91 protein-coding genes (1 of these 91 only partly in view) are annotated in these 110,450 nt (G+C 62.1%); 52 read left to right on the forward strand and 39 right to left on the reverse strand.

The window, feature by feature from the left end; all coding sequences use genetic code 11:
- Together ACLEJQ_RS04135 and ACLEJQ_RS04140 are read left to right on the forward strand one after the other, a co-directional pair.
- On the forward strand, nt 1–323 hold the final stretch of the coding sequence (locus tag ACLEJQ_RS04135; RefSeq protein WP_440792438.1) for a Gfo/Idh/MocA family protein. The gene continues 604 nt to the left of window position 1, outside the view; the window shows 323 of its 927 coding nt (coding positions 605–927); its start codon lies off the left edge, out of view; it ends in the stop codon at nt 321–323.
- A 16-nt stretch (nt 324–339) separates the two neighbouring features.
- On the forward strand, nt 340–1,035 hold the full coding sequence (locus ACLEJQ_RS04140) for a tRNA (adenine(22)-N(1))-methyltransferase (RefSeq protein WP_440792440.1): 696 nt from the start codon (nt 340–342) through the stop codon (nt 1,033–1,035).
- A gap of 8 nt (nt 1,036–1,043) precedes the next feature.
- Here the strand turns inward: ACLEJQ_RS04140 and ACLEJQ_RS04145 are convergent, their stop codons facing one another.
- Both ACLEJQ_RS04145 and ACLEJQ_RS04150 read right to left on the reverse strand, forming a co-directional pair.
- Nucleotides 1,044–1,409: a hypothetical protein gene (locus ACLEJQ_RS04145; protein ID WP_440792442.1), complete on the reverse strand. Its 366-nt coding sequence runs from the start codon at nt 1,407–1,409 to the stop codon at nt 1,044–1,046.
- Nucleotides 1,406–1,561 (reverse strand): hypothetical protein, encoded by a 156-nt coding sequence (locus ACLEJQ_RS04150; protein ID WP_440792444.1) that lies wholly within the window; start codon nt 1,559–1,561, stop codon nt 1,406–1,408. The genes ACLEJQ_RS04145 and ACLEJQ_RS04150 overlap by 4 nt, the downstream gene beginning before the upstream one ends.
- On the opposite strand from ACLEJQ_RS04150, the gene ACLEJQ_RS04155 reads away from it, so the two are divergent.
- Nucleotides 1,560–2,180, forward strand: a complete 621-nt coding sequence (locus tag ACLEJQ_RS04155; protein WP_440792446.1) for a hypothetical protein — start codon at nt 1,560–1,562, stop codon at nt 2,178–2,180. The two genes, ACLEJQ_RS04150 and ACLEJQ_RS04155, sit on opposite strands and share 2 nt — an antisense overlap.
- 18 nt (nt 2,181–2,198) lie before the next feature.
- Here the strand turns inward: ACLEJQ_RS04155 and ACLEJQ_RS04160 are convergent, their stop codons facing one another.
- Nucleotides 2,199–2,501: a hypothetical protein gene (locus ACLEJQ_RS04160; RefSeq protein WP_440792448.1), complete on the reverse strand. Its 303-nt coding sequence runs from the start codon at nt 2,499–2,501 to the stop codon at nt 2,199–2,201.
- Between the two features lie 324 nt (nt 2,502–2,825).
- A complete protein-coding gene (locus tag ACLEJQ_RS04165) occupies nt 2,826–3,197 on the reverse strand; it encodes a response regulator transcription factor (protein ID WP_440792449.1) in 372 nt (123 codons plus the stop codon).
- A gap of 136 nt (nt 3,198–3,333) precedes the next feature.
- On the opposite strand from ACLEJQ_RS04165, the gene ACLEJQ_RS04170 reads away from it, so the two are divergent.
- The 6 genes from ACLEJQ_RS04170 (at nt 3,334) to ACLEJQ_RS04195 (ending at nt 16,239) form a co-directional block, all read left to right on the forward strand.
- Nucleotides 3,334–8,805 carry a trifunctional serine/threonine-protein kinase/ATP-binding protein/sensor histidine kinase gene (locus tag ACLEJQ_RS04170; RefSeq protein ID WP_440792451.1) on the forward strand — a complete coding sequence of 1,824 codons (5,472 nt, stop codon included), beginning with the start codon at nt 3,334–3,336 and terminating at the stop codon, nt 8,803–8,805.
- Between the two features lie 258 nt (nt 8,806–9,063).
- Nucleotides 9,064–9,714 (forward strand): response regulator transcription factor, encoded by a 651-nt coding sequence (locus ACLEJQ_RS04175; RefSeq protein ID WP_440792452.1) that lies wholly within the window; start codon nt 9,064–9,066, stop codon nt 9,712–9,714.
- Nucleotides 9,715–10,089: 375 nt separating this feature from the next.
- Nucleotides 10,090–11,490 (forward strand): amino acid permease, encoded by a 1,401-nt coding sequence (locus ACLEJQ_RS04180; protein WP_440792454.1) that lies wholly within the window; start codon nt 10,090–10,092, stop codon nt 11,488–11,490.
- Nucleotides 11,491–11,802: 312 nt separating this feature from the next.
- Nucleotides 11,803–13,524, forward strand: coding sequence for a type I secretion system permease/ATPase (locus ACLEJQ_RS04185; protein ID WP_440792456.1), 1,722 nt, complete (start codon nt 11,803–11,805; stop codon nt 13,522–13,524).
- Nucleotides 13,517–14,887 (forward strand): HlyD family type I secretion periplasmic adaptor subunit, encoded by a 1,371-nt coding sequence (locus tag ACLEJQ_RS04190; protein ID WP_440792458.1) that lies wholly within the window; start codon nt 13,517–13,519, stop codon nt 14,885–14,887. Before ACLEJQ_RS04185 ends, ACLEJQ_RS04190 begins: the two co-directional genes overlap by 8 nt.
- A gap of 2 nt (nt 14,888–14,889) precedes the next feature.
- Nucleotides 14,890–16,239, forward strand: a complete 1,350-nt coding sequence (locus ACLEJQ_RS04195; protein WP_440792460.1) for a TolC family outer membrane protein — start codon at nt 14,890–14,892, stop codon at nt 16,237–16,239.
- A 294-nt stretch (nt 16,240–16,533) separates the two neighbouring features.
- Here ACLEJQ_RS04195 and ACLEJQ_RS04200 read toward each other — a convergent pair whose 3' ends face one another.
- Nucleotides 16,534–22,149, reverse strand: a complete 5,616-nt coding sequence (locus ACLEJQ_RS04200) for a putative Ig domain-containing protein (protein ID WP_440792462.1) — start codon at nt 22,147–22,149, stop codon at nt 16,534–16,536.
- Nucleotides 22,150–22,577: 428 nt separating this feature from the next.
- Between ACLEJQ_RS04200 and ACLEJQ_RS04205 the strand changes: the two genes are divergently transcribed.
- The 3 genes from ACLEJQ_RS04205 to hemN all read left to right on the forward strand — a co-directional run bounded on the left by ACLEJQ_RS04205 (nt 22,578) and on the right by hemN (nt 25,875).
- On the forward strand, nt 22,578–23,021 hold the full coding sequence (locus ACLEJQ_RS04205; protein ID WP_440792464.1) for a CopD family copper resistance protein: 444 nt from the start codon (nt 22,578–22,580) through the stop codon (nt 23,019–23,021).
- Nucleotides 23,022–23,116: 95 nt separating this feature from the next.
- Entirely contained in the window at nt 23,117–24,490 is a 1,374-nt protein-coding gene (locus tag ACLEJQ_RS04210; RefSeq protein ID WP_440792466.1) for a coproporphyrinogen III oxidase, read from the forward strand.
- Nucleotides 24,487–25,875, forward strand: coding sequence for an oxygen-independent coproporphyrinogen III oxidase (gene hemN, locus ACLEJQ_RS04215; RefSeq protein WP_440792468.1), 1,389 nt, complete (start codon nt 24,487–24,489; stop codon nt 25,873–25,875). Before ACLEJQ_RS04210 ends, hemN begins: the two co-directional genes overlap by 4 nt.
- Nucleotides 25,876–26,199: 324 nt before the next feature.
- On the opposite strand, the gene ACLEJQ_RS04220 is transcribed toward hemN, so the two are convergent.
- Nucleotides 26,200–28,857: an excinuclease ABC subunit A gene (locus ACLEJQ_RS04220; RefSeq protein WP_440792470.1), complete on the reverse strand. Its 2,658-nt coding sequence runs from the start codon at nt 28,855–28,857 to the stop codon at nt 26,200–26,202.
- Between the two features lie 195 nt (nt 28,858–29,052).
- Between ACLEJQ_RS04220 and ACLEJQ_RS04225 the strand changes: the two genes are divergently transcribed.
- The 9 genes from ACLEJQ_RS04225 to nahK all read left to right on the forward strand — a co-directional run bounded on the left by ACLEJQ_RS04225 (nt 29,053) and on the right by nahK (nt 42,611).
- The gene (locus ACLEJQ_RS04225; RefSeq protein WP_440792472.1) at nt 29,053–30,522 is read left to right on the forward strand and encodes a hypothetical protein; all 1,470 of its coding nucleotides are present in this window, start codon (nt 29,053–29,055) and stop codon (nt 30,520–30,522) included.
- Nucleotides 30,523–30,818: 296 nt separating this feature from the next.
- Nucleotides 30,819–32,987: a transcriptional regulator NosR gene (gene nosR / locus ACLEJQ_RS04230; RefSeq protein WP_440792474.1), complete on the forward strand. Its 2,169-nt coding sequence runs from the start codon at nt 30,819–30,821 to the stop codon at nt 32,985–32,987.
- 82 nt (nt 32,988–33,069) lie between these two features.
- On the forward strand, nt 33,070–34,959 hold the full coding sequence (gene nosZ, locus ACLEJQ_RS04235; RefSeq protein WP_440792613.1) for a TAT-dependent nitrous-oxide reductase: 1,890 nt from the start codon (nt 33,070–33,072) through the stop codon (nt 34,957–34,959).
- Nucleotides 34,960–34,994: 35 nt separating this feature from the next.
- On the forward strand, nt 34,995–36,302 hold the full coding sequence (locus ACLEJQ_RS04240; protein WP_440792476.1) for a nitrous oxide reductase family maturation protein NosD: 1,308 nt from the start codon (nt 34,995–34,997) through the stop codon (nt 36,300–36,302).
- Nucleotides 36,299–37,216: an ABC transporter ATP-binding protein gene (locus ACLEJQ_RS04245; RefSeq protein WP_440792478.1), complete on the forward strand. Its 918-nt coding sequence runs from the start codon at nt 36,299–36,301 to the stop codon at nt 37,214–37,216. The genes ACLEJQ_RS04240 and ACLEJQ_RS04245 overlap by 4 nt, the downstream gene beginning before the upstream one ends.
- On the forward strand, nt 37,213–38,043 hold the full coding sequence (locus ACLEJQ_RS04250; RefSeq protein WP_440792480.1) for an ABC transporter permease: 831 nt from the start codon (nt 37,213–37,215) through the stop codon (nt 38,041–38,043). The genes ACLEJQ_RS04245 and ACLEJQ_RS04250 overlap by 4 nt, the downstream gene beginning before the upstream one ends.
- A 30-nt stretch (nt 38,044–38,073) precedes the next feature.
- On the forward strand, nt 38,074–38,574 hold the full coding sequence (locus ACLEJQ_RS04255) for a nitrous oxide reductase accessory protein NosL (RefSeq protein WP_440792482.1): 501 nt from the start codon (nt 38,074–38,076) through the stop codon (nt 38,572–38,574).
- Between the two features lie 307 nt (nt 38,575–38,881).
- Nucleotides 38,882–40,045, forward strand: a complete 1,164-nt coding sequence (gene nosP / locus ACLEJQ_RS04260) for a nitric oxide-sensing protein NosP (RefSeq protein WP_440792484.1) — start codon at nt 38,882–38,884, stop codon at nt 40,043–40,045.
- Nucleotides 39,975–42,611, forward strand: a complete 2,637-nt coding sequence (nahK, locus tag ACLEJQ_RS04265) for a hybrid sensor histidine kinase/response regulator NahK/ErcS' (RefSeq protein WP_440792486.1) — start codon at nt 39,975–39,977, stop codon at nt 42,609–42,611. The genes nosP and nahK overlap by 71 nt, the downstream gene beginning before the upstream one ends.
- Nucleotides 42,612–42,796: 185 nt before the next feature.
- On the opposite strand, the gene ACLEJQ_RS04270 is transcribed toward nahK, so the two are convergent.
- The 6 genes from ACLEJQ_RS04270 to ACLEJQ_RS04295 all read right to left on the reverse strand — a co-directional run bounded on the left by ACLEJQ_RS04270 (nt 42,797) and on the right by ACLEJQ_RS04295 (nt 48,051).
- A complete protein-coding gene (locus ACLEJQ_RS04270) occupies nt 42,797–43,462 on the reverse strand; it encodes a response regulator (RefSeq protein ID WP_440792487.1) in 666 nt (221 codons plus the stop codon).
- 68 nt (nt 43,463–43,530) lie between these two features.
- Nucleotides 43,531–44,064, reverse strand: a complete 534-nt coding sequence (locus tag ACLEJQ_RS04275; protein WP_440792488.1) for a PQQ-dependent catabolism-associated CXXCW motif protein — start codon at nt 44,062–44,064, stop codon at nt 43,531–43,533.
- A 261-nt stretch (nt 44,065–44,325) separates the two neighbouring features.
- Nucleotides 44,326–45,117 carry an ABC transporter permease gene (locus ACLEJQ_RS04280; protein WP_440792490.1) on the reverse strand — a complete coding sequence of 264 codons (792 nt, stop codon included), beginning with the start codon at nt 45,115–45,117 and terminating at the stop codon, nt 44,326–44,328.
- Nucleotides 45,117–45,845, reverse strand: a complete 729-nt coding sequence (locus tag ACLEJQ_RS04285; RefSeq protein ID WP_440792492.1) for an ABC transporter ATP-binding protein — start codon at nt 45,843–45,845, stop codon at nt 45,117–45,119. Before ACLEJQ_RS04285 ends, ACLEJQ_RS04280 begins: the two co-directional genes overlap by 1 nt.
- The gene (locus ACLEJQ_RS04290) at nt 45,842–46,828 is read right to left on the reverse strand and encodes a YVTN family beta-propeller repeat protein (RefSeq protein ID WP_440792494.1); all 987 of its coding nucleotides are present in this window, start codon (nt 46,826–46,828) and stop codon (nt 45,842–45,844) included. Before ACLEJQ_RS04290 ends, ACLEJQ_RS04285 begins: the two co-directional genes overlap by 4 nt.
- A gap of 38 nt (nt 46,829–46,866) precedes the next feature.
- A complete protein-coding gene (locus ACLEJQ_RS04295) occupies nt 46,867–48,051 on the reverse strand; it encodes an ABC transporter substrate-binding protein (RefSeq protein ID WP_440792496.1) in 1,185 nt (394 codons plus the stop codon).
- Nucleotides 48,052–48,461: 410 nt separating this feature from the next.
- Here ACLEJQ_RS04295 and ACLEJQ_RS04300 point away from each other — a divergent pair, with 410 nt between their 5' ends.
- The gene (locus ACLEJQ_RS04300) at nt 48,462–49,718 is read left to right on the forward strand and encodes an ATP-binding protein (RefSeq protein ID WP_440792498.1); all 1,257 of its coding nucleotides are present in this window, start codon (nt 48,462–48,464) and stop codon (nt 49,716–49,718) included.
- Nucleotides 49,718–50,356: a response regulator gene (locus ACLEJQ_RS04305; protein ID WP_440792500.1), complete on the forward strand. Its 639-nt coding sequence runs from the start codon at nt 49,718–49,720 to the stop codon at nt 50,354–50,356. Before ACLEJQ_RS04300 ends, ACLEJQ_RS04305 begins: the two co-directional genes overlap by 1 nt.
- Before the next feature lie 165 nt (nt 50,357–50,521).
- Here the strand turns inward: ACLEJQ_RS04305 and ACLEJQ_RS04310 are convergent, their stop codons facing one another.
- A complete protein-coding gene (locus ACLEJQ_RS04310) occupies nt 50,522–51,166 on the reverse strand; it encodes a pentapeptide repeat-containing protein (protein ID WP_440792502.1) in 645 nt (214 codons plus the stop codon).
- A gap of 144 nt (nt 51,167–51,310) precedes the next feature.
- Entirely contained in the window at nt 51,311–53,176 is a 1,866-nt protein-coding gene (exaA, locus tag ACLEJQ_RS04315) for a quinoprotein ethanol dehydrogenase (protein WP_440792504.1), read from the reverse strand.
- Between the two features lie 243 nt (nt 53,177–53,419).
- On the opposite strand from exaA, the gene pedF reads away from it, so the two are divergent.
- The 11 genes from pedF (at nt 53,420) to mqo (ending at nt 66,717) form a co-directional block, all read left to right on the forward strand.
- Complete coding sequence (gene pedF, locus ACLEJQ_RS04320) at nt 53,420–53,881, forward strand: cytochrome c-550 PedF (RefSeq protein ID WP_440792506.1); 462 nt, start codon at nt 53,420–53,422, stop codon at nt 53,879–53,881.
- A 5-nt stretch (nt 53,882–53,886) separates the two neighbouring features.
- Nucleotides 53,887–54,762, forward strand: a complete 876-nt coding sequence (locus ACLEJQ_RS04325; RefSeq protein WP_440792508.1) for a substrate-binding periplasmic protein — start codon at nt 53,887–53,889, stop codon at nt 54,760–54,762.
- Between the two features lie 10 nt (nt 54,763–54,772).
- On the forward strand, nt 54,773–55,531 hold the full coding sequence (locus tag ACLEJQ_RS04330) for a quinoprotein dehydrogenase-associated SoxYZ-like carrier (RefSeq protein ID WP_440792510.1): 759 nt from the start codon (nt 54,773–54,775) through the stop codon (nt 55,529–55,531).
- A gap of 16 nt (nt 55,532–55,547) precedes the next feature.
- On the forward strand, nt 55,548–56,483 hold the full coding sequence (locus ACLEJQ_RS04335; protein WP_440792512.1) for a quinoprotein relay system zinc metallohydrolase 1: 936 nt from the start codon (nt 55,548–55,550) through the stop codon (nt 56,481–56,483).
- Nucleotides 56,484–56,778: 295 nt separating this feature from the next.
- Complete coding sequence (locus tag ACLEJQ_RS04340) at nt 56,779–58,554, forward strand: PQQ-dependent methanol/ethanol family dehydrogenase (RefSeq protein ID WP_440792514.1); 1,776 nt, start codon at nt 56,779–56,781, stop codon at nt 58,552–58,554.
- Between the two features lie 300 nt (nt 58,555–58,854).
- Nucleotides 58,855–60,375, forward strand: coding sequence for an acetaldehyde dehydrogenase ExaC (exaC, locus tag ACLEJQ_RS04345; protein ID WP_440792516.1), 1,521 nt, complete (start codon nt 58,855–58,857; stop codon nt 60,373–60,375).
- 232 nt (nt 60,376–60,607) lie between these two features.
- On the forward strand, nt 60,608–60,679 hold the full coding sequence (gene pqqA, locus ACLEJQ_RS04350; RefSeq protein ID WP_003243383.1) for a pyrroloquinoline quinone precursor peptide PqqA: 72 nt from the start codon (nt 60,608–60,610) through the stop codon (nt 60,677–60,679).
- A gap of 108 nt (nt 60,680–60,787) precedes the next feature.
- Nucleotides 60,788–61,939: an alcohol dehydrogenase-like regulatory protein ErcA gene (ercA, locus tag ACLEJQ_RS04355; protein WP_440792518.1), complete on the forward strand. Its 1,152-nt coding sequence runs from the start codon at nt 60,788–60,790 to the stop codon at nt 61,937–61,939.
- On the forward strand, nt 61,923–63,293 hold the full coding sequence (locus tag ACLEJQ_RS04360; RefSeq protein ID WP_440792519.1) for an ATP-binding response regulator: 1,371 nt from the start codon (nt 61,923–61,925) through the stop codon (nt 63,291–63,293). The genes ercA and ACLEJQ_RS04360 overlap by 17 nt, the downstream gene beginning before the upstream one ends.
- A 224-nt stretch (nt 63,294–63,517) precedes the next feature.
- Entirely contained in the window at nt 63,518–64,723 is a 1,206-nt protein-coding gene (locus tag ACLEJQ_RS04365; RefSeq protein ID WP_440792521.1) for a DUF1624 domain-containing protein, read from the forward strand.
- Nucleotides 64,724–65,073: 350 nt separating this feature from the next.
- Entirely contained in the window at nt 65,074–66,717 is a 1,644-nt protein-coding gene (mqo, locus tag ACLEJQ_RS04370; protein WP_440792523.1) for a malate dehydrogenase (quinone), read from the forward strand.
- 180 nt (nt 66,718–66,897) lie between these two features.
- On the opposite strand, the gene ACLEJQ_RS04375 is transcribed toward mqo, so the two are convergent.
- Nucleotides 66,898–67,347, reverse strand: coding sequence for an Rrf2 family transcriptional regulator (locus ACLEJQ_RS04375; protein ID WP_440792525.1), 450 nt, complete (start codon nt 67,345–67,347; stop codon nt 66,898–66,900).
- Nucleotides 67,348–67,480: 133 nt separating this feature from the next.
- Between ACLEJQ_RS04375 and ACLEJQ_RS04380 the strand changes: the two genes are divergently transcribed.
- Nucleotides 67,481–68,377 (forward strand): NAD(P)/FAD-dependent oxidoreductase, encoded by an 897-nt coding sequence (locus ACLEJQ_RS04380; protein WP_440792527.1) that lies wholly within the window; start codon nt 67,481–67,483, stop codon nt 68,375–68,377.
- A gap of 54 nt (nt 68,378–68,431) precedes the next feature.
- On the opposite strand, the gene ACLEJQ_RS04385 is transcribed toward ACLEJQ_RS04380, so the two are convergent.
- Complete coding sequence (locus tag ACLEJQ_RS04385; RefSeq protein WP_440792529.1) at nt 68,432–69,283, reverse strand: CAP domain-containing protein; 852 nt, start codon at nt 69,281–69,283, stop codon at nt 68,432–68,434.
- An 811-nt stretch (nt 69,284–70,094) separates the two neighbouring features.
- Nucleotides 70,095–70,412: a DUF883 family protein gene (locus ACLEJQ_RS04390; RefSeq protein WP_440792531.1), complete on the reverse strand. Its 318-nt coding sequence runs from the start codon at nt 70,410–70,412 to the stop codon at nt 70,095–70,097.
- A gap of 157 nt (nt 70,413–70,569) precedes the next feature.
- On the opposite strand from ACLEJQ_RS04390, the gene ACLEJQ_RS04395 reads away from it, so the two are divergent.
- Nucleotides 70,570–70,824, forward strand: a complete 255-nt coding sequence (locus ACLEJQ_RS04395) for a hypothetical protein (RefSeq protein WP_440792533.1) — start codon at nt 70,570–70,572, stop codon at nt 70,822–70,824.
- A gap of 4 nt (nt 70,825–70,828) precedes the next feature.
- Here the strand turns inward: ACLEJQ_RS04395 and ACLEJQ_RS04400 are convergent, their stop codons facing one another.
- Nucleotides 70,829–71,737 carry a LysR substrate-binding domain-containing protein gene (locus ACLEJQ_RS04400; RefSeq protein ID WP_440792614.1) on the reverse strand — a complete coding sequence of 303 codons (909 nt, stop codon included), beginning with the start codon at nt 71,735–71,737 and terminating at the stop codon, nt 70,829–70,831.
- Nucleotides 71,738–71,822: 85 nt separating this feature from the next.
- Between ACLEJQ_RS04400 and ACLEJQ_RS04405 the strand changes: the two genes are divergently transcribed.
- Complete coding sequence (locus ACLEJQ_RS04405; protein ID WP_440792535.1) at nt 71,823–72,746, forward strand: carbon-nitrogen hydrolase family protein; 924 nt, start codon at nt 71,823–71,825, stop codon at nt 72,744–72,746.
- On the opposite strand, the gene ACLEJQ_RS04410 is transcribed toward ACLEJQ_RS04405, so the two are convergent.
- Nucleotides 72,736–73,206, reverse strand: a complete 471-nt coding sequence (locus ACLEJQ_RS04410; protein ID WP_440792537.1) for an LEA type 2 family protein — start codon at nt 73,204–73,206, stop codon at nt 72,736–72,738. The genes ACLEJQ_RS04405 and ACLEJQ_RS04410 overlap by 11 nt on opposite strands.
- A 263-nt stretch (nt 73,207–73,469) precedes the next feature.
- Here ACLEJQ_RS04410 and ACLEJQ_RS04415 point away from each other — a divergent pair, with 263 nt between their 5' ends.
- The 4 genes from ACLEJQ_RS04415 (at nt 73,470) to ACLEJQ_RS04430 (ending at nt 76,509) form a co-directional block, all read left to right on the forward strand.
- A complete protein-coding gene (locus ACLEJQ_RS04415; RefSeq protein WP_440792539.1) occupies nt 73,470–74,186 on the forward strand; it encodes a helix-turn-helix transcriptional regulator in 717 nt (238 codons plus the stop codon).
- A 51-nt stretch (nt 74,187–74,237) separates the two neighbouring features.
- Nucleotides 74,238–74,579 carry a nuclear transport factor 2 family protein gene (locus ACLEJQ_RS04420; RefSeq protein ID WP_440792541.1) on the forward strand — a complete coding sequence of 114 codons (342 nt, stop codon included), beginning with the start codon at nt 74,238–74,240 and terminating at the stop codon, nt 74,577–74,579.
- Nucleotides 74,580–74,839: 260 nt separating this feature from the next.
- Nucleotides 74,840–75,961, forward strand: coding sequence for a cell division protein ZapE (gene zapE, locus ACLEJQ_RS04425; RefSeq protein ID WP_440792543.1), 1,122 nt, complete (start codon nt 74,840–74,842; stop codon nt 75,959–75,961).
- Nucleotides 75,962–76,014: 53 nt separating this feature from the next.
- Complete coding sequence (locus ACLEJQ_RS04430) at nt 76,015–76,509, forward strand: GNAT family N-acetyltransferase (protein WP_440792545.1); 495 nt, start codon at nt 76,015–76,017, stop codon at nt 76,507–76,509.
- A gap of 53 nt (nt 76,510–76,562) precedes the next feature.
- Here the strand turns inward: ACLEJQ_RS04430 and ACLEJQ_RS04435 are convergent, their stop codons facing one another.
- Both ACLEJQ_RS04435 and ACLEJQ_RS04440 read right to left on the reverse strand, forming a co-directional pair.
- Nucleotides 76,563–78,302 (reverse strand): phosphoethanolamine transferase CptA, encoded by a 1,740-nt coding sequence (locus tag ACLEJQ_RS04435; RefSeq protein ID WP_440792547.1) that lies wholly within the window; start codon nt 78,300–78,302, stop codon nt 76,563–76,565.
- Between the two features lie 366 nt (nt 78,303–78,668).
- Nucleotides 78,669–78,842 (reverse strand): DUF6026 family protein, encoded by a 174-nt coding sequence (locus ACLEJQ_RS04440; RefSeq protein ID WP_440792548.1) that lies wholly within the window; start codon nt 78,840–78,842, stop codon nt 78,669–78,671.
- A 249-nt stretch (nt 78,843–79,091) separates the two neighbouring features.
- Here ACLEJQ_RS04440 and gnd point away from each other — a divergent pair, with 249 nt between their 5' ends.
- From gnd to ACLEJQ_RS04455, 3 genes are read left to right on the forward strand one after another with little or no spacing between them, the layout of a single operon-like run.
- Nucleotides 79,092–80,096, forward strand: coding sequence for a phosphogluconate dehydrogenase (NAD(+)-dependent, decarboxylating) (gene gnd, locus ACLEJQ_RS04445; RefSeq protein ID WP_440792616.1), 1,005 nt, complete (start codon nt 79,092–79,094; stop codon nt 80,094–80,096).
- Nucleotides 80,093–81,613 (forward strand): glucose-6-phosphate dehydrogenase, encoded by a 1,521-nt coding sequence (zwf, locus tag ACLEJQ_RS04450; protein ID WP_440792550.1) that lies wholly within the window; start codon nt 80,093–80,095, stop codon nt 81,611–81,613. Before gnd ends, zwf begins: the two co-directional genes overlap by 4 nt.
- Nucleotides 81,610–82,431: an HAD family hydrolase gene (locus tag ACLEJQ_RS04455; RefSeq protein ID WP_440792552.1), complete on the forward strand. Its 822-nt coding sequence runs from the start codon at nt 81,610–81,612 to the stop codon at nt 82,429–82,431. The genes zwf and ACLEJQ_RS04455 overlap by 4 nt, the downstream gene beginning before the upstream one ends.
- 69 nt (nt 82,432–82,500) lie before the next feature.
- On the opposite strand, the gene nhaB is transcribed toward ACLEJQ_RS04455, so the two are convergent.
- The 3 genes from nhaB to ACLEJQ_RS04470 form a co-directional block, all read right to left on the reverse strand.
- Nucleotides 82,501–84,003: a sodium/proton antiporter NhaB gene (nhaB, locus tag ACLEJQ_RS04460; protein WP_440792554.1), complete on the reverse strand. Its 1,503-nt coding sequence runs from the start codon at nt 84,001–84,003 to the stop codon at nt 82,501–82,503.
- Between the two features lie 94 nt (nt 84,004–84,097).
- Nucleotides 84,098–85,387: a hypothetical protein gene (locus ACLEJQ_RS04465; protein ID WP_440792556.1), complete on the reverse strand. Its 1,290-nt coding sequence runs from the start codon at nt 85,385–85,387 to the stop codon at nt 84,098–84,100.
- A 356-nt stretch (nt 85,388–85,743) separates the two neighbouring features.
- A complete protein-coding gene (locus ACLEJQ_RS04470; RefSeq protein WP_440792558.1) occupies nt 85,744–86,010 on the reverse strand; it encodes a hypothetical protein in 267 nt (88 codons plus the stop codon).
- 341 nt (nt 86,011–86,351) lie between these two features.
- Between ACLEJQ_RS04470 and ACLEJQ_RS04475 the strand changes: the two genes are divergently transcribed.
- A complete protein-coding gene (locus ACLEJQ_RS04475) occupies nt 86,352–87,677 on the forward strand; it encodes a sigma 54-interacting transcriptional regulator (RefSeq protein ID WP_440792560.1) in 1,326 nt (441 codons plus the stop codon).
- A 131-nt stretch (nt 87,678–87,808) separates the two neighbouring features.
- On the opposite strand, the gene ACLEJQ_RS04480 is transcribed toward ACLEJQ_RS04475, so the two are convergent.
- The 9 genes from ACLEJQ_RS04480 to ACLEJQ_RS04520 form a co-directional block, all read right to left on the reverse strand.
- The gene (locus tag ACLEJQ_RS04480) at nt 87,809–89,092 is read right to left on the reverse strand and encodes a hypothetical protein (RefSeq protein WP_440792562.1); all 1,284 of its coding nucleotides are present in this window, start codon (nt 89,090–89,092) and stop codon (nt 87,809–87,811) included.
- Nucleotides 89,093–89,137: 45 nt separating this feature from the next.
- On the reverse strand, nt 89,138–89,884 hold the full coding sequence (locus ACLEJQ_RS04485; protein WP_440792564.1) for a hypothetical protein: 747 nt from the start codon (nt 89,882–89,884) through the stop codon (nt 89,138–89,140).
- A 57-nt stretch (nt 89,885–89,941) separates the two neighbouring features.
- Nucleotides 89,942–90,622 carry a C39 family peptidase gene (locus tag ACLEJQ_RS04490; RefSeq protein ID WP_440792566.1) on the reverse strand — a complete coding sequence of 227 codons (681 nt, stop codon included), beginning with the start codon at nt 90,620–90,622 and terminating at the stop codon, nt 89,942–89,944.
- A gap of 66 nt (nt 90,623–90,688) precedes the next feature.
- The gene (locus ACLEJQ_RS04495) at nt 90,689–91,669 is read right to left on the reverse strand and encodes a heme utilization protein (protein ID WP_440792568.1); all 981 of its coding nucleotides are present in this window, start codon (nt 91,667–91,669) and stop codon (nt 90,689–90,691) included.
- Nucleotides 91,670–91,731: 62 nt separating this feature from the next.
- Nucleotides 91,732–92,310, reverse strand: a complete 579-nt coding sequence (locus tag ACLEJQ_RS04500) for an adhesin (protein ID WP_440792569.1) — start codon at nt 92,308–92,310, stop codon at nt 91,732–91,734.
- A gap of 1 nt (nt 92,311) precedes the next feature.
- Nucleotides 92,312–92,764, reverse strand: a complete 453-nt coding sequence (locus ACLEJQ_RS04505; protein WP_440792571.1) for a hypothetical protein — start codon at nt 92,762–92,764, stop codon at nt 92,312–92,314.
- Between the two features lie 337 nt (nt 92,765–93,101).
- A complete protein-coding gene (locus ACLEJQ_RS04510) occupies nt 93,102–93,626 on the reverse strand; it encodes an AAA family ATPase (protein WP_440792618.1) in 525 nt (174 codons plus the stop codon).
- Entirely contained in the window at nt 93,623–94,186 is a 564-nt protein-coding gene (gene pnuC, locus ACLEJQ_RS04515; protein ID WP_440792573.1) for a nicotinamide riboside transporter PnuC, read from the reverse strand. The genes ACLEJQ_RS04510 and pnuC overlap by 4 nt, the downstream gene beginning before the upstream one ends.
- Before the next feature lie 255 nt (nt 94,187–94,441).
- Nucleotides 94,442–96,076, reverse strand: coding sequence for a methyl-accepting chemotaxis protein (locus tag ACLEJQ_RS04520; protein ID WP_440792575.1), 1,635 nt, complete (start codon nt 96,074–96,076; stop codon nt 94,442–94,444).
- A 272-nt stretch (nt 96,077–96,348) separates the two neighbouring features.
- On the opposite strand from ACLEJQ_RS04520, the gene ACLEJQ_RS04525 reads away from it, so the two are divergent.
- Together ACLEJQ_RS04525 and ACLEJQ_RS04530 are read left to right on the forward strand one after the other, a co-directional pair.
- Nucleotides 96,349–97,179 carry an undecaprenyl-diphosphate phosphatase gene (locus ACLEJQ_RS04525; protein WP_440792577.1) on the forward strand — a complete coding sequence of 277 codons (831 nt, stop codon included), beginning with the start codon at nt 96,349–96,351 and terminating at the stop codon, nt 97,177–97,179.
- The gene (locus tag ACLEJQ_RS04530; protein ID WP_440792578.1) at nt 97,176–97,601 is read left to right on the forward strand and encodes a DUF1294 domain-containing protein; all 426 of its coding nucleotides are present in this window, start codon (nt 97,176–97,178) and stop codon (nt 97,599–97,601) included. The genes ACLEJQ_RS04525 and ACLEJQ_RS04530 overlap by 4 nt, the downstream gene beginning before the upstream one ends.
- Here the strand turns inward: ACLEJQ_RS04530 and ACLEJQ_RS04535 are convergent.
- A complete protein-coding gene (locus ACLEJQ_RS04535) occupies nt 97,598–97,948 on the reverse strand; it encodes an MmcQ/YjbR family DNA-binding protein (RefSeq protein ID WP_440792580.1) in 351 nt (116 codons plus the stop codon). The genes ACLEJQ_RS04530 and ACLEJQ_RS04535 overlap by 4 nt on opposite strands.
- Nucleotides 97,945–98,853: a LysR substrate-binding domain-containing protein gene (locus tag ACLEJQ_RS04540; RefSeq protein ID WP_440792582.1), complete on the reverse strand. Its 909-nt coding sequence runs from the start codon at nt 98,851–98,853 to the stop codon at nt 97,945–97,947. Before ACLEJQ_RS04540 ends, ACLEJQ_RS04535 begins: the two co-directional genes overlap by 4 nt.
- 129 nt (nt 98,854–98,982) lie before the next feature.
- On the opposite strand from ACLEJQ_RS04540, the gene ACLEJQ_RS04545 reads away from it, so the two are divergent.
- Nucleotides 98,983–99,591 (forward strand): FMN-dependent NADH-azoreductase, encoded by a 609-nt coding sequence (locus ACLEJQ_RS04545; RefSeq protein ID WP_440792584.1) that lies wholly within the window; start codon nt 98,983–98,985, stop codon nt 99,589–99,591.
- A 179-nt stretch (nt 99,592–99,770) separates the two neighbouring features.
- A complete protein-coding gene (locus ACLEJQ_RS04550) occupies nt 99,771–100,808 on the forward strand; it encodes an alpha/beta hydrolase family protein (RefSeq protein WP_440792586.1) in 1,038 nt (345 codons plus the stop codon).
- Here the strand turns inward: ACLEJQ_RS04550 and ACLEJQ_RS04555 are convergent.
- Together ACLEJQ_RS04555 and ACLEJQ_RS04560 are read right to left on the reverse strand one after the other, a co-directional pair.
- Nucleotides 100,802–101,995, reverse strand: coding sequence for an MFS transporter (locus tag ACLEJQ_RS04555; protein WP_440792588.1), 1,194 nt, complete (start codon nt 101,993–101,995; stop codon nt 100,802–100,804). The two genes, ACLEJQ_RS04550 and ACLEJQ_RS04555, sit on opposite strands and share 7 nt — an antisense overlap.
- A gap of 340 nt (nt 101,996–102,335) precedes the next feature.
- Entirely contained in the window at nt 102,336–103,922 is a 1,587-nt protein-coding gene (locus ACLEJQ_RS04560; protein ID WP_440792590.1) for an ABC-F family ATPase, read from the reverse strand.
- 402 nt (nt 103,923–104,324) lie between these two features.
- Between ACLEJQ_RS04560 and lpxO the strand changes: the two genes are divergently transcribed.
- Entirely contained in the window at nt 104,325–105,224 is a 900-nt protein-coding gene (gene lpxO / locus ACLEJQ_RS04565) for a lipid A hydroxylase LpxO (protein WP_440792592.1), read from the forward strand.
- 261 nt (nt 105,225–105,485) lie between these two features.
- On the opposite strand, the gene ligD is transcribed toward lpxO, so the two are convergent.
- Nucleotides 105,486–107,456: a DNA ligase D gene (ligD, locus tag ACLEJQ_RS04570; protein WP_440792594.1), complete on the reverse strand. Its 1,971-nt coding sequence runs from the start codon at nt 107,454–107,456 to the stop codon at nt 105,486–105,488.
- A gap of 33 nt (nt 107,457–107,489) precedes the next feature.
- Nucleotides 107,490–108,380 (reverse strand): non-homologous end joining protein Ku, encoded by an 891-nt coding sequence (gene ku, locus ACLEJQ_RS04575; protein ID WP_440792596.1) that lies wholly within the window; start codon nt 108,378–108,380, stop codon nt 107,490–107,492.
- Nucleotides 108,381–108,597: 217 nt separating this feature from the next.
- Here ku and ACLEJQ_RS04580 point away from each other — a divergent pair, with 217 nt between their 5' ends.
- Together ACLEJQ_RS04580 and ACLEJQ_RS04585 are read left to right on the forward strand one after the other, a co-directional pair.
- Nucleotides 108,598–108,930, forward strand: a complete 333-nt coding sequence (locus ACLEJQ_RS04580) for a hypothetical protein (RefSeq protein WP_440792598.1) — start codon at nt 108,598–108,600, stop codon at nt 108,928–108,930.
- Between the two features lie 35 nt (nt 108,931–108,965).
- Nucleotides 108,966–110,111, forward strand: a complete 1,146-nt coding sequence (locus ACLEJQ_RS04585) for a PQQ-dependent sugar dehydrogenase (RefSeq protein ID WP_440792599.1) — start codon at nt 108,966–108,968, stop codon at nt 110,109–110,111.
- Nucleotides 110,112–110,450: the final 339 nt, after the last annotated feature.

Genomic DNA, 110,450 nt, shown 5'->3' on the forward strand with positions numbered 1-110,450 from the left:
TTGCCGCCAGCATCAAGATGTCCGACGCCCATCACCTGGATGTGCGCGCGGAGTTCGATTTCGACCACGGTCATGATGAACTGTGGAGCATCGAGATTCGCTGCACCGAAGGCACCTTGCGCCTGGACAACGGTGGCGCACTGTTGAGCATCGACGGCGAGCGCCAGGCGGTTTCCCAGGAGGGCGAATATGCCGCTGTATACCGCCACTTCCAGCAACTGATTTCCGACAAGGCCAGCGACCTGGACCTGCAACCGTTGCGGTTGGTCGCGGACAGTTTCTTTGTCGGCAGCCGGGCGCTGGTCGAGCCGTTTTACGATTGAGTCATAGGAACCGCTATTGAACGATGAGACATTGTCCATGCGCCTGGAGCGCGTGGCGGCGCACATGCCGGCGGGCGCGCGACTGGCTGATATCGGTTCGGATCACGCCTATCTGCCGGTGGCACTGCTGCGCCGTGGCGCCATCGCTTCGGCGGTGGCCGTTGAGGTGGCCTTGACGCCATTCCAGGCCGCCGAGCGTACCGTGCGCGAAAGCGGCCTGAACCAACGGATCGATGTGCGCCTGGCCAATGGCTTGGAGGCGATAGAACCGGGTGACCGGATCACCGCTATCAGCCTTTGTGGCATGGGCGGCGAGACGATCCGTGACATCCTCGACAGCGGCAAGGCGCGCCTGAGCGGCGCCGAGCGCCTGATCCTGCAACCCAACGGTGGCGAGCAGCCGTTGCGCCAATGGCTGATGGACAACGGCTACCGCATCCTCGGCGAAGAGGTGCTGCGGGAAAACCGCTTCTACTACGAGATCATCGTCGCCGAACGTACCGGGCCGGTGACGTACAGCGATCGGGAGCTGTACTTCGGCCCGTCGCAAATGCAGACACGCAGCCCGACGTTCCTGGCCAAATGGCAACGCCTGCTGAGCCAGAAGCAAAAGACCCTGGCCGGTTTCACTCGGGCGCGGCAGGGGGTTGCCGAACAGAAGGTCCAGGAAGTCGCCCGGCAGATGCGATGGATCACCGAGTTATTGGAATAGCGCCAACGTCAACGTCCCGCTATCGGGTAGTGCTCGATACGACACGGATGCTCGTGTCCATCGCCCTTGCAAATCCCATCCAGATACCGATAGTCGATCCGCACCGATTGGCCTTTTCGAGGCCATTGTCGACGCGGGAGGGTGTTCTGGTAGTCGCTGGTTTCCGGGGTGAAAGTGATCGTCGAGCCTTGCTGCGGACATTGCGTGGCAGGGGATTTCGGGGTGACTTTGAGGATTCGCCCCTGTAACTGCGGGTACGGTTGTTTCAAGACCTCGGCGATCTGTACGTCCAACCGGCAGATCTGCCAGCTCGCGGCGTATACGGGGGAGCACAGTGCGGTGAGCGTCAGGGCGAGCGCTGCATGAGTTTTCATTGCCGGGTGGTCCAGGTCCATGGAGCATGCAGCGTACCAAGACGCGAACGTCTCGTCAGCGTCCGGCTGATCTGATCCTTGGCGTTGCGGTGCATGACAGGATGATGGCACACTGCCAATACCTCATGGGTCAATACAAGGATGTTTATCATGGCCGGTATCCAGGATGTCGCAGCCGCGTTCAGTGAGTTCATGCAATCGTGGCAGCAGGAGCGTCACTACCTGCCGTCATCCATCAGTGTGCTCGGCAATGGCTTCGAGGGATGGTTGAAGTTCGAGTTTTACTTCTGGCTGATCCGCGCCCGCGGTCTGCGCGGCCCCCACGATGGTTGGATGGGCGATGTCGGCGTCGAATACAAGGTGGCGCTGGACCAGCGCTGGTCGCAGATGGACATCGTCACCAAGCAATGCGATCTTTGGATTCGCGACCAGGATGAGCAACGCTTTCACTTCATCGAACTCAAGGCACCTTTTGCCAATGGCAACCAGGGCAAGCTGTTCGAAAGCGCGGCCAGGGACTATTGGTACATGACCCGGCTCAAGGCCCAGGCGGAAAAGGTCGCGACCGGCAGCGTAATCATCCTGGGCGTGAGCTTCGAAGAGACGCGCTGGGAAGAACACCTGCAACGGGTTGAGGAATACGCCGGCTACGTCGAACAGTCATCCAAGGCGTCCGGGGTCGTGCCTGGCGTCGACGGGTTGAGGTGGGCGGTGCTGACCATGCATTACCCCCAACTCGGCGAGCAGCCTTTGGCGCAAGTCACCGCATAACCGTTACCTCGCCTCGGGTCAGGCGGTGAAGAGGGCTGTGCGACTGACGCGATAGCGGATATGGCGGTCGAAGTGGTCTTCGGGGTTCTCGTAGCTTTCCAGTACATGCAGATATCCGGCCTGCTCAAGGGCAGTCAGGTCTTCGAGGGACCAGCCGAAGGGAAAGTCCGTGGAGATGTCTTCGCCCTGGCATTCAACCCAGTGATAGACCCCGAATGGAATGTAGCCCAGCCATTCCGATTGATAGTCGATGGTGTCGCAATGGGTCGTCGCCACGGCCGCTTCGATTCTGGCTTTGATGATGCTCTGGCATTCGTTCATGGTGACTCGTTTGTATGCTGCCGGGGCCTGGAATGCCGGGTTGATGGATAGCGCTGGCAGAGTGTGCTTGAGGAAAACAGCGCAAACAACACCGCCAGATCCCAACGGGCAAGGCGCATGCAGGATTTGTTGGCACCCGCGGGACTCTGTGGGAGCGAGCCTGCTCGCGATTGCGTGGGTCAGTCGGCGACGACGCTGGTGCTCAGGCGCCATCGTGAGCAAGCAAAGAGGCCTGAGCGTTCCCACTCCCCATCATTGGAGCGCGATCCAGCGCAAGCAAGATCCCTGCGCCACGGGTTCGGTGGTTGTTCAATAACAGCGTTGTTACTGGCACAAGGCGACTTCGATGCAACCGAGCAACCGGTCGGCGTCGCAGGGCTTGGGCAGGCAGGCAACGAGTCTGGGCGTGTGGGTGCCCAGGTCGGGGTAAGCAGTGATGAAGATGGTCGGGATGCAAAGGCCCATCGCACCGAGTTGCTCGTGCAGCTCGATGCCGGTCATGCCCGGCATCTGGATATCCGAAATCAGGCAGTGGGTGACGGCAAGGGCCTCGCTCTGGAGGAATTCCAGGGCGCCACAGTAGGTGCGGACCTGATAACCGCTGGACCGGAGCAGGCTCCTGAGCGCGGCCCGGACCGATTCATCGTCATCGACAACAGCAATGGTTCTGGTCTTGCGTATCTGGGTGTCTGGCATAGGGGTCGCTCGTGGCAGCGCCTGTCGTGACTCCACCATACGCGGTCCGGTAGGGCGCAAAAGTATACGTATGTATAGCGTGCTCAGCCTAAAGGGTTGCGCTAGCGTCGCGGAATGAAATAACGGCGGAAACGACATGCAAATATTATGGGACGACGGTGAGCGTATCTTTTCCCGGCACCTGCGTCCGGGTGCCGGTGGGGATATCGCTGTTCTCATGGCCCGGCCCGCCGGCGAACAACCTCGCCCCGGCTGCCTGGGCCGCCTTGCCCACGAGTTCAGCCTGAAAGATGAGCTGGACAGCGCCTGGTCCGTGCGACCGATCGAGATGCTGCGCGATGGCGCCCAGGTGCAACTGATGCTGGAAGACCCCGGCGGCGTGCCGCTGGTGCAGTTGCTGATCGCGCCCATGGACACCGCGATATTCTTGCGCCTCGCCATCAGTATTGCCGTGGCACTGGGCAAGTTTCATCAGCGCGGCCTCGTTCATAAAGACATCAAGCCCAGCCATATCCTGGTGAACTGCCCCGATGGACAGGCACGGCTCACCGGTTTCGGCCTGGCCTCGCGCCTGCCACGGGAGCGGCAGGCGCCCGAGACTTTGGAGGGTACGCTGGCCTATATGGCTCCGGAACAGACCGGCCGGATGAACCGCTCGATCGATTCGCGCAGCGACCTCTATTCGTTCGGCGTCACGCTCTATCAGATGTTGACCGGTACGCTGCCATTCACGGCGTCCGACCCCATCGAGTGGGTCCACTGTCATATCGCCCGGACCACCCTGTCGCCCTGCGAGCGGATCGGCACCGTTCCTGTGATGCTTTCGCAGATAGTCATGAAGTTGCTCGCCAAGACCGCCGAGGAGCGCTACCAGAGCGCCGCCAGTGTCGAGCACGACCTGCGGCGCTGCCAGGAGGCGTGGCACGCGGCACATCGGATCGATCCCTTTACGCCCGGGGAATACGGAGTGTCGGACCGCCTGCTGATCCCCGAGAAACTGTATGGCCGCGAGGCGGAAGTGGCCGCCCTGATCGCGGCGTTTTCGCGCATGGTCGCCAGTAGCGCGCCGGAGCTGGTGCTGGTCACTGGATACTCGGGCATCGGCAAATCCTCGGTGGTCAACGAACTGCACAAGGCACTGGTGCCGTCACGAGGATTGTTTGCCAGCGGCAAGTTCGACCAGTACCGGCGAGACGTTCCTTATTCGACACTGGTCCAGGCTTTCCAGAGCCTGGTCCGTACGCTGCTGGGCAAGAACGACGCGGAACTGGGTCGCTGGCGGGAGGCGTTGCAGGAGGAGCTGGGCGCCAATGCACGGCTCATGACCGATCTGATCCCGGAACTCAAGCTGATCATTGGCGAGCCGCCGGTGGTCCCGACGCTCGATCCGCAGCAGGAGCAGCGTCGATTCCTGCTGGTGTTCCGACGCTTTATCGGCGTGTTCGCCCGTGAGGAACATCCGCTTGCGCTGTTTCTCGACGACTTGCAATGGCTAGACGCCGCCACCCTCGACCTGCTCGAGGACCTGTTGACGAGCGCCGACGTGCGCCACCTCATGCTGGTCGGAGCCTACCGCAGCAATGAGGTGGATGAGTCGCACCCGCTGACGGGCAAGCTCCGGGCGATCCGCAACGCCGGTGGGAAGGTCAGCGAAATTACCCTCAACCCGCTTGCCAAGGTCCATATCGAGCAGTTGATCAGCGAGGCGCTTCACGACGATCTGTCACGTATCGAACCTCTGGCGCAGCTGGTACTGGAGAAGACCGCCGGCAACCCGTTCTTCGTCATCCAGTTCCTCCAGGCTCTCGCCGAAGAGCAACTGCTGGCCTTCGAACATGAGGCGCGCCAGTGGTGGTGGGATCCGGATCGCATCCATGCCAAGGGCTACACCGACAACATCGTGGACCTCATGGTCGGCAAACTGGAGCGCCTGCCGATGGAGACGCAGCAGGCGCTACAACAGCTGGCATGCCTGGGTAACGTCGCCGGGTTCAAGGCGCTTTCTACGGTGCTGGGTATTCCCAAGTCGCAGGTTCGAGCGGTGCTGTGGGAGGCGATCCGCCAGGAACTGGTCGAGCGCCTGGACGGCGCGTATCGGTTTGTCCATGACCGGATCCATGAAGCCGCTTATTCGCTGATCCCTCTGGAGGCGCGTGCCGAGGCGCATTTGCGTATCGGACGGTTGCTTTCAGCGCAGTCGTCTGCGCGCGAGCGCGAGGAAGCGATCTTTGAAATCGTCGGCCAGCTCAATCGCGGTACAACCTTGATGACCGATCCGGTCGAGCGCGAGCAACTGGCGCAGTTGAACCTGATCGCCGGCCGGCGGGCGAAAGCCTCCACTGCTTATGCGTCGGCCCTCAGCTACCTCATCACCGGCATGCAGTTGCTGGATGACGACTACTGGACGCGGCGGCATGGGCTGATGTTTGCGTTGGCCTTGAACCGGGCCGAGTGCGAGTTGCTGACCGGACGACTGAGCACCGCTGCCGAATGCCTGACGGCGCTGTCGAGCCGCGCCGTGACCGTGGAGGAGCGAGCCAGCGTGGCGTGCCTGCTGATGGATGTCTACCTGCTGCTGGACCGCAGCGATGGCGCGGTCGCGGTTTGCCTGGATTACCTGCGGCACGTCGGGATCGAGTGGTCGGCCCATCCGAGTGACGACCAGGTGCGTGAGGAGTACGACCGCATCGGCATGCTGCTCGGGGACCGGGCGATCGAAGACCTGATCGATCTGCCCCTCATGAAGGATCCCACGGCTCTGGTGACCCTCAATGCCTTGGGCAAACTGTTCGCTCCAGCGTTGCAGAGTGACGCGAACCTGGCGGACCTGTTGATCTGCAAAGCGGTCAGCCTGAGCCTGGAGCAGGGCAACTGCGACGCGTCCTGTGTGCTCTATGCCAACTTCTTCAGGGTCGCCGGACGCAGGTTCGGTGACTACCAGATGGGGTTCCGGTTCGGCCAGCTCGGCTGTGATCTGGTCGAGCATCGCGGTCTGACCCGGTTTGAGGCCAGTACCTACCTGTGCTTCTCGTGTTTCGTGGTGCGCTGGATGAAACCCGTCGAGCAGTGCGCTGATCTGCTGCGTCGTTCGTTTGCCGCGGCCAACCGGATTGGCGATCTACCGTACGGCGCCTATGCCGGAAACAGCCTGACGTCCGATTCGCTGTTCGCCGGCGCGCCGTTGTCCCAGGTGCAGGACGAAACTGAACAGGGATGGGTGTATGCCAAGAAGGTGCGTTTCGGCCTGGTGGTGGATTTCATTGCCACGCAGATGATGCTGATCCGAATGCTACGCGGATTGACATCCTCATTTGGATATCTGAATGACGGGGCGGTCAATGAACTGGCCGTCGAACGTCACTTATCCAGCAATCCGTCATTGGCGCTGGCTGAGTGTTGGTATTGGGTTCGTAAGTTGCAAGCACGTTACCTGGCCAACGATCCTGAAGCGGCCCTGGAGGCCGCCGCGAAGGCACGGGACCTGCTCTGGGTGGCCCAGGCATTTTTCGAGGAGGCCGAGTTTCACTTCTACGGCGCATTGGCCCGGGCCGCTTGTTGCGAAAGCGTTTCGATGAACGAGCAAGCAGAGTATCTGATCGCGATGAGCGTCGATCACCAGTGGCTACAGACCTGGGCACTACAGTGCCCGGAAAATTTCGCCAGCCGCGCCGCCCTGGTCGGTGCCGAGATCGCCCGGGTCGAAGGCCGCCTCATGGAGGCCGAGACGCTGTATGAGCAAGCCATCGACGCCGCGCAGCAAAGCGGCTTCGTCCATATCGAGGCGCTCGCCAATGAACTCGCTGCACGTTTCTACGCGGCGCGCGGGTTCAAGAAAATCGCCCGCGTCTATTTGCAGGACGCACGCTACGGTTATCAACGCTGGGGCGCGGACGGCAAGGTGGCGCAACTGGAAAGCCAGCATCCGCTGTTGCGACCCGAAGAACCGACGCCCGACGCGACGACCACCATGGCCACAGCGGTCGAGCATCTCGATCTGGCGACGGTGCTCAAGGTCTCCCAAGCGGTATCCGGGGAGATCGTGCTGGATAAGCTGATCGACATGGTCATGGGCACGGCGATCGAGCAAGCCGGCGCCGAGCGTGGATTGCTGATCCTGGCCCAAGGCTCTGAACTGCGGATCGCGGCGCAGGTGACCACCGCGGGTAACGCTGCGCAACTGCGCGATGCGCCGGTGAGTTCGGCGCTGTTGCCCGAGTCGGTGCTTTATCACGTGCTGCGGACCCGTGAGAGCGTGGTGCTCGATGATGCGCTGGCCGAGACGCCGTTCGCCACCGACCCTTACATCCATCGCCAGCGCGCCCGGTCGATTTTGTGCCTGCCGCTGATGAACCAGGCCAAGTGGGTTGGTGCGCTGTACCTGGAGAACAATCTCGCGGCCCATGTGTTCAGTCCCGGTCGGATCTCGGTGTTGAAGCTGGTGGCCTCGCAAGCCGCCATTTCCCTGGAAAATGCCCGTTTATACCGGGAGGTGGCGGAGCGTGAAGCGAAGATTCGCCGTCTCGTGGATGCCAACATCATCGGGATCATGGTGTGGAATGCCGACGGGCAAATCATCGAGGCCAACGATGCGTTTTTGCGGATGCTGGGCTACGAACGCGCTGATCTCGCTCGCGGCGGCCTGCGCTGGCGGGACCTGACCGTACCGGCGTATCTGGAGCTCAGCGAGCGCTCACTGGGCCAGGCGCTGTTGACCGGTCGAGCGCGTCCATACGAGAAGGAGTATTTCAAGAAAGATGGCAGTCGCTTGCCGGTGATCGTGGGCTTGGCGACGTTCGAAGCCGGTGCCCCGGAAGGGGTGGCTTTCGTGCTGGACCTGACCGAGCGCAGGCAGGCTGAAGAAAAAATCCGCGAAAGCGAACAGCGTTACCGCGAGGTACAGGCCGAACTGGCCCATGCCAATCGGGTCGCGACCATGGGCCAGCTGGTGGCTTCGATTGCCCATGAAGTCAACCAGCCGATTGCCGCGTCCATCCTCAATGCGAATGCCGCGCTGCGCTGGTTGAATGCGCAGCCGCCCGAAATCGATGAGGTGCGGCAGGTGCTGGGGCGGCTTATCGTCGATGCCAATCGTGCGGCGGATGTGCTCGGGCGGATCCGGGGGCACATTCGCAAGGCGCCGCCGCAAAAGGGGCCGGTGGACATCAACGCCGCCATTGACGAAATGATCGAATTCACCCGTGGCCAGATCATCAAGAGCGGCGCCGCGATACAGACCCGGCTCGCCCACGGCTTGCCCCTCGTCGTCGGTGACCGGGTGGAGCTGCAACAGGTGCTGCTCAATCTGATCATGAACGCATTGGAGGCCATGACCGCCGTCAGCGAAGGTGAACGGCAATTGCTGGTCTGCGCGGCGCTCGATCCCACAGGTTGCGTGATGGTGAGTGTGAGTGATTCAGGCCCGGGCTTCGCCTCGCAAAGCACCGACCTGGTGTTTACCTCGTTCTATACCACCAAACCCACCGGCCTGGGGCTGGGCCTGTCGATCTGCCGCTCGATCATCGAGGCCCACGGCGGAATTCTGCGGGCTGCCCCCAACCAACCGCGTGGCGCGACGGTGCAGTTCACCTTGCCTGTTGTTGGGGATTGAACTGTGGCGCGTGCCATTCCATAGGCCCACCGCCGGACCTGTGGGGGCGAGCCTGCTCGCGCTAGAGCCGGGCCAGCCGCCAGCGTTACTGCCTGAGCTACAGCTTCCGGGTTTTGCCTGCATTGCCTATGGCAACGGCTGGAGCCTTGGCTGATTGCGCAGTTGTCGTATGCAGACACGGGTAGCGCTGTCGGCTGGCAAAACGAAGCGCTGTGTTACACTTTTTTCCTTCCATGATTTGCCGAATAAGGACCGTGCATGAACAGCAATTCCTCCTCCCATGAGCCGGGCAGCAAGGGGCCTGTGGTGTTTGTGGTGGATGACGATGCGTCCATGCGCGATGCGTTGAGTAATCTGCTGCGCTCGGTCGGGATCCGCGTCGAGACGTTCGGGTCCACCACGGAGTTTCTCCGGCAACCGAAGAGCGATTGCGCCAGTTGTCTGGTCCTCGATGTAAGGCTTCAAGGCGTCAGCGGCCTGGACTTTCAGAGCCAGCTGGCGGAGTCCGATTCCAACATTCCGATCATTTTCATCACCGGGCATGGCGACATCGAGATGTCGGTCAAGGCGATGAAAGCCGGGGCCGTGGATTTCCTGGCCAAGCCATTCCGCGAACAGGACCTGCTCGACGCCGTGACGGCGGCGCTCCAGGCCGATGTCAGGCGCCGGGAGGTCGCGCAGCGATCTTCCGACCTGCACGCCCGTTACCAGGCCCTGACGGTCCGGGAAAAAGAGGTGATGGCCTTGGCCGCGGCAGGCCTGATGAACAAACAGATTGCCGGGCAGATGAACCTGAGCGAAATCACTGTGAAGATCCATCGTGCCCATGCCATGAAGAAAATGCAGGCCAGATCCTTCGCCGACCTGGTGCGAATGGCGCAGGCGCTAGGAGCGGTGCAGGGGCTTTAAGCCAGCCACCCATCCCTCTCACACCCACCCCAGATCCCTGTGGGAGCGAGCTTGCTCGCGATCACGGTGGGTCAGTCACCTTCGACGCTAGCTGGCCTGACGCCATCGCGAGCAGGCTCGCTTCCTCAGCCGATCGTTGTTGTTCCATCAAACCCATCCCATAGCCCAATCGGCGAGATCAGGCATCGAGGTGGCGTTTTCAGGTAACTGCTTTTGCCGCGAAGGCAGGTAACGTGACGCAACTTTTTCCGCCGTACGCGTGTTCCCGAGGGAATCGAACCACCGCCAAAGACCGCTTTCAGGAGAAGCGGGGCATTGATACAGCAGCCACTGTCCCTCGGCGTGCCTTACTGTCACCACAAGAGAATAAGAACAATGACAAGCCCGACCTTCAAGGATTCGAACGGCCATCTGGCACAGGGCTTCAAGCCTCGTCATGTGACCATGCTGTCCATCGCCGGGATCATCGGCGCCGGTCTGTTCGTCGGCTCCGGACATGCCATTGCGGCCGCCGGCCCCGCGGTCTTGCTGGCCTACCTGTTCTCAGGCCTGCTGGTGGTCCTGGTCATGCGGATGCTCGGGGAAATGGCCGTCGCCAACCCGGACACCGGCTCATTTTCCACTTACGCCGACCAGGCCATCGGACGCTGGGCAGGCTTCACCATCGGCTGGCTCTACTGGTGGTTCTGGGTGCTGGTCATCCCCATCGAGGCCCTGGCCGCCGGCCATGTATTGAACCAGTGGTTTCCCTCGGTCGATGCCTGGATATTTGCCTCGGCTTCCATCGTCCTGCTGGCCGTGACCAACCTGTTCAGCGTCTCCAAATACGGTGAGTTCGAGTTCTGGTTCGCGATGGCCAAGGTCGTGGCGATCATCGGTTTCATCGGCCTGGGCTTCGCCGTATTGATGGGCTGGATTCCCGAACGCGAAGCCAGCGGTCTGAGCCGGCTGATGGAGCAATACGGCGGGTTCGCGCCCAATGGCCTGTCGGCAGTCGTCGGTGCCTTCATCACTATCATGTTCAGTTTCATTGGCACCGAGGCGGTGACGATCGCGGCGGCCGAGTCGGATAATCCTGCGCAGAACATCGCCAAGGCGACGCGCTCGGTGATCTGGCGAATCGGCGTGTTCTACCTGCTGTCGATCTTTGTCGTCATCTCGGTGGTGCCCTGGAACGATCCGCTCCTGGCTTCGGTGGGCTCCTATCAGCGCGCGCTGGAGTTGATGAACATTCCCCACGCCAAGTTCATGGTGGATGTGGTGGTGCTGATCGCCGTCGCCAGTTGCATGAACTCTTCGATCTACATCGCTTCGCGCATGCTCTATTCGTTAGGCCGCCGTGGTGATGCGCCGAAAGCATTGAAAGCGACTTCGGCGGTGGGCGTTCCAAGGGCCGCAGTCGTCGCCAGCACCGTGCTGGGTGCCGGCATCACCTTGTTCAGCTACTTCATGCCGGCGGGGTTGTTCCAGTTCCTGCTTGCCAGCTCCGGCGCCATCGCGCTGTTGGTGTACCTGGTGATTGCGATCTCCCAACTGCGCATGCGCCGGATGCTGAAGCGCCAGAACATCGAACTGACCTTTCGCATGTGGTTGTTCCCCTGGCTCACCTGGCTGGTGATCGTGTTCATATCCGCGGCGCTGGCGGTGATGATGGTCACGCCAGAACACCGTAGCGAAGTCAGTTCGACCCTTGGCCTGGCCCTGGCGATTTCGTTCATCGGCCTGGTGACGTCGCGTCATCCGCCGCAGGCCAAGAGTGCGGTTTCCCTCGGATAACCATCCCCATTCTCAACGGGTTGGCGTCATCTTGCTGGCGCCAACAACTCAACGGACAGGCCCATTCCAGGTGGAAAAAACGCCGCGCCTCAAGCGCGGCGCTTCCATTTGTCACCCATCCGCAAACCCAACCCGTCGAACCGGCACTATCGCGCAGTCACGTGGTCTTAATGGGCGCCTGTAGCGACGAGGATCGTCTCTGATAGCGGCACGTCAGGCTACGTTCAAAGTTACCTCCGATGCCTCAAGGCAAAAAGCTCGCGATGGATTGCGTCTTGGACCGACTATTCCTATTTTTGCGGGCGACATTTCATGGGTTTGCTACTTGATCCGCGTCACGATATCGATGCCGCTTTATTGAGTTATCGCCGGGTGTTCTGGTCGCTGGCGCTGTTCAGCGGTGTGATCAATTTGCTGGTACTGGTGCCGTCGTTGTACATGATGCAGGTGTACGACCGCGTGCTGACCAGTCGCAACGAAACCACCTTGTTCATGCTCACGTTGATCGCCCTGGGACTGTTCATGTTCAGCGCACTGATCGAGTGGGTGCGTGGCGAGGTGATGATCCGCATGAGCGCCGGGTTGGACGAGGCCCTGGGCGAGCGGATTTTCGACGCAGCATTTGCCCGCAGCCTGCGCGAGCACAACGCCAACCCGGCACAGGTTCTTACCGACCTGGCGACGCTGCGACAGTTGATCACCGGCCAGGGTCTGATTGCCTTGCTCGACGCACCGTGGCTGCCGATCTTCCTGTTGGTGGCGTTCATCTTTCACCCGTGGTTCGGCGTGCTGACGCTGGTCCTGGCCCTGGTGCTGGTCGGCCTGGCGCTGTGGGGCGAGCTGGCGACGCGCACGCGCCTGGGGGAAGCCAATCGGCTGGGCGTGCAGTCGGCAACCTATGTCAACAGCACCTTGCAAAACGCTGAAGTGATCCAGGCCCTGGGCATGCTGGGACCGTTGCGCCAGCGCTGGAGCCTGTTGCAGCAGCGCATCATCGCCGCCCAGGCGCACGCCAGCGATCGCGGTGCGCGAATCTCGTCGGCCACCCGGTTCGTGCGCATCTCCGGGCAATCGTTGTCCCTGGGCCTGGGGGCGTTGCTGGTGCTGGAGGGGCAGTTGTCGGCGGGCATGATGATCGCGATGTCGCTGCTGCTGGGACGGGCCCTGGCGCCGGTGGAAATTGCTATCGGCTCATGGAAGCAATTCAATTCCGGCCGCCAGAGCTATCAACGCTTGAGCCAGTTGCTTGCCCAGCACCCACGTGACCGGCTGCGCATGCCGTTGCCGCCGCCTACCGGCGCGGTGCGTCTGGAACAGCTGTACGTCGGCCCGCCCGGCGCCACACAACCGATTCTGCGCGCAATCAACTTCAGCCTCGCCAAAGGCGATGTACTGGCGGTGGTCGGCCCCAGCGCCAGCGGCAAGTCGACATTGGCCCGTGCGCTGGTCGGTATATGGCCGGCCATGGGCGGGTCGGTGCGTCTGGATGACGCCGAGATCAGCCAATGGTCCCACGATGCCTTGGGGCCGCACCTGGGCTACCTGCCGCAGGACATCGAACTGTTCGACGGTAGCGTCGCCGACAATATCGCCCGATTCGGGGAACAGGACGCCGACAAGATCATCGCCGCCGGGCGCCAGGCCGGCATCCACGAAATGATCCTGCGTTTTCCCAAAGGCTACGACACGCCGCTGGGCCCTGGCGGGCTGGGGCTGTCCGGCGGACAGAAGCAGCGCCTCGGCCTGGCCCGCGCACTTTACGGATGCCCGTCGCTGGTCGTGCTCGATGAGCCCAACTCCAACCTCGATGAAGCGGGCGAGCTGGCGCTGGTCCAGGCGATCAACGCGCTCAAGGCCGCTGGCAGCACCGTAGTGCTGATCACCCATCGGCCCAGTGTGCTGGCGGTGGTCGATCACATCCTGGTGCTCAAGGACGGAACGCAGCAAGCCTTCGGTCCTCGCGACCGAGTGCTCAAGGCCTTGATGCCGGGGCCGAGACCGACGGCGGTCAGGGAGGCCAGCAAAGATGCGTGATCTGACGCCCGGAACCCAGGCCTACACCGAGCAAGGGTTGAGTGTACGCAATACCACGATGCTGCCCGGCGCCAGTACCGACGCCAGTGGGGCGGCCCGTTATGGCGTGGGTTTTCTGGTGCTCGCCTTGGGCGGTTTCCTGCTTTGGGCCTGCCTTGCGCCGCTCGACCAGGGCGTCGTCGGCAGCGGCACGGTGGTGGTGGCGGGTGAGCGCAAGGCGGTGCAATCGCTGGTCGGCGGGGTGGTGGAAAAACTGTTGGTCAGCGATGGCGACCGGGTCACCCAGGGCCAGTTGCTGGTGCAGCTCAATACCGTGCAGGCGCAGTCACAACTGGATGTGACCCTGGGCAAGCTGCTCAATGATCGCGCCATTGAAGCGCGGTTGATCGCCGAGCGCCTGGGCAGTGACGAAATTCAATGGCCCGCTGAATTGCTGGAGCGTGCCGACGAGCCGCGGGTGAAGGCGGCCATGGCCTTGCAAAGCCAGTTGTTTCTATCGCGCCGGGCGGAATTGGGCAGTCGTTTGCAGATCATCGAGCATGAGGTCGCAGCGTTGCAGCAGCAGTTGCAAGGCTATGAAGGCGTCAAGCGCAACTACGATGCGCAGATGCGTTTCCAGCAGCAGGAGCTCGAGGGCCTGCGGGACCTGGCTCGCGAAGGTTATGTTCCGCGCAACAAACTGTTCGAGGCCGAACGCAACGCGGCGCAACTGGCGGGGCAGATCGCTTCGGGTGTCGGCGATGTCGGCCGGACCCGCCAAGCCATCAACGAAAGTCGGCTCAAGGCGTTGCAGGCGCAGCAGGAGTTTCGCCGCGATGCCGAGACCCAACTCAGCGAAGTCTCCGCCGAGGCGGCAGGCTACGCCGATCAGATTCGCGCCTTGCAGTTCGAGGTGGACAATGGCGCCATCCGCGCTCCAGCGTCCGGGCAGGTCATGGATGTAAGCATTCACACCGTCGGCGGCGTGGTACAGGCCGGCCAGACCCTGATGCAAGTGGTGCCGCTGGATGCACCGATGGCGATCACCGCGCGTTTCGAGCCGTTGATGGCAAACAAATTGCGGCCGGGACTGCCGGTCCACGTGCATTTCACCGCCCTGCAACGGGTGGATACGCCGACGGTCACCGGCACCGTGACCACGGTCTCGGCGGACCAACTGATCAACGAGCAGACCCACCAGCCGTACTTCTCGGCCAAGGTCGAGATTCCTGTCGAGACCGTTGCTTCGTTGCAGAGCGCCGGGCTGTGGGTACGCCCAGGCATGCTCGCGGACGTGACAGTGGTGACGGGTGAGCGGACCTTGATGAATTACCTGATGAAACCCTTGCGCGAACGCTTGCTGGCGGCCTTCAAGGAGGAGTGAGCATGACTGACCGTAATCGTTACCGTGGGCGAATGCTGCTGGGCTTGTACACCGGTTGGGTGGCGATCAGCCCAGTGTGGGCCGGGGACGGCGGTTTGAGCCTGACCGAGGCGTACGACGCCTCGCGTCTCAACGACCCGACCGTGCAAACCGCTGCCCATGCGTTTGATGCGTCGAAGCAGGAAGAGGCCATAGGCCGGGGTGGACTTTATCCTCAGGTGTCACTGACGTCCCGTTACGGTTATGGCGGGCGTACCGATGGCGGCGACGACCAGAGCTACGTCAACAGCAATGACTACCAAGCCAACAGCGTCACGTTGGCGGCGCAGCAACCGCTGTATGACAAGGGGCGCTGGGCGGCGTATCAGGAGGGCAAGGCACGGGGGCAACTGGGCATCCAGGTGTTCGATGTGGCGGGGCAGACGTTGTACGATCGGGTCGCCAAAGGCTACTTCGAGGTGGCCCGCGCCGAAAACGAGATCAAGCTGATTGCCCAGCAAAAAGCCGCGATCAATGGGCTGGTCATCCAGAGTCAGAAACTCTATCAGGGCGGCCAGGGCGCCATCACCGATATCGATGAGGCCCAGGCGCGCCTCGATCTGGTGGAGGCCCAGGAAGCCGAGGCCCAGGCTCGTCGCGTGGCGGCGCTGCGAGCGTTGTCAGGACGGGCCAGCGTACCGATCGACGACATCCTGCCGATGCGTGAGGAACTGGCCGCCGGCAGCCCGATCCCGCCGGAGCAGGACTTGCCGTACTGGACGGCGATTGCCCGTGACGCCAGCCCCGAACTGGCGGCGCGGTTGGCAGCGGTGAAAGTCGCCGAGGCCCAGGCCGACAGCCAGCGCGCCGGGCATTATCCGACCCTGTCGCTGACCACCCAGCTGACCCGCCGGGAAACCCGTCAGTACCAGGAGCTCGATCCGCGTCAGGACACCTATTACGTCGGCGTGCAGTTGGACATCCCGCTGTATCGCGGCGGTGCGGTACGGGCCTCGGTGGCAAAGGCCGAAGCGCAACTGGCCGGTGCCCAGTCTGACTACGACGTGCAGCGGCAACAGTTGGCCGAGGACATCGAAGCCGATTACCTGGGGGTCGTCGCCGGGTTTGCCAAAAGCAAGGCGATGCAACGGGCGGTGGAGTCCAACCAGCGCGCGCTGACGTCGACCGAGAAGGGCTTCCAGGGTGGCGTGCGTTCGACGGTGGATATCCTGGATGCCCAACAGCGGGTATTCCAGGCCCGTCGAGACCTGCTCAACACCAAGCTCGACATGCTCCAGAGTTATGTGAGCCTGCACACCCACACCGGCCAGATGAACCGCGCGGTGCTGGAGCAGGTGCAGCGTTTGTTTTGAGAGCGGATGCAGCAAATCATCTTTGGATAACGCCCATCCCCGTGGCAAGGGAGCTTGCTCCCGCCGGGCCGCGAAGCGGACCCAAACCCCAGACAGACCAGGTTCATCACTTCACGGCTGCTGCGCAGCCGAGCGGGAGCAAGCTCCCTCGCCACAGTGGATCTGTGTTGTTCCACCGATCTCGTTTCCACCACCGAACCCCTGTGGGAGCGAGCTTGCTCGCGATGGCGGTGGATCAGCGGGCATCGTTGTTGGATGTGCTGGCGCTATCGCGGGCAAGCCCGTTCCCGTATATCAGGCGGTGAAGTCGCTGGCGTGCAGCTCCTTGACGCCGACCAGTTCGAATTCGAACTCGGGGGTGGCGTCGGCGTTGGTGCTGCCGTAGAGGATGCCGTCGGCGAAGCGCAGTTGGCCGGTGGCGTTGGTTTGGTCGAAGGCGTTGCTGCCGATGAAGGTGAAGGCCTCGATCGTGGCGGTCAGTGGGTTGGCATCCAGACCGGTGAGGTCCAGGTGGTCGCCTTCGGTGGTCTTGAAGCCGTTGATCACGTCGCGCAGGGTCCCGACACCCATCTCCGACAACGAATTGAACACATAGGTGTCTGCGCCCGTGCCGCCGGTGAGATTGTCGGTGCCTGCGCCGCCGATCAATCGGTCGTCCCCCGAACCGCCTACCAGCGTATCGTTGCCCGCGCCACCGTTCAGGATGTTCGCCGCGCTGTTGCCCAACAAGGTATCGGCATAGGCACTGCCGGTCAGGTTCTCGATGAACTTCAAGGTGTCGAGCCCGGAACCCACGGTGTTCTGTTGTGCGGACGTCGACAGATTGGCAGTGACACCAGACAGCGCCCGTTCGAAGGACACGGTATCGTTGCCGTCGCGCCCGTCCAGCACGTTGTTGCCGGCACCGGCGAACAGGATGTTGTCCAGCGCGTTGCCCGTGCCGTTGGCCGCATCGGCGCTGTCGATATACAGGTTCTCGACATTGCTGCCCAGGGTATACGCCGTCAGGTTGCTGTGGACGCTGTCGATCCCGCCCGGCAGCGCATTGGCGTTGGTCTCGATCACCGTGTCATCGACGTTGTCGACGTAGTAGGTGTCGTTGCCATCGCCGCCGCTCATGCTGTCGGCCCCGGCGGCGCCATCGAGCACGTTGTGGGCGGCATTGCCGGTGATGAAGTTGCGCCGCTCATTACCGGTGCCGTCGATTTCCGACACACCGGTGAGCACCAGGTTTTCCAGGTTGGCGCCCAGGGTCCAGCTGACCGAGGCTTGCACCGTATCGATCTGCGAGGCCGAGGTGTTGCTTTCCACCACGCTATCGAAGGCGTTGTCGACCACATAGATATCGTTGCCATCGCCGCCGGTCATGGTGTCGGCACCCAGGTCGCCATTAATGGTGTCGTTGCCCGAACTGCCCACCAGGGTGTCCGCCTGGTCGGTGCCGACGATCATCCCGCCTTCGTTATGGGCGTCGTCGAAAATGTCCTGCACGCTGTTGTTGTCGTTGGGATTGCCCTGGAAGCCCAGGTCATCGGCGATGTAATCCGCCAGGCGCTGGCCGACGATTTCCGCCGACTCTTCATGCAGGTGCCAGACGTCATCCGGATACACCAGCGGATCGACTTCGTACCGCAGGGGCAGATCGGTGTAATCCACCGCCAGTTTGACGTCGGCGCGTTCGGCGGCGATGGCTTCCTGGGCGGCGCGGACGTAACCGACACCTTCCACAATCGCGGCAATCTTTTCCTGCGAATAACCTCGGGCCAGGGCCGCATCCTGTTCGTAGTGACCGGTCTCCATCAAGTACACATTGAAATTGCCGAACTGGGCGTGCAGGTAGTCGAACACCTTCAGAGTCGCCGCCTTGTAGGCCGCTGCGGCCGCGGCCTTGTCGGTGGAACGGGCGATCTCCTGGGCGGCTTCCTCGCCCTGGCCCCAGATGATGCCCATGGTGACATTGTCGATGGCCTTGAGCTCAGTGAGCTGATCGCGCAGCAGCGCCTCGGCCCGCAACAGCGCCGGCCCCGGCTGGTTGGTATCGCTCAGCCACCAGCACAACTTCAGTTCCTCGGCGCCCAGGGTCGACAGACCGTTGACTGTACTGCCGCCGACCGCAATGTCGATGCCATTGCCATCGGCATCGGTGAACTGGCTGCGTACGTCATAGGGGGTGTAGCGGTCCAGGTCGTTGACCAGCATCGAGGTGCCGGACTGATTGTCATCCTCGGTCATGCGCAGCAGGCGCGCATTGGACTGGCCCAGGGTGGGCAGGTAGAGAATGTCCTGCTGGGCGCGCTCGCCGAATACGAAGTCGCTGGCGGTGAGGGTGTTGAGGTAGTTGCCGTTGAGGGCGATTTCAAAGCGATTGCCATCGGCGTCGGCTTCGGCGGACTTGACGTAGGTCTTGTCGCCGGCCTCGTTCAGCGTCATGTACAGCGTGCCGTTGTTGCCGTCGCCCAAGCCGATGAAGCCCAGGGCCGATACATCGATCTTGTCCACGCCCACGGTGAAGTCATAGATCGTGTCGGTGGCGGTGACGCCGCCGGTGTCGTAGTCACGGAAGCTGTCCTGCAAGTTGCTGTAGCGGAAGGTGTCGGCACCGTCGCCGCCGTACAGCGAGTCGCGCCCGGCGCCACCGTCGACCGTGTCGGCGCCGGTGCCGGCCTTGATCGTGTCGTTGCCGCCGAGGCCGAGAATCAGGTCCGCGCCCGTGGTGCCGTTGAGGGTTTCGGCGTTGTTGGTGCCGGTGATGGTGTTGGCGGGCGCATCGGCCACTGTCAGGGCGAAGCTGTCGCTGACCGACGCTCCGGATGGGTCGGTGGCCTTGACCAATACGTTGTAGTTACCCGCCGCAGTGCTGGTCGGCGTGCCGGAGAACGTCAGGTTGCTCGCGTTGAAGCTCAGCCAGGCCGGCAGAGCGCTGCCGTCGGCCAGGGTGGCGGTGTAGGTCAGGACATCCTGGTTGGCGTCGGTGAAGCTGTCGTGGGTCACCGTGTAGCTGAACGGCGTGCGTTCAGTGGCACTCTGGTCGAGCAAGGGGATGACGACTACCGGCGCTATGTTGCTCGGCGTGTTCTGGTCGGCGAACACGAAATGGCTGGCCGTCAGGCTGTTCAGCAGGTTGCCCGCCATGGACACCTCGAAGCGATTACCGTTGGCGTCGACGGTGAGGTCCTTGAGGTAGGTCCGGTTGGTTGTCGCGCTGTAGGTCACCTGCAGTGTGCCGTTGAGCCCGTTGCCCAGGCCGATGTAGCCGAGGGCCGAGACGTCGATCTTGTCGGCCGCCACGTCGAAGTCGAGGATCTGGTCGCTGACGCTGGTGGAACCGGTGCGGTAGCTGTCGAGCTTGGAGGTGTAGCGGAACACATCCGCGCCCGTGCCGCCGGTGAGCTTGTCCACCCCGGTGCCGCCGACCAGGATGTCATTGCCGGCGCCGCCGTCAAGTGTGTCGTTGCCGGCGCCACCGAACAGTTGCTCGTTGGCGGCGGTGCCGGTCAGTGTGTCGTTGTTCGGCGTGCCGTTGATCACCGTCGGCGAGGCAGGCACGTCCTTTACCGCCAGGGTGAATGCGTCGCTGACCGTGGCATTGCTGCCGTCGGTGGCGGTGACCTGGATGGAATAGGTGCCGGACGCCGTGTCGCTGGGCGTGCCACTGAACGTGCGAGTGGCGGCATCGAACTTCAACCAGTCGGGCAGGGCGCTGCCGTCGGCCAACCTGGCGCTGTAGCTAAGGCTGTCGTTATCCGGATCGCTGAAACTGGTGGCCGGCACGACGTAGCTGAACGGCGTGTTCTCGGTGGCGGTCTGATCCAGCAGCGGCGTCGCCACCACGGGCGCGTGATTGGTTGGTGAGGTGGTGGCGAAGACGAAGTTGGCGCTGGTCAACTTGTCGAGGAAGTTGCCGTCCAGCGCCACTTCGAAGCGGTTGCCGTTGGCATCGGCCTCCAGGGACTTGATGTAGGTCTTGGTCCCTGCACTGTTGAGCACCAGGTAAACGGTGTTGTTCTTGCCATCGCCCAGCCCGGTGAAACCCAGGGCCGAGAGGTCGATCTTGTCGGCACTGATATCGAAGTCGGTGATCAGGTCGCCCAGGTTGGCGCCGCCGGTGTTGTAGTTGCGGTAACTGTCCAAGCGGTCGGAGAACACAAAGGTGTCGGCCCCGGCACCGCCGGTGAGGGTGTCCATGCCGGCACCACCGTCGAGCTTGTCGTCGCCGGCGCCGCCGCTGAGGCTGTCGTTACCCGCCAGGCCCAGCAGGGTGTCGGCTGAATCACTGCCCAGCAATGAATCGCTGGCGCTGGTGCCGGTGATGACCCGGTTGAAGATGAAGTTGCTGGCGGTCAGGGTGCTGGCGAGGTTGCCGGTGAGGATCAGTTCGAAGCGATTGCCGCTGGCGTCGGCATCGTAATCCTTGATGTAGGTGCGGTTGTTGCTGGCGCTGTAGCTGACCTGCAAGGTGCCGCCACGGCCGTTGCCCAGGCCGGTGAAGCCCAGGCCGGCGAGGTCGATCTTGTCCTGGGTGACGTCGAAGTCGGTGATGATGTCGTCGAAACTGGAGGTGGCGTTGCGGTAACTGTCGGACTGGGCGACGAAGCGGAAGGTATCGGCGCCGGTGCCGCCGGTGAGTTTATCGACGCCCGCACCGCCCACCAGAATGTCGCTGCCGGCCGCACCATTGATGGTGTCGTTACCGGCGCCGCCATAGAAAATCTCGCTGGCGGCGCTGCCCAGCAGGGTATCGTTGCCCGCTGTCCCTTGCACTGTGGTCATCGGCACCGTGGCGCTGACGTAGCTGCCATCGCCATAGATCAGCGTGGCGCCTTTGCTGGTGTGGCTGATGGTATTGGCAATGATCGCGTTGCGGTCGGTGCCGTCCTCGTTGCGCTCGGCCACGCCGTAGGTCGACAAGGTGCTGCCACTGATGGTGTTGCCCTGGATGGTGTTGTCGCTGCCGTTGAAGTATTTGCCGGAGACGCCCTGCGTGTCGTCGTAGGACTGGATGATGATTTCCGGTACGGGGTTGGCCAGGGAGTTGTTGTTGAGCGTGTTGTCGATGATCTCGACGTGGTTGCTGCCGTAGATGCGGATCCCGGCGCTGGCGTTGTCATGGATATCCACGCCGCTGACGTCGACCTCGCTGGACATCTTGATCAGCACGCCCTCGGCGCCGTTGCCATAGACCTCGCCGCCGGTGATGGTGATGTTGCTGGGCGAGGGGATGTTCTCGCTGCCGCGCTGGACCACGATGCCGTTGCCGCCGTTGTTGTAGGCGACATTATTGGTAAGGGTGAAGTCGTGGGTACTGGTCACCACATTGAAGCCGTGCCGGTCGTTGTCGTAGGCAACGTTGTTTTCGAAGGTGCTGTCGCTGAGGAAGTCGGCCACGAAGCCATCCAGGCCATTGCCGTGGGACACGCTGTTCTTGATGACCATGTTGACGGTCTGTTCGTGGGGGTCGAAGCCGTACCCGGAGCAGTCCTTGATCTCGACGCTGTCGATGGTGACGTTGGAATCGTAACCTTCCTCGCCAGGAATATAGCCATTGAACCAGCCGTCGATCTTGCCGGTGGTGTGGTCGCGGTTGCCGTCGATGGTGAGGTTGCTGATGCCGAAGTCGTGGGTTTCCTCGCCATAGGCCGAGCGAATGACCCCGGTGATCTTGGTGTCGGAGCCGTCGGCCACCTTGACCGTGGTCTGGCCCATGCCATCGCCGTACAGATAGACATTGCTCTTGAGCATCACGCAGCCGTCTGAAGGTTCCTCGCCGCCGGACACGATGTAGGTGCCTGCCGGCATATACACCTGCCCGCCGCCGGCGGCCGCTGCCGCATCGATTGCTTTCTGAATGGCCGCCGTGTCGTCAGTAACGCCATCTCCTTTGGCGCCAAAATCTTGTACATTGAAAATCATGAGCTTATCTCCGTATCAGGCTAAAAACCTCGGTAGATGCCAATATTCCATCGGCGACCACCGTGTTAAGACCCAACGGAACGCAAAAGTTGTGACCGCATATCGGCAAAGCGTCAAAAAACCGCATTACCGGATCAACGGTAGGGAACTGCAAAGCGAAGCTGTAACGTTCCCTTGACGCTTTATTAATTTCACCATCGCCCCCCTGTGGGAGCGAGCCTGCTAGCGATTGCGGTAGGCCAGACAATTGTGTAGAGACAGTCGGACGCCATCGCGGGCAGGCTCGCTCTCACAGAGGGGCCGGGCGGTGGCATTGCCATAGGGGTTTCCTCCCAGTGAAAGAGTGGGCTTCCTTGATTGGCATCAACCGCCATCAAGGGCCAGCGCATTAGGCTGATGCGAAAGCACCGAGCGCATCCGAGAACCCCATGAGCTATCCCCTGTTCCTGACCCTGCATCTGTTCGCCGCGCTGGTATTCATCGGCACGGTCTTTTTCGAAGTGCTGTTTCTGGAAAGCCTACGCAAGCAATTGCCTGCCAGGATCATGGTGCTGCTGGAACAGGCCATCAGCCGACGTGCACGGCAATTGATGCCATGGGTGCTGATGGTGTTGTTCGGCGCGGGGGTAGGCATGGTCTGGCTGCGGTACTGGCCGTTACTGCTGGCGCCTTGGCAGTCATCCTTGGGTTTGCTGCTGGTGCTCAAGATCGGCTTGGCGGTCAGTGTGCTGGGGCATTTTCTCTGGGCCATGTGGCTGTTCAGGCGCGGACGGATGAGCGCCCGGCATGTGCACATCATTCACACCAGCGTGTTCCTGCACATGGTGGCGATCGTGCTCCTTGCCAAGGGCATGTTCTACATCGCCTGGTAGCGGGCGGCCCCTGGTTTCATGGCGCTTGATGCAGGTCAAGGTGCCCGGGCGGGTTACGACGGACACTGTCGCCGCGCAGCCATTCGGAGATTGCCATGTTCGATCTTTTTCACACCCTCGGCGAACGACCCTCGGGGTGCGCCCCTGTGGTGGCTGATGTCGATTGCCCGGTGGGGACGCGTCGATTCCACAGTGGCATCGGCTCGCTGGACCTGCTCAGAGGCTTGCGCAACAGTCGGCAGAAGCGCCGCCCGCTGTCCCTGGCAGTCCATCTGCCGTCCCGCCTGAGATTGGCGTCGTGCTCGACCCTGGCCAGCGATTGCCGTTGCGGCGAAATCGACGGCTATCTGCAACGCCTGACCTATGAGCTGGGGCTGGTGGGCTGTCATCTGGGATCGGGCAGGCGCGTCGAACAATTCTGCCTGACCGGCGGCACTCCGGTGATTGCGCACTTGCAGCGGTTGATGGGTGACCTGCGCAAGCGTTTCGATTTCTGCGAATACGACAGCGGCGATCACAGCATCGAAGTGGACCTGCATCACACCGACTGGTCGACCATGGGCCTGATCCGCGACCAGGGTTTTACCCATGTCAGCATCGGCGTGCCGGACATTGGCCTGGACAGCGATCTGTCTGTCGACTGCTATCAGAACCCCGCGCCGATCCATTCATTGATCGATGCAGCGCGCACCTTTGGTTTTCGCTCGATCAATGTCGATCTGGGCTACGGCCATGCCTGGCAGACGCCCGCCAGTTTTGCCTTGAAGCTCTCGACCTTGATCGAACTGGAACCGGATCGGCTGCGGGTGTTCGACTATGCCTGCGCACCGTATCGCTATCGTTCGAAAGACGCCGGGACTGCGGCGTCGTCCTGCAGTCAGGCGGACAAGGATGCGATGCGCCGCATCTGCTGCGAGCAGCTGATCGGCGCCGGTTATCACTACATCGGCCTGGGGCAGTTCGTCAGGGCCGACGATGACCTGGCGGTCGCCCAGGAGCACGGGCGCCTGCACCGCAACTGCCAGGGTTTTACCCGCCACGGTTGCTGCGATCACGTCGGTCTGGGCCTGTCGGCGATCACCCAGATCGAGCATTTGTACGTGCAGAACACCGACGACCTGCACCAATACTGCCAGCAACTGGACGCCGGGCAATTGCCGGTGCGTCGGGGCTGGCGCTGTGAGGCTCAGGACCAGGTCAGGGCCACCGTGACCGAACAATTGTCCTGTGACCTGGAGCTGGACATCCCGGCCATCGAGGCGCGATACGGCCTGGTGTTGCGCGAGCACTTCGCGCCCATCTGGCCGGTGCTCGAAGCGCTGCATGACAAGGGACTGATCGAAATGTCGAGTCGTTTCATCGGCATCCTGCCGGCGGGGCGTTTGAGCGTGGATGCGATCTGCAGCCTGTTCGACCCGGATCTGCTGGGCGCCACTCCACACCCTTTTGAAAAGTTGAATCCTGCATGAACGCTGTTTCTACATTCGACCGAGCCCTGGTGGAAAAATACGACCGCCCCGGTCCGCGCTATACCTCGTATCCGACGGCTCCGCAGTTTCACCAGGCGTTCGCCATGGATGAATACCGACAGGCGGCCCAGCGCAGCAACCAGGCGTCGGTGCCCAAGCCGCTGTCGGTGTACATCCATATCCCGTTCTGCCAAAGCCTCTGTTATTACTGCGCGTGCAACAAGATCATCACCCGCAAGACTCATCGCGCCGCCGAATACCTGAGCTATCTCAAGCGCGAGATTGTCCTGCAGGCGGCGCTGTTCGATCGCTCGCGCAAGCTGACGCAACTGCACCTGGGCGGGGGCACGCCGACCTACCTGACCCACGCGCAATTGGCCGAGCTGATGGATTGCCTGCACCAGCATTTCGACATGGATGACAGCGACGAGCATGAGTTTTCCATCGAAGTCGATCCACGCACCATTGATGCCGAACAGGTCCGTGGCCTGCGGCGGTTGGGCTTCAATCGCCTGAGCTTCGGGGTCCAGGATTTCGATGCGCAGGTACAGGCTGCGGTCAATCGGCTGCAAAGTGTCGAACAAGTGGCCGAATTGATCGCGGCGGCCCGTGAGGCGCGCTTCAAGTCGGTCAGCGTCGATCTGATCTACGGCCTGCCGTTGCAAACCGTTGCCAGCTTCGACGTCACCTTGAGCAAGATCATCGCCCTGCGTCCGGACCGGATCGCGGCCTATAGCTATGCGCACTTGCCTCAGCGGGTGCGGGCACAACGGATGATCCGACCCGAAGACATGCCGCCGCCGGAGCGCAAGCTGGAGCTGCTGGAACTGACCATCGACCGGTTGACCGCCGCCGGATACGCCTACATCGGCATGGACCATTTCGCCCTGCCGGAGGATGAGCTGGTGGGCGCCCGGGCCCAGGGCTCCCTGCAACGAAACTTCCAGGGGTACTCCACCCATGCCGACTGCGACCTGATTGGCCTGGGTGTGTCGTCGATCGGCAAGGTAGGCGACAGCTACAGCCAGAACGTCAAGGAGCTTTCCCAGTATTACGCCCGCCTGGACCAGGACTTGCTGGCGGTGCAGCGCGGCTATCGTCTAAGCGCCGATGATCGTGTAAGGCGCGAAGTCATCAGCGAGCTGATGTGCCATGGGCGAATTGACTTTGCCCGGATCGAAGCCGCACACGGTATCCGTTTCAACGAATACTTTGCCGATGCGCTGGAGCGGCTTCAGGAGCAGGCGGGTGATGGGTTGCTGGATATCCACACCGATGCGCTGGTGTTGCGCCCCCAGGGGCAGTTGATGATGCGCAGTGTGGCGATGGCGTTCGATGCTTATCTGGTGGGGGATCAGACAGTCCAGTATTCGCGGACTGTTTGAAATGGATAATATGACCCACCTGTGGTGAAACCGCTCTTGCGGCGAGGGAGCTTGCTCCCGCTGGGCCGCGCAGCGGCCCCCTCTGCCGGGTAGAGCTGTTCGACTCGGTGCACCGCATTGGCTGGCTTGTGGGGCTGCTTTGCAGCCCAGCGGGAGCAAGCTCCCTCGCCACAGGGGCTGATTTTCAGCTCGGGGTTTGTAGGGCTGCTTTGCAGCCCAGCGGGAGCAAGCTCCCTCGCCACAGGGGCTGATTTTCAGCTCGGGGTTTGTGGGGCTGCTTTGCAGCCCAGCGGGAGCAAGCTCCCTCGCCACAGGGGCCGATTTTCAGCTTGGGGTTTGTAGGGCTCGTTGCAGAAAAGCGGCCGTGCGGCTCTCGGCTGATCTCGCCACCACCTCTGGAGCGCCGCACGCCACGACTTTCCCGCCCTGGGCGCCGGCGCCTGGGCCGATGTCGATGACCCAGTCGCTCTGCGCCACCACCCGCATGTCATGCTCCACCACAACCACCGTATGACCTTCATCCACCAGGCGATTGAGCTGCACCAGCAAGCGATCCACGTCCTGGGGATGCAATCCGTTGGTGGGTTCATCCAACACATACAAGGTCGCGCCACGGGCCTTGCGCTGTAGCTCCGTGGCCAGCTTGATGCGCTGCGCTTCACCGCCGGACAGTTCGGTGGCGGGTTGTCCGAGGCGCAGATAGCCCAGGCCAATGTCTTGCAAGACCTGCAAGGTGCGCCGGGCCGCAGCCTGCTCGGCGAACACTTCCAGCGCCTGGTTCACCGTCAGTTGCAGCACTTGGGAAATATCCAGGCCTTGCCAGGTCACCGCCAGGGTCTGCGGGTTGTAGCGCGCACCGTGGCAGGTCGGGCAGGGCGCGTACACGCTGGGCATGAACAGCAATTCGACGCTGACGAAACCCTCGCCTTCGCAGGTCTCGCAGCGGCCCTTGGCGACGTTGAAGGAAAACCGCCCGGCATCGAAGCCCAGGGTCTGGGCCTGCTCGGTTGCGGCGAACAACTTGCGCACGTGATCGAACAGCCCGGTGTAGGTGGCGAGATTGGAGCGTGGAGTACGTCCGATAGGCTTCTGGTCGACCTGGACCAAGCGCTTGATGACGTCGAGCCCGGCGGTGACGACGCCGCCGCTGGTTTGCACGGGTTCGTCTTCCAGGCTCTGCTCCTCGGGCTCAGCGTTGGCGCTGGCCTGGCCCAGGTGGGCACCGACCAGGTCCAGCAGCGCCTGGCTGACCAGGCTGGACTTGCCGGAGCCCGAGATGCCGGTGACCGCCGTGAAGCAGCCCAGGGGAAAGGCCGCGCTGAGGTTGTCGAGGTTGTTGCGGGTGATGCCTTCCAGGCGCAGCCAGTCCTTGGGTTCGCGGGGGCGGCGCCCGGCAGCCGACTGCTCGGCAAAGAGATAGGCGCGGGTCCGTGATTGCGCTACGTCAACCAGGCCTGTTGGTGGACCGCTGTAGAGAATTGTCCCGCCTTGTTCACCTGCATCAGGGCCGACGTCGATGAGCCAGTCGGCGCGGCGCATGGTGTCCAGGTCGTGCTCGACCACGAACACCGAATTGCCCGCCGCTTTCAAGCGTTGCAGGGCTTCGAACAGCGCTTCGCTGTCCGCCGGATGCAGGCCCGCGGAGGGCTCGTCGAGCACGTAGATCACGCCGAACAACTGGGAGTTGAGCTGGGTTGCCAGCCGTAGGCGTTGCAGCTCGCCGGAAGACAGCGTAGGCGTGCTGCGCTCCAGGGCCAGGTAGCCGAGGCCGAGATCGATCAGGGTGACGATCCGTTCCAGCAGCTCGGCGGCGATGCGTTGCGCGGCCAGGCGTTTTTCCAGCGACAGGTTCGGCGTGTGGCGGGCGTCCGGTCCGCCCGCATGCGGGTTCTCGCCCCGGGCCGCGCGTTGCTCACGGGCCTCGCGGGTCTGCTGGTGCGTAAGGACTTCGCCCGGTTCTTCGGCCTGTTCGAGGTAGGCCGGCGCCAGCACCCCCTTGAGCACCTCGGCCAGGTCCAGCAACGGCAGTTGGGACAGTTCAGCGATGTCCAGGCCGGCGAAGGTCACGGTCAATGCCTGGCGCTTGAGGCGCTTGCCCTCGCAAGCAGGGCATGGACTGGCGCGCATGTATTGCGCCACGCGCTTGCGCATCTGGGCACTTTGCGAATGCATGAACGTGTGCAGCAGATAGCGCCGGGCACCGCTGAACGTGCCCTGGTAGCTGGGCTCGAGCTTGCGCTTGAGCGCCGCTCGGGTCTGCGCCGGGGTCAGCCCGGCGTACACCGGGACGGTGGGGGTTTCTTCGGTGAACAGAATCCAGTCGCGCTGTTCCTTCGGCAGGTCGCGCCAGGGAATGTCGACGTCATAACCGAGGGTCACCAGGATGTCCCGCAGATTCTGTCCTTGCCACGCCATGGGCCAGGCCGCCACGGCGCGCTCACGAATGGTCAGTGACGGGTCCGGGACCATGGACGCTTCGGTCACTGCATAGACCCGCCCCAATCCATGACACTCGGGGCAGGCGCCTTGCGGCGTGTTGGGCGAGAAGTCTTCGGCGTAGAGCATCGGTTGGTCGGCCGGGTAACTGCCGGCGCGGGAGTAGAGCATGCGGATCAGGCTCGACAGGGTGGTGACGCTGCCCACTGAAGAACGTGCGCTGGGCGAGCCGCGTTGTTGTTGCAGGGCCACCGCCGGCGGCAGGCCTTCGATGCTGTCCACGTCCGGCACGCCCACCTGGTCGATCAGGCGCCGTGCATAGGGCGCCACCGATTCGAAGTAGCGACGCTGGGCTTCGGCATAGAGGGTAGAAAACGCCAGCGACGACTTTCCGGACCCTGACACGCCGGTAAACACCACCAGGGCGTCGCGAGGAATATCGACGTCGACGTTCTTGAGGTTATGTTCGCGGGCGCCGCGCACCCGGACGAAGCCGGTGCCTTCAGGCTGTTGAGGAGTGGCAGCGGGGCCTGAGCGTGAGGGCATGGCGCGTTCCTTGTGGGCATCTGCTTTGGCGCGTTGAGTTCGGCGGTGTAATGGCGCCAGTTGAAAATGGAACCTGGGTCACAGCGTTGACAAGTATGCGACCGGCTTCATCCGTTCTCGTGCAAAAAAAATTTACTCCAGGGGCAAGAGATGAGAAAAGCTTTCCCGATTTTCTCCCTGGATACGGACTTCCCCATGCCTCGATCAAAGCTGTTCACTACTCTGTTTGTCGCGCTGCTGGGCGGCGCCGCGCTGTGGTACATGTGGATCCTGACCAGCGCCAAGCTGGAGTGGGGCGGTGCCAGTCCCGACCAGCAACAGCTGGGCACGGTGCAGGATACCCGGATGCGGGCAATGACCCAATATTGCACGGGCGTGGTCGCGACCGGGCAAGGTACCTGGCTGGTCGGGCGCCTGAATGGTGATGCGAGCCAGTTGAAACCCGCGGCCGAGGTGGTGAACCTCGATACCGTGGTCTATGGCAAGCCGAAGGCGCCGCAATCATCCGGGATTTACTCCCATTTATTCGTACCCGAGGAGGAGGAAACCTCCTTCATTTCACGCCTGGATGCTCAAGGCCAGTTCCAATTGGTGGCCCACGTCAGCGGCGCGGCTTGCCTGGTCGCCAGCCCGGACGGCGCCAGCCTGTTCCTGCTGACCGGGCTCGACCGGCCTGAAACGGCAAGCGCCGACGGCATCAACCAGACCGTGGTGCTTCGCAGCGACGACCAAGGAAAACACTGGACCTGGTTGACCAAGGGCTGGTTCGCCGAAGCCGATTATGTGGCCTGGAGCCTGAAACCGTATTTCCACAACGCGGATGAAGTCTGGGCCTGGGGACGACCGGACGTTGCGCAGGATGACAGCGGCGAAGCGACTCCAGGCGCCGTGTCCACCGGGGTCTTTTACTCAGCCGATCGTGGCATGAACAGTACTGCGATCATGGCATCCGAGTCGTTACTGGTGCCCGCTGCGTCAGTGCATGAAAAACATCCGGACATCACTCAATGGCACACCGACCGAGGCGAGCACGGGGAGGTGCAGACCAATGTCCTGCAACTGGACGCCCGGCAAGCATTCATCTGGGTGTCCCAGCGTTTTTGGGCCAGCAACCCTGACGGCGTCGGCAACCATCTTGCGTTCAACCTGACCACTCGCGCCCGACTGCAACGCGAGGAGGGGCCATGGCGAGTCGTCGAGATCCAGCGTGACGACAACCTGTACGTCTCCAGGCTGATCCAGAACGATGCCGGGAAGGTCATCGGCCTTATCGACCAGGGCAACCAGGGCCGCGACGTCGTCGCCGAACTGGATACCACTGCGCTGGCCTGGCGCACCCTGGGTGACCTGCCCAGCGTGTTTTCGCCCCTGCCATCGGCAAGCCAGGTGCGCGGGACAAACTTCTGGGTCGGGCAGAACAGCCTGCTGGTCAACACCACCAGCGCCCACCAGCCGCCGCGCTGGCTCTACTGGTGGGCGGACGTGAACATCTCGGCTGACGGGGTGTTCTACTCCAGGGACTGGGGCCAATCGTGGACACGCCTGGACATTGATGGCTACCTGGGCATCATCGGGTTCCAGCCGGACCAGGATCGGGTGTTCTGGGGCAACGGCAATTGGTACGACAACAATGATGGAGGGCTTTACTCCTATGGGTTGCGCTGAGGATCGCCGAGCTTGGAGGTCGGGACTGACCCAATCCTCTGTGGCGAGGGAGCTTGCTCCCGCTGGGCTGCGCAGCAGCCCCAAGGCCAGGCGCCTCGGTGAATCGGATAGAACGCGTTGAGTCTGCATGGAGGCGCTTCGCACCCCAGCGGGAGCGAGCTCCCTCGCCACGGGGCCTGAGTTGCTGGGGCTGATGTGGGGAACTCAGTTTTTTGCAAGTTGATTTCAATCAAGGGCCGCTGAAGGGCAGGCTCCTACCATGAGCGCCAAGTTCCTGCCTACAAGCCTTGGCGTCCATGACCCTTTCCTTTGCAATGCTGCATCCCTCCCGCTCCTGGCTCCATGGCCTGTTCGCACTCCTGCTGACATTCACCAGCCTCGCCCAGGCCAGGGACTACGGCGACATCCAGCAGCAACGCATTCATCATGTCCTGAACCGGACCGAGACGATTTCCGAGCCCGATGGGCGCTTCAAGGTGCGCACCTTGTCGGCGGAGGGCAAAGTCCTTGGGTATGTGTTCCAGAGCCTGGACGTGGTGGACATTCCCGCTTACTCGGGAAAGCCGATCAACGTCCAGGTGATTCTCGATCCGGCCGGGGTGATTCTCGATGCCTACGTGCTGGAACACCATGAGCCGATCCTGCTGATCGGCATTGCCGAAGAGAAACTCCACGCCTTCAGTGCGCGCTACAGCGGCATCCAGGTCAATCAAAGGGTCGTCGTGGGACATTCCAGCGACCCGAATGCGGTGACGGTGGACGCGATTGCCGGTGCCACCGTGACGGCGATGGTGGTCAACGAAGTGATCATGCGCGCGGCCCATGACGTCGCGGTGTCCCTGGGCCTGGTCAAGAGTGATTCAGCGGTGGCAGTGGCGCCGGCCCGGATTCGCGAAGAGGTCTATCAGGCTGCCGACTGGAGTACGCTGGTCGGCGATGGTTCGGTGCGGCGCCTGCATCTGACGCGTGGCCAGGTGGACGATTCCTTCAAAGGCACCGAGGCCGAGCAGGTCGAAGTCGCCAGCGCCGGGCAGAGGGACGATACCTTCATCGACCTGTACCTCACCCAGCTCAACCCGCCCACCGTTGGCCGCAACCTGTTGGGGGAGGCGCAATATCGCACGCTGATGGCCGCGCTCAAGCCCGGCGAGCAGGCCATCGCGGTGATGGGCAGCGGGCGCTATTCCTTCAAGGGCTCGGGGTATGTACGCGGTGGGATTTTCGACCGGGTGGTGTTGCGCCAGTTCGGCGACACCATCAGCTTCCGCGACCTGGATTTCCAGCGCCTGGATGACGTGGCCCTCGATGACATGCCGGCCTTCGATGAAATGGCGATCTTCATCATCCGCGCTTCCCATCGTTTCGATCCCGGTTCGCCCTGGAGCCTGGAACTGCTGGTGCGGCGTCAGACCGGGCCGGTGAGCGGCACCTTCAGCAGTTTCGAACTGGCCTATCAACTGCCCGAGGCCTACCTCGAACGGCCATTGCCCAGCGCCGCGCAACGGGCAGCGGCCGAAGAGGCCAGCCGGCCGCTATGGTTGACGCTGTGGTATCAGAAGAATGTCGAGATCAGCGTGCTCGGCGTAGCCCTGTTGGTCCTTACGGGCATCCTTTTTTTCCAGGACGCGCTGGCCCGCCGGCCCAGGCTCCTGCACTGGGTGCGCCGGGGTTACCTGGTGTTCACGGTGGTATTTCTTGGCGGCTATGGTTTGGCCCAGCTGTCGGTGGTTAACGTCTTGACGTTCGTCCACGCGTTGTTCGAAGGTTTTCGCTGGGAACTGTTCCTCACCGATCCGCTGATATTCATCCTTTGGGTATTCACCGCCGCCAGCATCCTGCTGTGGGGGCGTGGTGTGTTCTGCGGCTGGCTGTGTCCGTTCGGCGCGCTGCAAGAGCTGATCAACGAACTGGCGCGCAAGTTCAAGGTGCCACAGTACGAGCTGCCGTTTGCGGTTCACGAGCGCTTGTGGGCCATCAAGTACATCATCCTGCTGGCGTTGTTCGGCGTGTCCCTGGAGTCCATGGCCACCGCCGAGCGGCTGGCCGAAGTCGAGCCATTCAAGACCGCTATCACCTTGAGGTTCGACCGCCAGTGGTGGTTCGTGGCGTATGCCGCCGGCCTGCTGCTGATCAATCTGTTCACCCGCAAAGTCTATTGCCGCTATATCTGCCCGCTGGGCGCCGCCCTGGCGATGCCGACGCGCCTGCGCCTGTTCGACTGGCTCAAGCGTCGCAAGGAGTGCGGCAACCCCTGCCAGTTGTGCGCCAAGGAATGCGAGATCCAGGCGATTCATCCTGATGGCCGGATCAACGCCAACGAATGCCATTACTGCCTCGATTGCCAGATGACCTGGCACAACGAGAACAAATGCCCGCCGCTGATCAACAAGCGCAAGAAGCGCGGCAAGGCGAGTACGACCGATGGGTCATTGATTCCCGTGGTGCAGGTGCCGCCGACGCCTTGAGGCGCCCTCAGGCCTGTCCCCCTGACCGATTCATTCTTGATGGAGCATTAGCATGAACGACAAGAACAACGACACCACCGACATGGCGCCAGAACCCAGGGGCGTAAGCCGACGCAGCTTCCTCGGCACGGGCGCGGTGACTGGCGCGGTACTGGCCGGCGCCACGGCACTGGGCACCGGGACGTTCACCCGCGAATCCTGGGCCGCGGCGGCCAAGGAAGCCAAGTCCAAGATCCATGTCGCGCCCGGCGAGCTGGATGAATACTACGGTTTCTGGAGTGGCGGCCATCAGGGTGAGGTGAGGGTGCTGGGGGTGCCGTCGATGCGCGAGCTGATGCGCATTCCGGTGTTCAACGTCGACTCGGCCACCGGCTGGGGGCTGACCAACGAAAGCAAGGTGATTCTGGGGGACAGCGCCAAATACCAGAACGGCGACTGCCACCACCCGCATATTTCCATGACCGATGGCAAATACGACGGCAAGTACCTGTTCATCAATGACAAGGCCAATTCCCGGGTCGCGCGCATTCGCCTGGACATCATGAAGTGCGACAAGATCCTCACCGTGCCTAACGTGCAGGCGATCCACGGCCTGCGCCTGCAAAAGGTGCCGTACACCAAGTATGTGTTCGCCAACGCCGAGTTCGTGATCCCGCACCCCAACGACGGCCGTACCTTCGACCTGCAAGACAAGAACAGCTATACGATGTTCAACGCCATCGACGCCGAGAAAATGGAGATGGCGTTCCAGGTGATTGTCGACGGTAACCTGGACAACTCCGACGCCGACTACACCGGCAAATACGCTGCGAGCACCTGCTACAACTCGGAGAAAGCCTACGACCTGGGCGGCATGATGCGCAACGAGCGCGACTGGGTCGTGGTGTTCAACATCCCGCGGATCGAAGCGGCGATCAAGGCCGGCAAGTTCATTACCCTGGAAGGCTCCAAGGTGCCGGTGGTCGATGGTCGTAAAACCGACGGCAAGGACTCCGAATTCACTCGCTACATTCCCGTGCCGAAGAACCCCCACGGGTGCAATACCTCCTCCGACGGCAAATATTTCATCGCCAATGGCAAGCTGTCGCCCACCGTTTCGATGATCGCCATCGACCGACTGGATGACCTGTTCGCCGGGCGCTACAAGGACCCGCGCGAGGTGATCGTCGCTGAACCGGAGCTGGGCCTGGGCCCGCTGCACACCACCTTCGACGGACGCGGCAATGCCTACACCACGCTGTTCATCGACAGCCAGGTGGTGAAGTGGAACATGGACGAAGCCATCCGCGCCTACAAAGGTGAGAAGGTCAACTACATCAAGCAGAAGCTCGACGTGCAGTATCAGCCCGGGCATAACCACGCGTCCTTGACCGAGACCAGCGAGGCCGATGGCAAGTGGCTGGTGGTGCTGTGCAAATTCTCCAAGGACCGCTTCCTGCCCACCGGGCCGCTGCACCCGGAGAACGACCAACTGATCGACATTTCCGGTGAAGAGATGAAACTGGTGCACGACGGCCCGGCGTTTGCCGAACCCCACGATTGCATCCTCGCCCGACGGGACCAGATCAAGACTCAGAAAATCTGGAACCGCAACGACCCGTTCTTCGCCCCAACCGTGGAGCGAGCCAAGAAGGACGGCATCAATCTGGAGACAGACAACAAGGTCATCCGCGACGGTAACAAGGTGCGGGTGTACATGACCTCCATGGCGCCGGCCTATGGCCTGACCGAGTTCACCGTCAAGCAGGGCAACGAGGTGACGGTCACCATCACCAACATCGACCAGATCGAGGACGTGTCTCACGGTTTCGTCATGACCAACCATGGCGTGAGCATGGAAATCAGCCCGCAACAGACTTCGTCCATCACCTTCATTGCCGACAAGCCCGGCCTGCACTGGTACTACTGCAGCTGGTTCTGCCACGCCCTTCACATGGAAATGGTCGGGCGCATGCTGGTTGAAAAAGCCTGAGCCGGCGGATCTGGGAGACTGCAATGACCGGGGACATGCGACGACTTGCAAGCGACGCTCGGCAACCGGTCATTGCGCTGGTGCTCTGGCTGCTCTCGGGCGGCGTGTTCAGCGCGCCACAGTCGATCACCGATCTGCCTTTGCAGGCCGACGGGGAGCGGCACTGGCGCTTGCCTGCCGGTCAGTACCAGGGCGCGTTCAGCATCGATCAACCCATGACCCTCACCTGTGAACCGGGCGCGGTATTGCGGGGGCAGGGCGAGGGTAATGGCCTGACTATCCGTGCACCGGATGTCCAGGTCCAGGGCTGTACCTTCCTGGATTGGGGCCATGACCTGACGGCCATGAACGCCGCGGTGTTCATCCAGCCGGGCGCCCATGGCGCCGTGGTTCGCTCGAACCGGATGCAGGGCCAGGGTTTTGGCATCTGGGTCGATGGTACGCGAGACGTGAGCCTGGTCGACAACCGCATCCAGGGCGACCCGAGTCTGCGCTCCCAGGACCGCGGCAACGGCATCCACTTGTATGCGGTGCATGGCGCCCGAGTCATTGGCAATCAGGTACGCGACACCCGCGACGGTATCTACATCGACACTTCCAACGGCAACCTGCTTCAGGGCAACACCCTGGAGGACCTGCGCTACGGCGTGCATTACATGTTCGCCAACGATAACCGGCTGCTGGACAACGTCACCCGGCGCACCCGCACCGGCTACGCGTTGATGCAAAGCCGCCAGCTGACGGTGATCGGCAATCGCTCCGAACAGGACCAGAACTACGGGATCCTGATGAACTACATCACTTACTCGACCTTGCAGGGCAACTTCGTCAGCGATGTACGCGACGGGACGACCGGCGACACCATGATCACCGGTGCCGAAGGCAAGGCGCTGTTCATCTACAACTCGCTGTTCAACCGCATCGAAGGCAATCATTTCGAGCGCAGCGCCGTGGGCATTCACCTGACCGCCGGCTCGGAGGACAACCGCATCGCCGGCAATGCCTTCGTCCATAACCAGCGCCAGGTCAAATACGTCGCCACGCGGCTCCAGGAATGGTCCGCCGAGGGGCGTGGCAATTACTGGAGCGATTACCTGGGATGGGATCGCAACGGCGACGGGCTCGGCGACGTGGCCTATGAACCCAATGACAACGTCGACCGGCTGCTCTGGCTCTACCCACAGGTGCGGCTGCTGATGAACAGCCCGGGGATCGAACTGCTGCGCTGGGTGCAGCGGGCGTTCCCGGTGATCAAGTCGCCCGGGGTGATGGACAGCCATCCGCTGATGGAAACACCGCTGCGTACCCCGCAAAGCAACACTGCCCAGGAGGACGCGTCTTGAACGTCGTCGAGATCGAAGGCGTCAGCCAGTACTATGGCGATGTCGCCGTGCTGCGTGACCTGAACCTGAACCTGGCCCAGGGCGAAGTGCTCGGCCTGTTCGGGCACAACGGGGCCGGCAAGACCACTACCATGAAACTGATCCTCGGCCTGCTGCGCGCCAGCGCGGGGCAGGTGCGGGTCTTCGGTCGCGATCCCGGCGACCCGGATGTGCGGCAATTGCTCGGCTATCTGCCGGAGAACGTGATGTTCTACCCGCAATTGAGCGGGCTCGAGACCCTGCGTCATTTCGCCCGGCTCAAGGGCGCAGCGCCGGAACAGGTCGAGCGGCTGCTGGAAGAAGTGGGGCTGACGGACGCGGCCCGGCGCCGCGTGCGCACCTACTCCAAGGGCATGCGCCAACGCCTGGGCCTGGCCCAGGCGCTGCTCGGCCAGCCGCGACTGTTGCTGCTGGATGAGCCCACCGTGGGCCTGGACCCCATCGCCACCCAGGATCTGTACCAGTTGCTCGATCGCCTGCGTTGGCAGGGCACCAGCATCATTCTCTGCTCCCATGTGCTGCCGGGTGTCGAGGCGCACATCAACCGCGCCGCGATCCTGACCCGTGGGCGCCTGTTGGCCCTGGGCAGCCTGGCCCGCTTGCGTCAGGAGGCCGGCCTGCCGACGCTGATCCGCGCTTCGGGGCTGTCCCGCGCCGATCACCTGCAACAGCACTGGCGCAGCGAAGGGCATGTGATCCAGGGCTGGGGGCGCGAGGGTTTGCAGGTGTCTGCGCCGGACGGCAGCAAACTGGCCTTGCTGCGCCAGTTGCTGGCCCAGGACGACCCGACGGATGTCGAGATCAAGCCGCCGTCTCTGGAAGATCTGTATCGCCATTACATGGTCCGCGCAGAAGCGGAGGAGGGAGTGCGATGAGCCCGATCTGGAACATGGCGCGCAAGGAATTGAGCGATGGCCTGCGCAATCGTTGGCTGTTGGCGATCAGTCTGCTGTTCGCGGCCCTGGCCATCGGCATTGCCTGGCTTGGCGCGGCGGCTTCCGGTCAGCTGGGCTTTACCTCGGTGCCGGCAACGGTGGCCAGTCTGTCGAGCCTGGCGACCTTCCTGATGCCACTGATTGCCTTGCTTCTGGCCTATGACGCCATCGTCGGCGAGGACGAGAGTGGCACCTTGCTGCTGTTGCTGACCTATCCGCAGGGACGCGGCCAACTGCTGCTGGGCAAGTTTGTCGGTCACGGCCTGATCCTGACCCTGGCGACGGTCATAGGCTTTGGCTGCGCGATGCTCGCCATCGCCTTGCTGGTGGACGATGTCGAGCTGAGCCTGCTGCTCTGGGCCTTTGGCCGCTTCATGTTGTCCAGCACCCTGCTGGGCTGGGTTTTCCTCGGATTGGCCTATGTGCTGAGCAGCCTTGCGGCGGAGAAATCCACCGCGGCCGGGCTGGCATTGGGCGTCTGGTTTTTCTTCGTGCTGGTGTTCGACCTGGTGCTGCTGGCGCTGCTGGTGCTCAGCGAGGGCCGGTTCAAGCCTGACCTGTTGCCCTGGCTGCTGCTGTTGAACCCGACCGACGTGTACCGGTTGATCAATCTGTCGGGTTTCGATTCCGCCTCCAGCGGCGCTGCGGTGTTGACACTGGGCAGCGACCTGCCGGTGTCCGGGCGTTGGCTCTGGCTATGCCTGGGCGTGTGGCTGGCCGTCCCGTTGTGGTTGGCCTATCGGCTGTTCAGTCGCCGGTGCCCATGAGTTTCTGATCTTGATAAGGAGCAAGCGATGATGAGCAGGTTGTTTTGGGCGGCCCGGCTGTTGATCTGCCTGACGCTGGTGGCGTGCGGCAAGGCTGAACCGCCGTCGGCCAGCGAGGCGGCGCCGGCATTCCATTCCAGTGATGAGTGCCACGTCTGCGGCATGGTCATCACCGACTTTCCCGGACCCAAGGGCGCGGCGGTCGGGGCGGGAGGCGTGAAGAAGTTTTGCTCGCCAGCGGAAATGCTCGGCTGGTGGTTGCAACCGGAGAATCATCGGGCTGACGTCAAGCTGTACGTCCACGACATGGGCCGCAGCCATTGGAATACCCCCGACGATGCTCACCTGATCGATGCCCGGACGGCCTGGTTCGTCGTCGGCTCCGGCCTCAAGGGCGCCATGGGTGTCGTCCTGGCCTCGTTCGCCGACGCCCAGGCCGCGCAGAAGCTCGCCAATGACACGGGCGGTCGCGTGCTGCGCTTGGAAGATATCGACCAGAAGCTGCTGGGGCAGGCGACGATGAACCATTGATTCACAACCGCATTGCCCCTGTGGCGAGGGAGCTTGCTCCCGCTGGGCTGCGCAGCAGCCCCAAGGCCAGGCGCCTCGGTGGATCAGATAGAACGCGTTGAGTCTGCATGGGGGCGCTGCGCCCGAGACGTCGGACCGTCCCAGCGGGAGCAAGCTCCCTCGCCACAGGGGCGGCCGGGGCGACATTAATGTTGACTGCCCCTTTCTCCTCCCATGGAAGCGTCCACCCACTACCCAAGTAGCATTCGTGTGCCCGGTGCGGCTTCGTACACTCAAGGCTCCGATCACGCATACGCCGGAGGCGAGGATGCAGCAGGCCCAGAGCGAAGGTGTGGTGAGCGCCATGTCCCAGGCGACGGATGTCCAGCAGGTGGCCCAGGAACTGGCGCGGCAGTTGTTGCACCCGTACCTGGGCTTCGTGCTGTTTTTCTGTTCCGCCGAATACGACTTGCCGGCCCTCGGCCTGGCGCTGTCCCAGGGCTTCGGCGGGATTCGCCTGGTGGGCTGCACCAGTGCCGGTGAAATCACCGCTCAGGGTTATGGCCGCAACTGTGTGACGGCGGTGGGCTTCGACCATCGACACTTTTCTATCGCCGCCGAGCTGATCGGCGAAATGGAACACTTCAGCCTGATCGACGCCCAGCAAATGGTCGAACGGCTGGCCAGCGGCTGTCGCAGCAATGCCCTGGCACCCATCAAGGGCCACAGCTTTGCGCTGACCCTGCTCGACGGCCTGTCCAGTCGTGAAGAAATGGTCCTGGCGGCCCTGAGCGCAGCGCTCGGCGACATCCCGCATTTTGGCGGATCGGCCGGCGACGACAATCGTCTGACCCACACCCATGTGTACTTCGAAGGGCAGTTCCACAGCGGCGCGGCGGTGGTGGTGCTGATCAACACCTGGCTGGCCTTCGAAGTGTTTACCGCCCACCACATTCTGCCGCGACAGGAAAAACTGGTGGTGACCGGCGCCGACGCTGCCTTGCGGCGGGTCTATGAACTCAACGCCGAGCCCGCCGCCGAAGAATATGCCCGGCACATCGGTGTGCCGGTGAGTGCGCTGGATTACCGGGTGTTCGCCGCCCATCCGTTGGCCGTGCGGATCAATGACCAGTACTACGTGCGGGCCATCCAGCAGGTGCACCCGGACCTGAGCCTGAGTTTCTACTGCGCAGTGGAGAACGGCATCGTCCTCACGGCGATGACCCCCGGCCCCTTGCTGCAGAACCTGCAGGCTCTCTTCGACGGCTTGCAAGCCCGCCTCGGTGACCTGCTGCTGACCATCGGCTGCGACTGCTTCCTCAGGCGCCTGGAGCTGGAAGGCCGTGGCGGCCTGGAGCAGATCGGCCAGGTCTTGCGTGAACATCGGGTGATGGGGTTCAACACCTATGGAGAACAGTTCAATGGCATGCACATCAACCAGACCTTCACCGGAGTTGCCATTGCCCGCCATCGCGTCCCCGGCCATCGCTGAGCTGCAAGCACAGATTGCCAGCCTGCAAGACGAAAACCGCAAGTTGCGTCGCATCAATGCGGCGTTGATCGAGCGGGTGGAATCCGGCGTGACCCGGGGCAACGATCCGTATGCAGCGTTCCAGCATTCGGTGGTGTTGGCCGAACAGGTACGTGAGCGCACCGATGCCCTGAACCAGGCCATGGCCGAGCTCAAGGCCGGCAACCATCTGCTGGGCGAGGCGCGGCTGCGGGCCGAAACCGCCCACCGGCATTTGATCGACGCCATCGAGAGCATTTCCGATGCGTTCGTGCTGTTCGACGCGCAGCAACGCATCGTCCTGTTCAACAGCCGCTTCAAGGCGTTCTGGGCCCACAGTCGGGTGCGGATCATCGCCGGCATGCGGCTCTCCGAGGTCAAGCGCCTGATGACCGCCAATGGCCTGTTCAACGAAGAACCCAGGGGGCAGGCCGACGAGCATGTGCTGTATCGCTTGCAGAACGGTCGCTGGCTGCAAGTCAGCGAACGGCCAACCCAGGAAGGTGGCCGGGTGATCCTGTTCACCGACATCACAGACGTCAAACTCAGCGAAACCGTGCGTCGCGAGCAGGCCATCGCGCAGAAGTCGCACCTGCTGCAACGGGCGGTGGACAACCTTTCCCAAGGCGTGGCGATGGTCAGCGCCCAGGGTGTGCTGGAGTTGTGGAACCGCCGCTTCCTCGAACTCAGCGGGCTGGCACCGGTGGCTGCCCATCGGCCGTTCAACGAGGTGATCGGTGACAGCGAGCTCCAACTGCTGACGCCCGCCAGTCGGGACAGCAACGGTCGGTTGATCCACGAATGCGAACAACGCCTGTCCGATGGCCGGGTTCTGGAAATCCGTACGCATCCGCTGCCCACCGGCGGCTACGTTAACACCTTCACCGACATCACCGAGCGTTACCAGCACGCCGAGGCCTTGAGCGAAAGCGAGCGCTGGATCCGCCTGATCACCGACCATGTGCCGGCCCTGATCGCCTATCTCAATGCCGACCTGGTGTATGAGTTCACCAATAAGGTCTATGAGCAATGGTATTGCTGGCCGCGTGGGGTGATGCTCGGCCAGAGTCTGCGTGAGGCTCACAGCGAGCAGCACTACCAGCGACTTGAGGCCTACGTGGCCAGGGCGCTGGCCGGGGAGAGCGTGACGTTCGAATTCGCCGAGACCAACATCAACAACCAGGAGCGCTACATGTTGCGCTCCTACGTGCCTAACCGCTTGGCCAATGGTGAGGTGGTGGGGATCTTCGTGCTGATCCGCGACATTACCGAGCGCCGCCGTACCGCCGAAGCGCTGCATCAGGCCTATCAGAACCTGGAACAGCGCGTCCAGGAACGCACCGCCGAATTGACCACCCTCAACGATCAGTTGCTACGCGAAATCGATGAGCGCAGTCGGGCGGAATTGCGCCTGCGCGAGGCCAAGCGAGAGGCGGAGCGGGCTAACCTGTCGAAAACCAAGTTCCTCGCCGCGGTCAGCCATGACCTGCTGCAACCGCTCAATGCCGCACGCTTGTTCACCAGTGCGCTGCTGGAACGCCGCGAGCCGGTGGCGAACGCGCAGCTGGTGCGCAACGTCAGCAATTCGCTGCAGGACGTCGAGAACCTGCTGGGCACGCTGGTGGACATTTCCAAGCTCGATGCTGGGGTGATCAAGGCCGATGTCGCGCCATTCGCGCTCAGCGAGCTGCTCGACAACCTGGCGGCCGAGTATGTCCAGGTCGCCCGCAGCGAAGGGCTGGAGCTACGCTTTGTCGGTTGTTCGGTGCTGGTGCGCAGCGACATGCAGTTGCTGGCGCGGATCCTGCGCAACTTGCTGAGCAATGCGATTCGCTACACCCCCAGTGGCCGGGTGGTACTGGGTTGTCGGCGCCATCGCCAGCAGGTGTCGATCCAGGTCTGGGACAGCGGCATCGGCATCGCCGAAGAACGCCTGGAGGAAATCTTCCAGGAGTTCAAGCGCGGCGATGTGCAGCGTCCGGACCAGGATCGCGGGCTGGGCCTGGGGCTGGCGATTGTCGAGAAGATCGCCGGAATCCTCGGGCATCGCATCCAGGTGCGCTCCTGGCCGGGCAAGGGCTCGATGTTCGCCATCGACGTTCCCCTGAGCGCCACCGCGCCCAAGCCGTCGGTATGCCTGGACATGAGCGAGCCGATGCTGGAGCGCCTGCGTGGAGCTCGGGTCTGGGTGCTGGATAACGACGCGGCGATCTGCGCCGGCATGCGCACGTTGCTGGAAGGGTGGGGCTGCCGCGTGGTGACGGCGCTGTCGGAACAGGATCTGGCGCGCCAGGTGGACGACTACCGCGCCGAGGCCGACCTGCTGATCGCCGACTATCACCTGGACCACGACCAGAACGGCGTGGACGCCGTGGCCCGGATCAATGCCCGGCGGGTCGCGCCGATCCCGGCCATGATGATCACCGCCAATTACAGCAACGAACTCAAGCAGCAGATCCGCGAACGCGGCCATACCCTGATGCACAAGCCGGTGCGGCCGATGAAATTGAAGATTGCGATGAGTCATTTGTTGGGCGGGCACCACTGAGCCACTGCTGGGCTCAATGGCTTATTGTGGCGAGGGAGCTTGCTCCCGCTGGGCTGCGACGCAGCCCCAAGGCCAGGCGCCTCGGTGAATCAGGCAGGGCGCGTTCAGTTTGCATGGGGGCGCTTCGCACCCCAGCGGGAGCAAGCTCCCTCGCCACAGGGGTGTCCACCCTATCCCAGTGCTGATCAGCGCCGCAGGTACGCCCCGAAATCGATATCCCCCGCACTGAGAATCGCCTGCACCCGATTGTGCACGTTGAGCTTGCGCAGGATCGCCGAGACGTGGGCCTTGACCGTGGTCTCGGCGATGTCGAGGGTGTAGGCGATCTGCTTGTTCGACTCGCCCTTGGTCATGCGTTCAAGCACCAGCAACTGCTTGCGAGTCAGAGCCTGGAGCAGCTCGGGCGGAAATGCCGGGGTTTCGTTCAGGCGTCGGCCCGTGGGGCTTTTCTGGGTGCGGATGATGTCTGGCGGCAGGTACACGTTGCCGTTGAGGATCTGCTCGATGGCGTCGGTCATCTGCGAGCGTGGCGAGGATTTGGTGATGAATCCCACCGCCCCGTAGGTGATGGCCTGCAGCACCACCTGTTTGTCCTGCTCGGCGGAAACGATGACTACCGGGATGGTCGGCGCCTCGTTGCGCAGGTTGATCAGGCCATTGAGCCCGTGCATGCCGGGCATGTTCAGGTCCAGCAGGATCAGGTCCAGGTCGTCGTGCTCGGTGGTCAGCGCCAGGGCGCTGTCCAGGTCGGCGGTTTCCATGACCTCGCTGCCAGGAAAACCGTCGCTGATGACGTTGTGGATGGCTTCGCGAAACAGTGGGTGATCATCGGCTATCAGGATTTTATACATGGCCATTCACCTCGTTATTGTCGTATGGGTGGGGCAATTGCACGCACGCTTTTGCTCAAACAGATGGATCAGGGAAAAGGTTCGGGCCGAGCCGCTTGCAGGGGCAGCCGGGCCGCCTCCCAGGCATCGAGGCCATCGCGATACCAATACAGATGCTTATAGCCCATGGCCGCGGCGCGTTTTACCGCGTTCCAGCTCAACCAGCAATCGGAGCGGCAATAAAAGACCAGCGGTTGCTCCGCCCGCCCGGCGGTGGCCTTGCGCAGATGATAAGTGAAGTAATCCTGCCAGAGCGGGTCGAGTTCACCGTCGCCGGTATTGGCCAGCCACAGGCTGCCGGGGAGGTTGGCGTGGGGTTCGTTGTCGATGAACCGTCCCTGGAGCCAGGGCCGCCGATAGACGTCGATCAACACCGGTGGTGATGCTTGCCCGAGCAACTGTTGCAGGGCCTGGGTATCGACGGTCCGGGCGCCTTCGACGCTGGCGGGCGTCGGGCTGCGGTACTGGGTGATGCGATAGCCCTGCGCGGAAAACAGCAGCGTGTCGGCCTGCGCGCCATTCAGCGCCAGGCCCAGCAAGACGATCGCCAGCAAACGGGGCATAGGATTGATCCTTTTTGTTATGCGCCCATTACATGTCAGGGTCGAGGCCTTGTGAATGCGACCATAGACAGGGAAAGCAGTACTAAAGTCGTAATTTCGGGCTCAGGGACTGATCCGGAAGCCATGACCAAGCCCCTGTGGGAGCGAGCCTGCTCGCGATGGCGGTGGTTCAGCCAGTAAGCGGGTGACTGGCAGACCGCTATCGCGAGCAGGCTCGCTCCCACAGGGAATCCACCACAGGGGGATTTGTGGAGGGCAGGATCAACCCGCCTTACGCAACGCCGCATGCTGCGGATTGAACGTCCACACCGCCAGCAGCGCAAACACCAGGGTCAATCCCAGGCACACCGTCATCGCCAACAGGTTGAACCGCTCATACAGCGCAAATCGCACCAGCTCCACACCGTGGGTGAACGGGTTGACCGCGCACAGCCAATACAGCCAGGAGCTGGCTTCGAGCATTTTCCACAGCGGATACAGCGCCGAGGACAGGAAGAACATCGGGAAGATGACGAAATTCATCACTCCGGCGAAGTTCTCCAGTTGCCGGATGGCATTGGACAGCAGCAAGCCCAGGGCGCTGAGCATCAGCGCTACCAGCAACAACGCCGGCAGTGCCAGCACCAGGCCCATGGCCGGCGGCTGGATGCCGTAGAGCCAGGCGATGGCGAGAAAGGCGTAGACCTGCAACAACGAGATCAACGATGTTGCCAGCAGCTTGCTCGCCAGCAGGAACGCCCGCGGCAGCGGGCTGGTGAGCAGCACGCGCATGCTGCCCATCTCGCGGTCGTAGACCATCGACAACGAACCCTGCATGCCGTTGAACAGCAGGATCATGCAGGCCAGCCCGGGGACGATGTACACCTCGTAGGGAATGTAGGTGTCGTAGGGCGCGATGATCGCGATACCCAGCGCCGCCCGAAACCCGGCGGCGAATACCAGCAACCACAGCAGGGGCCGCACCAGGGCGCTGAGCAGGCGTGTGCGTTGCAGCACGAAACGCAGCCATTCGCGCATCACGATGCCGCTGAAACATTGCCAATAGGCGTTCATCAGCAGGCTCCCGGCACTGTCAGGCGGTTGAAGGCCGAGCCGAGGCTGCCGCCGTGCTCCAGGCTCACCGCATCGGCGCGACCGCTGGCGACCAGGCGTCCCTGATGCACGATCAACAATTCGTCGCTCGGGTGTACTTCGTCCAGCAGGTGTGTGGTCCAGAGCACGCTGAGGCCTTGCTCGCGGCACAGTTGCCGCACGTGCTGCCCGAGTGCCAGGCGGCTGGCCGGATCGAGGCCGACGCTGGGCTCGTCCAGCAGCAACAGGCGCGGTGCATGAAGCAGCGCACGGGCGATTTCCACCCGGCGCCGATGGCCGCCGTTGAGGTCGCGCACCCGTTCGTGACGGCGCTCTGTCAACTGCTGGCGGGCCAGCTCGGCGTCGATCCGCGCGGCGCCCTGGCGTCGGGATATCCCATGCAGTGCCAAGTGATAACGCAGGTTCTGCTCGATACTCAGGTCCAGGTCCAGGGTGCTCTGTTGGAACACCACGCCCAACTGGCGCAGGGCCGGGCGTGGGGATTTTCGCAGCGAGTGACCAGTGATGCGGATCTCGCCGCGCTGCACGTCGTACAGGCGCGTAAGCAGGGCGATCAGGGTCGACTTGCCGGCGCCGTTGGGCCCCAACAGCGCGGCGAACTGCCCGGCGGGCAGGCTGAAATTGACTTGCTTGAGGGCTTCGCGGGCGCCATAGGCGAAACTCAGGTCGCTGACCTCAAGGGCGTTCATGGCGTCACCACCACGCCCCAGGGGTAGCGTCCGACCTTCACCGATTTCAAAACCTTACGGCTTTGCACGTCTATCACCGAGACGTCGCCGCTGACGCCGTTGGTTGCCAGCAACTGGCGCTGGTCCGGGGTGAACGCCAGTTGCCAGACCCTGCGCCCCACCAGCAGATAGTCCAGCACTTCGAAGGTCTTGGCGTCGATCACCGCGACATGGTTGGCCGGGCCCAGGGCGACGTAGGCGAACTGGCCGTCGGCGCTGAGCTTGATGCCCACCGGTTGCACCTTGTCCGGATGCACGCCCTTGATCTGGAAGGTCAGGGTCTTGAGGATCTTGCGCGTGGCGACATCGAGGATCGTCAGGGTGCCGCCAATCTCCGCCGAGGCCCAGAGCTGGGTGCCGTCGCGGTTGAACTCGACGAAGCGTGGCCGCTGGTCCACCAGCGTGTTATCGGCCAGGGTCTGGGTGCTGGTGTCGATCCAGTGCAGCATGTTGGTGGTTTCGCTGGTATTGACCGCCCATTTGCCGTCAGGGCTGACGGCCATGCCTTCGGGCTCGACGCCGACCCCGATCTGCCCCAGCACCTCGGAGGTCTGGGTGTCGATCACCGTCACCAGGGCATCGTCTTCGTTGGAAACATACAGCCAGCGGTCGTTGGGGTGCAGGGCGAATTGTTCCGGGTCCTTGCCCGAGGGCAGCTCCTTGATGATCTTGCGGGTCGCCACGTCCATCACCTGGACCCGGTCCGAGTCGCTGGCGCAGATGTACAGCAGGCGATTGTCATGGGACAGCAACAGGCCGCGGGGACGCTGGCCCACCGGCAGCGTCTCGACAACCTCCAGGCTCTGCATGTCGATCAGGCTCAGGCTGTTGTCTTTTTCGTTGGAGACCCAGGCGATGCTGGCCGCCGCAGGGCCCGTGGCGAGCAACGTAGCGCCCAGGGCGATGGCTTGGCAGAGCAGGGCCGGTTGGAGCAGGCGGCGCATGGCGGTTTCCTTGTTGTTGTAATGATTGTTGTTAGGGTTCAGGGGTAACGGCAGCTCACTTCAGGCTGGTCGTAGCCCAGGCTGTCCATTTCGTTGGTGGGGTGCAGGAAGCCATCCTGGGGCGAGGTGCTGACCAGCGCGCGGGGCTGAACCAACGGGATCGGTTGGCGCAACTGGCCGTTCCAGGGCCGATAACTGAGCTTGCGGCCCTTGAAACCGTCCAGTGGCAACTGGTCGCTGAGGGCCAGTTGGCGAATGGCGAACGGGTCGGCCTGGCGCAGCTTGCTGACTGCGCCGGCGATGCTGCGCACAGCGATCCAGGCGGCGAAATCACGGTCGTTCATCCAGCGTCCGGCCAGGGTTTCGAAGCGCTTCTGCAACTGCGCCGCGCCGTACGTTTCCACGGTCTTGTGCCAGCCGGTGGGCGTCAGGCCCTGGGTGCCGGCCACCGGGCGCGGGAACCAGGTCTGGTAGGGCAGGTATTCGCCGAAGTCGCCGCGCTCGTCGGCCACCAGTACCACGTCGTACTCGGCAGTCTGGGTGAACAACGGCATGTCGGCCTGGGCGCTGCGGCGCTGGTCGTTGTCGAACTGCCAGGCCTTTTGCGCGACGGCCTTCATGCCGAAGCGTTTCATGGCCCTGAGCAGGGCGTTGGCGTAGGCCTGGTCGTCGGGTGTCTGGCCGACGATCAACAATGCTCGCTGCCACTTGCGCACGACAGCGAACTGCACCAGCGCATCGGCGAGCATGGCCCGGTCGGGCAGGCTGTGGAGCACGTTGCCCAGGCAATCGGTGGTGCGCAGGCTGTCATCGGCGCTGCCGGCGTTGAACAGCAGGCTGTCGGGCAGCGCCGCGCTGAGCTGGCGCAGGCTCGCCGCCGGGGCGTTGACCACGAACAGGCGCAGGCCTTGGTCATGTTGTTCATGGGCGGCCTGGAGCAGGGCTTGGGGGCTGTCGACATTGGCGCTTTGCAGGCGGTAATCGTGCTTGAGAAAACGCCCGGTGCTGTTGCTGTCGATGATTGCCAGTTCAGCACCGCGCAAGCCGGCATCGACAGGTTCGGCAATGACATTGGACAGCAGCGGGCCCGGGTCGGGGCGATAGCCCAGGTAGCCGATGCGCACTTGCAATCCGGCGTCCTCACCTGCCCGTGAGGCGCCCGGCAGCCAACCGGTGGCGACGGCCAGCAGGGGAATCAAGGCGTAACAGACGAGCCGGCGCATACCACCTCCATTGCAGGTAGCGCCAGCATAGGAACCCGGTACCCGACGGGAAATATGCAGAAAGTACCGCCGAGGCAGTACCAAGGTAGTAAACCACCGCCGAGCAGGGGGTTTTAGGATGCAGGCATGGGGCATTCATCAGGGAGCGCACAGATTGTGCGAATGTTCAAAGCGCTGCTTTTGCCGCTGTTGCTGATCCTGAGCCTGGTTGGAGTGGATCGGTTATCCGGCAAACAAAGATCCTCCAGACCGCCACCTTCCCCTGTGGGAGCGAGCCTGCTCGCGATGACGGCATCCAATCCAACATCTCTATTGACTGAACCAACCCGATCGCAAGCAGGCTCGCTCCCACAAGGCGTCTGTGGCGCTCGCGAAGTCTGCACGCAAACCCTGACAACAGGCCACTAACCATGTCAGCCCTCTGGCGAATCAATCTCTGGGTCACGGCGTTCTTTGCCCTGGTCACCCTGGCCTGCGCCACACTGTTGTTGCACCAGGCCGTCGCCGATGTGCAGCGTGAATTGCAATCGGCCGGGTCGGTGGTGCACTACCTGCGTGAAACCGCAGAACGCGACCCGGCCAGCCTGCAACCGCGCCTCACCGGCAGCCTGCGCCACGTACGCGTGCGCTGGCTGGCGCCGGGTGAACGGTCTGCAACCGATGCCGATGCCGGGTTCAAGGCCTGGCTCGGCCAGCGGCTGCTGAAGGACGGGCCCGCGCCCCAGGTGGTGGATCTGCGTGACGGCCGCCGCGCCTGGATTGCGGTCGATCCTCGCGATGAGATCGATGAAATCCTCGACTCGCTGGTGCAATTGCTGGGTGTGTGCGCGCTGGCGTTGTTGGTCAGTTTGCTGGTGATTCGCTGGGCGGTGCGTCGGGGTATGCACCTGCTGGATGAACTGCTCGATGCGCTGCGCCAGGTGTCCGCTGGGAACCTGCACGTGCGACTGACGGCTGAAGGGGGACCTGAAACCCAGCAACTGGCCGGGCATTTCAACCGGATGGCCGCCGCCTTGGCCCAGGCCCAGGCGGATAATGCACGGCTTACCCAGGCGCTGTTGGCCGTGCAAGAGCAGGAGCGCACCCGATTGGCCCAGACCCTGCACGATGACCTGGGCCAGTATGTGGCGGGCATTCGTGCCAGGGCCTGCCTGCTGCGCCTGGTGCTGGACCAGCCAGCGGCGCTGGAGCAGACGGTCGGTCAGTTGGAGGAACACTGCGAGCATTTGCAGCAAGGTTTCCGAGCGTTGGTGCATGACCTGTATCCGGTGGTGTTGCAGCACTTGTCGTTGCGCGAAGCGGTCGACTTACTCGCCGGGCAATGGCAGAAGCACCAGGGTATTGCTTGTCAGGTGCGCATCGATGACGCGCTGCCGGCGTTGCCGGGAGCGGACAAGACTCACCTGTATCGATTGTTGCAGGAAGCCTTGACCAACGTGGCCCGGCACGCGGACGCCACGCGGGTACGGATCCGCCTGCAACACCGGGCCGGACGCCTGCGCCTGCTGGTGCGTGACAACGGCCGCGGTGCGCCGCAGCCGCCACGCGCCGGCGTGGGCCTGCATTCGATGATGGAGCGGGCCCGCAGCCTCGGCGGCGAGCTGCGCATTATCAGCCAGCCCGGCGACGGTTGGGCGCTGGCCTTGAACATGCCTTTGGAGGGCTGATGAACATTTTGCTGGTGGACGATCATGCAGTGGTCCGGCAGGGTTATGCCAGCCTGCTGCGGGCGCTGATGCCCGACTTGCAGGTGCGAGAGGCGGCCACCGGGGAGGAGGCGCTGAACCTGGTACAGGAGCAACTGCCTCATCTGGTGATCATGGACTTCGGCCTGCCGGGTATCAGCGGGTTGGAAACAACCCGGCGCCTGCGCCAGCGTCTGCCGCAACTGCGGGTGTTGTTCTTCAGCATGCACGATGAATTGCCGTTGGTTCGCCAAGCGCTGGACGCCGGCGCGGCGGGCTACCTGACCAAGAACTCGGCGCCCCAGGTGCTGGTGGAAGCGGTGCGCCGTGTACTGGCCGGGCATGCCTATATCGAACAGTCCCTGGCGACGCAGCTGGCTTGTGCCAGCTCCCGGCAAGCGATCGATCCGCGCCTGCAATGCATGACCCAGCGCGAGCTGGAAATCTTCGTCATGCTCGCCAAGGGCACCCCGGCGCGCACCATTGCCGAGCAGTTGTGCATCAGCGCCAAGACCGTGTCCAACCACCTGACGCTGCTCAAGAGCAAGCTGCAGGTCAGCTCTCATGCCGAGCTGGTGCATCTTGGGATTGACCTGGGGGTGGTGCGGGTGGCGGGGTGAACATCTGATCTGAAATCGTGGCGAGGGAGCTTGCTCCCGCTGGGGTGCGAAGCGCCCCCAAAACCCGGTACTTCGGTGTGCCAGGTTCATTGAGTTGTCCCTATTGGGGCTGCTTCGCAACCCAGCGGGAGCAAGCTCCCTCGCCACAGAGGGAGCATGACAGGTTCACTGATCCCAGGATGCCGGGCAGCCCTTGCAGCCTTGCATGTTCGCATCCTGGAAATTCCCGTAATGCTGGCGCGAGCCACTGAGGTCGGCCTGTTCCAGGTTGCTTTCGCCGAGCTTGGCTTCCTGCAGGTTGGCGTCGCGCAGGTCGGCGCCCTTGAGGTCGGCCTTGCTCAGCCAGGCCATTTCCAGGTCGGCGGCTTGCAGGTTGGCATCGTGGAATCGGGCGCCAGACAAGCGGGAAAATTGCAGATAGGCCGCCGTCAGGTCGGCGCGTTGGAACTGCGCGCCCTGGGCAAACAGCCCCCAGCCCTGAATGGCCTTGAGCGTCGCGTCGGTGAAGTCGGCCAGGCGCAGGTTGCTCTGTTGCAGGCTGGCGCGGGTCAGGTTGGCGCCCTGTAGTTGGGCTTTTTCCAGATTGGCCAGGTCCAGACGCGTGTGCCGCAGGTCGGCATCGCGAAGGTCGGCACCGCTGAGGTTCATCTTGCGCAAGTCCTGGTTTGCCAGCCTGGCGCCCCGCAGGTTGGCGCCGGGACATTGGCTGGCTTCGGCGATGAGGCAGCCGTTGATCGTCAGAGCGGTGTCAGAGTCGTCGGCATGGGCAAAGGCGCCGACGAGCAGAAGCAGCAATGGCAAGAGTTTCATGGCATCAACTCAGATAAGTGTGGGAGCGGGCTTGCTCCGGGCGGCGATCCGACGAAGACGTCGGCACAGTCAAAATCCATATCAACCGAACCAGCGCTTTCGCGAGCAAGCCCGCTCCCACAGGGATGGCGTTCAGGTCAGGAGTTATTTCTGCGCAGTTGCCTTGTCCCAACTCGGAATCTTGAACACCCAGAACGACCCACCCTGGGCCACGGGCTTGGTCAGTTCGGCCATGTCGCCGCCCCACAGTGGCACGGCACCACCGTAGCCGACGGTCACGCCGATGTACTGCTCGCCATCCTGCTCCCAGGTGATGGGCGGGGAGACGATGCCGCTACCGGTCTGGAATTTCCATAGCTCCTGGCCGGTCTTGGCGTCGAAGGCCTTGAAGAAGCCGTCACCGGTGCCGGTGAACACCAGGTTGCCTTTGGTGGCCAGCACGCCGGCCCACAGCGGCAAGTGCTCCTTGTGTTCCCAGACGACCTTGCCGGTGGTGGGGTTCATTGCTCGCAGGGTGCCGACGTGGTCGTCGTACATGCGCTTGATGCGAAACCCCATGCCCAGGTACGCCGAGCCTTTCTTGTAATTCACTTCTTCGGTCCAGTATTCCTCTTTCCATTGGTTACCGGGCACGTAGAACAGCCCGGTGTCCTGGCTGTAGGCCATGGGGTTCCAGTTCTTGCCGCCGAGGAACGGCGGCGAGACTTCCACCGGCTTGCCCTTGGTTTCACCGGGCAGCGGCTTGGCTGGTCGCTGGCCGGGGTTCTCCACCGGACGGCCGGTCTTGAGGTCGATGTGGCTGGCCCAGGTGATGTTGTCGACGAAGGGGAAGGCGTTCTGCAGCTTGCCGTTGTTGCGATCCACCACGTAGAAGAAACCGTTGCGGTCGGCGTGGGCGGTGGCCTTGACCACCTTGCCGTCCTGGCCCTTGTAGTCGAACAGCACCAGCTCGTTGTTGCCTGAGAAGTCCCAGGCATCGTTAGGCGTGTGCTGGTAGAACCACTTCACTTCGCCAGTGCTTGGGTCAACGCCCACCTGGCCTGAGGTGTAGAGGCTGTCGTAGTCGTGAGGGTTGCCGTCCTTGGCGGTACGCGCCCAGGTGTTCCACGGGCCGGGGTTACCCGCGCCGACGATGATGGTGTTGGTCTCGGGGTCGAAGCTCGCACTCTGCCAGGGTGCGCCACCGCCGTGGCTCCACGCCTCGACCTTGCCGGTCTCGGTGGTCTTATCGTCGGGCCAGGAGGGCGCCTTGACGTCGCCGGTCGGGGTGCTGTCCTTGCCGTTGAGGCGGCCCATGTGGCCTTCGACGAACGGGCGCATCCAGACCTCTTCGCCGGTCTCCGGGTCGCGGGCGAACAACTGGCCGACCACACCGAACTCGTCGCCGGAGCTGCCATGGATCAACAGCACCTTACCGGTGGTCTTGTCCTTGATCAGCACCGGGGCGCCGGTCATGGTGTAGCCGCCGGCGTGGTCGCCGAATTTCTTGTTCCAGACCACTTTGCCGGTGTTCTTGTCCAGGGCGACCACCCGGGCGTCCAGCGTGCCGAAATAAATCTTGTCGCCATAGATGGCCGCACCGCGGTTGACCACGTCGCAGCACGGACGAATGTTGTCCGGCAGCCGGTGGTTGTAAGTCCACAGCCGCTTGCCGGTCTTGGCATCGAGGGCGAAGACCCGCGAGTACGAGCCGGTGACGTAGACCACGCCGTCACTGACGATGGCCTGGGATTCCTGGCCGCGTTGCTTCTCGTCGCCGAACGAGTAGGACCAGGCGGGTGTCAGCTTGAACACGTTCTTGTCGTTGACCTGGGCCAGCGGGCTCCAGCGCTGGGCATTGGTGCCCATGCCATATTGCAACACGTCCCGGGTGGTCAGGTGGTCGTTGGCGATGTCGTCCCAGGTCACGGCGGCACTGGCCAGGGAGCTGAGCGACAGGCCGCCGGCCAGCAGCAAGGCCGCGCTCAGGGCGCAGAGGGCGGATGGATTTTTTATTGTCATGGTGGGCATTCCCAGTGAGGTTTTGGCCTGACTAGGGTGGGTCGCGCCGCAGTCCGGCGGATACGGAAAAAGTCCCGCCCTTGCCGGGAAGACTTCCCGAACCGCCTGTCTTTGCGACCTGCGTCGGATGGCCTGCTACCAAGGAACTAGACCCCGGCCACCAAAGCAGCATTCGGCGGGGCCAGAGCGCTTTCTAAGATGACGGCACAGCCTCTGCAAAGAGGTTTGCGTGCAATCTGAGAGGGCATAACAATGACAACAAAACGTAACGCCATCATCGCAACCGCATTGCTGGCGGGGCTGATCGGCGCAGGCTCCGCGTGGGCCCATGGCAACGTAGTGCCCCAGGCAGTGGAAACCAAGGGCCTGACCCCGGTCAAGGACACCAACCTGCCATTGGATGCCGATGGCTGGGCTTCGCAGAATCCGTATCGCAATTCCCCCGAGCGCGACAAGGCCGTGCAGATCGGCGCCTCGGCCTATAACCAGAACTGCGCCGCGTGCCATGGCCTGGAAGCCAAGTCCGGCGGGATCGCCCCGGACCTGCGCATGCTGGACGCCGCCGAAGCCGGGGATGAATGGTTCGTCGAGCGCGTGCGCCACGGCGCCGTGCGCGACGGCCGGGTCTACATGCCGAAGATGGCTGACTACCTGAGCCAGGAAGCGTTGTGGGCGGTGCGCACTTATCTCGACAGCGTGCACGTCGAGGAGTGAGGGCCATGCGCCTGTTCGCGTGGGTGATGTGCGGCGTGCTGCTGTGTGGCCAGGCGGTGCAGGCGCAAGTGCGTAGCTATGACCAGATGATCGCTGCCGGTGAGTTGAAGGTGGCGGTCTACAAGGATTTCGCCCCTTACAGTTTCGAAGACCAGGGCCAGGCCAGGGGCGTGGACGTAGAACTGGCCCAGGCGCTGGCCAACGCCTTGGGTGTGCATCTGCGGCTGATCTGGGCACCACCGGGCGAAAAGCTCGATGATGACCTGCGGGACTATATCTGGCGTAGCAGCCCCTTGCATGACCGGCAACTGGCGGACCTGATGATGCGGGTTCCGTACGATCATGACTACGTGCAGAAGCGCAATGACATTGGCGAACTGGAAAACGCCCAGGTGGTGATGTTCGGGCCGTATCAGCAGGAGAGCTGGCAAGTGGCGTATGACCGACGTCGCCTGGATTCGGTGGGCAGCGTCGCGGTGTTCCAGCAGCACCCCATCGGCGTCGAAGTCGACAGCGTGCCTTCGTTCTACCTGACCTCGGTGTTCAACGGCATGCTTCGCGCCAAGACCCATCATTTCCCTGGCGTGAGCCAGGCGTTCAAGGCCATGCAGGCCGGGGACGTCGACGCGGTCATGGCGATGCGCGGGGAGATCGACTGGCAGCTGCATGAGGCGGCCGATCCGCAGTTGGCGTTGGCGCACAATGCCTACCCGAACATGGGCAAGCAGCGCTGGGAGATCGGCATGGCGGTGCATGAGAGCAACCGGCAATTGGCCTATGCGGTGGAGGAAGCGCTCGAAGGCCTCATCCGCGACGGCAGTCTCAAGGCGGTCTATGCCCGTTACGGCCTGCGCTATGAAGTGCCTGAGATGTATCAATAGGAGCGCAGGGATGAAATGGCTCGCGTGTTGGTTGCTGGCGTGCAGCTTGCCGGCGGTGGCGACGGCAGCGGTGGAGCCCGGAAAGGACCCGGTGCCCTCGGTAATGTGGGCGTTTTATCACAAGCAATTGCTGGGAGAGGCGGCGTTCGTGTTCGACGAGCGGGTGCGGGTCCTGGCGCCACCCTTTGCTGAAGACGCGCGCCAGGTGCCGCTGGAGATCGATGCCCGGTCCTTTGGCGACGATGTGGTACGGGTGTTGGCCTGGGCCGAACTCAATCCATTGCCGAAAATCGTCGACTTCCAGCCGATCGAGGGAGTACTGCCCTGGCTGTCGATTCGTATCCGTATCGAACAGGCCACGCCGCTGCGTGCCGCCGTGCAGACCCGCGATGGGCTGTGGCATGTGGGCTCGGCGTTGATCGACGCGGCCGGCGGCGGCTGCACCGCCCCCAGCGTGGTGCGCACCCAGCCGGGTTGGGAAGAGCATCTGGGAGAGGTCCTGGGCGGCCGCTACCCCCGAGGCGAAACCAGCCGGCTGCGTTTGCAGGTGGCGCATCCGATGGATAACGGCCTGGTCAGCGGGATCCCCGAATTCTTCCTCAATCAGGCCCGACTGCTGGACGCTGAGGATCAAGTGCTGGCCCGCCTGGAGCTGTTTCCAGCGGTCAGTGAAAACCCCAACCTGGGTTTCGACATTCGAGGTACCAGGCCGGTGCGCCTGTTGCTGCGCGACAACAGCGGCAACGCCTTCGAGGCGGCGATCCCCTGATCACAAGGAGCGCGCCATGCGCGGGTTATTGCTGATTTTTGCCTGCCTGTGCCTGCCGGCATGGGCGGATGCGGATTACTCGCTCAAGCCCCGGCAGATCGCCGAAGGCACCTGGCTGCTGGAAGGCAGTACCGAGAACTTCGCCAAGGCCAACGGCGGCAATATCGTCAACACCGGTTTCATCGTCACCGACGCCGGTGTGGTGGTGATCGACACCGGGCCGTCGAAACGCTACGGCGAGGCCCTGCGCCAGGCCATCACCGCGACGACCGACAAACCGGTGATCCAGGTGCTGTTGACTCATCACCACCCTGACCACGTGTTTGGCAATCAAGCCTTCAGTGACGTGCCTATCGGCGCGCTCGGCGGCACCACGGACCTGCTACGGCAACAGGGCGACGCCCTGGCGGAAAACATGTACCGGCTGGTGGGGGACTGGATGCGCGGCACCGAGGTGGTGTTGCCGACCCAGGTCCTTGAACCAGGGCTGCTGAAGGTAGGTGAGCATTCCCTGCGATTGCTGCAACTGGCCGGGCACACCGGGGCCGACCTGGCGATTTTTGACGAAACCACCGGCGTGCTGTTTGCCGGCGACCTGGTGTTCTACGAGCGGGCCCTGACCACCCCCAACACTCCGGGGCTAGACATCTGGCTCAAGGATCTCGATTCCCTGCAAGGCTTGCCCTGGAAGCTGATCGTGCCCGGCCACGGCCCGGTGGCGAGCGACAACCGGCCCCTTGTGCAAATGCGTGATTACCTGGGCTGGCTCGACCAGTTGATGCGCGACGGCGCTGCCCGGGGCGACGACATGGCCGAAATGATCCGCCGTCCCATCCCCGAGCGCTTTGCCGGAATCAGCCTGAGCCGGTATGAGTTGATTCGCAGTGTCAGCCATTTGTATCCGCGCTATGAGCGGGCGGGGATGAGGCGGGTGGATACCCAACCTCAATAGCCCAGGTTGTATGACGCCCCTGTGGCGAGGGAGCTTGCTCCCGCCGGGGTGCGAAGCGCCCCCATCCAGACTCAACGCGCCCTGCCTGATTCACCGAGGCGCCTGGCCTTGGGGCTGCTTCGCAGCCCAGCGGGAGCAAGCTCCCTCGCCACAGGGGGGCGGCGAACTTCATGTGTACCAAGGAACTAGAAAACTCAACACAGCGGGCAATTGTTGACGATGGCCCCGAGGCCAAGAATCTGCGCCAGACCGGGAAAATTTCCCGGGTATAACAATAATCGCAGAGGTAGCCGTCATGACTCATCCCGCACGTCGCCAGCCCTTCGCCGTGAGCCTGCTGCTCAGTGCCATGCTGCTGTCCGGTTCGGCCCTGGCCGCCGTGACCGATCAGGAAATCCTCCAGGACCCCAAGAACCCGCAACAGGTCGTGACCAACGGCCTCGGCGTCCAGGGCCAGCGCTACAGCCCGCTCGACGCGCTCAACGTCGATAACGTCAAGGATTTGCGTCCAGTCTGGGCGTTTTCCTTCGGCGGCGAGAAACAACGCGGCCAGCAAGCCCAGCCCATGATCAAGGACGGGGTGATGTACCTCACCGGGTCCTATTCACGGGTGTTTGCCGTGGATGCGCGCACCGGCAAGAAACTCTGGCAGTACGATGCGCGCCTGCCCGATGACATCCGCCCTTGCTGCGACGTGATCAACCGTGGCGTGGCGCTGTATGGCGACCTGGTGTTCTTCGGCACCCTCGACGCCAAGCTGGTGGCCTTGAACAAGGACACCGGCAAGGTGGTGTGGAGCAAGAAGGTCGCCGACCACAAGGAAGGCTATTCCATCAGCGCCGCGCCGCTGATCGTTAACGGCAAGCTGATCACCGGGGTGGCCGGTGGCGAGTTCGGCGTGGTCGGGCAGATCAGCGCCTTTGATCCGAAGAACGGCGAACTGCTCTGGACCCGCCCGACCGTCGAAGGGCACATGGGCTACGTCTACAAGAACGGTAAGGCGATCGAGAACGGTATTTCCGGCGGGGAGGCCGGCAAGACCTGGCCCGGCGATCTCTGGAAAACCGGCGGTGCCGCGCCTTGGCTGGGCGGCTACTACGACCCGGAAACCAACCTGCTGCTGTTCGGCACCGGTAACCCGGCGCCGTGGAACTCCCACCTGCGCCCTGGCGACAACCTCTATTCATCGTCACGCCTGGCCCTGAACCCGGACGACGGCAGCATCAAATGGCACTTCCAGAGCACGCCCCACGACGGCTGGGACTATGACGGCGTCAACGAACTGATCTCGTTCAACTACAAGGACGGTGGCAAGGACATCAAGGCGGCGGCCACCGCCGACCGTAACGGCTTCTTCTATGTGCTCGACCGCACCAACGGCAAGTTCATCCGTGGCTTCCCGTTTGTCGACAAGATCACCTGGGCCACGGGCTTGGACAAGGACGGGCGGCCGATCTACAACGAGGCGAGCCGTCCAGGGGCGCCGGGCGGCGAGGCGAAGGGCAGTTCGGTGTTCGTCGCACCGGCGTTCCTCGGTGCGAAGAACTGGATGCCGATGGCCTACAACCAGGACACCGGGTTGTTCTATGTGCCGTCCAACGAGTGGGGCATGGACATCTGGAACGAAGGCATCGCCTACAAGAAAGGCGCGGCGTTCCTCGGTGCCGGGTTCACCATCAAGCCGCTGAACGAAGATTACATCGGCGTGCTGCGGGCCATTGACCCCAAGACCGGCAAGGAGGTCTGGCGCCACAAGAACTTCGCGCCGCTGTGGGGCGGGGTGCTGACCACCAAGGGCAACCTGGTGTTCACCGGCACGCCTGAAGGCTTCCTGCAGGCTTTCAACGCCAAGACCGGGGAAAAGGTCTGGGAATTCCAGACCGGTTCCGGCGTGCTCGGCTCGCCCATCACCTGGGAAATGGACGGCGAGCAGTACGTGTCGGTCGTCTCCGGCTGGGGCGGCGCGGTGCCGCTGTGGGGTGGAGAGGTGGCCAAGCGCGTGAAGGACTTCAACCAGGGCGGGATGCTGTGGACGTTCAAGCTGCCGAAAGAACTTGTCGCCAAACGTTGAAACCTGCGTTTACCCGTGGCGAGGGAGCTTGCTCCCGCTGGAGGGCGAAGCCCTCCCGGAAACGGTGCCTCGGTTCTGAGTAAACCCTGGTTTGCCGGACGGGTGACTGCTTCGCAGCCGAGCGGGAGCAAGCTCCCTCGCCACAAATATACCTATTCGAGCCGGCATTGCTGACTCGAAACCTACGACCAAATAACGAGAGCCCCTCCTGCCAACGACGCATTCGTCAGGCAAGCGGGGCTCTCTACCATCGGCCTATCGCCTGTCCCGCGACAGGCATCGACCAGGCAGAGGCCCATCATGATCTACGCACAACCCGGAACCCCAGGCGCCGTCGTTTCCTTCAAACCGCGCTATGGCAATTTCATCGGCGGTGAGTTCGTCACACCGGTCAATGGCGAGTACTTCACCAACACTTCCCCAGTCAACGGCGAGGTGATCGCTCAATTCCCACGCTCCAACGCCGCCGACATTGACAAGGCACTGGACGCTGCCCATGCGGCCGCCGATGCCTGGGGCAAGACCTCGGTGCAGGAACGGGCCCTGGTGCTGTTGAAAATCGCCGATCGCATCGAACAGAACCTCGAACTGCTGGCCGTCAGCGAGACCTGGGACAACGGCAAGGCTGTACGCGAAACCCTCAATGCGGACGTGCCGCTGTCGGCTGACCATTTCCGCTATTTCGCTGGCTGCATCCGCGCCCAGGAAGGCGGCGCCGCCGAGATTAACGAGCTGACCACCGCCTATCATTTCCACGAGCCGCTGGGGGTGGTCGGGCAGATCATCCCATGGAACTTCCCGCTGCTGATGGCCGCCTGGAAACTCGCGCCAGCGCTGGCCGCCGGTAACTGCATCGTGCTCAAGCCGGCGGAACAGACTCCGCTATCGATCACTATTTTCGCCGAGCTGATCGCCGACCTGCTGCCGGCCGGGGTCCTGAACATCGTCCACGGTTTCGGTCGCGAAGCCGGTGAGGCACTGGCCACCAGCAAGCGCATCGCCAAGATCGCTTTCACCGGTTCCACCCCAGTCGGTTCGCATATCATGAAGTGCGCGGCGGAGAACATCATTCCGTCCACCGTGGAGCTGGGCGGCAAGTCGCCGAACATCTTCTTCGAGGACATCATGCAGGCCGAACCGGCGTTCATCGAAAAGGCCGCCGAAGGCCTGGTCCTGGCGTTCTTCAACCAGGGCGAAGTCTGCACCTGTCCGTCCCGCGCCCTGGTGCAGGAATCGATCTATGATGAATTCATGCAAGTGGTGATGAAGAAGATCGAGCAGATCAAACGTGGCGACCCGCTGGACACCGACACCATGGTCGGCGCCCAGGCGTCCGAGCAGCAATACGACAAGATTCTTTCCTACCTGGAGATTGCCCGCCAGGAAGGCGCCGAACTGCTGACCGGCGGCGCGGCCGAGCGCCTGGAAGGGGACTTGTCCAGCGGCTACTACATCCAGCCGACCTTGCTCAAGGGACATAACAAGATGCGGGTGTTCCAGGAAGAAATCTTCGGTCCGGTGGTGGGTGTGACCACCTTCAAGGACGAAGCCGAAGCCCTGGCGATCGCTAACGACACCGAGTTCGGCCTCGGCGCCGGTCTGTGGACCCGCGACATCAACCGCGCCTACCGCATGGGCCGGGCGATCAAGGCCGGCCGCGTGTGGACCAACTGCTACCACCTGTACCCGGCCCACGCCGCGTTTGGTGGCTACAAGAAGTCCGGCGTCGGTCGTGAAACCCACAAGATGATGCTCGACCACTACCAGCAGACCAAGAACCTGCTGGTGAGCTACGACGTCAATCCGCTGGGGTTCTTCTAGTAAACCCTGTGGGAGCGGGCTTGCCCGCGAAGGCGTAAGTAGATTCAGCACTTCTGCAAGCTGAACCACCGCCTTCGCGAGCAAGCCCGCTCCCACATTTGAGTGTTGTGTGATGCCCGAAATCGCTACCAACGCACCCCACCCACCGCTTCGAAAGTAGCATTCGAGCCTCGCGCTCCCCATGCATTAATGACCCTGCCGGAATCGCCCGGTACAAGAAGAGGAAAGACCCATGTGGACTAAACCCGCGTACACCGACCTGCGTATCGGCTTTGAAGTGACGATGTACTTCGCCAACCGATGAGCGGCAGCCCGGTCCGGTGCGTCTGGGCCGGGCTACCCATTGGTCTGATTGCATTAACGGCGGGATGCTTTAGGCTCAGGGTATTTCACAATAAGAACAGGCTTACCGATGAGCCCGCTGCGCAAGTTCGTTTCCCCTGAAATCATGTTCGGTGCCGGTTGCCGGCACAACGTCGGCAATTACGCCAAGACTTTCGGCGCACGCAAGGTGCTGATCGTCACCGACCCCGGGGTCATCGCGGCCGGTTGGGTGGGCGATGTCGAAGCCAGTCTCCAGGCCCAGGCCATCGACTACTGCATTTACAGCGCCGTCTCGCCCAACCCTCGGGTCGAGGAAGTGATGCTCGGTGCCGAGCTGTACCGGGAAAATCATTGCGATGTGATCGTCGCGGTCGGTGGCGGCAGCCCGATGGATTGCGGCAAAGGCATCGGTATCGTGGTGGCCCATGGTCGCAGCATCCTCGAGTTCGAAGGCGTCGACACGCTGCATGTGCCCAGTCCGCCGCTGATCCTGATTCCCACCACGGCCGGTACTTCAGCCGACGTCTCGCAGTTCGTGATCATTTCCAATCAGCAGGAGCGCATGAAGTTTTCCATCGTCAGCAAGGCCGCGGTGCCGGATGTGTCGCTGATCGACCCGGAAACCACCTTGAGCATGGACCCGTTCCTGTCCGCCTGTACCGGCATCGATGCGTTGGTGCATGCCATCGAGGCCTTCGTCTCCACCGGGCACGGCCCGTTGACCGATCCCCATGCATTGGAGGCGATGCGCCTGATCAACAATAACCTGGTGCAGATGATCGCCAATCCCGGTGATGTGGCCCTGCGCGAGAAGATCATGCTCGGCAGCATGCAGGCCGGGCTGGCCTTTTCCAATGCGATCCTTGGCGCAGTGCATGCGATGTCCCACAGCCTGGGCGGCTTCCTGGACTTGCCCCATGGCCTGTGCAACGCGGTGCTGGTGGAGCACGTGGTGGCGTTCAACTACACCTCGGCGCCGGAGCGCTTCAAGGTGATTGCCGAGACGCTGGGCATCGACTGCCGGGGGCTCAATCATCCGCAGATCCGCACGCGGCTGGTGGAGCACCTGATTGCTCTCAAACACACCATCGGCTTCCATGAAACCCTGGGCCTGCATGGGGTGAGCACCTCGGATATTCCCTTCCTGTCGCAACATGCGATGCATGACCCGTGCATCCTCACCAACCCTCGTGAATCGAGCCAGCGCGATGTCGAGGTCGTCTATGGCGAAGCCCTCTGACGAACAGCAAACAGCCTTGGCCGGTTTGCTGGGGCTGGGCAATCACTCGACACGCAAGAGCCATTACCCGGAGCTGGCGGCGCGCCTGGCGGAACTGGAACAGGCCCGGCAACGCTTGCAGCAGCTCAACGACCAGTTGGAGCAGCGCGTGGCCGAGCGCACCGATGCGCTGCTGGAGGCCAACCACAACCTGCAACAACAGATCGCCCGGCGTGAATTGATCGAGCAACAGTTGCGCGACGCCCGGGACGCCGCCCAGGCCGCCAATCGCAGCAAGGACAAGTACCTGGCCGCCGCCAGCCACGACCTGCTGCAACCGCTCAACGCCGCACGCTTGCTGATTGCCACGCTGCGCGAGCGCCAACTCCCTGCCGCCGAGCACGTGCTGGTGGAGCGCACCCACCAGGCCTTGGAGGGGGCCGAAGACCTGCTCACCGATTTGCTGGACATTTCCCGGCTCGACCAGGCCGCCGTCAGGCCCGACGTGGCCCCGTATCGACTCGATGAACTGCTCGCGCCGCTGGTCTCGGAGTTTCAAACGGTGGCGGGCGCCGCAGGCTTGGCGTTGCGGGTGCGTTTCGTCGATGCAGCGGTCGCGACCGACTTGCGCCTGTTGACCCGTATCCTGCGCAACCTGCTCAGCAACGCCTGCCGCTACACCGACCGGGGCGGCATCCTGCTGGCCGCACGGCGCCGGGGAGGGCGGGTCAGCCTGGAAGTCTGGGACACCGGGCGCGGCATCGCCGCCGATTGCCTGGAGTCGATATTCCTCGAATTCAACCAACTGGACGTCGGCCGGGCGGCTGATCGCAAAGGTGTGGGCTTGGGCCTGGCGATTGTCGAGCGCATCGCTCACATCCTCGGCTACCGGGTCCAGGTCCGTTCCCGGCCCGGACGCGGCTCGGTGTTCAGCATCGAGGTGCCGTTGTCCGCCGAACGCCCCTTGCCGGTCTCACACACGCCGGTACAGGCGGTGGCCGGCAACCCGTTGCCGGGCCGCCGGTTGCTGGTGATCGACAATGAGCTGAGCATTCTGCAAAGCATGGCCGCGCTGTTGGGGCAATGGGGCTGCGAGGTGTTGACGGCCACTGACGAGGCGGGCGCCTTCGATGCGCTGCAAGGCCAGGCGCCGGAGCTGATCCTGGCGGACTTCCACCTCGACCATGGTGTGGTCGGCTGTGAAGTGGTGAGGCATCTGCGCGAGCATTTCCAGCAGTCGATTCCGGCCGTGATCATCACCGCCGACCGCAGCGACCAGTGTCGCCGCGCCTTGCGCAAGCTGAATGCGCCGTTGCTCAACAAGCCGGTCAAGCCCGGCAAGTTGCGAGCGGTGTTGAGCCAGTTGCTCGGCTAGCGCGCGGTGTACTCATTCCCTGCGATGGCTCCCTGTAGGAGCGAGCTTGCTCGCGAAAGCGGAGGGTCGGCCGGCACGAGCCTGAGTGAACCGTCGTCTTCGCAAGCAGGCCCGTGCCCACCGTGAAGGGTCTATTCGTCGCGGTGTTTTATGTTATGTTATCCGCTTTCTTTTGACAGGAATTCTCATTCCTTGTCTTATACGGATCCCCGACGAGTATTGCCATGAGCCTCTCTTCCCCTGTGACGAGCCTGTCCGGCGTCGCCGCGCCCACCCTTGCCACGAGCCTCGCCAAAACCCATGTGCGCATGCTGGCCATCGATGCCCTGCGAGGGTTCGTGATGTTGCTGATGCTGGTCGACCATGTTCGCGAAACGTTCTTGCTGCACCGGCAGGTCAGCGACCCGATCGATGCACTGAGTGTCACCCCGGATCTGTTCTTCACCCGGCTGCTCAGCACGCTCTGTGCACCGGTGTTCATCTTCCTCACCGGGTTGTCGGCTTGGCTCTACAGCCAGAAGCACACGGCTGCTGAAACTTCGATGTTCCTGTTCAAGCGCGGGCTGTTCCTGGTGGTGCTGGAACTCACGTTCGTGTGTTTCGCCTGGACCGCCGAGTTCCCCCCCAAAACCTTGTGGCTGCAGGTGATCTGGTGCATCGGCATTTGCATGATTGCCCTGGCCATGCTGTTGCACTTGAAGCACAGTTGGCTGGTCGTCATCGGCATTGCGATTGTCGCCGGCCACAACCTGCTGGACGGCATCGTGCTGGCACCTGACTCGCCGTTCTTCGTGCCCTGGTCGATCCTGCACCAGCGGGCATTCATCGATCTCACCGAATTCACCCGCGCCCGCACCACTTACCCGGTGCTGCCCTGGATCGGCGTGATCCTGCTGGGCTGGGCCATCGGACCATGGTTTGCCCGGCAGGTGGACCCCGCCGTGCGAGTGCGGCGGTTGTTGCAGGTGGGCATCGGCTTGCTGGTGGCGTTCGTCGTCATCCGCTACCTGAACGTCTATGGCGACAAGCCCTGGGTGCAGACCGGCGATGCGCTGCGCACCGCCATGAGTTTCCTGAGTGCGACGAAGTACCCGCCATCATTGATGTTCCTGCTGCCGACGCTTGGAGTTGGCCTGATCCTGTTGGCACTGTTCGAGAAGGCCCAGGCTCGGAGCACCATCCCCTTGCTGGCGGTCTACGGCGGCGCTCCGATGTTTTTCTACCTGTTGCATCTCTACGTGCTCAAGGCCCTGTACCTGGTAGCGGTTGCTCTCTGGGGCACCAACCAGGGGGCGTATTTCGGTTTCGACCATTTGCCCCTGGTGTGGGTATGGAGCGTGCTGTTGGGCGTGGCCCTGTTCTTCCCGACCCGCTGGTTCGCCGGTCTGAAGCAACGGCGACGGGACATCGCGCTGCTCAAGTATTTCTGATCAGAGCCAATAAAACGCCGTCATCTGGCCGGCGTTTTTCGTCCGTAATGTAAAAAGATGCTTCGGTCTGCTTATTTCATTATGTAAACTCCCCCCGCTGCGACAATCGGGCACGGTCAAACCAGACCCGAGCACAACCGTTTTGCAGTGTCCCTCACTCAGCTGAAGCCAAGACCTACAAGAAGTCAGCGCCGGAGAGACATAAATCTGAGGCCGACCTTTTGCTCGGTCCTGTAGGTCCTTCCACCCATCCTTTCGATCCCACCATGCGGGCACTGCCAGCCATGGGCGTGGTCTACGATTGAACAGGACCGGTGGACGGAATGGCGTTCCATCCTAGGGATACACACATGTTGAAGAAAACACACACGGCGCTATTGGGCCTGGCGATGGCGATGGGTCTTGCGACCACGCACGCCGCCGAGGCTAAAAAAGTCGACGTCCTGCTCATCGGTGGGGGCATCATGAGCTCGACACTCGGCGTCTGGCTCAATGAGCTGGAGCCGGGCTGGACCATGGAAATGGTCGAGCGCCTGGACGGTGTTGCCGAAGAAAGCTCCAACGGCTGGAATAACGCCGGTACCGGTCACTCTGCGCTGGCCGAGCTGAACTACACGCCGGAAGACAAGAACGGCAAGGTCGATATCTCCAAGGCCATCGAAATCAACGAAGCCTTCCAGATCTCCCGTCAGTTCTGGTCCTGGCAGGTCAAGAACGGCGTGCTGAAGAATCCACGTTCGTTCATCAATTCCACGCCGCACATGAGTTTTCTGTGGGGCGACGAGAACATCGCGTTCCTGAAGAAGCGCTACGAAGCCCTCCAGGCCAGCCCGCTGTTCGCCGGCATGCAGTATTCCGAAGATCCTGCGCAAATCAGCAAGTGGGTTCCGCTGATGATGCAAGGGCGTGATCCGAGCCAGAAGGTCGCAGCCACCTGGAGTCCACTGGGTACCGACGTCAACTTCGGCGAAATCACCCGCCAGTTTGCCGCTTACCTGCAAACCAAGCCGAACTTCTCGCTGAAACTGTCCAGCGAAGTGGAAGACATCACCCGCAACGAAGACGGCACCTGGCGCGTTTCGTACAAGAACCTGAAAGACGGTACCGAAACCGAGACCGACGCCAAGTTCGTCTTCATCGGCGCCGGCGGCGGTGCCTTGCACCTGCTGCAGAAGTCCGACATTCCGGAAGCCCGGGAATACGCAGGTTTCCCAGTTGGCGGCTCGTTCCTCGTCACCGAGAACCCGACCGTTGCTCAACTTCACCTGGCCAAGGCCTATGGCAAGGCATCGGTTGGCGCACCGCCGATGTCGGTTCCGCACCTGGACACCCGCGTGCTCGATGGCAAGCGTGTGATCCTGTTTGGCCCGTTCGCCACCTTCTCGACCAAGTTCCTGAAGAACGGCTCGTACTTCGATCTGCTGACCAGCACCACCACTCATAACGTGTGGCCGATGACCAAGGTCGGTATCGAACAGTATCCGTTGGTGGAATACCTGGCCGGCCAGCTGATGCTGTCGGACGAAGACCGCTTCAACGCCCTGAAGGAATACTTCCCTGAAGCGAAGCAGGAAGACTGGCGTCTGTGGCAGGCCGGCCAGCGTGTGCAGATCATCAAGCGTGACGAAGAGAAGGGCGGCGTGCTGAAACTCGGCACCGAAGTCGTCGCTTCCCAGGACGGCAGCATCGCCGGTCTGCTGGGTGCTTCGCCAGGCGCCTCGACCGCCGCGCCAATCATGCTGACCGTGCTTGAGAAGGTCTTCAAGGACAAAGTCGCCAGCCCGGCCTGGCAGGAAAAACTGCACCAGATCGTGCCGAGCTATGGCACCAAGCTCAACGACAGCCCTGAGCGCGTGGCTCAGGAGTGGGCTTACACCAGCCAGGTCCTGCAACTGGACCCGCCACCGGCGATCGGCAAGCCAGGTACCCCCGCGGCACCGGCCCAGCCGGAAGCGGCCCGTGAAAGCAACCCGGCGGCTGACATGGCGCTGTAAAAGCCGGACGTTGTCTGGCGAGGTACAAGAACGCCGCTCATTGAGCGGCGTTTTTTTTGATTGCATCAAGACCTGCAAACAATCGACCCGTATGGGAGCCTCTGTGCAAGCTGAGCCAGCGCTTTTGCGAGCAGGCTCGCTCCACAGTGGCTGCGGATCACAGATTTCTTGTCAACCAAGTCAGTGGTGAGTTCCCGTCGTGGGAAGCTCCCGGAACCGCTGGTCAAAATCCTCCGCCAATTGCGCCAGGGTAATGCTGCCCAACCGCTTGAGCAGCAGCGCTTGGGCTTCATCGAACGCCTCCGTCAGTACCGCGTTCACCGCTTGTTCTACAAGGCATTGCGGGTGGTCGGTGGACAGGCCGATGGAGAAGATCGACGTGCTGCCCAACGCTTGGTGAATGTCCAGCAAGGTCATGTCTGACAGGGGTTTGGTCAGGGCCCAGCCGCCTCGATGGCCTTTCTCAGACGTGACGTAACCGTGTTCCTTGAGCAATGCCATGGTCCGCCGGACGACCACCGGGTTGGTGCCCAGCATCTGGGCGATGGTATCGGAGGTCGCGGATTGTTGATGGCGATCCATGTGGATCAGCACATGAAGCATGCGAGACAGGCGGGTGTCGGTTCTCATGATTGGCGCAAGATTCGGTGGTTAGGACCGAAAAAGTATCGCCTGTAATCGCAAAAGTTACGAGACCGTTGACACCGACTTTTCAAGAAACTTACGATGTGTCGAGACTTTCATGCACCCAGGGAGTTCGACCATGCACTACGACGTTATCATCGCGGGCGGCAGCTATGCCGGCATGTCCGCAGCCCTGCAACTGGCTCGGGCCCGGCGCAAAGTGCTGGTGATCGATGCGGGCCAGCGGCGCAACCGTTTCGCGGCCACCTCCCACGGTTTTCTCGGGCAAGACGGCCGTGCGCCTGATGACATTGCAGAGGATGCCCGCCGCCAGCTCATGGCTTATCCGACCGTCCATTGGCTATCGGACAGCGCACTCGAGGCCGTCCATGAGGCGGGCGGTTTCAGCGTTGAAGTCGCCGGCGGCGAGCGGCACAGCGCTCGGCGCCTGCTGTTGGCAACCGGCGTGATCGATGATTTGCCGGCGGTAGAAGGGCTGGCTGAGCGTTGGGGTAAAAGCGTTTTTCACTGTCCTTACTGCCACGGTTATGAACTGGCGCAAGGGCCGATTGGTGTGCTGGCGACCTCGGAAATGTCGCTGCACCACGCCCTGATGCTTCCAGATTGGGGTCCGACCACGTTTTTCACCCAGGGCGTGTTCGAGCCCGACGCTGAGCAACGGCTGAGCCTGGCGCAACGCGGTGTGACGCTGGTGCCGGAGCGGGTCGTGCGCATCGAAGGCGAGCGAGCCGATGTAGTGCTGGCCGATGGACGCGTGATGGGTATTGACGGCCTGTTTGTCCTACCGCGCACCCGGGTGTCGGGTTCACTGGCGATGTCCTTGGGCTGTGCCTTTGAAGACGGGCCACTCGGAGCGTTCATCCAGACCGAGACGATGACCCGTGAGACCAGTGTGCCGGGGGTGTTTGCCTGCGGCGATGCGGCCATGCCGTTCGGCTCGGTGGCGTTGGCCGTCGGTGACGGGGTGCGTGCAGCGTCGGGTGTGCATCGATCGTTGATTTTCACGAAGCAATGAGTGCAGGGCCGACAGGCTGCCCAGCGGATCAATCCCCTCGCCGCAAGCTTGGGGTCACTGCGTGCCGAACATCGCCGTCCAATAGATCCCCGCATCGCTTTTCGGGTCTGTCGCGTAACCGGCACCCAGTTCGCGGAACTGCGGGTTCATCAGGTTCGCGCAGTGGCCTGGGCTGGCGAGCCAGCCGTCCACGACCTTGAGTGCGGTGTCCTGGCCGGCGGCGATGTTTTCACCGATCAACTGGCCCAGGTAGCCGGCCAGTTCGGCACGGTCGCCCGGCATGCGGTTGTCGCGGTCCTTGTGGTCGAAGAAGTTATTGTTGGCCATGGCTCGGGTGTGGTTCACCGCCGCGAGTGCCAGTGTCGCATTCCAGGTCAGCGGGGTGGTGGCCGCGAAGGCTTCAGTGCCGCAGCGACGGGGCTGGGCGCGGGCACTGTTGATGAGTTTCAGCAGTTTCTGGCCTTCGGCTTGCCAGTCACCCAGGCGAGCCGACAGCAATGGCCGCGCCACCACAATGCGCCATTCGCGGTCCAGGCGACTGACGCCGATGTCGACGAACTGCGGGTCCAGCACCACTTGGCAAAAACTTTCCTGGATGGCTTTCATCGCCCCCTGCGCGTCTCGCGGCCCCGACAGGCTGATGGCCTGAACGTTGACCATCGGGTAAGCCGCCCGCGCCAAGGCCTGTTGCAGGTCGCCGATCCCCGTGGCCGAGAGAATCAACCGGGTATCCATTGCCAGCGGTGGCAGCTCCAGCGAAGCCTGGCCGGCGCAGCTTTGGGATTGGCTGCGGTAAAGGTTGATGGACTCGACCAGTTGCGTCTCTTCGGTGGCGCTGGCATTGGCGGCGAACACCAGCCCCAGCGACAGCACGGCAAGACGCATGACGGATGAAATGGCACGCATGTAAATCTCCCTTGAGCGGACGGCGCCTATAATGCGCAATTTTTGCCCGACTGGGGCAATGGTATTCACGCTCTCTTGAAATCCCGCAGGACGGTACGACCAGGTATCGTTCGGGACAATCCTCAAGTAATGGGATCAATTTTCTGGCGAATAGGTCCATCGGCGTCGCTTAAAGGTATAAAGACATCGGTCTTTAGCGCTTTCAGTTAAAGCCAGCGCGTCGGTCGGCCTGACCCAGCCAATCGGGGCATTTGCATACGTGCCGGGCGTCACACGCTCAACGTTTCACGAGCAGGCTCGTTCCCACGATGGATCGGGCACAACCGCAGGACATCGGTCGGCTGTCAGGCCGCCTTCGCGGGCAAGCCCGCTCCCACAGGGTCCAAGTACAACGGGAAGCGCTAAGTCGGCTATGAGGCCGCCTGGCTTTTGCTTTTGCTTTTGCTTTTGCTTTTGCTTTGCTCTTGATCTCAGGCGCCCCGTTAACCACAAGGGCCGAACGCAGGCATTGCGCAGTGGGCATCCCGGCATGGATGCCGGGATAGCCGCGCAGGGCCATGGATGGCCCATCGCGGCGGGCCCACGGAGCAATGCCGGAGTGAGGGAACACCGAGCCTTGGCGAGGTGCCCAGTGGTGGGGCAAGGCGCTTTTGGTTACTTTTGACGCCTTTCAAAAGTAACCCGCCGTAAAGGCGGAACCGTAAGAAGCCGTTACCGCAGCAACGGATATGCACCCGGTCAAAAACCCCATACAACCCGTGAGCCCGCCATCGCGACCAGGCTCGCTCCCACAGCTTGCGCAGGGCACCGCCTAACGTCGACCAAGCAGCAACCCCACCACCAGCCCGAACCCCGCGCTGATCGCCACGGTCTGCCATGGGTGACCACCAATATAGGTTTCGGTCGCATCGACCACCGGACGGGTACGTTCACGGGCGCTGGCAACCGAATCCAGTGCCTGTTGCAGTTTCAAAGAGATCTGCCCACGCAGGTTCTCAGCGTCCTCGCCAACCAATGTCGCGCTGCTCTTGAGCAGTTTCTCCGACTCCTCGATCAATGCCCTCAGTTCACTGAACACCTGATCCTTGATTTGCTCTCCGTTCGCTTGAAGAGTGCTTTTACGCGCCATTGAGTGACTCCTTGTTGATGACCTTGCTCTATGGAGTGCTGCACCGCCTTGAAAGTTGCGAGATGGGCGGCGCAGCAGGGTCGTTTCATAAAACCGGGTTAAGGCTGTGCAATTCAAGGTGTAAGATGGCGGCTATTTACGCAACAGGTAATCCCCCATGAGTTTCAATCTGGCAGACAAGCCCCTGGCCGAGCGCGCTGCGCTGGAAGACGAAAAATCCCGGCTGTTCGAGCTGTGGCAAACCAACCTGGGCAAGGCCAAGGGCGAAGGCGCTCGTTTGTTCGGCGAGCGCTCCAAGCGCAAGGGCAAATGGGCCGAGTGGGTGCGCGCTGAGCTGGATGGTATGTCGCCACCGGAATACGCCAACATGGTGCGCAGTGAGGTCAATCGTCTGATGGCTGCCAACAAATAAGCCGCTACGCGAATGTGGCGACGATAGCCTCACGTACCTTGACCACTGCCGGGTCCATCTGGGTGTGGGTTCGCCAGCCCAGTTCGATGGGGTAGCGTGGTAGCGCCAGGGGGCAGGGCAGCAACGCGAGGCCGCTCAGCGAGGCGATAGCACGGGCGGCGTGCGTCGGGATGGTCGCTACCGCCTGGCTGCCTTTGAGCAGGAACGGCAGCGCAGCGAAGTGAGTGGTCGAGGCGCATACTCGCCGGCTCAAGCCGACAGCGGCCAGCCCTTCGTCCGTGATGCCTATGAAACCGCCCGATGACACCAGCAGATGCTCACGGGCCACGAACGCCTCCAGGCTCAACGTCTGCTCGTTGGGCGAGAGGCTGGCCGGGTCCACCAGACAGGCGTAATCGCCTTCCCCCAGCACTTGGCGGCTGAGTAATCGCTGCGCAAACCCTCCCGCCGTGATCGCCAGGTCGAGGCTGCGCTCTAGCAGCGCCGGCCCGACGATCTGGCTGTGGGTCTGGCGGAAAATCAGCCGCAGGCCCGGCGCCCGACGTGTCACTTCTTCGATCAAGCGGCGCCCGTGGGCGATTTCGAAATCATCCGACAGACCGACGATAACCGAGCGCCCTGTGTAATGGTTGGCGTCCGGATCGACCATTGCCAGGCTCTGGCGACACTTGTCCAGCGCCTCGCTGATCACCGGCTTCAATTGGTTGGCCCGCAACGTCGGCGCCAGGCCGCGGCCGGTGCGCACGAACAGTTGATCGTCATACAGCCCGCGAAGACGACGCAATGCGGCGCTGATGGCCGATTGGGTCACGCCCAGGCGCAACGCGGCGCGGCTGGCACTGGATTCATCGTGCAGCGCTTCGAAGGTCTTGAGCAAGTTGAGGTCGATGTCGGAGATATTCATATGGCTCATATCAGTTAGCAGCATCCAGGGCTTTATTCATGATCGGCCGACGCCTGAGAATCAGCAACACCTGATGATCAAGGAGTTAAATTCCATGCCCAAATCCATTGTCGCTGCCCTGCAGATCGGTTCGTTGCCTGGCGGCACGGCCGAAACCCTGGCGCAGATCCTTTCCTATGAAGACGCCATACGTCAGGCCAATGCTCGATTGGTGGTGATGCCCGAGGCGCTGTTGGGTGGCTATCCCAAGGGTGAAGGTTTTGGGACGCAGTTGGGTTACCGCCTGCCGGAGGGGCGCGAGGCCTTTGCCCGGTATTTCGCCAACGCCATTGATGTCCCCGGTGTTGAAACCGAAGCCCTGGCCGGGCTTTCGGCACGCACCGGGGCGAGCCTGGTGCTGGGTGTCATCGAGCGGGCCGGAAACACGCTTTATTGCACCGCGTTGTATTTCGAACCGGAGGCGGGACTTGTCGCCAGGCATCGCAAGTTGATGCCCACCGGCACCGAGCGGCTGATCTGGGGCAAGGGTGACGGTTCGACCTTGCCGGTCATCGACAGTCAGGTCGGGCGCGTCGGTGCGGCAGTGTGCTGGGAAAACATGATGCCGCTGCTGCGCACCGCAATGTATGCCAAAGGCGTGGATGTCTGGTGCGCGCCAACGGTGGACGAGCGGGAGATGTGGCAGGTGACGATGCGCCATATCGCCCATGAGGGCCGCTGCTTTGTGGTCAGTGCCTGCCAGGTCCAGGCATCGCCCCAGGCGCTGGGCATCGAGGTGGCGAACTGGCCGGCCGAGCGCCCTCTGATTGCCGGTGGCAGCGTGATCGTCGGGCCCATGGGCGATGTGCTCGCCGGGCCGCTGAAGGACACGGCCGGATTGCTCACGGCGCAGATCGATACCGACGAGCTGGTGCGGGCGCGCTACGACTATGACGTGGTCGGGCACTATGCCAGGCCGGACATCTTCGAGCTGGTGGTGGACGAGCGGGCCAAGCCTGGGGTGCGCTTCACCAGGTAGCTGGGGAGCGCTGTAAATCGAGCGTTCCTCGGTCGACGAAACGCATTGTTCCGAACAAACCACCGGCGAGCTTGCCCTTGAGTACATAGGGCAGCCCGTCCAGGCTCTGGGTCTGGCTCAGGCCCAGGGTCTGGCGCAGCACGGAAAAGGCCGAAATACTCACGGGGATGCTGACTATCGCTTCGGAATACCGTGGGATCGAGCCGGTCTGGTCGCTGACCCCGGAGGCCAACGGGCGGCCATTGACCTCCAGGTCCAATGCCACGCCGTTGTAGTCGATGCTGGTTTCGTTGGGGTTCTGCAACCGCAGTTTCACCGCAAAGCGCATCTCCAGTTCCTGGCTGGGCAACGGTTCGATACCGACCACGTTGATGTTCAGCGGATCCCGATGAGGGAAGAGGGCGCAGGCGCTGAGGCTCGCCAGCATCAGGAACAGGGAGAAGCCGAGGATTTTGCGCATGGATATTCTCTCAGGAAAATAAAGGCAGGATACCAATCTCTGTGGCGAGGGAGCTTGCTCCCGCTCGGCTGCGCAGCAGCCGTCTCGATAAGCAGAGGCTGCTTCGCCCGAGTGCGGACCGGCCCAGCGGGAGCAAGCTCCCTCGCCACAAGCGCGCAGGTCAATAAATAGGGGCGCTGCATGTATAGCCCGACAAGCTCCTGCCAATTTCTGACACCAACCTCTGCTAATCTGCGTCAACTTTTTCGCCTGGATTGTCCATCGTGTCCCGTACCACTCGGCTGCTCACTTTGTTGCAAGTCCTGCGGGGCAAGCGCTGCCCGGTTACCGCCGCAACACTGGCGGCGGAGCTGGGCGTGTCGGAGCGTACCTTGTACCGCGACATCGCCGAACTCACGGCCCTCGGCGCGCCGATCCAGGGCGAGGCGGGCATTGGCTATGTGCTGCGCAGTGGACTATTCCTGCCGCCCTTGATGTTCACGGCCGATGAAATCGAGGCCATCGTGCTGGGCTTGCGCTATGTCGATCAACGCGCAGACGAGGTATTGGGCAAGGCGGCCGCCGACGCGTTGGCAAAAGTTGCGGCGGTGTTGGCGCCGGACCTGGGAGACGCCTTGCGCAACCCTACGGTGCTGCCGGGACCGCCGGGTTATGGCTATCCGCGCAACACGGTAGAACTCAACGTGTACCGCCAGGCGATTCGCACGCAAGCCAAGCTGCGCATCGATTACGCCGACGTGAACCAGACCCCGAGCCAACGCCTGATCTGGCCGCTGGCCCTGGGCTTCTTCAACGAGGCGCGGGTGGTGGTGGCCTGGTGCGAATTGCGCGGCGCCTATCGAACCTTTCGCACCGACCGCATCGGGGCCGCCGTCGAGCAGGGCGAGCGGTATCCGGGCAGGCGCAGTGACCTGCTGCGGGCCTGGTTCAAGCTGATGCAGCTGGATGAAACGGGGCGTTTTACTCCTGACAAAAACTGACACAACGCTGTTTTAGCATGGTGCCAGATCGATAAAACAAGGAGCCGTACCATGTCCAACCCCGTCTCTTCCCTGGCCCCGGCCATCGCCGGCTACATCGAGGCCGCCAATGCCCGTGACAGTTCGGCGGCGACGCGTTTCTTCGCTGAAAATGCCAACGTGTTCGATGAAGGCCAGCACCGTGTCGGCACCCAGGCCATCGCCCAATGGATGGACGACACCGCCCGACGCTATCAGCCCCGGGTCCAGGTGCTCAATGTGCAGCAACGCACCGGCAAGGTACTGGTCCACAATCTGATCTCCGGCACGTTCCCCGGCAGTCCGCTGGAGTTGCGCTACACCTTCCGGCTTGATGAGCAGGGGAAGATCAGTCGGTTGGATATCTCGATTTAGGCCTGCCTGGCACAAAATTTATGTGGCAGAAGCGCTTTCTTTGGCAAAAGGTGATTCCTGTGGCGAGGGAGCTTGCTCCCGCCGGGCCGGGCTGGCGTACCTGTGCGCGCCAACCGTCTCGATAAGCAGGGTTGCTTCGCAACCCAGCGGGAGCAAGCTCCCTCGCCACGGGGTTTGCGTGAATCATCAGAGCGGTGATCAAGCCTGCGATGCCGTCGACATGGCATACTCCCTGCCTTCGTTTTCCGGATCCGGGCCGTATGACTTTCGACTCCCCCCTGAGTGCCTGGCAGCATGCCATCGAACATCACGGCTTCGTCCAGGACGAGGCCCAGGAGCTGGCGATCCTGTCCCTGGAGCAATGTCACAAGGCGCTGCACGAGGGCCGCAAATCCATCAAGGGCGTCTATCTCTGGGGCCCGGTGGGGCGGGGCAAGACCTGGCTCATGGATCGTTTCTACGAAAGCCTCAAAGTGCCGGCTCGGCGTCAGCACTTCCATCACTTCATGGCCTGGGTGCATCAGCGCTCGTTCCAGCTCACTGGCACTCCCGACCCTTTGAAGGCCCTGGCCCGGGAGCTGAGTGCCGAGGTTCGGGTGCTGTGTTTCGACGAGTTGTTCGTCACCGACATCGGCGATGCGATCATCCTCAGCCGCCTTTTCCAGGTGATGTTCGAGCAGGGCATGGTGATGGTCAGCACGTCCAACCTGCCGCCGGAAGAGCTCTACGCCAACGGCCATAACCGTGAGCGCTTCCTGCCCACCATCACCGCGATCCAGCAGCATATGCAGGTGGTGCCGGTGAACGGCTGGCAGGACCATCGTCAGCATCCGGGGGCGTTGCAGCAGCGCTATTGGGTGCGCGGTCCCGAACAGCCCGAGCCGTTGGCTGGCGTCTTCGCCCAGCTCACTGCCGGGCAGCAACCGGGCAGCGGGCCGATCCAGGTCGGTCACCGCTTGTTGGAACCCGTGCAGGTTACGGACACGGTACTCTGGAGTCGTTATCAGGACCTTTGCGAACAGCCTTTCTCCGCTCTGGATTTCATGGCCCTGTGTGACCGTTTCAGCGTGATCCTGCTCGGTGAAGTGCCCAGTCTGAGCGCGGAGCAACGCGAGGGTCGGATTACCCGTGGCACCGAAGACGGTGTCGAGCGGGTCGAGGCCGGGGACCGCGAATTGCCGCAATTGTCGGTCCACGATGATGGCGTGCGTCGGTTCATCGCCCTGGTCGACGAATGCTATGACCGCAAGGTTCCGCTGTACCTGTCGGCCCAGGTGCCGATGGACGAGCTGTACACCGAGGGCTATCTGCAATTTCCGTTTCGCCGTACCCTCAGTCGCCTTCAGGAAATGCAGATGCAACGTTTTGGTCAGCCCGGCTGACCGGTATCCCGCCGACGGCCGCGAGTCGTCGGTATCAACGAAGTGAGATGGTCATGGAAGAAGCCAAGGACATTCTGGTATTGCAAGCCAGCTACACCAACCCGGTCCACGCCGAAGCGATCTGTCATGTGCTCAATGGCTATGCCGAGGACCCGATGGGCGGCGGTCATCCGCTGCCTGCCGAGGTACTGCTGCATCTGCCCGAAGAACTGGCCAAGCGCCCCCATGCGTTCAGCGTATTGGCATTCGTCAACGGTGAGCCGGCGGGGCTGGTGAACTGTTTCGAGGGCTTCTCCACGTTTGCCTGCCGGCCGCTGGTGAATGTCCATGACGTGGCGGTAATGAAAGATTTTCGAGGGCTTGGGTTGAGCCAGAAGATGCTGCAGAAGGTCGAGGACATCGCTCGTCAACGTGGTTGCTGCAAGATCACCCTGGAAGTGCTTGAGGGCAACGCCGTGGCCCAGGCCAGCTATGCCAAGTTCGGCTTTGCCGCCGGCATGCTCGATCCAGACCACGGCCGCATGCTGTTCTGGACCAAGCCGCTGTAGGCTGGAGGGCTCTCTGAAACCGTGGCGAGGGAAGCTTGCTCCCTCGCCACGGTTTATTTCTGCACCACGGTCGTCGTCGGTGGCTTGGGTTTGATCAGGCTGAAGTCGATCAGGCCCTTGTGCTGGTTTTCATAAGGATTGCCGATCAGCAGCGGCCGGGCCTTGAACTCATCGCTGACCAGGCTCTTGCTGCGATCGAGTTCATCGAAACTCAGGCCCGCCATGTCGGCCCAAGTGTGGATCAGATGAGAGCTGCTGTAGGGCCTGGACAGGTCGCCGATGAAATCCCAGTCGTGGTTTTCGCGCCATTTGGGGGAAGCCCAGGCCATGAACGGAATGGTGTACATCGGCGCGGTCGGTTTGCCTTCGTTGCGGCCCAGGGTGCCATGGCCCTGAGAATCGAAGACATCTTCGCCATGGTCCGAAAGGTACAGCAGAAAGCCGTTGGGATCGCTCTTGGCGTAGTCCTTGATCAGGCTGGATACCACGAAATCGTTGTACAGCACCGCATTGTCGTAACTGTTGTAGGTCGGCAGTTGATCGTCACGAATGCCCGGTGGGACACCCTGGCGGTCGGTGAATTTGTCGAAGGTCGGCGGATAGCGGTACTGATAGCTCATGTGGGTGCCCAACAGGTGCACCACGATCAGCTTGCGCGGCGCGCTGTCGGCCAGGGCCTTGTTGAAGGGTTCGATCACGTCGCCGTCATACTGGGCCGCATTCTGGTTGCGGTTGTTGTTCAGGTACACCTGCTCGTCGGCCTGTTGGGAAAAGGTCGTGAGCATGGTGTTGCGCTTGGTCATGGTCTGCTGGTTGGTGATCCAGAACGTCTTGTAGCCGGCCTGTTTCATCATGCTCACCAGCGACGGTGTGCTCAGGTACAGATCAGGGTGCTCTTCATCGGCGAACGTCAAGACCTGTTGCAGCGCTTCGATGGTGTATGGGCGCGGGGTGATGACATTGTCGAACACCGATAGCTGATCCCGGAGCTTGTCCAGTTCGGGCGTGGTTTCCCTTGGGTAACCGTACAGGCTCATGCGCTGGCGATTGGTGGACTCGCCGATCACCAATACCAGGGTGGCCGGCTGGTTGGCCATGTCATCCTTGAGGTTGCGCAGGGGCGAGATTTTGCTGGCGCTGTGGAGCATGCCCTGCATGTTTTCCAGCTGTTCGCCGTAGCGACGATAGGCCACCACCATTTGCCACGGCACGGCGGGCTCGATGCGATCCTCGAATTTTTCCAGGGCGCCGGCAAGACTGCCGGTGCGCTGGGTCTGTTTGATCAACGGGTAACCGACCACGGCCACGACGATGGCGAGGGCGGCGACCAGCGCCTGGCCGCGGGGCAGGTAAACCGGCCGCAGGCGGGTCCAGAGCCAGTAGCCGATGGCGGTGTGGGCCAGGAACGCCGCGACCATCCACCAGGCAAAGTACTGCGTCAGGTACTCACCCGCTTCAGCCACGTTCGATTCGAACATGATGAAGATGACGCTCTGGGAGAATTCCTGCTGGTAAATGAAGAAATAGCCCAGGCTGGCCATGGAGCAGGCCCACAGCACCACGCCGATCAAGGCGGCAAGCAGGCGTGTCCGGGTGGGGAAGAGCAGCATTGGTGCCAGCCACAGCGCACTCATCACGAAGGCCTGGCGGAATCCGGTGAAACCGGAAGTATCACTGACCAGGATGAGCAGTTGGGTGATGCCGGAGAAATACCAGAAGAATAGAAACAGCCAGCCGAACCCGGCCCAATCGAAACCTTTCGCAGTCGTTTTGCTGCGTTTGAACAGACTCATCAAGCGCTCCAGCCTTAGTCGAGGCAGCTGCTGTCAGCTCAGTGGCGACCGCAGGCGTGCGTCGAGCAACCTTAAAGGCGCGGAGTATCGCGGCTAAGGTGTGAAAACTTTGTGAGTTTTTCGGTGACAAAACGACAGGAAAAGAAAGACTTGCCTGGCAAATCAAGTACAGGAGCAAAAGCTTTGTGGCGAGGGCGCTTGCTCCCGCTCGGTGGCGCAGCAACCGTAAAATCTGCGAAGACGCTGCGCCCGAACGCGGACCGGCCCAGCGGGAGCAAGCTCCCTCGCCACGGGAATTTCTGAAGTCTTGGGGAAGTGACAGCGTTCACGCCGATGCCACTTCCGGATGCAGCGCTGCCGGAGCGCTTACCGAGCCAGGGCCTGGCCCTGATGGGACAGCTGGGAATGCTGCAGCTGCATGCGCAACTGCGTCACTTCATCAAGCAGGAGATCGCGCTCTTCCTTCAGAAGGCGCAATTCGTCGCGACGAATGGTCACATAAAGGGTTTGGGGAGGACGTGCGGTAACGACAGGGCCCATTGCTCACCTCGCAAATGGCGTACATCAACTATAGAGATGTCGCCAGTATTTGGTCGACACCTCTACTATCGGCGCCAATTCTGATTTCTTTTGCCTGTGATTGGAACTTTTTTATTTTTCATGGTCGCTGTGTCTTCGGCCGGGTTTGAAGCGTTATCCCTTGTGATTGCCTGAATTACCCGGAAACTATGCAGCAATGCTCTGGACTAACCTCCACTAGTCTTGGAGCTAAACCTTTGACTTACCTTTATTTGTAGTAGGGAGCATCAGCACATGCAACTCGGGATCATTGGACTGGGCCGCATGGGCGGCAATATTGCGCGGCGCCTGATGCTCAATGGGCACACCACTGTCGTCTACGACCGCAACAGCGCATTTGTCGATAACCTCAGCCAAGAGGGCGCCAAGGGCGTGGCGGACCTGCCCGCACTGGTCGCCGGCCTGGAAAAGCCGCGGGCGGTCTGGGTCATGTTGCCCGCTGGCGCACCCACCGAAGACACCATCAACGACCTCAGCCAGTTGCTTGAGCCGGGCGATGTGATCATCGACGGTGGCAACACGTACTATAAGGACGACATCCGCCGCGCCCAGGCCCTGGCGGAAAAAGGCCTGAGCTATATCGACGTTGGCACTTCCGGGGGCGTCTGGGGCCTGGAACGCGGCTACTGCATGATGATCGGTGGCGACGCCGAGGTCGTGAAGCGCCTGGATCCGCTGTTCGACAGCCTGGCCCCGGGCATGGGGGACATCCCGCGTACCCGCGATCGCAAATCCGACGATGATCGTGCCGAACGTGGCTACATTCATGCCGGCCCGGCGGGTGCAGGGCATTTCGTGAAAATGATCCACAATGGCATCGAGTACGGAATGATGCAGGCCTTTGCCGAAGGTTTTGACATCCTCAAGACCAAGTCCAGCGAAAGCCTGCCACCTGAGCAGCGTTTCAACCTGAATGTCGCCGATATTGCCGAAGTCTGGCGTCGCGGCAGTGTGGTTTCGTCCTGGCTGCTGGACCTGACCGCCGACGCACTGGCCAGTGACCCGCAACTCGACGGGTTCTCTGGCGAAGTCGCCGACAGCGGTGAAGGTCGCTGGACCATCGAGGCCGCCATCGAACAAGCGGTGCCGGTCCCGGTATTGTCCAGCTCGCTCTTCGCCCGTTTCCGCTCTCGTCAGCAAAGCACCTATGGCGACAAGATGCTCTCGGCGATGCGCTTCGGCTTCGGCGGCCATGTGGAGACACCGAAAAAATGACCTCGATCGGCAGCAAATCCAAGGCAGAACCGGCACCACCGACCACGTTGTTTCTGTTCGGAGCCCATGGCGATCTGGTCAAGCGGCTGCTGATGCCGGCGCTTTACCACCTCAGTCGTGACGGCCTGCTGGGGGATGGGCTGCAGATCATCGGGGTTGACCACAATGCGATCAGCGATGTGGATTTCGCCAAGAAGCTCGAGGACTTCATCCGCAGCGAAGCGGTCAACAAGGGCGGCGATGCCGAGCGCGCCCTCGACCCGGTGCTCTGGGCAAGGCTGGCCAAGGGCATCAGCTATGTGCAGGGTGATTTCCTCGATGACGGCACTTATCAGGCGCTGGCGGCGAAGATCGCGGCCAGCGGCACCGGCAACGCGGTCTTCTACCTGGCGACCGCGCCGCGTTTTTTCAGCGAAGTGGTCAGCCGCCTTGGCGCGGCCGGCCTGCTTCAGGAGCAGCCGGATGCCTTCCGGCGCGTGGTGATCGAAAAGCCGTTCGGCTCCGACCTGCGAACCGCTGAGGCACTGAACGCCTGCCTGCTCAAAGTCATGAGCGAGAAACAGATCTATCGGATCGACCACTACCTGGGCAAGGAAACGGTGCAGAACATTCTGGTCAGCCGTTTCTCTAACAGCCTGTTCGAGGCGTTCTGGAATAACCACTACATCGACCACGTCCAGATTACCGCCGCCGAAACCGTCGGTGTGGAAACCCGCGGCAGTTTCTACGAACACACCGGTGCGCTACGGGACATGGTGCCCAACCATCTTTTCCAGTTGCTGGCGATGGTCGCGATGGAGCCGCCGGCGGCATTCGGTGCCGATGCGGTGCGCGGAGAGAAAGCCAAGGTGGTCGGGGCAATCCGGCCCTGGTCGGTGGAACAGGCCCGGGCCAATTCGGTACGTGGGCAGTACACCGCCGGCGAAGTGGGCGGCAAGGCAGTGAACGGTTATCGCCAGGAGGCCAACGTGGCCGAGGACAGTCAGACCGAGACCTATGTTGCCCTCAAGGTCATGATCGATAACTGGCGTTGGGTCGGCGTACCGTTCTACCTGCGCACCGGCAAACGCATGAGCGTGCGGGACACGGAAATCGTCATCTGCTTCAAACCGGCGCCTTATGCGCAGTTTCGCGACACCGAAGTCGATGAATTGCAACCTACCTACTTGAGAATCCAGATCCAGCCCAACGAAGGCATGTGGTTCGACCTGTTGGCGAAACGGCCAGGGCCGGCGCTCGACATGGCGAACATCGAACTGGGTTTTGCCTACAAGGACTTCTTCGAGATGCAACCGTCCACGGGTTACGAAACCCTGATCTACGATTGCCTGACCGGCGATCAGACGCTGTTCCAACGGGCCGACAACATCGAGAACGGCTGGCGTGCGGTGCAGCCATTTCTCGATGCCTGGCAGCAGGACGCGACATTCCAGCCCTACAAGGCCGGGGAAGACGGACCGGCGGCCGCCGATGATTTGCTGATTCGCGACGGTCGCGTCTGGCACGGCCTCGGATGAGTGAGCTGGTGACACAACCCATCCGATTCTTGCTCAGCGACATGGACGGCACCTTATTGCTGCCCGATCACAGCCTGACCCAGCGCACCATCGAAGCGGTTCGCGCATTGCGCGAGGCGGGGGTGTTTTTCAGCCTCGCCACCGGCCGGCCGCCCCGGGCGATGCGCCAGCAGATCGAGGCCCTGGGTGTCGACCTGCCTACCGCCGCGTTCAACGGCGGCACGCTGGTGCATCCTGATGGCAGCTTCCTCGCGGTGCATTACCTGCCACCTGAGGCGGCGCTGACCACCCTGGCGCTGTACGCCGATCAGCCGGGTATAGAGGTCTGGGTCTTCGCCGACGGCGATTGGCTGGTGCTCGATGCCAACGGACCCATGGTGCCGGTCGAGACCCGTGGCCTGGGCTATGCGCCGGTACAGGTCGAGAGTTTCGAGCCCTACCTTGAGCGCATCGACAAGATCGTCGCCACCAGTGCCGACACCCAACTGCTGGTAGAGCTAGAGGCGCGCCTGCACCCGCTGCTCGAAGGCCAGGCCCAGGTGTCGCGTTCGCAACCGATCTATTTGGATGTCACGGCCATGAAAGCCAACAAGGGCGAGGCGCTGGCGACCCTGGCGGCATTCCTGAATGTGCCGCTGGCGCAGACGGCGGCGATGGGCGATGGCGGCAACGACCCGGCGATGTTCCATCGTGCGGGGCTGTCGATCGCCATGGGCCAGGCGCCGGAAGCGATCAAGCGCCAGGCCGATGTCATCACCGCTGCCAATACCGAAGACGGCGCGGCATTGGCAATCGAGCGCTATATCCTGCCGCGCTGACTCGCCCGGTGGAAACCGAGGGAGCGGATATTCTGGGAGCGAGCCTGCTCGCTCCCAAGGCGTTGCGCTCTACAGCCAGTCAGTGACCGCAAACCAGCCCAATCCACCCATCACCACGGTGTAAGGCAACGCCATCCAGACCATCCGGCCATAGGACAGGCGAATCAGCGGGGCAATCGCTGACGTCAGCAGGAACAGAAAGGCGGCCTGGCCATTGGGAGTGGCCACGCTGGGCAGGTTGGTGCCGGTATTGATGGCCACGGCCAGGGTTTCGAACTGTTCGCGGCTCAAGTGGCCGGACACGAAGGCCTGTTTCACTTCGGTGATGTAAATAGTCGCCACAAACACGTTGTCACTGATGGCCGACAACAGTCCGTTGGCGATGAACAGCATGCCCGGTTGTTGGTCGGCGGGAAGGGCCAGGACCCACTGGATCAGCGGCGTGAACAACTGCTGGTCATGAATGACCGCTACCACCGCAAAGAACACCACCAACAGCGCGGTGAACGGCATGGCGTCCTTGAAGGCGTTGCCGAGCCGGTGCTCGTCGGTGATACCGGTGAACGCGGTAATCAGCACAATCACCATCAGACCGATCAGACCGACTTCGGCAACGTGCAGTGCCAGGCCGATGATCAGGATCAACGCGGCGATTGCCTGAACGATCAGGGCGGCCCGTTGACGGGAGGTGCGCTCGCGGTTGTCCTGTTCGGCGTAGTCGGCCAGCACGGCGCGGACATTGTCCGGCAGCAGTGTGCCGTAGCCGAACCAACGCAGTTTTTCCAACAGCACGCAGGTCACCAGCCCTGCCACCAGCACCGGCAGCGACACCGGCGCGACCTTGAGGAAGAATTCGGCGAAATGCCAGCCCATCTCATGGCCGATCAGAAGGTTCTGTGGTTCGCCCACCAGGGTGCAGACGCCGCCCAGGGCCGTGCCCACCACACCGTGCATCAGCAGGCTGCGCAGGAATGCCCGGAACTGGTCCAGGTCGGCGTGATGCAGCGAGGCCAAGGCGTGGTCTTCATCGATGTTGCTTTCCTGGCGCGGGTCGTGGCCTGACGCGACGCGGTGGTATACCGAATAAAATCCCACGCCGGCGCTGATGATCACCGCCGTGACGGTCAGTGCATCGAGGAATGCCGAGAGAAACGCCGATAGAAAGCAGAACATCAGCGCCAGCAACGCCTTGGAGCGTACCCCCAGCAGCAGTCGCGAAAACAGGAACAGCAGCAGGTCCTTCATGAAGTAAATCCCGGCCACCATGAACATCAGCAACAGGATTACCGGGAAGTTGTGCAGCAATTCCTGATACAGCGCCTGGGGCGTGGTCATGCCCAGCACCAGCGCCTCTATCAGCAACAGCCCGCCGGGCATCAGCGGGTAGCATTTGAGCGCCATGGCCAAGGTGAAAATGAACTCGATGACCAGCATCCAGCCCGCCGCGACCGGCCCCACCGTCCGTAGCACCACGGCGTTGAGGATCAGGAAAGTGATGATGCACGCCTTGTACCAGCGCGGCGAGTGCCCCAGAAAATTGTGCGCGAAAGCCTGAGCCATTGAGCCGGACATCGGCTGCTCCTTTTAATTAGAAGCGCGCAAGTTGCCGTAAGAAATGAGGAATATCAAGCGTAGGAATAAATACCGGTCAGCTCGCCATCCTGAATCAGGCCCAATACCGTGCAATGACCGCTCGGTAACTGCCATGGAGTGAATATCCCCCCACCAGGATTTTCCCGTCTGCCTGCACCGCCAGGGTGGTGGCGGTGTCCAGGCTGTAGCCGATTCGAGTGCGAACCCAGCCTTCGCCCTGGCCGAAATCCGGGTCGAGACTGGCGTCCGGCAAATGCCGGGCGAGCAGGAAATCGGTTTCGATACCACCGAGGGTAGCCCCAGCCGTCACCAGCTTCCCGTCCGGTTGAACCTGGGCGGCGGTCCACTGGCTGGAGCTGCGTCCAATCTGCAGGAGCTGGCATTGGCCCTGGTTGCAGTGGCGGTCCGGCTCGCCGTCCTGGCTTACTTTCAGTGACAGACTGTGCATCGGGTCGCGGCTGCTGCCGAACGCCTGCAAGTCGCCGTTTGCGTGCTGCACGATCTGGCTGACCATTACGCTGTGGTCCTGCGCCTTGATTGACAGGAATCCTTGCTCACCGAAGGTTTCATCGAGCCCGCCGTCGGGGTCATAACGTGCGATCAGGCCTTGCTGGGGCAGGTCGATTGCACCGCCGACGACGATATGGCCGTCGGCCTGGAGCGCCAGGCAGCCCAGCCAGGTGTTTTTCAGCAGCCGCCGGACCATCACGAAGCCACGGCCGTTGAACGAGCCATCCAACTCACCGTCGGGCAACAGTCGGATCAGCACGCCGACGTGATCGGACAATTGAAAGTGATGATTGGCCAACAGCAGGATCCGGCCATCGGCCTGAACCTGCATGTCACAGGCTTCGAGGCCCGGTATGCCGGGCGGCAGCCACGGGTCACGCAGGCCTTGGGAGAGGTTGCCGCAGAGTCTGATGATCCGCCGGCCAGCGTTGCCGAAATCTTGAACGGGTCGGCCCTGCTGGTCGAACAGGGCGAGGGCGGGAAGGGCGTGGTCAGTGTTTTCGTAGTGCAGGCCTGACAGCAGGATATGGCCATTATCCAACTCGATGATCTTACCCGCCGTTGCTTCACAGCCGTCTTCGAAGACACCGATCACACAGCCGTCGGCGCCAAAGTCTGGGTCGGTCGAGCCATCGGGGTTGAGTCGGGTCAGTCCGAACCGACTGCCGTTGGGGGTATCGATCCGGGCCGCCACCAGGATTCGACCAGCGTGGTCGAGGGTCAGCCCGGTGGTCTGGCTCGAACGGCTGCCTTCAAAATGAATCCAGGCTTTACCGTTGTCGGCAAAGGTTGGATCAAGTTGCCCGGCATAGATTTGCGCCGGTTCCAGCGCAAACGCGGATCGATCGTGCATGCGTGCCTCTCCTTGCGCGTCGACCGACCCCAGGCTATGTACGAAATAGCTTGAAACTTGGTTATGCGGCGTTAAAAACCGGCTCGTGCGCGAGTCCGATCGGAACGCTCATTGACAACCAGTCAAGTCGAGCGCGACCCCGGCCGTTCCTCGCCGGTTTTTGCCTTGCCTAACCTGCGTTTCAAACCATTTCGTACACAACCTAAGAACGGCGACAGCATGAGGGCAACATTCAATCCTTGAACGGATCAATGCACAACTGTCAGACCTTGCGTAAGTAGGGACGATTCGTGCCATAACAATGGCTTTGCGACCCAACGCCAAGCCCGCCACGGATAGCAGGCCTATCGGCGGCTTTATTCCGGCATCGACCAGGACTGCAACTTGTAGCCTTCCTGGCTCAATTCGGCGCGGGCCTGTTTCAACAGGTCCGCCAGTTTGGCCGGATCGGTATAGGCACTGCTTGGAATCTGTTTGCGCCCAATATGAGTATTGGTGCGGTCTACGACGGTCAGGCTGAGTTCACCGTTACCGTCTTGTGGAGCCCAGGCCACGCATTGGAAAGGACGAAATGCGCGGTCGGCAATCAAAAGAGCTTCGTTGATACGGAGCGGGGCGTTCATGGCGTTTTCTCTTCAATGTGCCCAATCAAATGATGTGCCGGCGGTTGGGCGTACCGTGCGGCAGGTTACTTGTACTGATGTTCCGAACCCGGGGGCGGGTCACACAATCTTTAAATAAATTTCGAATTTCTTTCAGACCAGGCTTCCAGGCTTTTGTTTGAAAGCGGGTTGAAAGAAAAAACTGGGGGATAACTAACGAAACGGCTTCTTATAACCATTTTTATCGCTGTTCAATAATCAATCGATACAAGGGGGTGTCAACTTCTTGCTACTGTTACATGCAGGTTTGCCAAACGACTGTTTCTAATAACATTTCCTTATTTTGGCGCCAAGGATCAGTCATGATCGAAGCCAGTACGTCGCGTCGTCTGCTCGTGGTTGATCCCTGCGATGATTGCCATCGCCTGCTGCCCGGTCTGCGCAGCGTAGGGTGGGATGTGGACAGTTGTGCCCTGGAGCACGCCGGTGATCGGCCGTGCGATGTCGGGCTCCTGCGCTTGCAGCCGTTTCATCTAGAGCGCCCGGAGGCGGTCAAGGAACTGATCGGTCGCAGCGGCACCGAATGGATCGCGGTGCTCAACCAGGAGATGCTGCGCCTGCAGAATGTCGGTGATTTTGTCTGCGAATGGTTCTTCGACTTTCATACCTTGCCATTTGATGTTTCCCGGGTCCAAGTGACGCTGGGCCGGGCATTCGGCATGGCGCGCTTGCGTGGGCAGGGTACGATTCATGTCGATCAGCCTGAGCACGAACTGCTGGGCGACAGCCGACCGATGCGCGAACTGCGCAAATTGCTCGGTAAGCTGGCACCCACCGAGTCACCGGTGTTGATTCGTGGGGAGAGCGGAACCGGCAAGGAGTTGGTGGCTCGCACGCTGCATTTGCAATCGCACCGACGCCACAAACCATTCATTGCGATCAACTGCGGTGCCATTCCTGAGCACCTGATTCAATCCGAATTGTTCGGCCACGAGAAAGGCGCTTTCACCGGCGCTCACCAGCGCAAGATCGGGCGGATCGAGGCTGCGCACGGCGGAACGCTGTTCCTGGATGAAGTGGGCGACCTACCGATGGAACTGCAAGCCAACCTGCTGCGGTTCTTGCAGGAAAAACACGTTGAGCGGGTCGGTGGCAGCCAGCCGATTGCAGTCGATGTGCGGGTGCTGGCGGCGACCCACGTTGACCTGGAAGCAGCCATCGAACTCAAGCGTTTTCGTGAGGATTTGTACTATCGCCTCAACGTGTTGCAGGTCGTCATGGCTCCGTTGCGCGAGCGCCATGGCGACCTGGCGATGCTTGCCAGTCACTTCTCGCATTTCTACAGCCAGGAAATCGGCCGGCGGCCGCGCAGCTTCAGCGACGACGCCCTGGCGGCGATGGGCATGCACGACTGGCCTGGCAACGTGCGCGAACTGGCCAACCGTGTCCGTCGCGGGTTGGTGTTGGCGGAAGGTCGGCAGATCGAGGCCCGGGACCTTGGCCTTGCCAGTCCTCATGGCGTCGTCGCCCCGATGGGCACGCTGGAAGACTACAAGACTCGCGCCGAGCGCCAGGCGCTGAGCGACGTGCTCAACCGCCACAGCGACAACCTGAGCGTCGCTGCCAGGGTCCTTGGCGTATCACGGCCGACATTCTATCGGTTGTTGCACAAGCATCAGATTCGCTAATTCCGGTTTGGCGCAGTTCCCTGTGGGAGCGAGCCTGCTCGCGATTGCAGTGGGTCAGCCATGAACAGGTAACCGATCTACCGCTATCGCGAGCAAGCTCAGCGCCCACAGAGTGCAAGGGAGGTCTTGTGTCAGAAGTAATACGGGAATTTCAGGCTGAAGCTGAAGTCCGGTGCATCGTCCGTCAGGCCTATGGACAGGTTGGGCACGATGGTCAGGTTGTCGGTGGCGGCGACGGTCATGCCGATGTTGAAGTAGCCGGCGTTGGCGTCGCTGGAGACCACTGACTGCCAATCCCCGCCCTCCTGTTTGATCTTGCTTTTCTTCTGGATGAGGTCGGACACCGAGAACGACATGCTCATCTTCTCGTTCAATGCGAAGGCGATGCCCGCACCGAGCTGGAAGCTATCGCCGATCCGGACCTTGCCGGGGATCTTCTGGTTGACGGTGGAGCTGGTGTCGTCGAACGACTCCTCAAAGTTATGGGTGTAAGACAATGTGCCGAACAGCACGGCCGGGTCGAAGGTCTTGACCAGCGAGATCCCGGGGGTGATCGACCACACGCCGTTGCCGGTGGGCAGGTCTTCAGGCACGAACAGGTTGGTATTGGCCTGGGACTGGCGCAGCTTGATGCCGAACGGGTCCTTGCCGGTCGGGGCCTTGACCCGCAGGGTGACCACTGCATCCGGCGTGTCGATCGACTCATCCATGAACTTGTAGGCAATGCCGAAGTTCACGTCGCCGATGGTGGGGTCGCGGGTCACGGTTTCCTCGCTGGTGACTCCGGCAGCGCCGTTGTTGGCACCGCCGGACTGGTACGTCGACTCGCGGTAGATCACCGGCACGTTAAGGTCGAACTGCCAGCGATTGTCGAAGTTGTAGCGGCCGGTCAGGTCCAGGGTCCAGGTGTCGGCCTTGATCCGGTCCAGGTTGATGTTGCCCAGGAAGATCGAATCCAGGGCCAGGAAACCGTTGAGGATCAATTGCCGGGTGTCGTAGCGCGAATAGGTCACGCCGGTTTCGAAACTGAACTTGCCGCCACCGAAGAAACCGCTGGCCTCGTCATAAAGGTTGGAAACGCTCTGGGCCGGTTGCGAATCGTCGGCGAGGGACTGCCCGTAGCCGCTGCCACCGGTCCCTGCCGAACCACTGCCGGCCACGGTCTGGTTGCCTTTCATGTCAGCCGGGGATTTGGCCAGGCGCTTGGGGGGCGGGGCGGCGGGCTGGTCTTCCACCTGGCGAACCCGCTGTTCGAGCACCGCCAAAGCTTTTTGCTGGGCCTCGTATCGCTGCTTCAACTCCAGGAGTTCCTGCTTCAGGGCTTCGATGTCCGCGTCCGGCGCCGCGTGTAACACGGTCGCCGGTAACAACGTGCTCAAACACATGACAGCGCGCAACGATACGGATCGATACATGGAGAATGCCGTCCCTATTTGCCCAATGGTCGTCAGCAGCGTAGTTCAATATCCTAGGGTGCGCAGGCCTCGCAATTGCGTCAGGTTGCAGTCCAGGGCCCCGGCGCTGGGGCCGTTGTTGTTCAGCACCACGTTGAGTTGGGTCAGGTTGTTGACCTGGTTGCCGTTGCCAAGCAGGCGGGTGTTCTGCAGCAGGCCGCCCTGGGCCACCTGTTGCAGGGCACTGCCCTGGTTCTGGCTGGCCTGGATCGCCATCTGCACGCCGTTGCCGGTAGCGGTGACTGCCACGCTGCCGGCGGCATTGCTGCCGCTGATGGTCTGGCCACTGCTCAGCAGTTGGCCTTGGGAGGGCACCAGCGCAGGTGCCTGGTTGCTCTCCCTGACGTTGATATCGACATTGTTATAGGCCGTGTTGCCGTCGCCGGCGGCACGTACGCTCTGGGTCACGCCCTGGCTCGTACCCAGGCCTGCGCCACCGGTGATGTTGCCGCTGCCCTGATCCGGGATACCGCCATTACCGGTCTGCTTGATGGTGGACACATAGAGTTGGGGTTTGATCGTAGCGGCCTGGATCTGCAGGGTGCTGGAGGCGCCGATCAGGTCGCCGCTGGCGTTGCGCCAGGTACTGCTCATGACAATGCCGAAACTGATGACTCGGCCCGGCATCACATAACGACCGCGCAGCTCGGAAAGCTCCTGGTCCTTGACTTCGATCGGTTTGAATCCGGCATGGGCATAGCCCGAGGCAGCCGCGGCCAGGCAGGCCAGCGTCAGCCAGTGTGACGTTTTCATGTGCAGCTCCCGGAGCGTCCTGCTCCTCTTGTATTTATTGTTGGCAGTGTTCGGCGATTAAAAGAAGTCGCTCTGTATGAAACCGAAATCCATCAGTTCTGCATCCTGGACCGGATTGAAACCGTCCAGCTTGTTACGCGCCGTCAGCGGTTGCGGAGGGCTGCGCAGGGCGTTGGCTTTGTCATAGCCTGGCCCGACAATGGCAAAGACGATGCCATTCCAACCCTTGATGAAATCATCATGGGCGTAGCGCTTGTGTCCCAGCACCGGGTCGGCAATGTAGACCCACTGCTTGTCGGCGCGCTGCAACACCACGAAGTGCTTGTAGCCGCGGATATCCATCAGGACCACCACAGGGATGGTCACCGCTTCGATTTTTTCGGGCGGTATCCGATAGCCACGGGCACGCATGCCGATGGTTTCGACATAGCGCTTCATGTCGAGCATGGAAAATCCTTGGGTGCGAACCAGGTCCTGGTCCGCGTTGACCAGCATGCCTTTGATGACGTGTTCTTCATCGACGTCCAGCCAATAGGCCTGGCGCAGCACCGTGGCCAGCGCGGCGGCGCCGCAACTGAAATCGGTCTTTTGTTCGACGATATCGCTGAACTTGCGCTCGCGCAGGCTTTGCACCGGTTTATAAATCAACATGCCGCCAGGCAAGGCGGCGACCGGTATCTGCGCGGCTTGAGCAACGCAGGCCATGGACAGAAGCAGGGAAAGGGCAGTCCCACGCATGACTGATACGCCTTTTGAGAGTCCTGGAAAAGAAGCCCCGTCGCCGGGGCTTCGTTTCATGCGCGCTTACATGCAGGCCTTGCAGCCGGCAGCGATGGACAGCGAGTTGCTCTGCTGGTTACCCACGCCAGCCGAGACGTTGGCGCCACCGTTACCGGAGAAGCCGTTCATCGAGTTGCTCATGGTGGCGTTGTTGATCACAGGGTTTTTCCAGCCGTCGCGGGTCAGCACTTGCTGGGTATTGGTGCCGGACAGTTCAAAGGTGCCCACGGCGGTGAACTTGAATTTGTCGTCATCATGACCGCCGCCGTAGCCGCCTTTGTTGCCCCAGCCGCCATGGTTGTCGCTTTCGGCAGTGCCATCGCCTTTGGCTTTGAACGTGCCGTTGGCTTTGTAGGTGCTGGTAAGGGTGTCGGTTTTATAGGTCCGCACACCTTTGTTGTCGACTTCCAGGCCGGTGGAGGTCTGGTCGGCCGCAGCAGCGGCTGTTGCAACACGGCCTCCGGACACGGCGATGGCCAGGTTGTTTTTCTGTTGGTTGAAGTTGCCAGCGGTCACGTTGATGCCGATGTTGCCGGAGCCATTGTTGCCCGCATTGGTGAGCGAAGCGTTGTTTTGAGTGGAGTTGTTCTTGACGTAATTGTTGTTATTGACTTGCGTGGCGCTGGACACGGCGACAGCCGAGCCGAAGATGAAGCTCTCGTCAGCGGTGGCCAAGGCTGCGGCGTTGTCTTGTTGGTTGCCGTCGCCGCCGGCAACGTTGGCGCCCATGTTGCCATTGCTGCCATTGAGCGAGTCCTTGGCTTCGGCGGTATTTTTGGTGGCCTGGTTGGTGACCATGTTGCCGTCGCTGTTCTGTTCATCCAGCACCGATGCCGCAGCACCCGCGGTGATGGACAGTTGCTCCTGCCAGGTCGGACCTTTCGGACCATGGTTGCCATGGCCGTGACCATGCCCGTTGTTATCGTTTCCTCCGGCCTGCGCGGCCATTGCCATGACAGCGGCGAGAGCGAAAACCAATGGTTGGAGTGCCATCGTAGGTTTCATGGTGTTTCTCCTTGCATGTCGTTGGTTAAGTGTCAGTACTTTCTTATGCGTACTGCGCCGGGTCAGTCGGCGACCCGGATGCTCAGGGTGTTAGCCATGCGGTTCCCCACCCCGGCACTCTGGTTCACCTGGATTACCCCACGGCTGCCGGTGAAGGCCTGGTCGCTGGTGACGACCTGGCGACTGCCGGTTGGGGCGCCAGTTGCTCCTGAGTTCGGTAGCAACGCCACGTTCTGTTGCGAAAGGACGCTGTCATCAATGCTCTGCGGCTGGGCGCTGATGCCCACGCGCATGACATTGGCCATCTGGTTATTGGCCCCGGCGGACTGGTTGACGCCCAGCACGCCGTTGCCATTGGTGAAGGAGTTGCCGCCGATGCGGGCGGTGGCGTTCATGGATGGGTCGGCTGGCGTATCGAGGCGTTGGCGCAGGTTGGTACTGGCCTGTGCTTCGGTGCCGATCGCGATGGCCCGGACGTTGGTCTGCTGGGTCTGGTCGCCGGCGGCCTGGTTGATGTTGAAGTTGCCGCTGTAATGGCCGCCGGAATTCTGCAGGTTGGCGTCGTTGACCCGCGCAACGCCAGGATCGGCGAGGGTGAGGGAGGGACCGAGCAAGGCCAGCAGGAACAGGGCGGGCTTCATGTCACTGGCCTCCGGCAAGTCGACCCAGCGGGGCCAGGCCGGAACTCAGCGAACGATTGATGGTGCCGGAGATCGCGCCGCCGCTGCCGCCACCATGACCGGCACCCATGCCAGGCATGCCGTTGGGGTTGGTTACCACGTTCAGCCCCTGTACGCCGGTATTGGTGTTGGTATTGATGGCGTTGCGGATCGACGAGCCGCTGGCGATGCTGGCGAATTCGCCATCGCTCAGCTCGGTGCTGGCGGCTACCTGGTTGATTCGAGCCGATGGGTTGGCGTTGACGGTGGTCGGGTAGGGGTCCTTGCCCCCGTTACGGCCGATGGCAATGGGTTGTACATCACGGCTCAGTACGATCACGCCGTTGCCCTCGGCCAGTACCGGTAGGCTGAACGACGCGCCGGCGGCGCAGCCGATCAGCAACAGGCAGGTCACGCCCCTATTGAAACTCCCCATGGCAGCGACTCCTTCTCTACGGCTGGCCCTAGTCAGCGTTGCGAAGGTCGCGAGCAGGAGTCGTGCCGATTTAAGAAATTCCTTTCGAATCAATGGGTTGTGTAGTGGCTGAGGATATTTACGGGCCGGGCTGTTTCATCGTTGAGACAACGGGCCGGATGAACAGCGCGACGGCGGCCGTCCAAGGCTCTGGATCCAGGCTTTGAGCGGGGTGTTGCAGCAGCTTTACAGTCTTGATGGCAATCCGGCGCAACCGCCGTGGATCCGCGTTCGGCGTGTCGGGGTTGTATCAGCTGCGTAACAACAGACGCGAGAGGTTGAGCGCCGCGCCAGGCGGTCAGGCTGCCAGTAGCCGCGAAACGGCGGCGAACACCTTTTCCCGGCGTTGCGCCCAGTTACCCTCGATGACTTGGAAGGGTTGTCGGTGCCGGACCAGCCAATCCTCGGTGGCCTGGAAAAACACCTTGCGTTGCGCCAGGTCCGGTTGGCAGCGCAACCCATCGCCGGTCCACTCCACTTGCTCGGGGCTCAGCAACAGATGCAAATCGTAATGGCGCGCCAACAAGGCCGGCTCGAGCCAGCTCGGGCAATCGCCGAACAGGGTCTGGCTCCAGAGAATGTTACTCAACAGGTGAGTGTCGAGGATCAGCAAGTCTGGCTGATGGGCACGGGCCGCGTCTTCCCAGGCGAGCTGCCCGGTCGCGATGTCGGTGATGTCGGCCAGACAGGTGTCGCGCAGGTTCTGTTCCATGAAATGACGAACGTATTCATCGACCCGCAGGCCGCCGAAGTGCGCCTGCAACTGCGCTGCCAGCCAACTTTTGCCGCTGGATTCGGGGCCGGTCAATACCAGCACTTTCATGGGCGAAGGGCCGGATCGGCGCGCCATTCCCGCCAGCCTTGCACCGCCAGCAAGGTGAACAGGGCGTAGAGCGCGGCGGTCAGGTACAGGTCCTTATAGACGAACAGGCCGACGAAAATCACGTCCAGGACGATCCACAACGGCCAACATTGCAGGCGTTTCTGCGCCATCCACCATTGGGCGACAAGGCTGAAACCGGTCAGTGCCGCGTCGAGCCAGGGCTGGGCGGCGTCGGTCCAGCGGGCCATGGCCGCCCCGAGCGCCAGGCTGCCCACCGCCCCGACAGCCAGCCCGAACAACACCCAAGTCCCACCCAGACGAGTGACCTGGCGCCCGGCATGTTGCTGCCCGGCCCGGGTCCATTGCCACCAGCCATAGAGCTGCAGCACGGCGTAGACCCCTTGCAACAGCATGTCCGAGTACAGCTTCACGTCGAAGAAAATCCAGCTGTACAGCAACACCATCACCAATCCGATCGGCCAGCCCCAGGGGTTCTGCTTGACGGTCAACCAGACAGCAATCACGCCGAGGGCCGCGGCAAACAGTTCAAGCCCGGACATGGTGGATCCTTGGAGAAGTAGGAGAAGGCGGCGATTGTATACGCGATGGTGGGGGCAGCTCCAATTTCAATGTTCGGATGTGCCACAGCTATCGCGAGCAGGCTCGCTCCCACAGGGTTTTGTGCATGGCAGATGGTTTCAGTTGTCACAAATCCACTGTGGGAGCGAGCCTGCTCGCGATGAGGGCGGCTCAGCTGGCACCAATGCTGAATGTACCGCCGCCATCGCGAACAAGCTCGCTCTCACAGGCCTCGCTCAAACCCGAAACTGCTTGAGCAACCCGTTCAACTGTTCACTCAACGCCTTGAGACGGCTACTGGCCAGGCTCGATTGCTCAGCCGCCAGGGCGGTGCTGTGGGACAGGCCGGCGGCCTGGGTGACGTTCTGGTTGATGTCTTCCACCACATGGGCCTGTTGCAGGGTGGCGCTGGCGATAGACGCGTTCAGGCTGTTGAGGTTGCGCAGGGCCTGGCCGATGGCATTGAGGCTGGCGCCCGCCAGGCCGGCCTGCTCGATGGTCAATTGTGAGGCGCGGCTGCTGTCGCTGATGACTTTCACCGCAGCTTCGGAGTGGTTTTGCAGGCGTTCGATCATCGCCTGGATTTCAGCGGTGGACTTCTGGGTGCGTTGGGCCAGCAGCCGTACTTCATCGGCCACCACCGCGAAGCCACGGCCCTGTTCCCCGGCACGGGCCGCTTCGATCGCGGCGTTCAGGGCGAGCAGGTTGGTCTGCTCGGCAATCGAGCGGATCACTTCCAGGACGCTGCCGATCTGCGTGCTTTCGCTCGCCAGGGTGCGGATCACTTCCACTGCCTGGTCGATGGTCTGGGAGAGTCGATCGATCTGTTGCAAGCTGCCGTCGATATTGATCTGGCCCTGTTGGGCCTGGGATTCTGCGTCGCGCATTTCGCTGGCGGCGTGTTCGGCGTTCTTCGCCACGTCCTGTACGCCATAGGTCACTTCGTTGATGGCCGTCGCTACCAGCTCCATTTGTTGCGACTGCTGCTGGCTGCGCTCCTGAGCCTGGGTGGCGTCGTTGCCCAATTCGTTGGAAGATTGCCCCAGCGCGCTGGCCGAATCCTGCAACTGACCGACCACCTGGCGCAGCTTGGCGGTGAAAGCATTGAAGTGTCGCGCCAACTGGGTGACTTCGTCCTGGCCGTGGGTGTCGAGGGTGCGGGTCAGGTCGCTCTCGCCGCTGGCAATGTTCGCCATTGCATTAACGGTTTCCTGCAACGGTCGCACGATGCTGCGCACGATCAGCGTTAACAGCAAGGCCATGATCAGCGTGATCGCCAGGCCGATGGCCGAGGCTTGGATCAGCTGGGAACGGAATTCAGCCTGGACGTCGTCCACATAGACGCCTGAGCCAATGACCCAGCCCCACGGCTCGAACAGTTTGACGTAGGAGGTCTTGCCTACCGGCGCCTCGGCGCCCGGCTTCGGCCAGAGGTAATCCACCATGCCGGCGCCCTTGGACTTGGCGATGGCGACCATCTCGTTGAACAACGCAAAACCGTTCGGGTCGCGGATCGACGAGAGGTTCTGGCCTTCCAGCTTCGGGTTGGTCGGGTGCATGACCATGACGGGCGTCAGGTCATTGATCCAGAAGTAATCGGTGTCGTTGTAACGCAGGCCGCGCACGGCACTGAGCGCTTGTTTCTGCGCGGCGTCGCGGCTCAGGGTGCCTGCCGTTTCCAGGCCATGGTAGTAAGTCAGCACGCCACTGGCGGTCTGCACCACATGTTGGGTTTTCTGCACCTTGGCCTGATAAAGGTCGTTGTGGATCTGCTTGAGCATCAAGGCGCCCAACGTGAACAGCATCACGATGGCCACGACCAGGATGAGCCACAAGCGTCGGCTGATCGACACACTGCGCAAGCTATTCATACGCTATTACTCCGGTTTTTATTCTTGTCATCAACCACCGTCGGCGCTGTTGCATCACGCGGGAACGCCTGACTGACCTCAGGTATAACGCGGCAGCGTTATCAGTGCTTGTCTGATAGGATTTCGGCCCCGCAGCGCAAAACCTGAGCGCAAGTTGATTGTTTCATTGGTTTTTTCAGAGCGGTCACGGTTATGGTGCTGCCCGCTGCGTGCATTTGCAAAACACTTGAACATGACGAAACCTGCATAAAAAGCTTGTTTTTGGGGGATGAATGGATTTGTGGACCGCCTTTCAGGCACTGATTCTTGGCGTGGTAGAGGGTTTGACGGAGTTTCTGCCGATTTCCAGCACGGGGCACCAGATTATCGTCGCCGACCTGCTTCAGTTCGGAGGCGAGCGCTCGATGGCGTTCAATATCATTATCCAGCTGGGCGCCATCCTCGCGGTGGTCTGGGAGTTCCGGCGCAAGATCTTCGACGTGGTGCTGGGCTTGCCAACCCAGCCCAGCGCCCGGCGTTTCACGGCCAATCTGTTGATCGCCTTCCTGCCTGCGGTGGTACTGGGCGTACTGTTGGCCGACTGGATTCATCATTACCTGTTCAACCCGATCACCGTGGCGGCGGCGCTGGTGATAGGTGGCTTCGTGATGCTCTGGGCGGAGAAACGCCAGCATCAGGTGCACGCCGAGACAGTGGACGACATCACCTGGAAAGAAGCCTTGAAAGTCGGCTTGGCCCAGTGCCTGGCGATGATCCCCGGCACCTCCCGCTCCGGCTCGACCATTATCGGCGGGCTGTTGTTCGGCCTGTCGCGAAAGACCGCGACCGAGTTTTCGTTCTTCCTGGCAATGCCGACCATGGTCGGCGCTGCGGTCTATTCCGGCTACAAGTACCGCGAGTTGTTCGTCCCGGCGGACTTCCCGGTGTTCGCCGTCGGCTTCGTCACCGCTTTCATTTTCGCGATGATCGCGGTCAAGGGCCTGTTGCGTTTCATCGCCAGCCACAGTTACGCCGTGTTCGCCTGGTATCGGATCGCCTTCGGCCTGCTGATCCTGGCAACCTGGCAGTTTGGCTGGGTTGACTGGACCGCCGCCAAGCCATGAATGACGCAGGCCCCCGTAACCGCACGGCGCGCAGCAGCGAGGGCGCCGTGAAGAACCTGCGGCTGAAGCTGGTTGCATTTGCGCTGTTGTGTGCCTTGTCGCTGACCGGTTCGCTGCTGCTGGGGTTACGGGCGATATCCTGGGTGCCGATGGTGGCCTATGGCGTCGTCAGCGCGGTGGCGTTTCTGCTGTACTGGAGCGACAAGCGCAAGGCCCGCGCCGACGCCTGGCGCACTCCGGAGAACGTCTTGCACGCGGTGGAATTGGCGGGTGGCTGGCCGGGGGCGCTGCTGGCACAGCAAGCGTTTCGCCACAAGACCCGCAAGGTGTCGTTCCAGGTGGTGTTCTGGTTTATCGTGCTGTTGCACCAGGTGTTCTGGATCGACCAGTTGTTCCTCGGACGCCTGCTGACCCTGTTCTAAATCAGGAGGCCGACCTGCGTGCGCTTGGGCAACTTGCTCACGACCAACTGGTGGGAGCGTTGCAGCAGGCCACGCAGCTCCTCGGCGCCCAGCGGGTAGGGCACCTGCATGATGATCCACTGGGCCCGCGCCAGGTAAGGCGCCGGATGAATGCCGGGACGGTCGCAATGGCCGAGAAACAGATCCTTGTCGACCTTGAACGCCAGTGAGTCCCCGCGCAGGCCCTGAAGGGCAAACATCTTGTTGCCGGCGACGGAAAACACCCGCACGCCGCCCCACTTGTAATCTTCCTGCGCCCCGGGCAGGCCCAGGCAGAACTGCGCGACCTGCTCTTCGTTCCAACTCATAGCGTCCTGTCTCCACAGCGGTTGAATGCTTCGACCAAATGGTCGATCCAGGCCCTGACCGCCGGCAACACGCCTCGACGGTGCGGATAGACCGCTTGCAGCCAACCATCGGGTAATGACCACCCGGGCAATAACTCCACTAACGTACCGTCCTGCAATTCCTGCTCGCAATACATGGTCGGCAGCAGCGTGAAGCCGATGCCTGCGAGGGCGCAGGCGCGGCGGACAATGAAATCATCGATGCCCAGACGTGCTTCCAGCGCCATTTCGACACTTTGCCCATCGCCCTGGAGCAACCGCAAGTGCACCAGTCGATCAGCCTCCAGCGCTCCGAGTACTGGTAGCTGCCGCAGATCCTCGGGCGTTTCGATCCGTCGCCCTTCGACGAATGCCGGACTGGCCACCATGACCAGCCGTGCCTGGCGCAGGCGCCGGGTCATCAGCAGCGGGTCTTCATCGCCGATGTCGCGCACCCGCAACGCGACATCGATGCCCTCGCTGATCAGGTCCACGCGGCGATTGAGCAGGATCATCTCCAACTGAACCTGCGGATACTTGTCCAGGAAGCTGGCGACCAACCCGGCCAGCATTTCATGGGCCAGGCCTACCGGGCTCGAGACCCGCAGACGCCCGCGCGGCGCGCTGGACATGCTCGCCACCGCCTCGGCGGCCATCTCCGCCTCCAGCAGCATCGCCTGGCAATGACGCAGATAACGTTCGCCCACCGCGGTCAGTTTCACCTGCCGTGTGGTGCGTTGCAGCAGGCGGGCGCCCAGGCGCTCTTCCAGCTCGGCGATGCGCCGTGACAGCCGCGACTTGGGAATGCCCAGCGAACGCCCGGCTGCCGCGAAACCGCCGGCTTCGACGACTTTGGCAAAGTAATAAAGATCGTTGAGGTCTTGCATGGCGGTCTCGATTGTCCTGTGAGTGGGACGAACTATCGCATTTTTGCTGCCTTATCGACCATTGCTTTCATCGATAGGATTGTCCGCATCTGATCGCCTGTTTGCGATCCTCACTTGGAGAGCACACGTATGAAACTCTTGCACATTGATTCCAGCATCCTTGGCGACAACTCCGCTTCCCGCCAACTGAGCCGTGAGGTGGTCGAGGCCTGGAAAGCCGCCGAGCCACAAACCGTGGTGACTTACCGCGACCTGGCCGCCGACGCCATCAGCCATTTCTCCGCCCAGACCCTGGTTGCTGCCGGCACCAGCGCTGAACTGCGCGACGCAGCCTTGCAACACGAGGCTGAACTCAGCGCCGCGACGATGGCTGAGTTCCAGGCAGCCGACGCGATTGTCATTGCTGCGCCCATGTATAACTTCAGCATCCCGACGCAGCTCAAGGCCTGGATCGACCGCATCGCCGTGGCTGGTCAGACCTTTCGTTACACCGCAGCAGGCTTTGAAGGTCTGTGCGGTGGCAAGAAGCTGGTGATCGTCTCCACCGCAGGCGGCTTGCACGCCGGCCAACCGAGCAGCGTGGGCCATGAGGAGTACTTGAAAGTGATGTTTGGCTTCCTCGGCATCACCGACATCGAATTCGTCCGCGCTGAAGGGTTGGCCAAGGGCGACGACATGCGCGCCAAGGGCATGAACCAAGCCAAGGCCCAAATCGGCGAACAATTCGCCGCTGCGTAAGCCTTGGGTAAAAAAACCAGGCGCTTGAAGCAACCTCTGGAAAACTCTGTATTCTGATCATCATTGATGGTCTGGGTGCAGGGTTTTTCTGCATCTGGCGTTGGGCTTCTGGCGCAGGTTATGCAGGCCAGGGCTGTGAGTCGCTGGCGCGCCGCCAGGCGGTGAAAGTGGAAAGTGCGATGATACGTCTTGGTGCAGCCATACTGCTTTGCCTGTTCGGCGGCCTGGCTTCGGTGCAGGCCGCGCCTGGGTTGCGTGCGCATTGGAGTGCGGGTTTCCATGAGCTGGTTTTCCTCGATCCGCTGGATCAACAGCCGATGCACGCCATCGCCTTCTATCCTTCCACCGATGCGGAGCAATCCAGCCCGCTGGGTGGCTACCAGATCGACGCTGCGCCCGACGCCAGGATCGCCATCGGCCGCTTCCCCCTGCTGATGCTGTCCCATGGCAACACTGGCACCCCACTGGCCCTGCATGACCTGGCCACGTCACTGGCGCGCAAGGGCTTCGTGGTGGTGGCGGTGATCCATCCCGGCGACAACGCCCAGGATCACAGCCGGCTCGGCACCCTCAGCAACCTGTATGGGCGACCGATCCAGATTTCCCAGGCGATCACCGCCACGCTGAACGACCCGATGCTGGCGCCGTTCGTCGATGCCGGGCAGGTGGGGGTGATCGGCTATTCCGCCGGCGGCGAGACTGCACTGATTCTGTCCGGGGCCACGCCGGACCTCAATCGGCTACGTCGTTACTGTCAGGAGCGACCGGACGACCGTGATGCCTGCAACACTCAGGGCGAACTGATCGCCGATCGCGACGACCTGCAACCGCAAGCCGACCCCCGGGTTCGAGCCTTGTTGCTGATGGCGCCGTTGAGCCTGAAGTTCGGCCGTCATACCCTGGCCGATGTGCATGTCCCGGTTCTGCTCTACAGCGGCGACGGTGACAAGCTGGTGGCTTTCGACAAGAACGCCGCGGCATTGGCCCGCAAGCTGCCCATTGCACCGGACTTCAAGACCTTGGCCGGCGCTGGTCACTTTGTATTCCTGGCGCCATGCACCGATGAGCAGATCACCGCGATGCCGGCGCTGTGCACCGATGCCGACGGGGTCGATCGCAAGGACATCCACCGCACGATGATCACCGAGGCCGACCGTTTCTTCAGTCAGGCCTTGGGTAAGGCGAGCCGGGCCGGGATGAGGACCGCTGATCAATAATCGGCTTTTACCGCGCGGCGACGTAGCAGCAGAGTCAGGCCCAGTCCGGTAACGGACAGCAATGCGGCGCAGAAAAAGATCGACGAATAGCCCATGTTCAGGGCAACCGCACCCATCAAGGGGCCGGCAACCGCCAGCGCCAGGTCGAAGAACACCGCGTATGCGCTCAAGCCCGCGCCTCGGCTGGTATTGGGCACTTGCTTGATGGCTTCGACGCCAAGCGCCGGATACACCAGGGACAGCCCGAAGCCGGCCAGCCCGGCCCCGACCAGGGCGAACGCGGTGTTCGGTGCAACCCAGAGCAACACCAGCCCCAGGGTTTCGATGCTCATGCAGGCGATGGCCGAGTTGAAGCCGCCGAAGCGGGCGATGCTGGAGATGAACACCAGCCGCGCCAGGATGAAGCAGACACCGAAGACCGTCAGGCACCAGGCGGCACCGGTCCAGCCGCGACTGGCGTAAAACAGCGTGATGAATGTCGTGAGCGTGCCGTAGCCGATCGAAGCCAGGCTCAGGCCGGCTCCGTACGGTGCAATGCGTCCGAACACCGCCCAGAAGGGCAGGCGCTCGCCGCGGATGACCGGTACCGATGGCTTGTTGCGGATCAGCAACAGCGCCGCGCTGCCCAACAACGACAAGGCAATGCCCAGGCTGGCGAACCCCAGCGCTTGCACCATCACCACCCCCAGCGGGGCGCCAATGGCGATGGCACCGTACGAGGCGATGCCGTTCCAGGAAATCGAGCGGGCGGTGTGCTCCACCCCCACCTGGCCCATGCACCAACTGATGGTGCCCACGCCAATCAGCCCCTGGGCCACGCCCAGCAGCAAACGTCCGGCGATCAGAATCGACAGGCTGGTCAGCGGCAGACTCTGCAAGAGCGTCGAGAGCAGCGTCAGCAAGCCGCTGAGCACAATCCCCGACAATCCATAGACAATCGCCCGCTTGGTGCCGACGCTGTCCGACAGCCGCCCGGCCATGGGGCGGCTGAGCAGCGTCGCCAGGTACTGCGAACCGATGGTCAACCCGGCCACCACTGCGCTGAAGCCCAACTGCTCGTGCACATAGCCCGGCAACACGGCAATCGGCAGACCGATGCACAGAAACGCGATAAAGGTATAGAAGACGATGGAGACGATCTGCAAGGTGATCGACAGTGAACTGGGGGCGGCAGGCTGCGTGGACATGTGGCTCGTTCGCGGGCGGCGGTAAGAGAGCCCCATCATGGCGCGAGGCAAGCGTAAAAGGAAGCAGGCTAACTAAATGGGTAGGCGTAAGCGGGTTCAATTTGTGCCGGATGTCAGGGCCTCATCGCGAGCAGGCTCGCTCCCACAGGGCATTTGTGGCGAATGCGGGACATATGAACACCCGAGAACCCTTGTGGGAGCGAGCCTGCTCGCGATAGCGGTGAATCAGTGGCGGGGATGTCGGCTGACACGACCTCATCGCGAGCAAGCTCGGCTCCGCAGGATGCAAAAAGCCCCGTCACCAGGGACAGGGCTTTTGGCTTGCAGCACAGGGATTGTCTTAGAACATCACACCCTGACTGCGCAGGTAGTCATCGTAGGTGCCGCTGAAGTCCACCACGCCATCGGCGCTCAATTCGATGATGCGGGTGGCCAGGGACGATACGAACTCACGGTCGTGGCTGACGAAGATCAGGGTGCCGGGGTAGTTTTCCAGCGCCAGGTTCAAGGCCTCGATGGATTCCATGTCCAGGTGGTTGGTCGGTTCGTCCATCACCAGCACGTTCGGCTTCTGCAGGATCAGCTTGCCAAACAGCATGCGGCCCTGTTCTCCACCGGAGATGACCTTGACCGACTTGAGGATCTCGTCGTTGGAGAACAGCATGCGGCCCAGGGTGCCACGGATCATCTGTTCGCCCTGGGTCCACTGGCCCATCCAGTCGAACAGGCTGACGTCGTCTTCGAAGTCATGGGCGTGGTCCTGGGCGTAATAACCCAGCTCCGCGCTTTCGGTCCACTTCACTGCGCCGGCGTCTGGGGTCAGCTCGCCCATCAGGGTGCGCAGCAGGGTGGTCTTGCCGATGCCGTTGGGGCCGATGATCGCCACGCGCTCGCCGGCTTCGACGGTGAAGCTGAAGTTCTTGAACAAGGTCTTGCCGTCGAAGCCCTTGGACATGCGCTCGACGGTCACCGCCTGGCGATGCAGTTTCTTGGTCTGTTCGAAGCGGATGAACGGGCTCACGCGGCTCGATGGCTTGACCTCGGCCAGCTGGATCTTGTCGATCTGCTTGGCGCGGGAGGTCGCCTGCTTGGCTTTCGAGGCGTTGGCCGAGAAGCGGCTGACGAAGGTCTGCAACTCGGCGATCTGCGCCTTCTTCTTGGCGTTGTCCGACAGCAGTTGCTCACGGGACTGGGTGGCCGCGATCATGTACTCGTCGTAGTTGCCCGGGAACAGGCGCAGCTCGCCGTAGTCCAGGTCGGCCATGTGGGTGCAGACACTGTTGAGGAAGTGCCGGTCGTGGGAAATGATGATCATGGTGCTGTTACGCGCCGTGAGAATGTTTTCCAGCCAGCGAATGGTGTTGATGTCCAGGTGGTTGGTCGGTTCGTCGAGCAACAGCACTTCCGGATCCGAGAACAGTGCCTGAGCCAGCAATACCCGCAGTTTCCAGCCGGGGGCGACTTCAGTCATCGGGCCGAAATGTTGTTCCAGAGGGATGCCCAGGCCCAGCAGCAGTTCGCCGGCACGGGACTCGGCGGTGTAGCCGTCCATTTCGGCAAACTCGGTTTCCAGCTCGGCGACGGCCATGCCGTCTTCTTCGGTCATTTCCGGCAACGAGTAGATACGGTCACGCTCGGCCTTGACCTTCCACAGCTCTTCATGACCCATGATGACGGTGTCGATCACGGTGAACTGTTCGTAAGCGAATTGATCCTGGCGCAGCTTGCCCAGGCGCACGTTCGGCTCGAGCATCACCTGGCCGCCGGAAGGCTCGAGGTCCCCGCCGAGGATTTTCATGAAGGTCGACTTGCCGCAACCGTTGGCGCCGATCAGGCCGTAGCGGTTGCCCGCGCCAAACTTGACCGAGACGTTTTCGAACAGCGGCTTGGCGCCGAACTGCATCGTGATGTTAGCTGTAGAGATCAAAGGTTTATCCTGCGGAACATTCAGAGTAGCTAGGGTGCGGCAGTACCTGTCGAGTACCTGTCTGCGTTGTTACCGGCCGTGCAAAGGCTTCGCGGTCGCAAGCGCAAGGGTCCATCCGGCATAAGAGGACAGCTGCATACGGAGCGCCTGGTCCGGTAGACGTGCGCCGAAACCGGATGAGCGGTATCGGCCAAGGGGGCGCGTGAAGTTTGGCGGCGATTGTACTGATCTGGCCGCCTGAACGATAGGGTATTGCCTGGGCAAGACAGTTTTTCACAACTCTGGGATAACCTTCGGTTACAAAATGTGGCTAAATTGCCATCTCACCCGCTGCCCATCTTCCTTGCCGCTTGGTTGGCCGAAGAACGCAGCCTGTTCACTCCCGAACCTGTGACGAACTCCGTGAAACTCATCATTGTCGCGCTATACATCGTCTCCATTGCTTATGTGCACCTGCGCGGTCGCGTGCGGCACAAGCTCGGTCGCCAGTTGAGCGATCACTCTTCGTTCCTGGCACCGATCAACTGCCTGCTGTACCTGTGTTCGAAACTGCCCAACCGACCGTTCTTGCGTCCTGAGGATTTTCCCGACCTGAGCCCGTTGCAGGCGCATTGGGAAGAGATCCGCGCCGAGGGCCAGGAACTGCTGCGGGCGGGGGCGATCAAGCGCTCCGACCAGTACGATGACGTCGGCTTCAATTCGTTCTTCAAGACGGGTTGGAAACGTTTCTACCTGAAGTGGTACGGCGATAGCCATCCCTCGGCCATGAAGTTGTGCCCGCGCACCACGGAGTTGGTGCAGAGCATCGGCTCGATCAAGGCGGCGATGTTCGCCGAGTTGCCGCCGGGTTCGAAACTGGTGCGCCACCGCGACCCCTATGCCGGTTCCTATCGCTATCACCTGGGCCTGGAGACGCCCAACGACGCCGGCTGCTACATCAATGTCGACGGCGAGCATTACCACTGGCGTGACGGCGAGGCGGTGGTGTTTGACGAGACATTCATTCATTACGCCGAGAACACCACGCCGCACAACCGCATTATTCTGTTCTGTGATGTGGAGCGCCCGATGAAGTATCGCTGGGCCACAGCGTTCAACCGCTGGTTCAGCCGTACCGTCATGGCTGCCGCCGGCGCGCCCAACGATGCTGGTGACAAGACCGGCGGCTTGAACCGCGCGTTTTCGCGCCTCTACAAGATCCGCTTGCGAGGCAAGGCCCTGAAGAAACGTAACCGCAAGCTGTATTACTTGCAGAAATGGGCATTCTTTGGCGGGTTGCTGGCGATTTTCGTCTGGATCTGACCACGGTCTTTCTATAACACAGACCCTTGTGGCGAGGGAGCTTGCTTGCGGCGAGCGAGCTTGCTCCCGCTGGGCTGCGAAGCGGCCCCCGAAAAAGCTTGCGAGCGCTGCGCACTCGAGCGGGAGCAAGCTCCCTCGCCACAGGTTTGCCTACTGCCACAGGTTTGCCTACTGCCACAGGTTTGCTTACTGCCACAGGTTTGCTTACTGCCACAGGTTTAGCTACCGCCACAGGTTTGGCTATTGCCAGGTGATCGGTGCTCATCCTTCAGGCGCTTGCGCCCCCAATTGCTCCCACATCCTGGCCGTGATCCGCTGACGATGGCTGTAGCCCTCCCATGGATCGGCTTTCAACCCCCTGGCTCGCTCCAGGGCGGTGTGGATATCCCATTGCTGAGCGTTACGCAGACCATCCAGCTCGGCCCGGGCAATCGGCACCGAGACCGGCAGGCCTGGTCGCGCGCGGACCGAGTAGGCGGTCACGGTGCTGGCACCGCGGGCATTGCGCAGGTAATCGACGAAAATTTTCCCGACTCGGTTTTTCGGCCCCATGGTGGCGGTGATCTGTTGAGGCATCTGGCGGGTCAGGAACTGCGAGATGGCCTTGGCGAACGCCTTGGTCGTGTCCCAGCCTTCACTGCGGGCCAACGGTACGATTACATGCATGCCCTTGCCGCCGCTGGTTTTCAGGAAGCCCTGTAAACCCAGTTCGTCGAGCACCGACAGCGTCATGCGAGTCGCTTCGAGCATGGCGCTCCAAGGCAGTGATGGATCGGGGTCGAGGTCCAGGACAAACAGATCCGGCGTTTCGATCCGGTCATGGGTGGCTGTCCAGGTGTGCAGTTCCACGCTGCCCATCTGTGCGGCGCTGACCAGCGATTGCACACTGTCGATTTCCATCAGCGCGGCATGGCCTGGGTCCAGTTGCGGGCTCAATTGCTTGATGTGCGGAATGTCGAGGCGATCCGCGTGCTTCTGGAAGAACTGCTCCTCGCCAATCCCGTCCGGCGCCCGCAACAAGGCAACGGGCCGCTGGTGCAGCCAGGGCAGGATCCACGGCGCGATGTCGGCGTAATACTGGGCCAGTTCGACTTTCTGCACGCCGCTGACGCTGTCGATCACACGCTCGGGATGAGTGATTGTCACGCCTTCGATCTCTACGGTTTTTTTCCTGCTGCGCCTGGTGCTCGACGCCAGGGTCCTGGTCGGCACAGGATGCTCGTGCACCACTTTCCCTACCGGCATGTCAGCCAGCAGCTCCACGAAACTCGCCCGCTTGACGATGCCGCTGCTGCTCCATTCGGTGAACTCCACCTCGCAGACCTGGGCAGGCTCGACCCACTGCACACCTCGCCCTTGGGCTCCGTTGAGGGGTTTGCTCAGCGGTGAGCTGTCGCGCAACTGTGCGCTCAGTTGCTCATGCAGCGCCTTGATCCGAGCCTGAGTGAAGCCTGCACTGACCCGGCCGGCATATTCCAGACCCGCCGGACCGTTGACCGCCAGCAGTAATGCGCCGAAGCCGTTGCGCCTGCCCGGGGGCTGGGTAAACCCGACGATGACGAAGGCCTGGCGCAGCCGACACTTGAGATCGACCCAATCGCTGCTGCGCCGCGACACATAAGGACTGCCCAGGCGCTTACCCACTACGCCGTCCAGGGCCAGGGCGCTGGCGCTTTCGAGGATCTCGTCTTCGTTGGCGCAGAACGCTTCGGAAAACCTCAGCCGCTTGCCGGCATTATTCCGGAGGACTTTTTTCAACGCCGCACGACGCTCCTCCACCGGCGTCTGCCGTAAGTCCACGCCGTTGAGAAACGGCGCATCGAACAGCACATAGACCATGTCCACGGTGCGACCGATCTCGAAGCAATCGCGCAGGGCTACCGGGTCGGACTGGCCGGCGTCATCCAGCAGGATCAGGTCACCGTCCAGCCAACTGTCTTCCAGGCCTAGCTCGGCCAGGGCTTCGGCGTGCAATTGCAGGCGTTCGGTCCAATCCTGATGCTCGCTGTTGAACAGGCGCACCTCGCCTTGCTCGATGCGGGCCAGCAATCGGTAGCCGTCGAATTTGACCTCATAGCGCCATTCACCGGTGGGCGGCTGTTCCACCGGCGTCGCCAGTTGTGGCATCAGGCGTTCGGGGAGCCGGTTTTTTTGACTTTTACGGCTTTGGTTTGGTTTTTCATCCTGAACAGCATTGGAAACGCGGGCAGATTCATGCTCGGCCTTGGCCATGACAGATTCCCTTGTATAGCTGGCATCCTGAGTTTAGCCCCGAGAGGCCTTGGTGGCTTTTTTTGCGGGAGTGGATTTGCTGGTTTTCGCGGGCTTCGCAGAGGTCTTCTCGGCGGTCTTGCCCGATGCCTTGCCTTTGCCGCCCAGGCTGCGCTTGAGCAGTTCGGTAAGGTCGATGACATCGGCGGTCTTGCGCTGGTCTTCGCCCGGATCGGTTTCCACCGCTTCGAGCCGGCCTTCGTTGGCCTTCTTCTCCACCAGCTCCATGATTTTCTCCTGGAAACTGTCGCGATATTCCTCCGGCGACCAGTCGGCACTCATGTCCTGTACCAGGCGCTTGGCCATTTCCAACTCGCCCTTGGCAAGAGTCGGGTCGGTGACTTCATCGCCCAGTTCGAGGATGTCCAGCCCGCGCACTTCGGCTGGCCAGCGCAGCATCACCAGCACCAGCGCAGACTCCAACGGCATGAGCGCCGCCAGATGTTGACGGGTGTGCAGCACCACCAGGGCCAGCGCCACCTTGTTGGTCTTGACCAGGGTTTCGCGCAGCAGGGCATAGACTTTGCCGCCGCGCTTGTCGGGCGCCAGGAAGTAGGGCGTGTCGATGTTTTGCAGGGGGATCTTTTCGCTGTCGACGAAGGAAAAGATATCGATGGTCTGGGTGGACTTCGGATGGGCGTTGCGGATTTCCTCTTCGCTGAGCAGCACGTACTGACCTTTCTGGTACTCGACGCCCTTGACGATATCTTCCTTGGTCACTTCCTTGCCGGTGACTTTGTTCACCCGCTTATAGCCCACCGGCTCCATGCTGCGTTTGTCCAGCCAATCGAAATCCACGCCCTGTGAAGAGGTGGCCGATACCAGCGCCACGGGAATGTGGACCAGCCCGAAACTGATTGCGCCTTTCCAGATTGCCCGTGCCATGGTGGTGTTATTTCCTTGCCGATGGGTGTCTCTCTGGTGACCTCTCGCCTTTGAAAAAAGTTTCCGCCGTGCGCCGGCTGGCTCATTGCCTGAACGGCTGTTTAGAGACTCCTCGTTACATCTTTGCCCGGACACTTCGCTTACACATTTCGCTTAACAACTGCGAACCTACGGCGTAGCGTGTTTTCGATATGCCTGAAACCAAGAGGGTGCTCGAATGTACAGGCTGATGCTGGCTATCACGACGCTATTCCTGGCGGCAACCGTCCAGGCTGCTCCACCGCCCGGCCCACAGCAACTGGCGCAGAACCTGCCGGGAAACAGCAATCCCTACAACAGCCCGACGCGACGGGCCAACCCCAACAGCATGCAGGGCACCCGGCCCAATGTGCCGATGATCCACAACAATCCAACGGTGCGGGTGCCACGCCCCACCCTGGAAAACGGCGGGATCGGCAACGGCTATCCCAGGTCCGGCCAGCCGCCGGGTTCGCCACGGCCCACCATCGAATCGCCGACGCCGCCCAGGAGTCCACAGGACAACCGCTAGGTTGCCCCTTTTCAATCCCACAGAAGGAAGTGTGCATGTTGCGTAAAACACTCCTGGCCGCCTTTTGCGCCAGCGCTGTCCTGACCCTTTCCATGCCGGCCTCTGCCGAATCAACCCAGCAGCTCAAGAGCGAAGAGGGCACGCTGGAACTGACCGCCGTGGTCAAGGGGCTTGAACACCCTTGGTCGATCGCGTTCCTGCCGGGGCAAGGCATGCTGGTCACCGAGCGCCCGGGCAACCTGCGGGTGATCGGTCCTGACGGGAAACTGTCCGAACCGCTGGGGGGCGTGCCGCAAGTCTGGGCCAAAGGCCAGGGCGGACTGCTGGACGTGGTGCTGTCACCGGACTTCAAGCAGGACCGTACCGTTTACCTGTCGTATGCCGAGGCCGGTCCGGACGACAAGGCCGGCACCGCTGTCGGACGCGGGCAACTGTCCGACGATTTGAAAACCTTGAAGAACTTCAACGTGATCTTCCGCCAGCAACCCAAACTGTCCACGGGCAACCATTTCGGCTCGCGCCTGGTTTTCGACCGGGACGGTTATCTGTTCATCACCCTGGGGGAAAACAACGACCGGCCCACCGCCCAGGACCTGGACAAGCTGCAAGGCAAGATCGTGCGCATCTACCCCGACGGCAAGGTGCCGGACGACAACCCTTTTGTCGGGCAGAAAAACGTCCGGCCCGAGATCTGGTCCTATGGCATCCGCAACCCCCAAGGCGCGGCGCTCAATCCCTGGAACGGAACGTTATGGGAGAACGAGCATGGGCCAAAGGGGGGCGATGAATTGAACCTGATCGAACGCGGCAAGAACTATGGCTGGCCGCTGGCAACCCACGGCGACAACTATTCCGGCGCGCCGATTCCCGAAGCCCAGGGCAAGACCGTTGAAGGCACGGTCGGCCCGCTGCATGTCTGGGAAGTGTCACCGGGACTCAGCGGCATGGCGTTCTATGACAGCGACCGCTTCAAGCCCTGGCAACACAATGTGTTCATCGGTGCCCTGGCATCCAAGGAACTGATCCGCCTGGAATTCGACGGTGACAAGGTCGTCCACGAAGAACGCCTGCTCGGTGAACTTGGCGAACGGGTTCGTGACGTGCGGCAAGGACCGGACGGCTACTTGTATGTGCTGACGGATGAGGACAGCGGGGCGTTGTACAAAGTGGGGCTTAAATGATTAATCAAGCCTCCACCATCACCGCGAACCCTGTGGGCGCGAGCCTGCTCGCGATGGCGGTGCATCAGACATATTGATGCAAGCTGCGCCGGCCCTATCGCGAGCAGGCTCGCTCCCACAATGGGATTGGGTATAACCGCAGGAGATTGGTCGGCTGTCAGGCCGCCTTCGCGGGCAAGCCCGCTCCCACAGGGTCCAAGTACGACGAGAAGCGCCAAGTCGGCTATAAGGCCGCCTGGCTTTTGCTTTTGCTTTTGCTTTTGCTTTTGCTTTGCTCTTGCTCTTGCTCTTGCTCTTGCTCTTGCTCTTGCTCTTGCTCTTGCTCTTGCTCTTGATCTC

Source organism: Pseudomonas sp. SMV71 (genome assembly GCF_052042015.1).
In the GTDB taxonomy this organism is placed as follows: domain Bacteria; phylum Pseudomonadota; class Gammaproteobacteria; order Pseudomonadales; family Pseudomonadaceae; genus Aquipseudomonas.

Bases quoted from the DNA above. Each gene is read 5' to 3' on its own strand.
- zwf (WP_440792550.1), top strand. From the start codon at position 80,093: ATGACCTCGATCGGCAGCAAATCCAAGGCAGAACCGGCACCACCGACC.
- ACLEJQ_RS04495 (WP_440792568.1), bottom strand. From the start codon at position 91,669: ATGAAACCTACGATGGCACTCCAACCATTGGTTTTCGCTCTCGCCGCT.
- ACLEJQ_RS04580 (WP_440792598.1), top strand. From the start codon at position 108,598: ATGTACAGGCTGATGCTGGCTATCACGACGCTATTCCTGGCGGCAACC.
- ACLEJQ_RS04510 (WP_440792618.1), bottom strand. From the start codon at position 93,626: ATGAAAGTGCTGGTATTGACCGGCCCCGAATCCAGCGGCAAAAGTTGG.
- ACLEJQ_RS04365 (WP_440792521.1), top strand. From the start codon at position 63,518: ATGAGCCTCTCTTCCCCTGTGACGAGCCTGTCCGGCGTCGCCGCGCCC.
- ACLEJQ_RS04225 (WP_440792472.1), top strand. From the start codon at position 29,053: ATGCCTCGATCAAAGCTGTTCACTACTCTGTTTGTCGCGCTGCTGGGC.
- ACLEJQ_RS04255 (WP_440792482.1), top strand. From the start codon at position 38,074: ATGAGCAGGTTGTTTTGGGCGGCCCGGCTGTTGATCTGCCTGACGCTG.
- pnuC (WP_440792573.1), bottom strand. From the start codon at position 94,186: ATGTCCGGGCTTGAACTGTTTGCCGCGGCCCTCGGCGTGATTGCTGTC.
- nosR (WP_440792474.1), top strand. From the start codon at position 30,819: ATGACCCTTTCCTTTGCAATGCTGCATCCCTCCCGCTCCTGGCTCCAT.
- ACLEJQ_RS04305 (WP_440792500.1), top strand. From the start codon at position 49,718: ATGAACATTTTGCTGGTGGACGATCATGCAGTGGTCCGGCAGGGTTAT.
- ACLEJQ_RS04160 (WP_440792448.1), bottom strand. From the start codon at position 2,501: ATGAACGAATGCCAGAGCATCATCAAAGCCAGAATCGAAGCGGCCGTG.
- ACLEJQ_RS04390 (WP_440792531.1), bottom strand. From the start codon at position 70,412: ATGGCGCGTAAAAGCACTCTTCAAGCGAACGGAGAGCAAATCAAGGAT.
- ACLEJQ_RS04290 (WP_440792494.1), bottom strand. From the start codon at position 46,828: ATGCGCCGCCTGCTCCAACCGGCCCTGCTCTGCCAAGCCATCGCCCTG.
- ACLEJQ_RS04410 (WP_440792537.1), bottom strand. From the start codon at position 73,206: ATGCGCAAAATCCTCGGCTTCTCCCTGTTCCTGATGCTGGCGAGCCTC.
- ACLEJQ_RS04505 (WP_440792571.1), bottom strand. From the start codon at position 92,764: ATGGGGAGTTTCAATAGGGGCGTGACCTGCCTGTTGCTGATCGGCTGC.
- ACLEJQ_RS04310 (WP_440792502.1), bottom strand. From the start codon at position 51,166: ATGAAACTCTTGCCATTGCTGCTTCTGCTCGTCGGCGCCTTTGCCCAT.
- ACLEJQ_RS04280 (WP_440792490.1), bottom strand. From the start codon at position 45,117: ATGAACGCCTATTGGCAATGTTTCAGCGGCATCGTGATGCGCGAATGG.
- ACLEJQ_RS04540 (WP_440792582.1), bottom strand. From the start codon at position 98,853: ATGCAAGACCTCAACGATCTTTATTACTTTGCCAAAGTCGTCGAAGCC.
- ACLEJQ_RS04380 (WP_440792527.1), top strand. From the start codon at position 67,481: ATGCACTACGACGTTATCATCGCGGGCGGCAGCTATGCCGGCATGTCC.
- ACLEJQ_RS04270 (WP_440792487.1), bottom strand. From the start codon at position 43,462: ATGTATAAAATCCTGATAGCCGATGATCACCCACTGTTTCGCGAAGCC.
- ACLEJQ_RS04180 (WP_440792454.1), top strand. From the start codon at position 10,090: ATGACAAGCCCGACCTTCAAGGATTCGAACGGCCATCTGGCACAGGGC.
- exaC (WP_440792516.1), top strand. From the start codon at position 58,855: ATGATCTACGCACAACCCGGAACCCCAGGCGCCGTCGTTTCCTTCAAA.
- ACLEJQ_RS04300 (WP_440792498.1), top strand. From the start codon at position 48,462: ATGTCAGCCCTCTGGCGAATCAATCTCTGGGTCACGGCGTTCTTTGCC.
- ACLEJQ_RS04585 (WP_440792599.1), top strand. From the start codon at position 108,966: ATGTTGCGTAAAACACTCCTGGCCGCCTTTTGCGCCAGCGCTGTCCTG.
- ACLEJQ_RS04275 (WP_440792488.1), bottom strand. From the start codon at position 44,064: ATGCCCCGTTTGCTGGCGATCGTCTTGCTGGGCCTGGCGCTGAATGGC.
- ACLEJQ_RS04420 (WP_440792541.1), top strand. From the start codon at position 74,238: ATGTCCAACCCCGTCTCTTCCCTGGCCCCGGCCATCGCCGGCTACATC.
- ACLEJQ_RS04200 (WP_440792462.1), bottom strand. From the start codon at position 22,149: ATGATTTTCAATGTACAAGATTTTGGCGCCAAAGGAGATGGCGTTACT.
- ACLEJQ_RS04485 (WP_440792564.1), bottom strand. From the start codon at position 89,884: ATGAAAACGTCACACTGGCTGACGCTGGCCTGCCTGGCCGCGGCTGCC.
- nosP (WP_440792484.1), top strand. From the start codon at position 38,882: ATGCAGCAGGCCCAGAGCGAAGGTGTGGTGAGCGCCATGTCCCAGGCG.
- ACLEJQ_RS04535 (WP_440792580.1), bottom strand. From the start codon at position 97,948: ATGAGTTGGAACGAAGAGCAGGTCGCGCAGTTCTGCCTGGGCCTGCCC.
- ACLEJQ_RS04190 (WP_440792458.1), top strand. From the start codon at position 13,517: ATGCGTGATCTGACGCCCGGAACCCAGGCCTACACCGAGCAAGGGTTG.
- pedF (WP_440792506.1), top strand. From the start codon at position 53,420: ATGACAACAAAACGTAACGCCATCATCGCAACCGCATTGCTGGCGGGG.
- ACLEJQ_RS04210 (WP_440792466.1), top strand. From the start codon at position 23,117: ATGTTCGATCTTTTTCACACCCTCGGCGAACGACCCTCGGGGTGCGCC.
- ACLEJQ_RS04220 (WP_440792470.1), bottom strand. From the start codon at position 28,857: ATGCCCTCACGCTCAGGCCCCGCTGCCACTCCTCAACAGCCTGAAGGC.
- ACLEJQ_RS04520 (WP_440792575.1), bottom strand. From the start codon at position 96,076: ATGAATAGCTTGCGCAGTGTGTCGATCAGCCGACGCTTGTGGCTCATC.
- ACLEJQ_RS04525 (WP_440792577.1), top strand. From the start codon at position 96,349: ATGGATTTGTGGACCGCCTTTCAGGCACTGATTCTTGGCGTGGTAGAG.
- ACLEJQ_RS04455 (WP_440792552.1), top strand. From the start codon at position 81,610: ATGAGTGAGCTGGTGACACAACCCATCCGATTCTTGCTCAGCGACATG.
- ligD (WP_440792594.1), bottom strand. From the start codon at position 107,456: ATGGCCAAGGCCGAGCATGAATCTGCCCGCGTTTCCAATGCTGTTCAG.
- nhaB (WP_440792554.1), bottom strand. From the start codon at position 84,003: ATGTCCGGCTCAATGGCTCAGGCTTTCGCGCACAATTTTCTGGGGCAC.
- ACLEJQ_RS04430 (WP_440792545.1), top strand. From the start codon at position 76,015: ATGGAAGAAGCCAAGGACATTCTGGTATTGCAAGCCAGCTACACCAAC.
- ACLEJQ_RS04195 (WP_440792460.1), top strand. From the start codon at position 14,890: ATGACTGACCGTAATCGTTACCGTGGGCGAATGCTGCTGGGCTTGTAC.
- ACLEJQ_RS04405 (WP_440792535.1), top strand. From the start codon at position 71,823: ATGCCCAAATCCATTGTCGCTGCCCTGCAGATCGGTTCGTTGCCTGGC.
- ACLEJQ_RS04550 (WP_440792586.1), top strand. From the start codon at position 99,771: ATGATACGTCTTGGTGCAGCCATACTGCTTTGCCTGTTCGGCGGCCTG.
- exaA (WP_440792504.1), bottom strand. From the start codon at position 53,176: ATGCCCACCATGACAATAAAAAATCCATCCGCCCTCTGCGCCCTGAGC.
- ACLEJQ_RS04440 (WP_440792548.1), bottom strand. From the start codon at position 78,842: ATGGGCCCTGTCGTTACCGCACGTCCTCCCCAAACCCTTTATGTGACC.
- ACLEJQ_RS04175 (WP_440792452.1), top strand. From the start codon at position 9,064: ATGAACAGCAATTCCTCCTCCCATGAGCCGGGCAGCAAGGGGCCTGTG.
- ACLEJQ_RS04185 (WP_440792456.1), top strand. From the start codon at position 11,803: ATGGGTTTGCTACTTGATCCGCGTCACGATATCGATGCCGCTTTATTG.
- ACLEJQ_RS04555 (WP_440792588.1), bottom strand. From the start codon at position 101,995: ATGTCCACGCAGCCTGCCGCCCCCAGTTCACTGTCGATCACCTTGCAG.
- ACLEJQ_RS04400 (WP_440792614.1), bottom strand. From the start codon at position 71,737: ATGAGCCATATGAATATCTCCGACATCGACCTCAACTTGCTCAAGACC.
- ACLEJQ_RS04325 (WP_440792508.1), top strand. From the start codon at position 53,887: ATGCGCCTGTTCGCGTGGGTGATGTGCGGCGTGCTGCTGTGTGGCCAG.
- ACLEJQ_RS04295 (WP_440792496.1), bottom strand. From the start codon at position 48,051: ATGCGCCGGCTCGTCTGTTACGCCTTGATTCCCCTGCTGGCCGTCGCC.
- ACLEJQ_RS04465 (WP_440792556.1), bottom strand. From the start codon at position 85,387: ATGCACGATCGATCCGCGTTTGCGCTGGAACCGGCGCAAATCTATGCC.
- ACLEJQ_RS04360 (WP_440792519.1), top strand. From the start codon at position 61,923: ATGGCGAAGCCCTCTGACGAACAGCAAACAGCCTTGGCCGGTTTGCTG.
- ACLEJQ_RS04340 (WP_440792514.1), top strand. From the start codon at position 56,779: ATGACTCATCCCGCACGTCGCCAGCCCTTCGCCGTGAGCCTGCTGCTC.
- nosZ (WP_440792613.1), top strand. From the start codon at position 33,070: ATGGCGCCAGAACCCAGGGGCGTAAGCCGACGCAGCTTCCTCGGCACG.
- ACLEJQ_RS04170 (WP_440792451.1), top strand. From the start codon at position 3,334: ATGCAAATATTATGGGACGACGGTGAGCGTATCTTTTCCCGGCACCTG.
- ACLEJQ_RS04475 (WP_440792560.1), top strand. From the start codon at position 86,352: ATGATCGAAGCCAGTACGTCGCGTCGTCTGCTCGTGGTTGATCCCTGC.
- ACLEJQ_RS04330 (WP_440792510.1), top strand. From the start codon at position 54,773: ATGAAATGGCTCGCGTGTTGGTTGCTGGCGTGCAGCTTGCCGGCGGTG.
- ACLEJQ_RS04500 (WP_440792569.1), bottom strand. From the start codon at position 92,310: ATGAAGCCCGCCCTGTTCCTGCTGGCCTTGCTCGGTCCCTCCCTCACC.
- ACLEJQ_RS04490 (WP_440792566.1), bottom strand. From the start codon at position 90,622: ATGCGTGGGACTGCCCTTTCCCTGCTTCTGTCCATGGCCTGCGTTGCT.
- ACLEJQ_RS04395 (WP_440792533.1), top strand. From the start codon at position 70,570: ATGAGTTTCAATCTGGCAGACAAGCCCCTGGCCGAGCGCGCTGCGCTG.
- ACLEJQ_RS04335 (WP_440792512.1), top strand. From the start codon at position 55,548: ATGCGCGGGTTATTGCTGATTTTTGCCTGCCTGTGCCTGCCGGCATGG.
- mqo (WP_440792523.1), top strand. From the start codon at position 65,074: ATGTTGAAGAAAACACACACGGCGCTATTGGGCCTGGCGATGGCGATG.
- ACLEJQ_RS04480 (WP_440792562.1), bottom strand. From the start codon at position 89,092: ATGTATCGATCCGTATCGTTGCGCGCTGTCATGTGTTTGAGCACGTTG.
- ACLEJQ_RS04435 (WP_440792547.1), bottom strand. From the start codon at position 78,302: ATGAGTCTGTTCAAACGCAGCAAAACGACTGCGAAAGGTTTCGATTGG.
- ercA (WP_440792518.1), top strand. From the start codon at position 60,788: ATGAGCCCGCTGCGCAAGTTCGTTTCCCCTGAAATCATGTTCGGTGCC.
- hemN (WP_440792468.1), top strand. From the start codon at position 24,487: ATGAACGCTGTTTCTACATTCGACCGAGCCCTGGTGGAAAAATACGAC.
- ACLEJQ_RS04545 (WP_440792584.1), top strand. From the start codon at position 98,983: ATGAAACTCTTGCACATTGATTCCAGCATCCTTGGCGACAACTCCGCT.
- ACLEJQ_RS04155 (WP_440792446.1), top strand. From the start codon at position 1,560: ATGGCCGGTATCCAGGATGTCGCAGCCGCGTTCAGTGAGTTCATGCAA.
- nahK (WP_440792486.1), top strand. From the start codon at position 39,975: ATGGCATGCACATCAACCAGACCTTCACCGGAGTTGCCATTGCCCGCC.
- ACLEJQ_RS04205 (WP_440792464.1), top strand. From the start codon at position 22,578: ATGAGCTATCCCCTGTTCCTGACCCTGCATCTGTTCGCCGCGCTGGTA.
- ACLEJQ_RS04150 (WP_440792444.1), bottom strand. From the start codon at position 1,561: ATGATAAACATCCTTGTATTGACCCATGAGGTATTGGCAGTGTGCCAT.
- ACLEJQ_RS04145 (WP_440792442.1), bottom strand. From the start codon at position 1,409: ATGAAAACTCATGCAGCGCTCGCCCTGACGCTCACCGCACTGTGCTCC.
- ACLEJQ_RS04165 (WP_440792449.1), bottom strand. From the start codon at position 3,197: ATGCCAGACACCCAGATACGCAAGACCAGAACCATTGCTGTTGTCGAT.
- ACLEJQ_RS04285 (WP_440792492.1), bottom strand. From the start codon at position 45,845: ATGAACGCCCTTGAGGTCAGCGACCTGAGTTTCGCCTATGGCGCCCGC.
- ACLEJQ_RS04385 (WP_440792529.1), bottom strand. From the start codon at position 69,283: ATGCGTGCCATTTCATCCGTCATGCGTCTTGCCGTGCTGTCGCTGGGG.
- ACLEJQ_RS04375 (WP_440792525.1), bottom strand. From the start codon at position 67,347: ATGAGAACCGACACCCGCCTGTCTCGCATGCTTCATGTGCTGATCCAC.
- zapE (WP_440792543.1), top strand. From the start codon at position 74,840: ATGACTTTCGACTCCCCCCTGAGTGCCTGGCAGCATGCCATCGAACAT.
- ACLEJQ_RS04240 (WP_440792476.1), top strand. From the start codon at position 34,995: ATGCGACGACTTGCAAGCGACGCTCGGCAACCGGTCATTGCGCTGGTG.
- ACLEJQ_RS04470 (WP_440792558.1), bottom strand. From the start codon at position 86,010: ATGAACGCCCCGCTCCGTATCAACGAAGCTCTTTTGATTGCCGACCGC.
- ACLEJQ_RS04530 (WP_440792578.1), top strand. From the start codon at position 97,176: ATGAATGACGCAGGCCCCCGTAACCGCACGGCGCGCAGCAGCGAGGGC.
- ku (WP_440792596.1), bottom strand. From the start codon at position 108,380: ATGGCACGGGCAATCTGGAAAGGCGCAATCAGTTTCGGGCTGGTCCAC.
- ACLEJQ_RS04250 (WP_440792480.1), top strand. From the start codon at position 37,213: ATGAGCCCGATCTGGAACATGGCGCGCAAGGAATTGAGCGATGGCCTG.